Source organism: Streptomyces doebereineriae (assembly GCF_031845645.1).
Lineage (GTDB): Bacteria > Actinomycetota > Actinomycetes > Streptomycetales > Streptomycetaceae > Streptomyces > Streptomyces canus.
Map to the genome: position 1 here is coordinate 112,504 of NZ_JAVREZ010000010.1, position 110,626 is coordinate 223,129.

At 69.1% G+C, this 110,626-nt stretch carries 110 protein-coding genes, 6 pseudogenes and 1 riboswitch (2 of these 117 running past the window's edge); of the genes and pseudogenes, 56 read left to right on the top strand and 60 right to left on the bottom strand.

Annotated features, from left to right (window positions below):
• Nucleotides 1–570, bottom strand: partial view of an LUD domain-containing protein gene (locus RNB18_RS27675; protein WP_311716812.1) — the 5' portion only. 60 nt of this gene lie to the left of the window's left edge; the window shows 570 of its 630 coding nt (coding positions 1–570); the start codon lies at nt 568–570; the stop codon falls past the left edge of the window.
• Nucleotides 571–684: 114 nt separating this feature from the next.
• Here RNB18_RS27675 and RNB18_RS27680 point away from each other — a divergent pair, with 114 nt between their 5' ends.
• From RNB18_RS27680 to RNB18_RS27730, 12 genes and pseudogenes are all read left to right on the top strand, one after another.
• Nucleotides 685–1,071: a winged helix-turn-helix transcriptional regulator gene (locus RNB18_RS27680; protein ID WP_311716813.1), complete on the top strand. Its 387-nt coding sequence runs from the start codon at nt 685–687 to the stop codon at nt 1,069–1,071.
• A gap of 105 nt (nt 1,072–1,176) precedes the next feature.
• Entirely contained in the window at nt 1,177–2,637 is a 1,461-nt protein-coding gene (locus RNB18_RS27685; RefSeq protein ID WP_311716814.1) for an MFS transporter, read from the top strand.
• A 14-nt stretch (nt 2,638–2,651) separates the two neighbouring features.
• A riboswitch (SAM riboswitch) is annotated at nt 2,652–2,761 on the top strand.
• 63 nt (nt 2,762–2,824) lie between these two features.
• The gene (locus RNB18_RS53780) at nt 2,825–2,911 is read left to right on the top strand and encodes a putative leader peptide (protein WP_394817685.1); all 87 of its coding nucleotides are present in this window, start codon (nt 2,825–2,827) and stop codon (nt 2,909–2,911) included.
• A 185-nt stretch (nt 2,912–3,096) separates the two neighbouring features.
• Nucleotides 3,097–4,719, top strand: coding sequence for an ABC transporter substrate-binding protein (locus tag RNB18_RS27690; RefSeq protein WP_311716815.1), 1,623 nt, complete (start codon nt 3,097–3,099; stop codon nt 4,717–4,719).
• A gap of 3 nt (nt 4,720–4,722) precedes the next feature.
• Entirely contained in the window at nt 4,723–5,682 is a 960-nt protein-coding gene (locus RNB18_RS27695; RefSeq protein ID WP_311716816.1) for an ABC transporter permease, read from the top strand.
• Nucleotides 5,679–6,605 carry an ABC transporter permease gene (locus tag RNB18_RS27700; protein ID WP_311716817.1) on the top strand — a complete coding sequence of 309 codons (927 nt, stop codon included), beginning with the start codon at nt 5,679–5,681 and terminating at the stop codon, nt 6,603–6,605. The genes RNB18_RS27695 and RNB18_RS27700 overlap by 4 nt, the downstream gene beginning before the upstream one ends.
• Nucleotides 6,587–8,302 carry an ABC transporter ATP-binding protein gene (locus RNB18_RS27705; RefSeq protein WP_311716818.1) on the top strand — a complete coding sequence of 572 codons (1,716 nt, stop codon included), beginning with the start codon at nt 6,587–6,589 and terminating at the stop codon, nt 8,300–8,302. Before RNB18_RS27700 ends, RNB18_RS27705 begins: the two co-directional genes overlap by 19 nt.
• Nucleotides 8,299–9,123 (top strand): DUF1684 domain-containing protein, encoded by an 825-nt coding sequence (locus RNB18_RS27710; protein ID WP_311716819.1) that lies wholly within the window; start codon nt 8,299–8,301, stop codon nt 9,121–9,123. Before RNB18_RS27705 ends, RNB18_RS27710 begins: the two co-directional genes overlap by 4 nt.
• Before the next feature lie 43 nt (nt 9,124–9,166).
• Nucleotides 9,167–10,207 (top strand): LLM class flavin-dependent oxidoreductase, encoded by a 1,041-nt coding sequence (locus RNB18_RS27715; protein ID WP_311716820.1) that lies wholly within the window; start codon nt 9,167–9,169, stop codon nt 10,205–10,207.
• Nucleotides 10,204–10,329, top strand: a complete 126-nt coding sequence (locus RNB18_RS27720) for a hypothetical protein (RefSeq protein WP_311716821.1) — start codon at nt 10,204–10,206, stop codon at nt 10,327–10,329. Before RNB18_RS27715 ends, RNB18_RS27720 begins: the two co-directional genes overlap by 4 nt.
• Before the next feature lie 351 nt (nt 10,330–10,680).
• Complete coding sequence (locus RNB18_RS27725; RefSeq protein WP_311716822.1) at nt 10,681–13,029, top strand: alpha-L-fucosidase; 2,349 nt, start codon at nt 10,681–10,683, stop codon at nt 13,027–13,029.
• A 110-nt stretch (nt 13,030–13,139) separates the two neighbouring features.
• Nucleotides 13,140–13,232, top strand: a pseudogene (locus tag RNB18_RS27730) (MerR family transcriptional regulator); the annotation flags it as partial.
• Nucleotides 13,233–13,304: 72 nt separating this feature from the next.
• On the opposite strand, the gene RNB18_RS27735 reads toward RNB18_RS27730, so the two are convergent.
• The gene (locus RNB18_RS27735) at nt 13,305–13,718 is read right to left on the bottom strand and encodes an arsenate reductase ArsC (RefSeq protein WP_311716823.1); all 414 of its coding nucleotides are present in this window, start codon (nt 13,716–13,718) and stop codon (nt 13,305–13,307) included.
• A 103-nt stretch (nt 13,719–13,821) separates the two neighbouring features.
• Between RNB18_RS27735 and RNB18_RS27740 the strand changes: the two genes are divergently transcribed.
• Genes RNB18_RS27740 through RNB18_RS27750 form a run of 3 tightly spaced genes read left to right on the top strand, consistent with a single transcriptional unit; the run spans nt 13,822 to nt 15,243 of the window.
• A complete protein-coding gene (locus RNB18_RS27740) occupies nt 13,822–14,136 on the top strand; it encodes an ArsR/SmtB family transcription factor (protein WP_311716824.1) in 315 nt (104 codons plus the stop codon).
• Nucleotides 14,137–14,173: 37 nt separating this feature from the next.
• Entirely contained in the window at nt 14,174–14,956 is a 783-nt protein-coding gene (locus tag RNB18_RS27745; protein WP_311716825.1) for an MIP/aquaporin family protein, read from the top strand.
• Nucleotides 14,953–15,243, top strand: a complete 291-nt coding sequence (locus tag RNB18_RS27750; protein ID WP_311717043.1) for a hypothetical protein — start codon at nt 14,953–14,955, stop codon at nt 15,241–15,243. The genes RNB18_RS27745 and RNB18_RS27750 overlap by 4 nt, the downstream gene beginning before the upstream one ends.
• Here the strand turns inward: RNB18_RS27750 and RNB18_RS27755 are convergent.
• On the bottom strand, nt 15,181–16,146 hold the full coding sequence (locus RNB18_RS27755) for a helix-turn-helix domain-containing protein (protein WP_311716826.1): 966 nt from the start codon (nt 16,144–16,146) through the stop codon (nt 15,181–15,183). The two genes, RNB18_RS27750 and RNB18_RS27755, sit on opposite strands and share 63 nt — an antisense overlap.
• Entirely contained in the window at nt 16,143–16,970 is an 828-nt protein-coding gene (locus tag RNB18_RS27760) for a peptidoglycan-binding protein (RefSeq protein WP_311716827.1), read from the bottom strand. Before RNB18_RS27760 ends, RNB18_RS27755 begins: the two co-directional genes overlap by 4 nt.
• Before the next feature lie 274 nt (nt 16,971–17,244).
• On the opposite strand from RNB18_RS27760, the gene RNB18_RS27765 reads away from it, so the two are divergent.
• From RNB18_RS27765 to RNB18_RS27775, 3 genes are all read left to right on the top strand, one after another.
• Entirely contained in the window at nt 17,245–17,691 is a 447-nt protein-coding gene (locus RNB18_RS27765) for a peptidoglycan-binding domain-containing protein (RefSeq protein WP_311716828.1), read from the top strand.
• A 224-nt stretch (nt 17,692–17,915) separates the two neighbouring features.
• The gene (locus RNB18_RS27770; RefSeq protein WP_311716829.1) at nt 17,916–19,559 is read left to right on the top strand and encodes a peptidoglycan-binding protein; all 1,644 of its coding nucleotides are present in this window, start codon (nt 17,916–17,918) and stop codon (nt 19,557–19,559) included.
• 124 nt (nt 19,560–19,683) lie between these two features.
• Nucleotides 19,684–20,511, top strand: a complete 828-nt coding sequence (locus RNB18_RS27775) for an SAM-dependent methyltransferase (protein WP_311716830.1) — start codon at nt 19,684–19,686, stop codon at nt 20,509–20,511.
• A gap of 428 nt (nt 20,512–20,939) precedes the next feature.
• Here RNB18_RS27775 and RNB18_RS27780 read toward each other — a convergent pair whose 3' ends face one another.
• Nucleotides 20,940–21,611: a class I SAM-dependent methyltransferase gene (locus tag RNB18_RS27780; RefSeq protein ID WP_311716831.1), complete on the bottom strand. Its 672-nt coding sequence runs from the start codon at nt 21,609–21,611 to the stop codon at nt 20,940–20,942.
• A gap of 189 nt (nt 21,612–21,800) precedes the next feature.
• Nucleotides 21,801–22,715 carry a VOC family protein gene (locus RNB18_RS27785; RefSeq protein ID WP_311716832.1) on the bottom strand — a complete coding sequence of 305 codons (915 nt, stop codon included), beginning with the start codon at nt 22,713–22,715 and terminating at the stop codon, nt 21,801–21,803.
• 197 nt (nt 22,716–22,912) lie between these two features.
• On the opposite strand from RNB18_RS27785, the gene RNB18_RS27790 reads away from it, so the two are divergent.
• Together RNB18_RS27790 and RNB18_RS27795 are read left to right on the top strand one after the other, a co-directional pair.
• Nucleotides 22,913–23,809, top strand: a complete 897-nt coding sequence (locus RNB18_RS27790) for a fumarylacetoacetate hydrolase family protein (protein ID WP_311716833.1) — start codon at nt 22,913–22,915, stop codon at nt 23,807–23,809.
• Nucleotides 23,806–24,915: an alcohol dehydrogenase catalytic domain-containing protein gene (locus tag RNB18_RS27795; protein ID WP_311716834.1), complete on the top strand. Its 1,110-nt coding sequence runs from the start codon at nt 23,806–23,808 to the stop codon at nt 24,913–24,915. The genes RNB18_RS27790 and RNB18_RS27795 overlap by 4 nt, the downstream gene beginning before the upstream one ends.
• Nucleotides 24,916–24,938: 23 nt before the next feature.
• Here the strand turns inward: RNB18_RS27795 and RNB18_RS27800 are convergent, their stop codons facing one another.
• On the bottom strand, nt 24,939–25,745 hold the full coding sequence (locus RNB18_RS27800; RefSeq protein WP_311716835.1) for a GntR family transcriptional regulator: 807 nt from the start codon (nt 25,743–25,745) through the stop codon (nt 24,939–24,941).
• 113 nt (nt 25,746–25,858) lie between these two features.
• Nucleotides 25,859–26,725: an ABC transporter substrate-binding protein gene (locus RNB18_RS27805; protein ID WP_311716836.1), complete on the bottom strand. Its 867-nt coding sequence runs from the start codon at nt 26,723–26,725 to the stop codon at nt 25,859–25,861.
• Nucleotides 26,726–27,008: 283 nt separating this feature from the next.
• Here RNB18_RS27805 and RNB18_RS27810 point away from each other — a divergent pair, with 283 nt between their 5' ends.
• Entirely contained in the window at nt 27,009–28,388 is a 1,380-nt protein-coding gene (locus RNB18_RS27810) for an MFS transporter (RefSeq protein WP_311716837.1), read from the top strand.
• A gap of 439 nt (nt 28,389–28,827) precedes the next feature.
• Here RNB18_RS27810 and RNB18_RS27815 read toward each other — a convergent pair whose 3' ends face one another.
• From RNB18_RS27815 to RNB18_RS27840, 7 genes and pseudogenes are all read right to left on the bottom strand, one after another.
• Nucleotides 28,828–29,499 (bottom strand): phosphotransferase family protein, encoded by a 672-nt coding sequence (locus RNB18_RS27815; protein WP_311716838.1) that lies wholly within the window; start codon nt 29,497–29,499, stop codon nt 28,828–28,830.
• Between the two features lie 140 nt (nt 29,500–29,639).
• Nucleotides 29,640–30,209 carry a TetR/AcrR family transcriptional regulator gene (locus RNB18_RS27820; protein ID WP_311716839.1) on the bottom strand — a complete coding sequence of 190 codons (570 nt, stop codon included), beginning with the start codon at nt 30,207–30,209 and terminating at the stop codon, nt 29,640–29,642.
• A gap of 45 nt (nt 30,210–30,254) precedes the next feature.
• Nucleotides 30,255–30,427, bottom strand: a pseudogene (locus RNB18_RS54125) (ComEC/Rec2 family competence protein); the annotation flags it as partial.
• Between the two features lie 160 nt (nt 30,428–30,587).
• Nucleotides 30,588–31,886 (bottom strand): DUF3533 domain-containing protein, encoded by a 1,299-nt coding sequence (locus tag RNB18_RS27825; RefSeq protein ID WP_311716840.1) that lies wholly within the window; start codon nt 31,884–31,886, stop codon nt 30,588–30,590.
• A 254-nt stretch (nt 31,887–32,140) separates the two neighbouring features.
• On the bottom strand, nt 32,141–33,286 hold the full coding sequence (locus RNB18_RS27830) for an L-dopachrome tautomerase-related protein (RefSeq protein WP_311716841.1): 1,146 nt from the start codon (nt 33,284–33,286) through the stop codon (nt 32,141–32,143).
• A gap of 474 nt (nt 33,287–33,760) precedes the next feature.
• A complete protein-coding gene (locus RNB18_RS27835; RefSeq protein WP_311716842.1) occupies nt 33,761–34,273 on the bottom strand; it encodes a nuclear transport factor 2 family protein in 513 nt (170 codons plus the stop codon).
• A 49-nt stretch (nt 34,274–34,322) separates the two neighbouring features.
• Complete coding sequence (locus RNB18_RS27840) at nt 34,323–35,135, bottom strand: oxidoreductase (RefSeq protein WP_311716843.1); 813 nt, start codon at nt 35,133–35,135, stop codon at nt 34,323–34,325.
• A gap of 546 nt (nt 35,136–35,681) precedes the next feature.
• On the opposite strand from RNB18_RS27840, the gene RNB18_RS27845 reads away from it, so the two are divergent.
• Nucleotides 35,682–36,620, top strand: a complete 939-nt coding sequence (locus RNB18_RS27845; RefSeq protein WP_311716844.1) for a MerR family transcriptional regulator — start codon at nt 35,682–35,684, stop codon at nt 36,618–36,620.
• 53 nt (nt 36,621–36,673) lie between these two features.
• Complete coding sequence (locus RNB18_RS27850; RefSeq protein WP_311716845.1) at nt 36,674–36,859, top strand: hypothetical protein; 186 nt, start codon at nt 36,674–36,676, stop codon at nt 36,857–36,859.
• A 32-nt stretch (nt 36,860–36,891) separates the two neighbouring features.
• Here RNB18_RS27850 and RNB18_RS54130 read toward each other — a convergent pair.
• The 3 genes and pseudogenes from RNB18_RS54130 to RNB18_RS27860 all read right to left on the bottom strand — a co-directional run.
• Nucleotides 36,892–36,972, bottom strand: a pseudogene (locus RNB18_RS54130) (helix-turn-helix domain-containing protein); the annotation flags it as partial.
• A 27-nt stretch (nt 36,973–36,999) separates the two neighbouring features.
• On the bottom strand, nt 37,000–37,512 hold the full coding sequence (locus tag RNB18_RS27855) for a hypothetical protein (RefSeq protein WP_311716846.1): 513 nt from the start codon (nt 37,510–37,512) through the stop codon (nt 37,000–37,002).
• Between the two features lie 57 nt (nt 37,513–37,569).
• Nucleotides 37,570–38,358, bottom strand: coding sequence for an ArsR/SmtB family transcription factor (locus RNB18_RS27860; protein ID WP_311717027.1), 789 nt, complete (start codon nt 38,356–38,358; stop codon nt 37,570–37,572).
• Between the two features lie 399 nt (nt 38,359–38,757).
• Here RNB18_RS27860 and RNB18_RS27865 point away from each other — a divergent pair, with 399 nt between their 5' ends.
• Complete coding sequence (locus RNB18_RS27865) at nt 38,758–39,369, top strand: TetR/AcrR family transcriptional regulator (protein ID WP_057613504.1); 612 nt, start codon at nt 38,758–38,760, stop codon at nt 39,367–39,369.
• Entirely contained in the window at nt 39,366–39,776 is a 411-nt protein-coding gene (locus RNB18_RS27870; RefSeq protein WP_311716847.1) for a DUF6069 family protein, read from the top strand. The genes RNB18_RS27865 and RNB18_RS27870 overlap by 4 nt, the downstream gene beginning before the upstream one ends.
• Nucleotides 39,777–39,856: 80 nt before the next feature.
• Here RNB18_RS27870 and RNB18_RS27875 read toward each other — a convergent pair whose 3' ends face one another.
• From RNB18_RS27875 to RNB18_RS27900, 6 genes are all read right to left on the bottom strand, one after another.
• Nucleotides 39,857–40,522: a dihydrofolate reductase family protein gene (locus tag RNB18_RS27875; RefSeq protein ID WP_311716848.1), complete on the bottom strand. Its 666-nt coding sequence runs from the start codon at nt 40,520–40,522 to the stop codon at nt 39,857–39,859.
• Nucleotides 40,522–41,058 carry an SRPBCC family protein gene (locus RNB18_RS27880; RefSeq protein ID WP_311716849.1) on the bottom strand — a complete coding sequence of 179 codons (537 nt, stop codon included), beginning with the start codon at nt 41,056–41,058 and terminating at the stop codon, nt 40,522–40,524. Before RNB18_RS27880 ends, RNB18_RS27875 begins: the two co-directional genes overlap by 1 nt.
• Complete coding sequence (locus RNB18_RS27885) at nt 41,042–41,404, bottom strand: ArsR/SmtB family transcription factor (RefSeq protein WP_311716850.1); 363 nt, start codon at nt 41,402–41,404, stop codon at nt 41,042–41,044. Before RNB18_RS27885 ends, RNB18_RS27880 begins: the two co-directional genes overlap by 17 nt.
• Nucleotides 41,405–41,804: 400 nt before the next feature.
• Entirely contained in the window at nt 41,805–43,001 is a 1,197-nt protein-coding gene (locus RNB18_RS27890) for an NAD(P)/FAD-dependent oxidoreductase (protein ID WP_311716851.1), read from the bottom strand.
• 114 nt (nt 43,002–43,115) lie between these two features.
• Nucleotides 43,116–44,063 (bottom strand): RNA polymerase sigma-70 factor, encoded by a 948-nt coding sequence (locus tag RNB18_RS27895; protein WP_311716852.1) that lies wholly within the window; start codon nt 44,061–44,063, stop codon nt 43,116–43,118.
• A 358-nt stretch (nt 44,064–44,421) separates the two neighbouring features.
• Nucleotides 44,422–45,213: a COG4705 family protein gene (locus RNB18_RS27900; RefSeq protein WP_311716853.1), complete on the bottom strand. Its 792-nt coding sequence runs from the start codon at nt 45,211–45,213 to the stop codon at nt 44,422–44,424.
• 535 nt (nt 45,214–45,748) lie between these two features.
• Between RNB18_RS27900 and RNB18_RS27905 the strand changes: the two genes are divergently transcribed.
• Nucleotides 45,749–46,405: a hypothetical protein gene (locus RNB18_RS27905; protein WP_311716854.1), complete on the top strand. Its 657-nt coding sequence runs from the start codon at nt 45,749–45,751 to the stop codon at nt 46,403–46,405.
• Nucleotides 46,406–46,570: 165 nt separating this feature from the next.
• Here the strand turns inward: RNB18_RS27905 and RNB18_RS27910 are convergent, their stop codons facing one another.
• From RNB18_RS27910 to RNB18_RS27930, 5 genes are all read right to left on the bottom strand, one after another.
• Entirely contained in the window at nt 46,571–46,792 is a 222-nt protein-coding gene (locus RNB18_RS27910) for a hypothetical protein (RefSeq protein ID WP_311716855.1), read from the bottom strand.
• A gap of 158 nt (nt 46,793–46,950) precedes the next feature.
• Nucleotides 46,951–47,187 carry an STAS domain-containing protein gene (locus tag RNB18_RS53785; RefSeq protein ID WP_394817677.1) on the bottom strand — a complete coding sequence of 79 codons (237 nt, stop codon included), beginning with the start codon at nt 47,185–47,187 and terminating at the stop codon, nt 46,951–46,953.
• Nucleotides 47,188–47,693: 506 nt separating this feature from the next.
• Nucleotides 47,694–48,224, bottom strand: coding sequence for a cupin domain-containing protein (locus RNB18_RS27920; RefSeq protein ID WP_311716857.1), 531 nt, complete (start codon nt 48,222–48,224; stop codon nt 47,694–47,696).
• 42 nt (nt 48,225–48,266) lie between these two features.
• Nucleotides 48,267–49,379, bottom strand: a complete 1,113-nt coding sequence (locus RNB18_RS27925; protein ID WP_311716858.1) for a phosphotransferase family protein — start codon at nt 49,377–49,379, stop codon at nt 48,267–48,269.
• Nucleotides 49,376–50,380 carry a C-terminal binding protein gene (locus RNB18_RS27930; protein ID WP_311716859.1) on the bottom strand — a complete coding sequence of 335 codons (1,005 nt, stop codon included), beginning with the start codon at nt 50,378–50,380 and terminating at the stop codon, nt 49,376–49,378. Before RNB18_RS27930 ends, RNB18_RS27925 begins: the two co-directional genes overlap by 4 nt.
• 740 nt (nt 50,381–51,120) lie before the next feature.
• On the opposite strand from RNB18_RS27930, the gene RNB18_RS27935 reads away from it, so the two are divergent.
• Nucleotides 51,121–52,389, top strand: coding sequence for an MFS transporter (locus RNB18_RS27935; RefSeq protein ID WP_311716860.1), 1,269 nt, complete (start codon nt 51,121–51,123; stop codon nt 52,387–52,389).
• A 72-nt stretch (nt 52,390–52,461) separates the two neighbouring features.
• On the opposite strand, the gene RNB18_RS27940 is transcribed toward RNB18_RS27935, so the two are convergent.
• Nucleotides 52,462–53,334 (bottom strand): fumarylacetoacetate hydrolase family protein, encoded by an 873-nt coding sequence (locus RNB18_RS27940; protein WP_311716861.1) that lies wholly within the window; start codon nt 53,332–53,334, stop codon nt 52,462–52,464.
• 93 nt (nt 53,335–53,427) lie between these two features.
• Here RNB18_RS27940 and RNB18_RS27945 point away from each other — a divergent pair, with 93 nt between their 5' ends.
• Complete coding sequence (locus tag RNB18_RS27945; protein WP_311716862.1) at nt 53,428–54,459, top strand: LacI family DNA-binding transcriptional regulator; 1,032 nt, start codon at nt 53,428–53,430, stop codon at nt 54,457–54,459.
• Nucleotides 54,460–54,551: 92 nt separating this feature from the next.
• Here RNB18_RS27945 and RNB18_RS27950 read toward each other — a convergent pair whose 3' ends face one another.
• The gene (locus RNB18_RS27950; RefSeq protein WP_311716863.1) at nt 54,552–55,145 is read right to left on the bottom strand and encodes an NADPH-dependent FMN reductase; all 594 of its coding nucleotides are present in this window, start codon (nt 55,143–55,145) and stop codon (nt 54,552–54,554) included.
• Between the two features lie 423 nt (nt 55,146–55,568).
• On the opposite strand from RNB18_RS27950, the gene eno reads away from it, so the two are divergent.
• The 6 genes from eno to RNB18_RS27980 all read left to right on the top strand — a co-directional run bounded on the left by eno (nt 55,569) and on the right by RNB18_RS27980 (nt 61,769).
• Nucleotides 55,569–56,879 carry a phosphopyruvate hydratase gene (gene eno / locus RNB18_RS27955; RefSeq protein ID WP_311716864.1) on the top strand — a complete coding sequence of 437 codons (1,311 nt, stop codon included), beginning with the start codon at nt 55,569–55,571 and terminating at the stop codon, nt 56,877–56,879.
• 40 nt (nt 56,880–56,919) lie between these two features.
• Nucleotides 56,920–57,942 (top strand): VOC family protein, encoded by a 1,023-nt coding sequence (locus RNB18_RS27960; protein ID WP_311716865.1) that lies wholly within the window; start codon nt 56,920–56,922, stop codon nt 57,940–57,942.
• Nucleotides 57,943–57,967: 25 nt separating this feature from the next.
• Nucleotides 57,968–58,519 carry a carboxymuconolactone decarboxylase family protein gene (locus tag RNB18_RS27965; RefSeq protein WP_311716866.1) on the top strand — a complete coding sequence of 184 codons (552 nt, stop codon included), beginning with the start codon at nt 57,968–57,970 and terminating at the stop codon, nt 58,517–58,519.
• A gap of 49 nt (nt 58,520–58,568) precedes the next feature.
• Nucleotides 58,569–59,669 carry an alcohol dehydrogenase catalytic domain-containing protein gene (locus RNB18_RS27970; protein ID WP_311716867.1) on the top strand — a complete coding sequence of 367 codons (1,101 nt, stop codon included), beginning with the start codon at nt 58,569–58,571 and terminating at the stop codon, nt 59,667–59,669.
• Between the two features lie 89 nt (nt 59,670–59,758).
• A complete protein-coding gene (locus RNB18_RS27975; RefSeq protein ID WP_311716868.1) occupies nt 59,759–60,664 on the top strand; it encodes a LysR substrate-binding domain-containing protein in 906 nt (301 codons plus the stop codon).
• A 238-nt stretch (nt 60,665–60,902) separates the two neighbouring features.
• Nucleotides 60,903–61,769: a 3-hydroxybutyryl-CoA dehydrogenase gene (locus RNB18_RS27980; RefSeq protein WP_311716869.1), complete on the top strand. Its 867-nt coding sequence runs from the start codon at nt 60,903–60,905 to the stop codon at nt 61,767–61,769.
• A gap of 42 nt (nt 61,770–61,811) precedes the next feature.
• Here RNB18_RS27980 and RNB18_RS27985 read toward each other — a convergent pair whose 3' ends face one another.
• From RNB18_RS27985 to RNB18_RS28010, 6 genes are all read right to left on the bottom strand, one after another.
• Nucleotides 61,812–62,777: an electron transfer flavoprotein subunit alpha/FixB family protein gene (locus RNB18_RS27985; RefSeq protein WP_311716870.1), complete on the bottom strand. Its 966-nt coding sequence runs from the start codon at nt 62,775–62,777 to the stop codon at nt 61,812–61,814.
• A 29-nt stretch (nt 62,778–62,806) separates the two neighbouring features.
• The gene (locus tag RNB18_RS27990; protein WP_311716871.1) at nt 62,807–63,583 is read right to left on the bottom strand and encodes an electron transfer flavoprotein subunit beta/FixA family protein; all 777 of its coding nucleotides are present in this window, start codon (nt 63,581–63,583) and stop codon (nt 62,807–62,809) included.
• A gap of 25 nt (nt 63,584–63,608) precedes the next feature.
• The gene (locus RNB18_RS27995) at nt 63,609–64,796 is read right to left on the bottom strand and encodes an acyl-CoA dehydrogenase family protein (RefSeq protein ID WP_449657641.1); all 1,188 of its coding nucleotides are present in this window, start codon (nt 64,794–64,796) and stop codon (nt 63,609–63,611) included.
• A 77-nt stretch (nt 64,797–64,873) separates the two neighbouring features.
• Nucleotides 64,874–66,109: a CaiB/BaiF CoA transferase family protein gene (locus tag RNB18_RS28000; protein ID WP_394817678.1), complete on the bottom strand. Its 1,236-nt coding sequence runs from the start codon at nt 66,107–66,109 to the stop codon at nt 64,874–64,876.
• 59 nt (nt 66,110–66,168) lie between these two features.
• Nucleotides 66,169–66,603, bottom strand: coding sequence for a PhlB family protein (locus RNB18_RS28005; RefSeq protein ID WP_311716872.1), 435 nt, complete (start codon nt 66,601–66,603; stop codon nt 66,169–66,171).
• Nucleotides 66,604–66,845: 242 nt separating this feature from the next.
• Nucleotides 66,846–67,733 carry an SDR family NAD(P)-dependent oxidoreductase gene (locus RNB18_RS28010; RefSeq protein ID WP_311716873.1) on the bottom strand — a complete coding sequence of 296 codons (888 nt, stop codon included), beginning with the start codon at nt 67,731–67,733 and terminating at the stop codon, nt 66,846–66,848.
• Between the two features lie 71 nt (nt 67,734–67,804).
• On the opposite strand from RNB18_RS28010, the pseudogene RNB18_RS28015 reads away from it, so the two are divergent.
• A pseudogene (locus RNB18_RS28015) lies at nt 67,805–68,734 on the top strand (LysR family transcriptional regulator); the annotation flags it as partial.
• 257 nt (nt 68,735–68,991) lie between these two features.
• Nucleotides 68,992–69,726 (top strand): GNAT family N-acetyltransferase, encoded by a 735-nt coding sequence (locus RNB18_RS28020; protein ID WP_394817679.1) that lies wholly within the window; start codon nt 68,992–68,994, stop codon nt 69,724–69,726.
• Between the two features lie 19 nt (nt 69,727–69,745).
• Here RNB18_RS28020 and RNB18_RS28025 read toward each other — a convergent pair whose 3' ends face one another.
• Complete coding sequence (locus tag RNB18_RS28025) at nt 69,746–70,537, bottom strand: cysteine hydrolase family protein (protein ID WP_311716875.1); 792 nt, start codon at nt 70,535–70,537, stop codon at nt 69,746–69,748.
• On the opposite strand from RNB18_RS28025, the gene RNB18_RS28030 reads away from it, so the two are divergent.
• The gene (locus tag RNB18_RS28030; protein WP_311716876.1) at nt 70,536–70,967 is read left to right on the top strand and encodes a winged helix-turn-helix transcriptional regulator; all 432 of its coding nucleotides are present in this window, start codon (nt 70,536–70,538) and stop codon (nt 70,965–70,967) included. The two genes, RNB18_RS28025 and RNB18_RS28030, sit on opposite strands and share 2 nt — an antisense overlap.
• A 44-nt stretch (nt 70,968–71,011) precedes the next feature.
• Here RNB18_RS28030 and RNB18_RS28035 read toward each other — a convergent pair whose 3' ends face one another.
• The 3 genes from RNB18_RS28035 to RNB18_RS28045 are packed head-to-tail and all read right to left on the bottom strand — an operon-like array spanning nt 71,012 to nt 74,123.
• Entirely contained in the window at nt 71,012–73,027 is a 2,016-nt protein-coding gene (locus RNB18_RS28035; RefSeq protein WP_311716877.1) for an ABC transporter permease, read from the bottom strand.
• 21 nt (nt 73,028–73,048) lie between these two features.
• Nucleotides 73,049–73,732, bottom strand: a complete 684-nt coding sequence (locus RNB18_RS28040; protein ID WP_311716878.1) for an ABC transporter ATP-binding protein — start codon at nt 73,730–73,732, stop codon at nt 73,049–73,051.
• A 19-nt stretch (nt 73,733–73,751) separates the two neighbouring features.
• The gene (locus tag RNB18_RS28045; protein WP_311716879.1) at nt 73,752–74,123 is read right to left on the bottom strand and encodes a DUF4333 domain-containing protein; all 372 of its coding nucleotides are present in this window, start codon (nt 74,121–74,123) and stop codon (nt 73,752–73,754) included.
• Nucleotides 74,124–74,796: 673 nt separating this feature from the next.
• Here RNB18_RS28045 and RNB18_RS28050 point away from each other — a divergent pair.
• On the top strand, nt 74,797–75,375 hold the full coding sequence (locus RNB18_RS28050) for a hypothetical protein (RefSeq protein ID WP_311716880.1): 579 nt from the start codon (nt 74,797–74,799) through the stop codon (nt 75,373–75,375).
• Nucleotides 75,376–75,440: 65 nt separating this feature from the next.
• Here the strand turns inward: RNB18_RS28050 and RNB18_RS28055 are convergent, their stop codons facing one another.
• From RNB18_RS28055 to RNB18_RS28065, 3 genes are all read right to left on the bottom strand, one after another.
• The gene (locus tag RNB18_RS28055) at nt 75,441–76,211 is read right to left on the bottom strand and encodes a polysaccharide deacetylase family protein (RefSeq protein WP_311716881.1); all 771 of its coding nucleotides are present in this window, start codon (nt 76,209–76,211) and stop codon (nt 75,441–75,443) included.
• Between the two features lie 298 nt (nt 76,212–76,509).
• The gene (locus tag RNB18_RS28060; RefSeq protein ID WP_311716882.1) at nt 76,510–76,998 is read right to left on the bottom strand and encodes a GNAT family N-acetyltransferase; all 489 of its coding nucleotides are present in this window, start codon (nt 76,996–76,998) and stop codon (nt 76,510–76,512) included.
• Nucleotides 76,999–77,157: 159 nt separating this feature from the next.
• Nucleotides 77,158–78,885, bottom strand: coding sequence for a GAF domain-containing sensor histidine kinase (locus RNB18_RS28065; protein ID WP_311716883.1), 1,728 nt, complete (start codon nt 78,883–78,885; stop codon nt 77,158–77,160).
• Between the two features lie 128 nt (nt 78,886–79,013).
• Here RNB18_RS28065 and RNB18_RS28070 point away from each other — a divergent pair.
• The 4 genes and pseudogenes from RNB18_RS28070 to RNB18_RS28085 all read left to right on the top strand — a co-directional run.
• Nucleotides 79,014–79,220: pseudogene (locus RNB18_RS28070) on the top strand (PEP/pyruvate-binding domain-containing protein); the annotation flags it as partial.
• 741 nt (nt 79,221–79,961) lie between these two features.
• A complete protein-coding gene (locus RNB18_RS28075) occupies nt 79,962–80,426 on the top strand; it encodes a pyridoxamine 5'-phosphate oxidase family protein (RefSeq protein WP_311716884.1) in 465 nt (154 codons plus the stop codon).
• A gap of 566 nt (nt 80,427–80,992) precedes the next feature.
• The gene (locus RNB18_RS28080; RefSeq protein WP_311716885.1) at nt 80,993–81,574 is read left to right on the top strand and encodes an Rv1733c family protein; all 582 of its coding nucleotides are present in this window, start codon (nt 80,993–80,995) and stop codon (nt 81,572–81,574) included.
• Nucleotides 81,575–81,733: 159 nt separating this feature from the next.
• Nucleotides 81,734–82,123 (top strand): universal stress protein, encoded by a 390-nt coding sequence (locus RNB18_RS28085; protein ID WP_311716886.1) that lies wholly within the window; start codon nt 81,734–81,736, stop codon nt 82,121–82,123.
• Nucleotides 82,124–82,180: 57 nt separating this feature from the next.
• Here RNB18_RS28085 and RNB18_RS28090 read toward each other — a convergent pair whose 3' ends face one another.
• From RNB18_RS28090 to RNB18_RS28100, 3 genes are all read right to left on the bottom strand, one after another.
• Nucleotides 82,181–82,678, bottom strand: coding sequence for a flavodoxin domain-containing protein (locus RNB18_RS28090; protein WP_311717030.1), 498 nt, complete (start codon nt 82,676–82,678; stop codon nt 82,181–82,183).
• Between the two features lie 81 nt (nt 82,679–82,759).
• Nucleotides 82,760–83,227 (bottom strand): glyceraldehyde 3-phosphate dehydrogenase NAD-binding domain-containing protein, encoded by a 468-nt coding sequence (locus RNB18_RS28095; protein WP_311716887.1) that lies wholly within the window; start codon nt 83,225–83,227, stop codon nt 82,760–82,762.
• Between the two features lie 30 nt (nt 83,228–83,257).
• On the bottom strand, nt 83,258–85,651 hold the full coding sequence (locus RNB18_RS28100) for a phosphoketolase family protein (RefSeq protein ID WP_311716888.1): 2,394 nt from the start codon (nt 85,649–85,651) through the stop codon (nt 83,258–83,260).
• Nucleotides 85,652–85,692: 41 nt separating this feature from the next.
• Here RNB18_RS28100 and ppk2 point away from each other — a divergent pair, with 41 nt between their 5' ends.
• Nucleotides 85,693–86,496, top strand: a complete 804-nt coding sequence (gene ppk2 / locus RNB18_RS28105) for a polyphosphate kinase 2 (RefSeq protein WP_311716889.1) — start codon at nt 85,693–85,695, stop codon at nt 86,494–86,496.
• 41 nt (nt 86,497–86,537) lie between these two features.
• Here the strand turns inward: ppk2 and RNB18_RS28110 are convergent, their stop codons facing one another.
• From RNB18_RS28110 to RNB18_RS28125, 4 genes and pseudogenes are all read right to left on the bottom strand, one after another.
• Nucleotides 86,538–87,410 carry a universal stress protein gene (locus RNB18_RS28110; RefSeq protein WP_311716890.1) on the bottom strand — a complete coding sequence of 291 codons (873 nt, stop codon included), beginning with the start codon at nt 87,408–87,410 and terminating at the stop codon, nt 86,538–86,540.
• A 5-nt stretch (nt 87,411–87,415) separates the two neighbouring features.
• Entirely contained in the window at nt 87,416–88,438 is a 1,023-nt protein-coding gene (locus RNB18_RS28115) for a zinc-dependent alcohol dehydrogenase (protein ID WP_311716891.1), read from the bottom strand.
• A 25-nt stretch (nt 88,439–88,463) separates the two neighbouring features.
• Nucleotides 88,464–89,369 carry a universal stress protein gene (locus RNB18_RS28120; RefSeq protein ID WP_311717031.1) on the bottom strand — a complete coding sequence of 302 codons (906 nt, stop codon included), beginning with the start codon at nt 89,367–89,369 and terminating at the stop codon, nt 88,464–88,466.
• Between the two features lie 111 nt (nt 89,370–89,480).
• A pseudogene (locus tag RNB18_RS28125) lies at nt 89,481–90,212 on the bottom strand (pyruvate formate lyase family protein); the annotation flags it as partial.
• A gap of 196 nt (nt 90,213–90,408) precedes the next feature.
• Here RNB18_RS28125 and RNB18_RS28130 point away from each other — a divergent pair.
• Nucleotides 90,409–90,873: a Crp/Fnr family transcriptional regulator gene (locus RNB18_RS28130; protein ID WP_311716892.1), complete on the top strand. Its 465-nt coding sequence runs from the start codon at nt 90,409–90,411 to the stop codon at nt 90,871–90,873.
• A 40-nt stretch (nt 90,874–90,913) separates the two neighbouring features.
• Nucleotides 90,914–91,639 carry a CBS domain-containing protein gene (locus RNB18_RS28135; protein ID WP_311716893.1) on the top strand — a complete coding sequence of 242 codons (726 nt, stop codon included), beginning with the start codon at nt 90,914–90,916 and terminating at the stop codon, nt 91,637–91,639.
• On the opposite strand, the gene RNB18_RS28140 is transcribed toward RNB18_RS28135, so the two are convergent.
• Complete coding sequence (locus RNB18_RS28140; RefSeq protein ID WP_311716894.1) at nt 91,611–91,976, bottom strand: hypothetical protein; 366 nt, start codon at nt 91,974–91,976, stop codon at nt 91,611–91,613. The two genes, RNB18_RS28135 and RNB18_RS28140, sit on opposite strands and share 29 nt — an antisense overlap.
• Before the next feature lie 190 nt (nt 91,977–92,166).
• Between RNB18_RS28140 and RNB18_RS28145 the strand changes: the two genes are divergently transcribed.
• From RNB18_RS28145 to RNB18_RS28160, 4 genes are all read left to right on the top strand, one after another.
• A complete protein-coding gene (locus RNB18_RS28145) occupies nt 92,167–92,868 on the top strand; it encodes a response regulator transcription factor (RefSeq protein WP_311716895.1) in 702 nt (233 codons plus the stop codon).
• 196 nt (nt 92,869–93,064) lie between these two features.
• Nucleotides 93,065–93,331, top strand: coding sequence for a hypothetical protein (locus RNB18_RS28150; protein ID WP_311716896.1), 267 nt, complete (start codon nt 93,065–93,067; stop codon nt 93,329–93,331).
• Nucleotides 93,332–93,637: 306 nt separating this feature from the next.
• Entirely contained in the window at nt 93,638–94,414 is a 777-nt protein-coding gene (locus RNB18_RS28155) for a hypothetical protein (protein WP_311716897.1), read from the top strand.
• A gap of 46 nt (nt 94,415–94,460) precedes the next feature.
• Nucleotides 94,461–94,796 carry a hypothetical protein gene (locus RNB18_RS28160; protein WP_311716898.1) on the top strand — a complete coding sequence of 112 codons (336 nt, stop codon included), beginning with the start codon at nt 94,461–94,463 and terminating at the stop codon, nt 94,794–94,796.
• Between the two features lie 178 nt (nt 94,797–94,974).
• Here RNB18_RS28160 and RNB18_RS28165 read toward each other — a convergent pair whose 3' ends face one another.
• Entirely contained in the window at nt 94,975–95,346 is a 372-nt protein-coding gene (locus tag RNB18_RS28165; protein ID WP_311716899.1) for a hypothetical protein, read from the bottom strand.
• 98 nt (nt 95,347–95,444) lie between these two features.
• Between RNB18_RS28165 and RNB18_RS28170 the strand changes: the two genes are divergently transcribed.
• Nucleotides 95,445–95,573 carry a hypothetical protein gene (locus tag RNB18_RS28170; protein ID WP_311717032.1) on the top strand — a complete coding sequence of 43 codons (129 nt, stop codon included), beginning with the start codon at nt 95,445–95,447 and terminating at the stop codon, nt 95,571–95,573.
• 133 nt (nt 95,574–95,706) lie between these two features.
• Here RNB18_RS28170 and RNB18_RS28175 read toward each other — a convergent pair whose 3' ends face one another.
• The 4 genes from RNB18_RS28175 to RNB18_RS28190 all read right to left on the bottom strand — a co-directional run bounded on the left by RNB18_RS28175 (nt 95,707) and on the right by RNB18_RS28190 (nt 98,558).
• Nucleotides 95,707–96,567 (bottom strand): hypothetical protein, encoded by an 861-nt coding sequence (locus RNB18_RS28175; protein WP_311716900.1) that lies wholly within the window; start codon nt 96,565–96,567, stop codon nt 95,707–95,709.
• A gap of 107 nt (nt 96,568–96,674) precedes the next feature.
• Entirely contained in the window at nt 96,675–97,499 is an 825-nt protein-coding gene (locus tag RNB18_RS28180) for a hypothetical protein (RefSeq protein ID WP_311716901.1), read from the bottom strand.
• Nucleotides 97,500–97,638: 139 nt separating this feature from the next.
• The gene (locus RNB18_RS28185; RefSeq protein WP_311716902.1) at nt 97,639–97,809 is read right to left on the bottom strand and encodes a hypothetical protein; all 171 of its coding nucleotides are present in this window, start codon (nt 97,807–97,809) and stop codon (nt 97,639–97,641) included.
• Nucleotides 97,806–98,558: a hypothetical protein gene (locus RNB18_RS28190; RefSeq protein ID WP_311716903.1), complete on the bottom strand. Its 753-nt coding sequence runs from the start codon at nt 98,556–98,558 to the stop codon at nt 97,806–97,808. The genes RNB18_RS28185 and RNB18_RS28190 overlap by 4 nt, the downstream gene beginning before the upstream one ends.
• A gap of 287 nt (nt 98,559–98,845) precedes the next feature.
• On the opposite strand from RNB18_RS28190, the gene RNB18_RS28195 reads away from it, so the two are divergent.
• Both RNB18_RS28195 and RNB18_RS28200 read left to right on the top strand, forming a co-directional pair.
• Nucleotides 98,846–101,479, top strand: coding sequence for a CHAT domain-containing protein (locus RNB18_RS28195; RefSeq protein ID WP_311716904.1), 2,634 nt, complete (start codon nt 98,846–98,848; stop codon nt 101,477–101,479).
• A 28-nt stretch (nt 101,480–101,507) separates the two neighbouring features.
• Nucleotides 101,508–101,846, top strand: a complete 339-nt coding sequence (locus tag RNB18_RS28200; protein ID WP_311716905.1) for a CU044_2847 family protein — start codon at nt 101,508–101,510, stop codon at nt 101,844–101,846.
• Nucleotides 101,847–101,880: 34 nt separating this feature from the next.
• Here RNB18_RS28200 and RNB18_RS28205 read toward each other — a convergent pair whose 3' ends face one another.
• Nucleotides 101,881–102,042 carry a hypothetical protein gene (locus tag RNB18_RS28205; protein WP_311716906.1) on the bottom strand — a complete coding sequence of 54 codons (162 nt, stop codon included), beginning with the start codon at nt 102,040–102,042 and terminating at the stop codon, nt 101,881–101,883.
• Between the two features lie 152 nt (nt 102,043–102,194).
• Between RNB18_RS28205 and RNB18_RS28210 the strand changes: the two genes are divergently transcribed.
• A complete protein-coding gene (locus RNB18_RS28210; protein ID WP_311716907.1) occupies nt 102,195–103,190 on the top strand; it encodes a DUF4365 domain-containing protein in 996 nt (331 codons plus the stop codon).
• Here the strand turns inward: RNB18_RS28210 and RNB18_RS28215 are convergent.
• Both RNB18_RS28215 and RNB18_RS28220 read right to left on the bottom strand, forming a co-directional pair.
• A complete protein-coding gene (locus tag RNB18_RS28215) occupies nt 103,138–104,013 on the bottom strand; it encodes a hypothetical protein (RefSeq protein WP_311716908.1) in 876 nt (291 codons plus the stop codon). The genes RNB18_RS28210 and RNB18_RS28215 overlap by 53 nt on opposite strands.
• Before the next feature lie 283 nt (nt 104,014–104,296).
• The gene (locus tag RNB18_RS28220; protein ID WP_311716909.1) at nt 104,297–104,983 is read right to left on the bottom strand and encodes a hypothetical protein; all 687 of its coding nucleotides are present in this window, start codon (nt 104,981–104,983) and stop codon (nt 104,297–104,299) included.
• 388 nt (nt 104,984–105,371) lie between these two features.
• On the opposite strand from RNB18_RS28220, the gene RNB18_RS28225 reads away from it, so the two are divergent.
• The 3 genes from RNB18_RS28225 to RNB18_RS28235 all read left to right on the top strand — a co-directional run.
• On the top strand, nt 105,372–105,704 hold the full coding sequence (locus RNB18_RS28225; RefSeq protein WP_311716910.1) for a CU044_2847 family protein: 333 nt from the start codon (nt 105,372–105,374) through the stop codon (nt 105,702–105,704).
• Nucleotides 105,705–105,720: 16 nt separating this feature from the next.
• Nucleotides 105,721–109,959 carry an nSTAND1 domain-containing NTPase gene (locus tag RNB18_RS28230; protein WP_311716911.1) on the top strand — a complete coding sequence of 1,413 codons (4,239 nt, stop codon included), beginning with the start codon at nt 105,721–105,723 and terminating at the stop codon, nt 109,957–109,959.
• A 381-nt stretch (nt 109,960–110,340) separates the two neighbouring features.
• A protein-coding gene (locus RNB18_RS28235; protein ID WP_311716912.1) for a GIY-YIG nuclease family protein crosses the window boundary here: on the top strand, nt 110,341–110,626 show its 5' portion. It continues 233 nt past the right edge of the window; only the first 286 of its 519 coding nucleotides appear in the window; the start codon lies at nt 110,341–110,343; its stop codon lies beyond the right edge, outside the window.

Consider the following 110,626-nt stretch of genomic DNA (forward strand, 5'->3'; position numbering starts at 1 on the left):
CTCCAGAATGAGGATCTTGCCGATGAAGGAGGTCTGGGCGTAGGTCTCCTGCAGCCGGCGCCATTCCTTGGGCAGGCTGTAGTCGTGGATGCGGCGGAGCCCGGTCGCCATGTCCGGGACGATCTTCTGTGCGCCGACCACCCAGATCGCCTTGCGGGCTCCGGACGCGTAGGGGGCGAGCTGGCTGCCGCTGGCAGAGCCGACCAGCAGATATCCGTCCTCGGAGACCGCGTGCACGCTGCCGACGACGACGTCCGGCGTTGCCCCGAGCCGGATCTGGGCATACACGTCGTCGCCCAGGTTGCCCGAGGCGGCCCGCACGGAGGTGAAGTCGCCGGACTCGTCGAGCGCTTCGGTGATTCCGGACAGGCGCAGTGTCTCGCTGCTCGCGGTGAACACTGTCTGGTCGCGCGCGACCAGCGCGAGGACGAGTTCGCGGGCGTCGGTCAGGGTGTCGACGAGGTGCACGATGTAGTTGTGGTCGCGCAGTGCTTCGGCGGCACGGTCCAGTTGGGCCTCGTCGGCGGGCTTCGCGAAGGTCTCGTCGACTACGGGTGCGGGCGCGGTCATGGGGTCCTCCGGCGAGGGCGTCGGGTCCGTCTGGTAACTGGCATCAGTCTGCGAAACCCTGGGCCGGCCGCGGAAGACGGCACTTTTTACTGCCTCAGTGAGCCGGAGGGAACCATGGCCACCCACGATGCCGATCCCACGAGGGTGCTGAAGGGGCGGGACGACACCACCTGCCGGGTCCGTGAAGTCCTGGACCGTGTCGGCTCCAAATGGTCGCTGACCGTCATCCACGAACTCGGCCCGGGCACAAGGCGTTTCACCGAGATCAAGGACGCCGTCCCCGGTATCAGCCAGCGCATGCTCACCGAGACCCTGCGTCTTCTGGAGCGCGACGGCCTGATCTCGAGAACCGTGCATCCCGTCGTGCCGCCCCGCGTCGACTACGAGCTCACCCCGCTGGGCCGGACGCTCCTCGACACGGTGCGCACGCTCCTCGACTGGGCTCTGACCCACATCGACGACATCGACAAGGCCCGGGACGCGTACGACACCCGCACCTGAGGCGCGCCTCCCTGTCCTCATCGCTTGCGAACGCGGTGTTTCCGTTCTGCGAACAGGACGCCGTGACGGGGGACGAGGGCCGGCCACCGGTGTGACCATGTCCGCATGCTCCCGGGAGAAGATCGCGCCGCCCGTCGGGTGCTGATGGTGTGCATGGCGGCAGGGGTCACAACTCTTCTCGACCAGTCGGTCCTCAACATCGCTGTGCCGGCGCTGCGTCAGTCGCTCGAGGCGGGTCCCACCGATGTGCAGTGGATCGTCGCCGGTTACTCACTGACCTTCGGCCTGATGCTGGTGCCGGGCGGCAGCCTCGGTGACGTGCGCGGGCGCAAAGGGCTGTTCCTCGTCGGGCTGTCGGCCTTCGTCCTTTTCGGTGCGGTGGCCGCCACCGGTGTGCGACCGGACCTGCTGATCGCCGCGCGGCTGGTGCAGGGCGCCGGGGCAGGTCTGGTCAACTCCCAGGTCATCGGCACCCTTCAGGACGTCTTCAGCGGCCTGGACCGGGCGCGTGCACTGGGCCTGTACGCCGTCACGGGCGGCATCGCCGCGGCGCTCGGACCGGCGCTCGGCGGCGCCCTGGTCGCGACCTGCGGCCCTGAGTTGGGATGGAGGCTGTGCCTGCTGCTCAACACGCCCTGTGGGATGGTCACCCTCTGGCTCGCGTTCCGCTGGCTCCCGAAGGCACGGGGGACGGTCGGACGCAGTCGGCTCGACTGGTGGGGACTGATCTGGGCCGGTGCGCTCACCCTGGCCCTGATGCTGCCCTTCATCAGCAGACCGGGCAGCGCCCAGGGTGCGGCACTGTGGGCCGTCACCGCGGTCGGACTGGCCTGCTGCCTGGTTCTCGGACAACGTCTGCGCATGCGATCCGGACGGGTTCCGCTGGTGCACCCTTCACTCCCACGCTCGCGCCCGTACACGCTCGGGACAGCCATCGCGATGGCCGCCTTCGGCTCCTCGCTGGCGGCGACGCTGGTCCTGACCATGTTCCTGCAGAGCGGTCTCGGACTGTCCGCGCTCACCGCCGCTCTTGTCACCCTCCCATCCGCCGTGGCCATGGGAGTCACCTCGGCCGTGGCCTGGCGCGTGGTGCGCCGTCTCGGACCGCACACCGTCACCGTCGGTCTCGCCCTGGGAATCCTCACGTTGCTGGGCGGCGCGGCCGTCGCCCTCACCGCGCCGCGCACCGCGCTCCCTCTGCTGCTCGCCGCCGTTCAACTCCTGTCCGGTGCCGCCGCCGGGCTGACCGTCTCCCCCAACCAGGCCCTGGTCCTTCAGCACGCTCCGGCCGAGGCCGCGGGAGTGGCCGGTGGCATTCTCCAGATGGCCCAGCGGATCGCCGCGGCCGTCGCCCTCAGCGCCGTCTCCGGGAGCTATCTGCACGGTACGTCGGGATCAACCGGCGGCCCCCGTACGGCATTTGCACACGCGACTCTCCTCTGTGCCGGTCTGCTCACCGCGGCCGCCGTCCTGTCACTGCTGCGTCCGCACCTCACGGCTCGACCCCGTCCTCAGCTCCCCGGGCCAGGACACCCGCACCCCGTTGACGGATTACGTCGGAGATAGATAAAGTTTCAAATGGCATTGAGTGTCAGCATCAAGCCCTGGCTTGCTGACCGGCAACCCTCCGACGCGGTGGGGTGCTCCAGGTGAAAGCCCGGCCGGGTCGCCGACCCGGCAAGCGCGAGGCCCCGCGGCAGGGGCCCGACATGGAGGAGTGAGCGTGCGGCACAGCAGCGTCTCGAGTCTCTCCATGACGGCTTCCGCGACTCTCCCCCGCTTCTCCCGTCGACGCCACATCGACCTGCAGCGCATCACCAGCTGCCTGTGTCATGGCTGACTGCGTCCCGTCGACTGGCTGAAGCCGCTCACCGCTGTCTTTGACACGCGCGGCAATTCCTGAGCCCTTTCCCTCTCAGCGCTCTCACACAGTGCGGCTCTTTTCGTGAGCAACACCATCCCCTCATCTCCATGCCCGCGCGCGTAGAACGTGCGTGTCGGCTTTCGAGTAGGAGACCTCGTTCCGTGATATCTCATCCGGATTCCCGCTCTGCCCGATGGGCGGCACTGTCCGCGCTCCTGACAACCAGTGTGCTGCTGACCGCATGCTCGTCCGGCAGCGGCAGCAGCTCGAGCAACGACGGCGGTCAGGCCAGGCCCGGCGGCACACTGACGTTCGCGGTGGGTTCCGACGCCGGCTGCGTGGATCCGCAGCAGGTCGGCAGCAACGACACCATCTACTCGTTGCGTCAGGTCGTCGACTCCCTGACCGACCAGGATCCCAAGACCGGCAAGATCGTGCCGTGGCTGGCGAAGAGCTGGGACATCAGCCCGGACACGAAGGCCTTCACCTTCCACCTCAGATCCGGTGTCACCTTCAGCGACGGAACACCGCTGACCGCGCAGGTGGTCAAGGACAACTTCGACGCGGTACCGAAGCTCGGCGCCCTGGGAATCCTGGCCCAGGGATACCTGAGCGGCGTGGAGAGCACCACCGCGGTCGACCCGCTCACCGTGCGGGTGAAGTTCAAGCAGCCCAACGCCCAGTTCCTCCAGGCCACTTCCACGTTCTCACTGGGCATCGAATCGTCGGCGAGCGCGAAGAAGTCCCCGCAACAGAAGTGCAGCCAGGGGATCGTGGGCAGCGGCCCGTTCACGCTGAAGAGTTACGTCCAGAACCAGTCGATCACCTTGGCCAAGCGCGCCAAGTACGACTGGGGTTCCTCGCTGTGGACCAAGAAGGGCGAGGCGTACCTCGACAAGGTGGTGTTCAAGGTGGTGCCCGAGGCGGGGGTGCGCACCGGCAGCCTGCAGTCCGGCCAGGTGGACGCGATCAGCAGCGTCGGCAAGGCCGACGAGGCGGCGCTCAAGGGCGGCCAGGTGAGCCTGCTGGGACGGGCCAACCCGGGCAACGTGTTCAACCTGGGGCTGAACAACTCCCGGCCGCTGCTGAAGGACGTGAAGGTGCGTCAGGCGATCCTGTTCGCCATCGACCGGCAGCAGATCGTCGACGCCGTGTTCCCGACCGGCACGCAGCCGGCCACCAGCATCCTGGCGCACACCACGCCGGATTACGCGAACCTCGGCTCGGCTCTGGCCTACGACGCGGCGAAGGCGAAGTCGCTGCTGGACTCGGCCGGTTGGAAGACCGGCAGCGACGGCATCCGGACGAAGAACGGCACCAGACTGAGCCTGGCCGTCACGTGGTTCGCCAATGCGGCCACGAACCAGCCCGCGCTGGAGCTGATCCAGCAGCAGCTCAAGGCCGTCGGCATCGACGTCGCGCTCAAGGAACGGCAGATCAGCCAGCTCGCCGCGACGCTGCAGTCCGGTGACTTCGACGCCGGGTGGGGCAACCTGACCCGCGCCGACCCGGACATCCTGCGCAGCCAGTACTCCACCCGGCTGGCCAACTTCTACCACCTGCCCGCAAGCCCGCTGGACTCGCTGCTGAACCAGCAGGCGGCGACCACCGATGCGGCCAAGCGCAAGCAACTGGTCGACCAGGCACAGCAGTTGATCGTGAAGAACGCGTACATCGTGCCGGTGGTGGAGCTGCAGACCCAGCTCGGGGTGGCGAAGAAGGTGCACGACCTCGACTTCGAGGCCTCCAGCCGGATCCAGCTGCACGACACCTGGATCGGCTGACGCATGCGCCGCTATGTGATCAAACGCCTCGCACAGGCCCTCGGGGTGCTGTGGGCGGCCTACACGGTCTCGTTCCTGGTGCTGGATTTCCTCCCCGGTGATCCGGTGTCGGCGATGGCCGGCGCCGGAGCGGACTCGGGGCAGGTCGATCCGGCGCAGCTCGCCAGGCTCCGACACGAGTACGGCTTCGACAAGCCGGTGCTGGTGCAGTACGCCGACCACCTCGGCGACGCGGTACGCGGGGACTTCGGCGACTCGGTCTCCACCGGCCGATCGGTGACCACGACCCTGAGCGACGCACTTCCACAGACCCTGACGCTGACCGGCACGGCGCTGTTGCTCGCGGTGGTCCTCGGCGGCTCTCTCGCGGTGTTGGCGACCTACACCTCGCGGCGATGGCTGCGGCAACTGCTGCTGTCGTTGCCGCCGCTGGGCGTGTCTGTGCCGACCTTCTGGGTCGGGCTGCTGCTCGTCGAGCTGTTCTCCTTCCGGCTGCGGTGGTTCCCCGCGTTCGGCAACGACGGATTGCCGGGCTTGGTGCTGCCGTCGCTGACGCTGGCGCTCCCGACCGGCGCGCTGGTGGCGCAGGTGCTGGCCAAGAGCCTGCTCACGGCCCTGGATCAGGCCTATGTGGAGACAGCGCGGGCCAAGGGCGCGGGCAGGCTGCGGATCCACCTGCGGCACGCCCTGCGCAACGCGTCACTGCCGGCGCTGACGGTCGTCGGGCTGCTGGCCGGGCAACTGATCGCCGGTTCGGTGGTCGTGGAGACCGTGTTCTCCCGTGACGGCCTGGGCCGGGTGACGGCCGCCGCGGTCACGGCCCAGGACATCCCGTTGGTCCAGGGAGTCGTGGTGTTCGGAGCGCTGATCTTCGTGCTGGCGAACCTGATCGTCGATCTCGTCTATCCGCTGCTCGACCCGCGGATCGTCGTGGCCTCCGGCAGGAAGGGGAGCCTGGCATGACCCAGCCCCTCGTCGACGACGTCGCCACCGGCGCCGCGCTCGGCCCCGCACGATCCGTCGAACCCGGCCCCGACCCGAGTCCCGGAGAAGGTCTCGAACTGCGGCGCGTCCTGCGCTTCTTCGTGCGCCGGCCCGGCCTGCTGGCATCGGTCCTCATCGTGGTCCTCGTGGTACTGGCCGCGTTCCGGCCGGGTCTGTTCACCTCCCAGGACCCGTTGCACGGGGTGCCGTCGCAGAACTTCCGCGGCCCCAGCGGCGCACACTGGTTCGGCACCGACGAACTGGGACGCGACCTGTTCTCCCGGGTGGTGCACGGTGCGCAGCTGTCACTCAAGGCCACGCTGATCGCGGTGGCGGTCGCCTTCGTGGTCGGTGGCCTGCTCGGCCTGGTCGCCGGCTTCGTGGGCCGCTGGGTCGACGACGTACTGATGCGCTTCGTCGACGTACTGCTGTCGATCCCGGCACTGTTCCTCTCCCTGGCGCTGGTCACCGCGCTGGGCTACGGAACGGTCAAGGTCGCCGTCGCGGTCGGGGCCGCCAGCGTCGCCGCCTTCGCCCGGGTGACACGCGCGGAGGTGCTGCGGGTACGGCAGGCGGTCTTCGTCGAGGCGTCGCGCTCGTGCGGGACCCGCTGGTACTCAGTCCTCGGCCGGCACGTACTGCCCAACGCGGCGGGCCCGGTGATCGTCCTGGCCACCCTCGACTTCGGCACCTCGGTCCTCGCAGTGTCGTCGCTGAGCTTCCTCGGCTACGGGGCACCGCCCCCCGCACCGGAATGGGGCACGCTGATCTCCGACGGGCGCAACTACCTGGGCAACGCCTGGTGGCTCACCGCACTGCCCGGCCTGGCGATCGCCGCGACCGTACTGGCCACCAACCGCATCGCGCGAGCCCTGGACGGCGAATGGTCCCGACAGCGATGACCGGCCCCACGACGGACGAACCCGGAACGGGTGGGAATGTGACGAACACACCGCAACCGCTGCTGGAGGTACGGGGCCTGTCGGTGTCGTACCGCACCCGCGGCGGCACTGTGCAGGCCGTGCGAGGCGTGGACCTCGACGTGTGGCCGGGCCAGGTGACCGCGGTGGTCGGCGAGTCCGGATCCGGCAAGAGCACGACCGCGCACGCGATCATCCGGCTCCTGGCGGCGAACGGCGGCATCGACGCCGGCACCGTCCGCTTCGGCCGCCAGGACCTCTCCTCGCTGTCCGAACGCGAGCTGCGCACCGTACGCGGCGCACGGATCGGCCTGGTGCCCCAGGACCCCACCGTGTCGCTCAACCCCGTCAAACGCATCGGCGAGCAGGTCGCCGAGGTGCTGCGCATCCACCAGCTGACGACCCGCCGGTCCGCCCCGTCGGACGCGGTCGCCATCCTGGAGCAGGCCGGACTGCCCGACGCGGCCACCCGCGCCCGGCAGTACCCGCACGAACTGTCCGGCGGAATGCGGCAGCGTGCCCTCATCGCCGTCGCCATCGCCGGCAAACCCAAGCTGATCATCGCCGACGAGCCGACCAGCGCCCTGGACGTCACCGTGCAACGGGTCATCCTCGACCACCTGCAGCACCTCACCGAACAGTCCGGCACCGCGGTGCTGCTGGTGACGCACGATCTCGGCGTGGCCGCCGACCGGGCACAGCGGATCGTGGTCATGTCCGAGGGCCGGGTTGTCGAGGCCGGTCCGACCCGCGACATCCTCGACAACCCGCAGCACGCATACACCCGGCGGCTGCTGGCCAGCGCGCCGAGCCTGGCCACGGCCCGCCCCCGAGCCACGGTCACGACGCCGTCCGCTCCCGGGACGGCGCCGTTGGTCGAGGTCCAGGGTGCGGTCAAGGAGTTCCGCCTGCCCGGCTCCGGGACGCTGCGCGCGGTCGACGACGTCAGCTTCACCCTCCACCGGGGCCGCACGCTGGCCCTGGTCGGCGAGTCCGGCTCCGGGAAGTCCACCACCGCCCGCCTGGTGCTCCGCCTGACCGACCCGACCGCCGGACGCATCGTGTTCGACGGCGCCGATGTCACGACCGCGCGCGGGGCACCGGCGCGGCAGCTGCGACGCCGGGCCCAGCTCGTCTACCAGAACCCGTACGCCTCGCTGGACCCGAGGTTCTCCATCGGCGAGGTGATCACCGAGCCGCTGCGTGCCTTCAAGGTCGGCGACCGCGCCTCCCGGCTGGCCCGGGCCCGGGAACTGCTCGATCGGGTGGCGCTGCCCGCGTCGACGCTGGAGCGCCGCCCGGCGGAGCTGTCCGGCGGCCAGCGGCAGCGCGTCGCGATCGCCCGCGCCCTGGCACTCTCCCCCGACCTGGTCGTCTGCGACGAGCCGGTGTCCGCCCTCGACGTCTCCGTCCAGGCCCAGGTCCTCGACCTGCTCGCCGAACTGCAGGCCGACACCGGGGTGGCGTACCTGTTCATCTCGCACGACCTGGCCGTCGTACGCCAGATCGCCCACCACGTCGCCGTCATGCGGGCCGGCCGCATCGTCGAGACGGGCACCGCAGAAGACCTGTTCGCCCGGCCCCGCCACGCGTACACCCGCGAACTGCTCGCGGCGATCCCCGGCGGCCGTTACCCCAGGACCGCATCCGAGCCCCTGGAAACGAAGGAGCACGCATGACCGTTCAGGACACCACCGCAGACCTGTCCGCCTTCACCCGCGACTGGCAGGAGTGGCACACCAGGCAGGAGGCACGACTCGCCGACCCCCACGGGTTCCTCGCCATCACCGGCCTGCACTGGCTCAGCGACGAGCCGCAGCGCTTCCCCGACGCTCCGGGCGCCTGGTCGACCGGCGCCGACGGGGTCGTCGTGGTCCTCGACGACGGCGAGGAACTGGTCGTCGACGGCACCCCCGTGCGCGGCGAGCACCGCTTCGGGGTGCTCCCGGAGCGCGGCGGGGTGAACGCGGTCTGGGACGACGCGGTGATCGAGGTGGCCAAGCGCGGCGGACACGACATCGTGCGTCCTCGGCACCCGGAAACCCCTCTGCGTTCCGCCTTCACCGGCACGCCCGCCTATGCCCCGCATCCCCGCTGGGCCGTGACCGGCCGCTACACGGCCTTCGACGAGCCGCGGCCCACGACCGTGGGTGCCGCGGTCGAAGGCCTTGAGCACGTGTACGACGCGCCGGGCCGGATCGAATTCGAGCTGGACGGACGGGAGTTGGCACTGACCGCGTTCCCCGGACACGCTCCGGGCAGTCTGCTGGTGCTGTTCACCGACGCGACCTCCGGGGTCACCACCTACGCGGCCAACCGGGCCCTCGCCCTCGACCCGCCCGCCGCCGACGGCACGGTCGTCCTGGACTTCAACCGGGCGGCGAACCTGCCGTGCGCCTACACCGACCTGGCCACCTGCCCACTGCCCCCGGCCGAGAACCGGCTGCCCGTGGCGGTCGAGGCAGGGGAAAAGATCCCCCGCGAGCGCGGCGGGTCCTGACCAGCCGACGCCACCGGGATCACCAGAGAGGGACGCACCCCGAATGAGTACCCCCACGATCAGCTCGCTTGCCTTTCTCAGTCCGGGCAACTTCGCCGACGGCGACCCGTACACCGGCCTGGAGGAGACGCTCCAGCTGTTCGAGTACGGCGAACGGCTGGGCTTCGACGGCGCCTGGATCCGGCAACGCCATCTCGAACACGGTGTCGGCTCGGCTGCGGTCTTCCTCGCCGCGGCCGGCCAGCGCACCCAGCGGGTCGAGCTGGGGACCGCGGTCATCCCGATCGGGTACGAAAGCCCGTTCCGCCTCGCCGAGGACCTGGCGCTGGCCGACGTGCTGTCCCGCGGCCGGCTGCAGGTCGGCTTCAGCACCGGCATGCCGCACGCCGAACTCCTCGGCGACTTGGTGTACGACGGGGACTGGCGCGGCTTCGACCTGTCCTACGGCAGGATCGCCCGGGTCGTCGAGAACCTGCGCGGCGACTACCTCGGCGGCCCGGACACGGTGATCCAGTCGCCGGGCAACACCCAGCGGCCACGCCTGCAGCCGCACAGCCCCGGCCTGGTGGACCGGGTCTGGTACGGCGGCGGCAGTCAGCGCTCGATCCGGTGGGCAGCAGAGCACGGCCTGAACCTGCTCAGCGGCAACATCGTCACCGGCGAGAGCACCGACGACTTCACCACGGCCCAACTCGCCCTGCTCTCCGAGTACCGACGCGCCCTCGCCGAGGACCGCCCGACACGGGTGGCGCTCGGTCGGGTGATCGTGCCGTTCGACAGCGCGGACACGACCACCCGCGCCCGCTACCGGGACTACGCGGCCAGTCGGCACGCGCGCACCCTGGCACCGCAGGGCCCGAAACGGATCCTGTTCGCCCCGGACGTGGTCGGGACCGCGGAACAGATCCTGGAGCAACTGGCCGCAGATCCCGTGGTCGCCTCCGTGTCGGAGCTGCGCCTTGAGCTGCCGTACGAGTTCCACCGGGGCGACTACGAGCAGATCCTGCACGACGTACGGCACTTGATCGCGCCCGAACTGGGCTGGCAGCCCGACACCGCGCTGCTCCACGAGGCGGGCCGGTGAACACCGGCCTGCAGGGGCTGCCCGTGCGGTGGGAGATCCACGCCCGTGAGCTGTTCGCCGACGGTCATCGTTTCACCGGTAGGGGCACGCACGAGGTGGTCACCGCCACGGCCCCCTCGTAGTCGGTCCGGAAGCACCCGCCCACGGATCGGTCACCGACCTCTCGCTCGCATCGCGCGACAGCGCGGGCAGGGTGCGACCGCGGCAACCGCGGGTACGCGCGTCGCCGTCCGGCCCGCCGGATTCGGCGGCGCCGATCTTGTCCTGGTAGCGACGGGTGCGATGGTTGAAGAATTGCTCTGCCTCACGGCGTCGATCGATGAGCTCTGCCGCCGTCTTGAGGCTCCTCCGGTCTGACTCTTCGAGAAGCACCCACCCCTCCGACCTCTGCTTCAACTCTCTCCCACGCACGCCCCATTGACACTCTCCCACGCCTCCTCAATCATCAAGACATCCGATGATTGGGAGCCGCCATGAGTACGTATCCAAGACGTCATGTCCTCGGCGTCACGGCGGGTGTCGCTGCCTCAGCCGCTCTTTCCTTCGCCTCCACGACCGACGCCCACGCTGCTCAGACGGTCACCGAGCAGAGCCCGACATGGGCGGCCGTGCCCGCTCCGGTTCCCGTCCCCCTCGACAGCCTCTACGACAACGACGCCATCGACACCGCCTCCGCGCGAGGCGGCGACTTCGACGGCTCCGGCTACACGTTCCCGGGCGAGGAACTCCCGGCTGGCCAGGTGCAGGTGGACGGCGTTCCCTTCGTCTTCCCGTCCTCGGCCGCAGGCGCCAAGAACAACGTCGTCGCGCTCGGTCAACGCATCGACCTGCCCAAGGGCCGCTACATGGCGGCCTACTTCCTCACCTCGGGGAGTTACGGCAACGCCTCGGGCAAGGCGACGGTGCACTACGCGGACGGTTCGACCACGACGGCCGGCCTCACCGGAGCGGACTGGTACGCGGCGGGCGGTTCGCTGTCGGCGCCGTACCGCTACGGTCCGGACGGCGCGAAGGACGAACACAGCGTCGGCATCGGCACATCGGAGGTATGGGTCGATCCGCAGCGCGAGGCGATCGCCATCACGTTGCCGACCACCCACGCACCCGAGCCGAACCAGACCTCGCTGCACGTGTTCGCGCTGTCCCTCCAGCCGGTCGCCCAGGGACGCGCGCTGATCCTGCGCGACGCCCACTCCACGAACTCGCTCCTGACGTCCACCGGCGCCCAGAGCGTCGAGGCCACCGTCGTCAACGCGGGTACCGCCGCCGTCCTGGCCGGTGACGACGTGTCGGTACAGGTCACGGTGCCGGGCGCCCGCACCGTGGAGCCCGCCGTCGTCCGCCGCCTCGACCCCGGCGAGCAGGCTCGCGTCCGCATCGGTATCCGCAACCGCACGGGGACGGCACCCGGCACCTCCCAGGACGGCGTGGTGACGGTCACCGGCCGCGGCGCCACGGCCGCCACCCAGCGCAGCCGACTGTCCCTCGGCGTCGCCGACTACCAGCCGACCGAGACCTCCCTCTCCGGCCACCAGGCCCCGTACTGGTTCCACAGCGCCAAGTTCGGCATCTTCATCCACTGGGGCGTGTACTCGGTGCCCGCCTGGGCGCCGGTCGGCACGCAGTACGCCGAGTGGTACTGGGACCAGATGCAGGACCCCAACAACCCCACGTACGCCCACCACCGGGACACCTACGGCGAGGACTTCGCCTACGACGACTTCATCCCGCGCTTCACGGCGGAGAAGTTCGACCCGCGATCCTGGGTCGAGCTGTTCCGGGACGCCGGTGCCCAGTACCACGTGCTGACCTCCAAGCACCACGAGGGATTCGCCCTCTGGGACACCAAGGTCTCCGACCGCAACGCCGTGAAGATGGGCCCGAAGCGGGACCTGGTCAAGGAGCTGTTCGAGGCGTCCCGGCGCTACACGCCCGAGCTCCACCGCGGCCTCTACTTCTCGATGCCCGAGTGGTTCAACCCGGACAACCCCTGGATGGGCCACGCACCGCGCAACCCGTACACCCTCGCCCCCGTGCCCTACACCGGATACACCGCGGGCAAGGACTTCGTGAAGGACTATCAGGCCCCGCAGATGCTGGAGCTGATCCACGGTTACGACCCGGAGCTCATCTGGTGCGACATCGGCGGCGCCAACGACAGCGTGCACGTGCTCGCCGAGTACTTCAACCACGCCAAGAACCGGTCCCGTCCCATCGACGTCACCGTCAACAACCGTTCGGGCATCTCCTTCCACGACTTCACGACGCCCGAGTACACGACGTACGACAACACCGTGATCGCCAAGTGGGAGTCCAGCCGCGGCCTCGACCCCTTCAGCTACGGCTACAACCAGGCCACCCCCGACGCTTCCTACATGACGACGGAACAGGTCGTGCAGAGCCTGGTGGACATCGTCTCCAAGAACGGCAACTTCCTGCTCGACATCGGCCCCCGCGCCGACGGCACCATCCCGGAGATCATGCAGACGCGACTGCGTGAGACGGGTCAGTGGCTGCGCACGAACGGCGAGGCCGTCTACGACACGACGTACTGGTCGAAGATGGCGGAACTCGGTGACGACATCCGCTTCACCGTCCGCCCGAACCGAGCCTTCTACATCCACTCCCTGACACAACCGGGCTCACGGCTCACCGTCGAGGCGCCGGTCCCGATCCGCAACGGTGACACGGTGACGATGCTGGGCCACGACCGGCCACTGACCTGGACCCTCAGCAAGGGAGCGCTGGTGATCGACGTCCCCGCTGCGGCCCGTAAGGCAGGACAGCACGTCTGGGTCTTCAAGGTGAAGTGGAACTCCTGACCGACGGCGCCGAGGCGGCAGCCATCACTTCCCTCACGTGAGGTTCCACGCCGGGCTCCGTAGGGATTCGCGTCCTGTGCGGAGCCCGGCCCTGGTCGTCCCCTCAGCCCTACCCCCAGGGCGGCTTCCGCTTCTGCACCGAGTCCGATGTCGCCCGGCTCACGGCCATCCGCCGCATGGAGGCCCTGGGGTCCAGCCTGGACGGGCCGTGTTCAGGGCGGCGGTGCAGCCCGCGGGGCCGGAGCCGATGACGTCGCGTATATCCGCGGCGGTGCTCACGCCTGGGGCTGCGGCGCGATCTCCTTGATCAGGCCCTCGACCAGCACCTTGATCTCGTCCCGGATCGGGCGGACGGCCTCGACGCCCTGGCCGGCCGGGTCCTCCAGCTGCCAGTCCAGGTACCGCTTGCCGGGAAAGACCGGGCAGGTGTCGCCGCAGCCCATGGTGATGCAGACGTCCGATTCCTTCACCGCGTCGACCGTGAGCATCTTCGGGACCTCGGCGGAGATGTCGATGCCGACCTCGCGCATGGCCTCGACGGCGGCCGGGTTGACGCCTGCGCCCGGGTTGGAGCCCGCCGAACGGACCTCGACACGGTCCCCGGCCAGGTGGGTCAGCCACGCGGCGGCCATCTGGGAACGGCCGGCGTTGTGGACACAGACGAACAGCACGGAGGGCTTGTGGGACATCAGGGGGTCTCTCTTGATCTCGCGCCCGGCAGGCGGCAGAGGAGGGCACGGACACATCAGCACCCGATGGTGTCAGTCACCACTGATGTGACAGTATCAGCGCATGCTGACGTCAGTCGATACTGATCTGTTGCGGGTCCTGGCGGACCCGCTCCGCCTCCGGATCGTCACCCTGCTCGCCAAGGAGACGCTCTGCAGCACGCACCTGATCGAGGAGACGGGGGCCAGACAGACCAACCTCTCCAACCATCTGAAGGTGCTGCGCGAGGCCGGGGTCGTGGAGACGGAGCCGTGCGGCCGGTTCACCTATTACCGGCTCAAGCCCGATGTCATCGCTGCCCTCGCGGGTCAGTTCGCCGACCTCGCGGATTCCGCGCGCGCCACCGCCGAGAACAACGTCAAGCGGTCCTGCCCCTGATCCCCGCCGCTCCGGCGACCTGCACCAAGGAGTCCTGTTGACCGCCACCGAGGCCGCCGAACACGACAGAGCCGGGGAGTCCGCCACAGCCCCCGGCGCCGAGCCCCAACCGGCGCCGGGAGCCACCCCGCCGCGTAACCCCCTGGTCGCCCGCGCCGCCGCCGAACTCATCGGCACGGCGCTGCTGGTGGCGGTCGTGGTCGGCTCCGGCATCCAGGCCACCGAACTGACCAAGGACGTGGGCCTGCAATTGCTGGCCAACTCCACGGCCACCGTCTTCGGCCTCGGCATCCTGATTCTTCTGCTCGGCCCGGTCTCCGGCGCGCACTTCAACCCGGTCGTCACCCTGGCCGAGTGGTGGACCGCCCGCCGCGGCGGCGCCGGCGTCACCCTGCGCGAGGCCACGGCGTACGTGCCCGCGCAGATCGTCGGCGCGATCGCGGGCGCCATCCTGGCGGACGCGATGTTCGGCAAGCCGCTGGTGGAGTGGTCCACGCACGACCGGTCGGCGGGACACTTGCTGCTCGGTGAAGTCGTCGCCACGGCCGGCCTGATCCTGCTGATCTTCGGCCTGGCCCGCACCGACCAGCTGCGCTTCGCCCCGGTGGCCGTCGCCTCCTACATCGGTGCCGCCTACTGGTTCACCTCGTCGACGTCGTTCGCCAACCCGGCGGTGACCATCGGCCGCGCATTCACCGACACCTTCGCGGGTATCGCGCCGGGTTCGCTCCTGGGCTTCATCGGCATGCAAATCGTCGGTGGCGTGGTCGGGCTCGCGCTGGTGGCCCTCATCTTCATGCGCGGACGATCGACCGAGTGAACAACAGGACGCAGGTGGTGGTGATCGGCGGCGGCCAGGCAGGGCTCGCCGTCGGCTACCACCTGCGCCGCCTTGATCCCGGCTTCGTCGTTGGCCGCCTCGGCGACGTGGCGGCCGTCGTGGTCAATCAAACCCTCGTCGAGGTCATCGGCGTGGTCGACTACGGCGTGGCCGTCGTCGACGGCGGCTTTGGCGGCGCGGCCGAGGGCGCCGCGGGCCCCAGTTCACGCCCTCACGCCGGAAGAACCTGCGCGGGCGGCTCGGCCCGGGGCGTCCGCCGAGGGTGACCCTGCCCGGCCCAGGACCTTGAAGCACTCTCCTTTGCCGCCGGCCGCAGGGCTGAAGCAGGCTTGCACAGGCGTTCCGGGGCTGACCACGCTCATGAGGGTGTGGACGTAGGTGTCCGCCTCCTTGCGGGTGGTGACCTGGGCGCTGTGGAGGGAACCGTGCCGGCCTCCCACCCGCATCTCGACGCGGTCCTTCACGACGGCGCCCCACATCCGGGCCCAGCTCGTCCCGCACTCCTGGCTGTAGCGGATCTGGATGAAGGCACCGGTGGCGGTCTCGTGTTCGGCCAGGGTCAGCGGCTCGGCGGCGCATCGCGTCGCGATCGGGTCCTTGTTCTGGCAGGCCGTGTGCCGGCAGAGCGCCCCGGTGGCCACGGAGGGCATGAGGGGCGGTGGCGCCTCCTCGCGGTGTGTGGGGGGAAGGTGGGCGAGTACGAGCGCCCCGAGGACGACGGCACAGGTCGACACGAGGGCGGTGACGATGTTCACGCGCCGGTGGCCGGTTGGGCTGGTGAGCGTGTGGTCGGTGTCGCTCGGATCTGCCCCGCCGGTGGCGTTGCCGGGTGGGACGGTGGCGAAACCCGGCGTCGGTGTGTCCGTCCCGGTGGCCGTGCGCTGTCGAACCGGTGTCCCCCGTGTCGGCCCGGTGTCCTCCGTCCGGTCCGTGCGGGCGATGTCCAGGAGTGCCAGCGGATGGTCGGCGGGTTCGCCGGCGAGACGGCACAGCTCTTTGACCGCGCTGCGCGGTGGCAGGCTCTTGCCGTTGAGGTAGCGCTCCCAGGACGACTTGCTGTAGGTGGTCGCGTTCGCGAGCTGCGCGAAACTCAGTCCGGTGCGCTGCCGCAACTGCTGGAGTACGGCAGCCAGTCGCGCGCCCGGTGGTGAGGGTGCGCCGGCTGTCATCCGCGCAACGCCTTCCACGAGCGCGGCCCCAGCATGCCGTCGACGGTGAGGCCCGCGCGGTCCTGGAACGTCTTGACCGCCCGCAGCGTCAGCGGGCCGAACATGCCGTCGATCCCGCCGGGTGAAATGCCTGCCCGGCGCAGCAGACACTGCGCCTCGGCGACGTCGGCACCGGTGGCGCCGTAGACGATCTCGGTGTTGCGGCCCTTGTTGATGCCCGCCGACCAGCGGCCGTCGACCCGTGCGATGCGGCATGTGTAGGAGGGCGGCGGGGAGGTCACGGTCGGGCGGGGCGAAGCGGTGACGGCTGCCCGGCTGACTTCGTCGTCAAGACGCAGCATGAGAAGCAGCGCCGCCGAAAGGGCTACGGCCAGGGCGGCGATGCCTGCCGTGAGAGCGAGGTGCGGGAAGCGACCGGGGGCCGGTCCGGTGGCACGGGGTGGCATGCGTGCGGTCGCTACGGCGGGTGGCCCGGGATGCGGGGTCGTCGGACTGGCCGGTTGCTCCCCTTCCGGCTCGCGCTGCTCGTTCTGCTGTGCGGCGGGCCTTGCGCGGCGGCCGTCCCGGGAGTCGGCGGCGATCTCGTGCAGCGCGAGCAGGGGGACGGGGTCGGTGCCGGTGATCCGGGCCAGTGCCTCCACCGCCTCCCGCGGTGGCAGCGACGTGCCTCCCAGGTAACGCTCCCACGACTTGGCGCTGTAGCCGGTCTTGACCGCGAGCTGTCGCATCGTCAGCTCGCTGTGTTCCTTCAGCCGGCGTAAGCGGGTCACCAACTGCCGTGCGCTGGGGTCGAGTTCCGCGGGCAGCGTTTTGGAGCGCGGCATGTTTCCCCCAAAGCGGTCATCAGCATGGTCGTGTGCGTGAGCAGCGGTCCCCTCCGCTCCTGCGCATTCTGCATGAGCACGCCACATCTGTCACAGCTGTCCCACATCACCGTCCCAGCGGACGCTGTCGTCGCAGGTCAGCAGGGTGGTCGTCCCGTATGACCGCCACCTGGGCCGCAGCCGTGGCCGCCGTGCCCGGGCGCCCTGCACCTTGGTCTCGCCACCTGGCCCGCTCGGCGTGCCAGGTGCCGACCCCACAAACGAAAGAGGAAACATGCGACCGAACGCTCTGGGCAGGACCATCGCCGGTGTCATCGCCGTTGCCGGCCTCGCCGCCGGCAGCGTGGCGACCGCGGGCACCAGCTTCGCGGCGACCACGAGCACCGCGCGGACGGCTGCAGTCGCCCAGCCCTCCGCCGTGGCCGCGACGCAGAACTTCGGTCTGACCTCGGCCGAGGCCAAGAACGTCCAGGACTTCCTCGCGGACCACTGGGGCTACACCGGCGCCATCGACGGCCAGCTGGGCACCAACAGCTGGAAGGCCTTCCAGCGCTGCCTCGCCACGTACTGGGGCTACACGGGTGACATCGACGGGGACCCGGGCCCCAACACCATCAAGGCGCTGCAGCGTCTGCTGAAGGACTCCTACGGCTACACGGGCGCCATCGACGGCATCGCCGGTTCGGGTACTCGGGCGGCGTTCAAGCGATTCGCCGCCTGAGTACGACCCGCCCGACCGGTACGACCTGCCGGTACGGGCCGATCGTCGAGTGACCGGCCGCGGCCCGTCCTTGCCAGGCAAGGACGGGCCGCGGATGCGTGTTCCCGCTCCCCCGTCCGCACCGGTTCCGAACGCCTGGGACCAGACACGGTCGAGCGTCCCGGTTCCTCGGCGTCCCTCCCTCCCCCACCCCACGCCCGTCTCGAGAAGGAGAACTCGCCGCCATGGGAAGACCCACGTTCCTCGTTCGCGCCGAAGACAGAAACCCACCGCATCGGGCCGCGCACCACCCCCGGCCAGGCTGGCGCATCCGCGTCGGGACCTTCGCCGCCACCGCGGCGATGGTCTCGGCCGGCATCATGCTCGGTGCCGGCCCCGCGTCCGCGGCTCCCGCCCCGATCAAGCTGACCTCCGCGTCCTGCCCCAACGAGATCGTGCAGGGCCAGGCGAGCGGCTGCGTCACCGAGTTGCAGAACCTGCTCAACGCGCACGGTGCCGGTCTGGTGGTGGACGGTCAGTTCGGCTCGGCCACGCTCTACGCGGTCCGCGAGTACCAGGCCGCCACCGCCATCGCTGTGGACGGACGGGTGGGCCCCGCGACCAAGAGCAAGCTGTACGCGACCGGCGGCTCGGCGCCCGCCCCCGTCAACCTCAACTCCTCCTCGTGCCCCGCGAACATCGTGCAGGGCGCCAAGGGCGGATGCGTCACCGAGCTCCAGCGGCTGCTCATCCACCACGGCTACACGGTCGACGTGGACGGCGACTTCGGCGCAGGGACCGCGAGCGCCGTCCGCAGCTTCCAGTCCGCCCACGGTCTCACCGCCGACGGCCAGGTCGGCACGAACACCAAGCGCGCGCTGTACGACACCGACGAGTCACCGTCGACGGGCCTGGACCTCAGGTCGGCGTCCTGCCCGGAGAACATCGTGGAGGGGCAGAGCGGCGGTTGCGTCGCCACGCTCCAGTCCCTGCTGAGCGGCAAGGGGCAGAGCCTTGCCGTCGACGGCAGCTTCGGCCCGCAGACCCTGGCGGCCGTGAAGGCGTTCCAGTCCGCGAGCGGCCTCACCTCCGACGGCCAGGTCGGCCCGAACACCAAGGCCGCCCTGTACTCGAACATCGGCGGTGGCGGCGGCAACGGCGCGCCCGCGCCGATCAACCTGAACTCCGCCTCCTGCCCGAACGACGTCGTGCAGGGCCAGCGCAGCGGCTGTGTCACCGAGTTGCAGAGCCTGCTCAACCACCATGGTGCCGATCTCGCCGTCGACGGCGACTTCGGTCCGCTCACCGACAGTGCCGTCAGGGACTTCCAGGCCGAGAAGGGCCTCTCGGTCGACGGCCATGTGGGGCCGAACACGAAGGCCGCCCTGTACGGTGCGGTCACCCCGCCGTCGTCGCCCCCGCCCGGCGGCGGATACGCCAAGATCCTCGACGTGGCGGCGGCCGAGGTGGGAACGGTCGAGGGCAGCGCCCGCGCGAACAGCTACGGCTCGTCCGTGGGGCTTTCGCTGTCCACCAGCAACTACGCCTGGTGCGCGACCTTCGTGAGCTGGGTGGCCAAGCAGACCGGAGCCAGTTCCTATCGCAACACCTACGTCTCGGGCTGGGTCAAGCAGGCGCGGGCCGGCAACTACCACCTCTCCGTGACGACCAGCCCGCAGCCGGGTGACATCGTGGCCTTCGACTGGGACGGCGGAAGCGACTTCACCGGTGGCCACGAGCACATAGGCATCGTGCGGACGGTGTCCGGGTCGTCCTTCACCACCGTCGAGGGCAACACGAGCAACCCCAACGGCGGCAGCGACGGCGTCTACGTCAAGTCCCGTGCCACGAACAGCAGTTACGACGTGGTCTTCATCCGGGTCCGCTGAGCGCGGGCCGCACAGAGAGGCACCGGGAAGACACAGGGGCCCAGCCCCAGATCGGCATAGCATGCAGCCTGCACAAAGGACAGGCATCCCAAAACCATGGTCACCGGGCTGCGTTGCGGGGAAAATGGCCGTCATGACGTACGAAGGCTCCTCCATCGACCCGTCCAAGCCCAGCATCGCCCGCGTGTACGACTATCTGCTGGGCGGCAAGGACAACTACGCCGTGGACAGAGAGATCGGCGACGTGTTCAAACGCGACCTGCCCGGCTCGGTGGCCATCGCCTTCGCCAACCGCACAGCCCTGACCCGCGCGGTCGGGGAGATCGTGAAAACCACCGGCATCCGGCAGTTCATCGATCTGGGCAGTGGCCTTCCGACCGCCGACAACGTCCACCAGGTCGCGCAACGGCACGCACCCGAGGCCCGGGTCGTCTACGTAGACATCGACCCTCAAGTCCTCGTCCACGGTAGGGCGCTGCTGGAGAAGGACGAGCGGACCCGGGTCGTCGCGGTGGATGTACGCAACCCCGAGGGCGTTCGCACCCACCCCGACACCCAAGACATGATCGACTTCACTCGTCCTGTCGCCGTCATCTTCAGCGCGATCCTCCACCACGTCAACGACGACGAGGACCCGGCCGGCATCGTCCGCTACTGGCGGGACAATGTGCCCTCCGGAAGCTACTTCTTCATCAGCCACTTCCGCTCCGGCAACAACCCGGAGACGCGGGAGGCCGAGCAGGTCCTCCAGCAGACGTTCGGCCGCGGCCGGTGGCGCACCGACGCGGAGATCGCCTCCCTCCTCGACGGCCTGGAAATCCTCGACCCGGGTATCGTCCCCGCACCGCTGTGGCGCCCCGACCAGACCGAAACCCCCTGGAACAACAGCGGGGAACGGCAACTCACGGTCTGGGAACACCTCATCGCCGCGGCTCTCGCCCGCAAACCCTGACCAACCCGGTCGGCGGCCTCCCTACGGCCACCGGACACCGCACCCACGTCCTCGGTTCGGTCTAGTCGCATGGGAGACCTCACAGCAGCCCAAGGCCTCCATGTGGCACACAAGGCCGTACATCAAGCCGACACCCTTGCCGCCGTACCGGAATGCCCATCGTCGGGTGGGCGACGCCCCAGGCCCGCACTCTTGCAGACCGACTCCTTGTAATGGGCCGCGCAACGGGCGCCGCCCGCCTGAGCGACCAGGGCAGAGAGCGCGGGACAGGTCGAGTGCGGCAGCAAACGGCGCCAACGCGGTTGCCGTGCCCGTGGGTTGAGGTTGCGACTTCGGACACCTCACCCGACGGCGCGGGAGCCTCACACATCGCGCACACCACCAGCGTCACTCGATCAGTGAGCGCGCCGCAAGGCCTCAGAGGGTGTTCAGCGCTCCGCCCGGCGGGCCAGCAGGACCGAGTCCTCGGCCTCGACCGGCCCACTGTCCCGCTTGAGTGTGCGGGTGCGCTGCTCCACGACGACGGGCTCGAAGTCGTCCGGCAGACCGGGCAGGAGTTCCGCGGCAAGAAACATCGCCTTGCGGTGGCTCTCGGAGAGCTGCGTGAACTCGTGGGACGGTGCATGCCCGACCACCAGGAGCAACCCGCCCGGAGCGACGGCGGCGGCGAGCCGGCGGGTCACCTCGACCATGCCGCCGTCGGGGGCGTGCAGATAGTGGGTGGTGACCAGGTCGTACGAGCGGTCGCCGGCATCGAAGGTCCGGGCGTCCACCCGCCACCAGTCGACACGGTCGGCCACGTCGGCCTGCTCGGCGTGGCGGGCGGCGCGGGCCAGGCCCTCCGCCGAGAAGTCTGCGCCGGTCACGCGCCAGCCCTGACCGGCCAGCCAGACGACGTCACCGCCCTCGCCGCATCCGACGTCCAGCGCCGCGCCAGGGGTGAGCTCACCGGCGGTAGCGACGAGCTGCGGATTGGGCTCGCCGCTCCAGAACCGCTCCTGTCCCCCGTATCGCTCGTCCCAACCCGCCGGCTCGAACATCGCGGCTGCCGCCTGCTCGTCGTGCTCGCCGCTTCGGCCGTGCTCGTGGTGACCTGACACCGGATGCCTCCCGTTGCTCGTGATGCTGTGCCGCGCCGCCCCGCTGATCATCCATCCCTGACCGGTGTGCGGGACGCGTTGTCGATGGTGCTCGGGCCCGTGCGGATACGCACACAAAGTTGCCGGACCGGCAAACGGCACGGCTCTCCTGGGGCGAGCAGTCGGCAGGGGCGTTCGCGGGGACGACGATCAGGCGGGCTTCTCCTCCTGGTTGGTGATGAAGTCGGCCGGCACCGCGGGACTCCAGATGGCTTCCGGGCAGTCCCAGTCGTTCGCCTGCCAGTTCTCGGTGATGCAGTCCATGTCGCTGGAGTACTCGATCCAGCTGCCCCATGGGTCCTGGATGTAGTGGAACAGGTTCGAGCCGAGGGTGTGGCGGCCCAGGCCCCAGCCCTTCGCGTAGCCCACGGAGGCCATGTTCTGCGCACCGCGGGCGATCTGGTCGATGTCGGACACCATCCAGCTGGAGTGGTGCAGGCCGGGGTGCGTCGCCGGGACGAAACCGAATACATGGTGGTCGCCGGGCCCCGAATTCATGAAGACCGGCCCGCCGATGATGCGGTCCGACAGGCGCAGCCCGAGGGTGCGGGCGTAGAAGGCCTCGGAGGCGCCCACGTCGGTACTGAAGATCAGCATGTGCCCCAGGCGCTGAGGGCGGGTCTTCTCCCTCGCGTTCAGCCAGCGAGCCTGATCGACCCTCCGGACGCGGTCTCCGACGTTGGCATCCTGCGCGTCCGTGGTGCCGAACTCGCGCCAGGACGCGATTCCCTCGTCACGGAGGTTGATCAGGTTGCCCTCGTGATCCCGCAGCCACAGGCCGCCGGGCACCTGGGCCGGCGCGTCCAGCAGCTTCAACCCCATGCCCTCGATGTGGCGCTGCCACTCCGGCAGGGAGTCCGGTTCGACCGCGAAGGCCACGTGGTGGAGCCGCTTGACCGGCCCTTCCATGAGCACCGTCTGGTCCTGCTCCCGGCCGTCGCAACGGATCACGACCGCGTTGCCGCGCTCCGCCGCCTCCAGTCCGAACGCGTTGTAGAAGCTCGCGCCCGTATCCAGCGAGGGCACCTGGAGTCCGTAGTGCAGGAGGCCTTTGACACGCAACATTCTGTACTCCTCATGGTTCCGGTGGATCCGCGTCCCTCACGCACCACACCTCTTCAAGTGTGTACACCCTTTGGGTGCTGCGTCTAGTGGCGGAGCGGACATTTTGCACCCCTTGACCCGTAGGTCACCCCTTCCGCCGTCAATGTGTATGCACTATGGTTCTGCTGCCCTCAGAGAGCCGCGTGTTGGAGGAACACATGAAACGTCCTGAATGGTCACTGGTGCAGTACCGGGTCGACGACTCGGAGAAGCTCTCCGTCGGTGTGAGCGTCGGGGGGAGCGTCGTGCCGGGGCCACCCGGGACGGAAGGTCTGTCTCTGATGGAAGTGCTGGGCCGATGGGACTCACTCGTCCCGCTCCTGCGGGAATGGGTTCCGGCGGCTTCGGACGTCATCGCCGAGGCCCGACTCGCTCCCCCGCTCACGTACCCGGGCAAGGTGCTCTGCGCGGGCGCCAACTACTGGGACCACTGTGCCGAGATGGGCGTCGAGCCCCCCGACGAGCTGGGTGATCCGTTCTTCTTCCTCAAGCCGCCCACGACGACCGTGACCGGACCGGGAGACCCTGTGCCGCTGCCGTCCTACCAGGGCGCCCGTGTCGACTGGGAGGCCGAACTCGCCGTCGTCATCGGCCGCACCGGCCGCGATCTCCCGGCCGAGCAGGCCCTCGATCACGTGGCCGGCTACCTGGCGGCGAACGACATCTCGGCCAGAGACCGGCTCACCGCCCCCAAGCCGGTGGGCAAACCGTTCACCTACGACTGGGTCGGCCACAAGGGCCAGGACGGCTTCTGCCCGCTCGGTCCGGGAATCGTTCCCGCCTGGCTGATCCCCGACCCGCAGAACCTGCGGATCCGGCTGAGCGTCAACGGTGTGGTGAAGCAGGACTCCTCGACGGCGCAGATGATGGTACCGATACATGAAGTGGTCGCGGCGGCCAGCCGCCTCACCCGACTCGAACCCGGGGACGTCATCCTCACCGGCACGCCGGCCGGCGTCGGCGCACCGCGCGGGGAGTTCCTGACCGCCGGCGACGAGGTCGTCGTCGAGATCGAGCGGATCGGTCGCCTGGAGAACCCGGTGGTGGCGTCATGAACAGCACGGCTACTGAACTGGGCTGGCCGGACCTGCTGCCGGTGCCCGAGACGATGCGGGCCATGGTGTTCCACCGGTTCGGACCACCCGAGGTCCTGGAGCGGGCCACCATCGACACGCCCCGACCCCGGCCGGGCGAGGTCCTCGTGCAGGTCGCCGCGGTCGGCATCGGCCGGCTGCTCGACCTCACGGCCCGAGCCGGCAACCACCCCTACGCCAAGATCCAGCCGCCCCACGTGCTGGGCGCCGACCATGCGGGCGTCGTCGCCGCGCTGGGAGCCGGTGTGGACTCCGTCCGGGTCGGGGAGCACGTGGCGGTGTTCCCCGCAGTCGCCTGCGGCAGCTGCGCCTTCTGTGTGGAGGGCCGCGAGGAGGTCTGCCCCGACCTGGAGGTGATAGGCACCCACCGCCCCGGTGCGTACGCCCAGTACTGTGCGGTGCCCGCGCGCAACGTCCACCGGGTCCCGCAGGACATCCCCGCCTCGATGGCTGCATCCCTGGCGCTCGTGGGCGCGGTGGCCGCCAACCAGCTGAGCCAGGCAGGGCTGCGCCCCGGACACTGGGTACTTGTCCAGGGCGCAGCCTCCGCCCTCGGCTCCACCACCGCCGTCTACGCCCAGCATCTCGGCGCGAGGATCATCGCCACCTCACGCTCGGCCGAGAAGCGCGAGGCTCTGGCCGCGGCGGGCTCCGAGCTCGTGCTCGACGCCACCGACCCGGACTTCGTGAACCGCGTACGCGAGGCCACCGGGGGTCACGGGGTGGACATCGCCGTGGACAACCTCGGTGACCCGGCGATCTGGGACGCCACCCTCGACACCCTGGCCCACGGCGGCACCGTGGTCACCTCGGGTGCGTTCCTCGGCGGCAAGGTTCAGGTCGATCTGCGGCGCCTGTACTCCGCCTGCCACCGCATCATCGGAGTACGCACCGGAAACGCCGCCGCGGTCAACGCGCTGTGGACCGAGGTCGAGCACGGATTCCGCGCAGTCGTCGACCGTACGTTCCCCATCGCCCGCGCTGCCGACGCGCACCGCTACATGGAGGACGACAACAACCTCGGGCGGGTGGCACTCACCCTGGGCCCCGGGGACTGGGACACGTAAGAACCCCCGGCCGCAACCGGACCTCAGGCCTGGCCGTTGCCCGCGATCCCCAGCGCGGTGCGCGTGGCCGCGGGTTCGTACTCCGGGGCGATGTCCGCCAGCACGTTCAGAGCGGTGCGCGCGAGATGACGGGAGATCACGCGTACCGCTTCGTCCTTGTCACTCAGACGCAGCGCCTCCAGCAGCGCCTCGTGCTCCGAGTGTGCCCGGGCCCATGAGTTGTGTACGCCCAGTTGCGCCAGCCGGATGTAGCGCTCGCTGTGCTCGCCGAGCGAGACGAGCATCCGCTGCAGATGCGGCGCCACCGCCTGCGTGGCGATGCGGTGGAACTCCCTGTGTGCCGCGTGCCAGTCGTCCGGACGGTCGTCGACCGACAGCTCCTGCATGCGCTTCAGTGCTGCGCTCATGCGCTCCAGATCGCCGGGCGTGAGCGCCTTGGCCGTCACACTCACAGCGAGTGATTCGAGCATGATGCGGGCCCCGTAGACGCCGTCCAGGTCCTCGGGGTCCACGGTCCGCACCCTCGCCCGCTGGTCGGGCTGTGCGTCGATGAGCCCTTCTTCCTGGAGAAGCCGGAACGCCTCGCGCATCGGCGTGCGGCTGACGCCCAGCTTCCGCGCCATCTCGGCCTGGAGCAGCGCGGACCCCGGCGGCAGTGCACCGCTGAGGATCATTTCCCGCAGGCGTCCGTGGACGTCAAGGGCGAGTCGGCGTCCGCCTGGGGCCGACCCGGGTGTCCCGACCGTCGGTTCGAACGGGACCTGCGACGCGCCACTGCCATCGGCCGCCGACCGTGGTTCCTCAGGGGCCTCGCCCCTCTTCCTGCTCATACCCGGATTCTACTCAGGTGTATGCAGCTGCCGTACGCCGAAACCGGCAGGGGGAAGTCCCTGCCGGTTCGATCCCATGTCGTCCGCTCCGGAATGAGGGCGCACTGTATCCACTACCAGAAGATGAGCGACTGGAGCGGGCAGGAGGGCTGCCAGTCCGGAGTGAAGCGACGGCGCAGGTCTGCCACCGCCTGGAGGCGGCGCAGAGTCACGTCGGGTGAGGTGGACAGTCCCGCGGTGCCGAGAAGGCCGGGTGCCGCGGCCCGGGCGGCACTCTCCGGCAGGCCGTGCCGTACCAGCGCCGCTTCGATGCCCGATGCCCCAGAGGTCAGAAGCTCTGTCGTGCTCCGGCGGCAGACGTCCAGGTAGGCGCGGATGTGGCGGGTGGCGGCGTCGGTGCGCGGCGCCACCACCACACCGGTGAGGATGTCGGGTGCTACCTGAAGGTGGCCGCCGAGGCGCGGATATCCCTTCTCCGCGGCGAGGACATCGAAGGGCGGATGGAGTGTGGTTCCGTCGACAGTGCCCGTCGGCAGTGCCTGGAACCTCTGCAAGGTGCCGCCCACCGGCACGAGTTGGCCGTCGGTGACCGGCGCACCGGCGACGTCGGCGAGCACGGCACGCAGGACGAACGCGAAGGCGCTCTGCGCGTTGTCGACTGCCCATCGGTCCGTCGCCCCCGGGGAGCCGGGACGTCGATGCACGGCGAGTTCGCCCATGCCCTCGGCCTGGACGGCCACGGGGTCCCGCTTCAGCAGTCCGCGCAGGAGGTGGTCGGGAGAGGTGTGCATGACGTCGTAGTCGCCGTCGTTCCAGCCGGCCATCTGCTGGTCGGAGGAGGCGACTTGGACGAGGTTCACCTCCAGTCCGGCTTTCTGGAAGTACCCGGAGTCGAGGGCGTTGTAGAGATGGACGGCACCTGCACCGGGGAAGATCCCCACGGTCAGCCGTCGCGTGCCAGAGCCTTCTGAGCCTTGCATGAGACCGTTCCTTCGAGTCAGTGGGGATCGCCCGGCAGCCCGGCAGCCCCGCCTTCACCATCATGCAGCAGTGATCCCAGATGTGCATACACCTTAGTTCATAGTGCTACACGAAATCGGACTTACAGAACTGTTTCTTGCACTTAACCCTTTACAGGCCTGTGACAGTGTGCACACTTAGCGGTGCGAGGCGAGCCCACACGATGTCTCCCGTACATCGAGGCGCCCCACCCGAGCGAGAGAACCCTCACCGAAACAGCAGAGCCATGTGAGAGGAACCGTCATGCACGAAATGAGCCGCAGAGGAAGCCGTGGCAACGCCACCTGGCCCCCCGTGACACTGCTGGTACTCGCGATCTGCGGGATCACCGTCATAGCCGACGGTTACGACGTGGTCGTCTACGGCGCGGTGATTCCGTCCCTGCTCCACGAACCCGGGTGGCACCTCACTCCCGCCGACGCCGGCCTGATCGGTTCAGTCGCCCTGGTCGGGATGCTCATCGGAGCCACGACCGTCGGCACGCTCACCGACACTCTGGGCCGACGCAGGATGCTGATCGGCTGCCTGATCTGGTTCTCGGTGATGACAGGCCTGTGTGCGACGGCCACCTCTCCGGAGGTGTTCGGCCTCTTCCGCTTCCTCGCCGGCCTCGGCCTCGGCGGCGTGCTGCCGACCGCGAGCGCGCTCGTGGGTGAGTACTCGCACCCCAAGACGCGCAACCTGGTCTTCGCCACCCTCTTCAGCGGCTTCCCCGTGGGCGGCATCATCGCCGCCCTCACCGGAATCTTCGTGCTGCCTCGGTTCAGCTGGCAGGTGATGTTCCTCGTCGGTCTCCTCCCGCTTCTCCTCGTCCTGCCACTGGCCGTCAGGTCTCTGCCGGAGTCGATCACGTTCCTCCGGGCGAAGGGGCGGCACGCCGAGGCGGACAGGATCGCCGACCGCTGGAACGTCACCTCGGACGACGCGCAGCACGGCGTACCGGCGCCGGAGCAGAGCCCGTCCGGTACCGACTCGCGCAGCATGTCGCCGGTACGGGCCCTCTTCTCGCGCAGCTATGTCGTGGCGACGGTGTGCTTCCTGGTGATGACGTGCCTGTGCCTGTTCATGATCTACGGCTTCAACACCTGGCTCCCGGAGATCATGCATCGCGCCGGCTACTCCGCTGGCTCCTCGCTCGGATTCCTCTTGGTGTTCAACATCGGAGCCGTCATCGGCACGCTGATCATCTCTCTGGCGGCCGACCGATTCGGCTCCAAACCGATCATCACCACCACCTACCTCGTGTCCAGCGTGGCCGTCATACTGCTCAGCCTGCGGCTGCCCACGACGGTGCTGTACGCGGCGGTCGCACTGGGTGGCGTCGGGGCGATGGGCACGCAGTCGTTCGTCCTCGCCTACGTCTCCAAGCACTATCCGGCACGTGTGGGCGCCACGGCGATGGGCTGGACACTGGGGTTCGGCCGCCTCGGTTCGATGCTCGCCCCGCCGCTGCTCGGGCTCATCATCGGAGCCGGGCTGGCGTTCCAGTGGAACTTCTACGCACTCGCCGTACCCGGCGTCCTCGGCGCCCTGCTGGTCGGGCTGGTTCCTCGCGCACCGCAAGCGGCCGCAGCTCACGGGGGTGTTGGAGGGGCCGCGCGTCCGCTCGCGGGGCAGGCGTGAGAGACGCGCCGACGTGACGGCCGTACAGCCGCCTCACCCTCACCACCGATAGGACCGCGCATGTGGGCAGGGCCTCGGACGAGGCCCTGCCGCCCCACTCGAGACTTTCGGCATCACGTACGCCGATCTCGCAGCGCGCCTCCAGTGGAAGCGCGTACGAGCGCGGTGGCGACGACCTTGTCGGTGAGGACCAACGTGTGATTCGGCGCAGCTCCGGCGCGAGGCAGGCGGTCACGACCCCACCGGTCGTACAGGCGTCCCTCCTCCGAGGCCTCCGCGCCTGGGCCGACTCGCCGATCCGCGCGCCGAGTCGGCGGCGTGGCAGGCTGGTGAGGATTGATGGGGCAAGGTCCTGCGAACCAGGGCATGCACCACCACAGGCCCGACCCGCACGGCCTTCCTCACGCCACGGTCGCTCCTGCGCCTGACCGACTCCGGGCTATTCCTGCCAGCCCGCTGTTGTGACGGCGCGTTCCTGCCACTGCCTCACCCCTGGACCGTTCGGATCCCCTCGGTGACAGAACTGCTCCAGCTCGGCGCACCTGGCCAGCATGGTGGCCCGGCGAACCGGCCACGCGGGCACGGCACCGCCATAGGCGTTGAAGAAGTGGTCGAGTTCCTGGTGGTGCTCGGCGTGGTGCATCCGCACGATCCACTCGCACCAGGCCAGATCCTCGACCGCGTCGCCAACGTGGGCGAACTCCCAGTCGACCACGGCAGTGACCTTAAAGGACACCGGGTCCAGGAGCAGATTGTTGGGCCCGAAGTCCCCGTGGACGAGCACCTTGCCGGCATCGTGCGCGCCCGCCCCGAGGACGCTCGTCGCGGTCTCATGGATGCGACGCAGGAGCACCCCGCAGGCTTCCAGGACCCGCGCCGCGTGACCCGCCTCCACCAGTTCCTGTCCCGGCACACCAGCCATGAACCCGAGCGTGAGGATCCCGTCGTCCACGCCACGCACCGGAGGTACCGGCAGTTTCTTCTGCAGCCGGGTCAACAACGCGTACTCCCGCGCACGCCTGATCCCCGCATCAGGACCTTCGTACGTCTTCTCCACCACCGATCCGTCGCCGACGGTGCGGTTGGTGTAGCCGTGCTTCAACGGGCGCATCCACCGATCATCGTCCACGGCACCGCACTGCACCTACACCCACCTTGACCTGAGACCGCGGGTGCTGCGGCGGCTGCCGGAGACGGGCGTCAATCCGTCAGAGCGCTGCAGTCACCGGGCCTGCTCGAGGACGGGGCGCGTCAGCGCACGCCTGCCGTGTCGAGCAGGGTCGTCACCGTGGGCGCGACGAGCCCGGTCAGATTGTCGGCCTGGATTCCCGCGCGGGCGCTGGCGCCGTCGAAGACCAGGATCAGCTGACGGGCCAGCAGGCCGGGATCGCTCGCGCCGCCCTGTTCGGCCTCGGAACGGAAAAAGCCGGTCAGGTCAGATTTGATCCGGTGAGCCACCTGGCTCGCGGGGTGGGCCTGATTCTTGAGCTCGATCTGCACAGCCAGGTACCGGCAGCCGCGGAACTCGGGGAGACCTGCCTGCGACTCCACGCGTTCGAAGACATGCAGGATCCGCTCGCGGGGTGAGCGGCCGTCGTCCGGCGGCGGCAGGAGTGAGGCCACGAAGTCAGCGGCGCGTTCCTCCAGGCTCGCCGCGAGTAGTTCGTCCTTGCTCTCGAACAGTTGGTACATGGAGCGCTTGGACACCCCCGCCGCTTTGCACAGCGCCTCGACGCCGATGCCGACACCGTCTCGGTAGGTGAGCGTGGCCGCTGCCTCCAGCAGCCGCTCTCTGGGGCTTGGCTTCACTTTGGTGGTCATACCGCGAGGTTAACTCGAATCGGACGAAATGGAAACCGATCGGTTTCAGGCGCGGGTGTCCTGATGGGCCGGACCATGGTGAGCGACCTTGAGGACATCCACCCCGGCCAGCCGTGCACCGCACCCGCCGGTGACCTCAACAGCTCCTGCTGGGCCGGGGGTTCGAGGTCGCCGAGCAGGAGGAAGCGCAGCCCGGCGGACCGTACGAGCATGGCGACACGCCGACGCCTGAAGACCCCTCAGAGGCTCGGCACGGTCCCGGGGAAGAGGCCGAGCCGAGCCGTGACGCGTTGTACGAGCCCCTCCTCCCGGTGGGGCGACACATACCGGCGGTCCGCCGGGTGCTGGCCCCGTCCCGGGTGAGCCGTGTTGGTTCCGCTACGCCGGGGCGGCGGTCGTCTCGAGTTTCGTCTCGGCGGGGATGCGGTGCAGTCCCTTGCGGTCGTACCAGCCCAGCACGCCGAAGCCGAACAGCGCGGCCGCCACGAGACCGGCGGCCATCATCACCCACCCCCGCGTCAGACCCGCGTCGGCCTGGGCGTCGTAGTAGAGGATCGCGCGGATCCCGCCGGTGATCTGCCGCAGCGGCTCGAACTCCGCCAGGAAGCGGTAGAAGCCGGGCAGCGCCTGAAGCGGCGTGGTGGCGTTGGCCGTCGGCACCGCCATCCCGATGAAGACCAGGGTGACCACCAGCATGCCCGGCGTGCCGAACACGGCGAGCAGAGTGAGGGCGCCGATCCCGGTGACGGCGATGGCGCACACCGAGTACAGCCACAGCAGCGGCAGGTGGGAGGCGTCCATGCCCATGAGGCCGACCGCTCCCGCCATGACCAGGGTGCCCATCAGCAGGGACAGGCCTGCCATGAGGGTGCCGCTGATGGCGAGGGTCTGCACCCGCGTGGCCCGGATCAGCGGGCGATGCAGGCGCAGCGGGCCCATGTCGTTGTGGGTGTAGCCGAGGGCGTGGTCCACCTGGCCGCTGATGACATTGGCGGAGAGCATGCCGCAGACCACCAGGACGAGTGCGTAGTAGAACGCCGTCAGTCCCAGGCCGCTGTGCGAGTCGAGCGGATGGCCGTCCTTGACGGTAACGGCGGCCGGGTCGGCGAGCAGGAGGCGTGCCGCGGCGGGCAGCTTCGCCTGCCCGGACCCGCCCTGTGCGGTCAGCTCCCTGCCCACCTGGAGCGAGGCGCTCTCGGCCGCCTGCGTTGTTGCCGTGCGGGCCAGGCCGGAGCCCACGCTGCCGGCGGACTGGTTGGTCAGCACCGTCAGCGTCGGGCGGGCCGGGGTCCCGGCGGTCGCGGCGCCGGTCAGCGCGACGGTGGAGAAGGTGAAGTCGGCGGGCACGACGAGCGCGCCGTACAGCTTGCCCTTGCCGAGTTCCTCCGTCAGCTGCTTCTCGTCCATCACCTTCCAGTCGATCTTGTCGCCGCTCACGGTGGACTTCGTGATCGACTCGGAGATCTGCGCCCCCAGGTTCACCTGCTTGCCACCGACAGCAGCCCCCTTGTCGGCGTTGACCAGACCGACGGGCAGATTCTTCATGTGATCCACGGGATCGACGTTGGCGCCGACGTAGAACACGGTGAACAGCAGCGCGAGGACGCCCGTGATCACGCCGTTGGCGATCCACAGGGGTTTGGCGCGCAGTACGCGGAAGGGGTGAATCCCACTCATGGCTCATTACTCCGGTCTCGGTCAACACACTCGCATCCGGAGACGGCCGGACAGCTTCGTTGCGGAGCGGCGACCCTCGGAACGTTCGATCTCGGCACGCACACCGGTCGGTTTCAAGGCCATCGTAAACCGATCGGTTTCCACATTTCAAACCGAGGGGCCTGCCCGAGTCCCAGCAACGGATCGCAAGGGCTGACGGTCGTTCCAACGACGGGCAGCCCATCAGTGACGCCCAGTTGCGCGAGCCGGAGGGGTCACACGAGCCTGACCGGCCCGGCGTCGATCGGCAGACGGACCAGGAGATAGGGCTTGCGGCGCAGGTCCTTGCCCTCATGGAAGGGCGACAGCCGGTTGAGCTGGTTGGCGATGGCGTACAGGTGCCGGTCCGAGGCGACGGACAGGGTGTCGACCCAGATCAGGTCGCTCCCCTGGGCCAGCGTCCGGTAAGTGCCGTTCGGGCTCCTGCGCCAGATCGCGTTGTGTTCCAGGTCGCCGCCGTAGAGCCGCCCCTTGTCGTCGCTCTCCAAGCCGTCGGCCATTGGCTTGAACCCCAGGTCCTCGACCGTCGCCGCCACCTCGGCGTCGGTGGCGTCCGGGTCGGCGAGGGCGTCGGTGGACACGCTGTGCAGGCGGCGGCTGGACAGCGGGCAGTAGTAGAGGCGCGTGCCGTCAGCGCTGAGGGCGATGCCGTCGGAGCCGGTCTCGTAGTACGTGGGCTCGCCGCCCGCGGGGCGGACCATGAAGGGCTCGCCCTCGATGACCGGAAGGAACCGCTCGTCCGCGAGCGCCGAGGGGTGCCCGGCCAGTCGCCGCCAGGAGCGGCCCGTGGCGAGGTCGACGACGATCACGCCATTCGAGCCGCCCGAGTCGGTGATGAACGCCGTGCCCTCGGCGCCGCGCCGCAGGTCGAGGCGCACGTCGTTGGGGTAGCTGTTCGCCGGCACCACCTCGGGCGGGAAGAGGATCTTCCGTACGATCCGGTCGGTGCGCAGGTCGACTGCCACGAGCTTCGGGCCGCCGTAGGAGGACCCGGCGAACAACGGGCTTCCGGTGTCGAGGATCCACAGCCGGTCGGCCGGGTCGACGACGACGCTCTGCACCGACTGGAAGTGCCCGGCCAGGTCGGAGGCGTCCTGACGGTTCACCTCGGCGTCGGGGTAGGCCACCGGCTTCCCGCCCCGCAGTTCGGCGACGGTGAACGGGACGTCGTCGCCCCAGCGGGGAAAGTTGACGAAGACCCGGCCGCGGCGCGAGACGGTGACGCCCGTCGGCATCGCGCCCCAGAAGCGGGCAACGACCTCATAGTTTTGGGCTGTTGCACCGGATGCGTAGGCGGGTCCGGCGAGTTGGGTGGAGGCCAGCGACGCGGTGGTCGCCGTAAGGAACGTACGTCGTTTCATGCGAGCGTCTCCTGTCGGGTTCAAGTCGCCGTAGGGCGCGGCGAGTTGCCGCATCACCTCGGCCCGTGGGGGAATGGCCGGACGCTGCCGTGGCCGGCGGAGGCCGCCGACGCCAGCAGCCGTTCTCCTAGAGGTGTCAGCTGATCGGCTCTCCGAGTGCGGGCGCATCTCCGCTGCGCCGGGGAGCCCGTCTCTTCCGGCCTCTTCTGGCCGGGATGCGGTGGAGCCCTTCGCGGTCGCGCAACGGCTCCCGGGCAGCCCTGCCTCGAAAGAACCCGAAGCCGTCGTGCACGGGAAAGGACGGGCGTCCGGCAGACGCCGGCACTGAGCACCACCTGGCCCCCACAGCAGAAGCGGGGCGTCCCGAGTGCACCGTCCACGACCCGAGCCTCCCGCCCAGGACATCGCCTGCAGCTACCACCAACTCTTGGAAGGGGTGAGGGCAAACGGTCAGTGGAGCTGGTTCTCTCGGGTCTACCGAGCCGTCGGCCGGGTCTTCGGGACCATGCTGCGGTCCCCGAAGGTGACCATCGCGTGTATGGGCATGGTGCTGGCGCGCATGAGAGCCGCGAGGCCCGGGCGGCCCTGTTGGCGGGCGAGTTCCGGCCCCAGGATCGTCATCAGGGCGGTGAGGGCCGGCATCGGACGCCCGAAGAGCGTGATCTCCTTGATCCGCGCCTCGTCGTCGAGCCGCAGCAACTGCACCTCCTCGAACGACTGGGACCCTACCTGCGCCCGGTAGACCAGCGCGTACACATCACCCTCGCCGGTCTGGGTGTGGTAGCGGACGTCCTTGACGGCCGTGAACGCCGAGGTCAGGAAGGAGCGCAGCTGGTCAAGCCCCTCGAATCGGAACTGCTCGGTGAGCGGTGAACTGAGCACGACGTCCCGGCTCAGGCACGCGACCGCCGCGTCGACGTCACCGCGTTCCTCGGCGGAGCGCCAGCTCGCAACGGTAGCGGCGGCGGAGTGCAGCGTCTCGGACATGGGTCTCTCCCGGTGTCAACGGCGCGATGGAGTGTGCGGGTGGCGAGGGTCAGCCGGCCAGCTTGTTCATCGTGCGGATCTGCTTGTCCAAGACCCAGGCAGGAACAAAGCGGAGCAGGCGTGCGCGTCCGGCCATGGGGCCGGCGGCATAGCGCAGTTTCGGCTTCGCGTCGGTCGCTGCCGCGACGATCGCCTTGGCGACGACGGCGGGATCGTCGCCGCCCTTGATCGCCTCCGCCATCAGGCGGTCGAAGACGTGCCGCTGGCCGGCATAGGTCTGCAGGGGCGTGTCGGGCTTCGCGCTGTTGGCCTCGAATCCGGTGTTGGTGTACGCGGGTTGGACGAGTAGCGACCGGACGCCGTACTCCCGGACCTCATGGTCCAGGGACTCCGAGTAGCCCTCGATCGCGTGCTTGGACGCGCCGTAGACGGCCATGTAGGGAGCGGGGATGAACCCCTGCACGGACGAGAGGTTGATGATGCGTCCGCGTCCCTGGGCGCGCATGTGCGGCAGGACCTCCTTCACCATGCGCATGACCCCGAAGACGTTGATGTCGAAGACGCTCTGGGCCTGCGCGACGGAGGTTTCCTCTGCGGCCCCTATGGAGCCGACGCCGGCGTTGTTGACCAGGACGTCGATCCGCCCGAACCGCTCGATCACCTGCTGGACCGCGGCGCTGACCGACTTGTCACTGACCACGTCGAGGTCGAGGAACGTCACACCGCCCAGCGGCGTGACGGATGAGGTGTCACGGCCTGTGCCGGCCACGTCGAACCCTGCCGCGACCAGCGCGAGCGCGGTTTCCTTCCCGATACCGGAGGACGCACCCGTCACCAGCGCCACCGGTCGATTTGTCGTCATCATGCACTCCCGAACCCCTCTGGGAAACCGATCGGTTTCACTTGACCTCACTGTAAACTGATCGGTTTCCAAGCACAAGCTCAAGCAAGGAACTGATCCCGGGCACCACGTCACCGGCTGTCCCAGGTGGAGCTGACCGGCACCCGTCGGCATGGCGGCATGGGGGCACGGAAGACGCCCGCCCGGCTGTTCTCGACATACGGCAGCTCGTCGCCGTACGACGAAGAACCTTCGAGCCCCGAGTGGTCGGTGTCTGGCGGCGACAGACACGAGGTGCTGGAGGTAGAGGGCAGGCGGAGGCGCCGGCGGCGCGGGCTGCGTACTGCCATCAGAAGCGGGCGCCGGTATTGAAGGCGCGCGATACCGGACGCGGTGCATGATGCGGGCGGTGCGCGGCTGGGGCACCTGGTCGGCGAGAAGGTGGCGAACGGGTCGGCGAAGCAGTGGGCGACGACCGCCTCGCACCGGAGGCATTGTCAAAACTCGTGGCGATCGGCAGGCGGATGGGCTTGAGTCTCCCGTAGGGGGAGACGTCAAAGTGGGGGCATGGACGGCGATACGCTCTACTCGATCGGCGAATTGGCCCGGCGGACCGGCTTGACGGTCAAGACCATTCGGTTCTACTCCGATCGCGGAATCGTGGCGCCGGCGGACCGCAGCCCGGCTGGCTACCGCCTCTACACCATCGACGCCCTCGCGCGCCTGGACCTTGTGCGGACCCTGCGGGACCTGGGGGTGGACCTACCCACGATCCGCAGGGTCGTGGACCGGGAACTCCCGCTTCCCGAGGTCGCCGCAACGCACGCCGAAGCCCTGGCCGTGCAGATTCGCGTCCTGAGCCTGCGGCATGCGGTGCTGACGGCGGTGGCCGAGCGCGGGCTCACTGCTGAAGAGACGGATCTCATGCACAAGCTGGCCCAGCTCTCCGAGGACGAACGCCGACGTCTGATCGGGGACTTCCTCGATGCCGCCCTCGGCACTCTCGACACCGACTCCGCGCTCGCGGGGATCAGGCGCTCGATGACGCCCGAGATACCCGACAGCCCCCAGGCGGAGCAGGTCCGGGCGTGGGTGGAGTGGGCCGAACTGGCCGCAGACCCGGATTTCCGCGCCGGCGTACGGCGGATGGCCGAGGACTACACGGCCGAACAGGCGCAAGGCGACACCACGGGCCCGCACCGCGACCTCGGTGCCATCGTCCGTGACCGGGTCGCCCCCGCCCTGACGGCGGGCGTCGCCCCGGCCTCGCACCAAGCTGATCCGATCGTTGCGGCGCTTGCGGCTCACTATGCACATATCCTTGGCCGCCCCGACGACGCCGAGGTGCGCCGCCTGCTGCTGGCCCGGCTGGAGAGTGTGGGCGACCCGCGCCGGGATCGGTACCTCCAGTTGCTCGCAGTGATCAATGATTGGCCCGCTCCGGAGAGCCTGGTGCCGGCGTTCAACTGGTCCATCGAGGCCGTGCGCGTCCGAATGGAGCGGTAGTGGGCCCGGGGTCGTCGGCGTGGGGGCGGAACACTGCCGCATACGATCGGCAAGTGAACGGCATCGTCATCCTGCACGCGTGCGCGACGCTGTCCGCTCCCGCCCCGGTCCTTCGTCCCTGGCGTATGGAGGACGTTGCTGCCCTCGTCGACGTGTTCCGAGATCCTGCACTGCGCCGCTGGACCAGCTCGGCCTCGGGGCGGCGGACCTTGGGGTGCACGCCGTCCGCGCCCACGTAGACGTAGTCGGCTGCCGCGCTGCCTCCGGCGGCCAGTTCCGCCGCCTGCATCCGCACCGCCTCTCGGCGTCGATGTGCCTCCGGCGTCAGCCCGCCTCCGTCCGCATACCTCACACACCACGGAGTACAGCCAACGGGCCATCAGTATCGGCCAGTTACCCGAACGTCAGGGAGGAGGGCCAGGAGCTGTTTCGTGTGGCCGGGCAGTTCTGCCTCCGCCAGGCCGGTGACGATGTAGCGCAGCGCCATGGGCTGATCGACCAGCAGGGTGTCGTTGGACAGGAGCCGTGCGGGCGCTGGGGTACTCAGCTCGGCGTCGCTGAGCGCCGCGCCTCCGGCGAGTGCGCACAGGGCGGCTGCCTGGCCGCCGATGCGGTCTCGGAGCCCGGCGTTGCCGCCGGCGTGCGCGATGGTTTGCTCGATGGTCCAGGCGTCGAGGGCGATCCGGTTGTCGTACGTCGTGTTGGCCCCCGCTGCGACACCTGCGACGGCGGCGATGGTGGCGGCGCTGATGAGAGAGACGTGCGCGAGGATCTGATCGGCGTTCCACTCGCCGTCCGGCGGGGCGGGGTTGGGGTCGTCGGCGTCGGCCACGGTGGCGGCTGCGTCGAGCAGTGCGCGGTAGGCGTCCTGGAGTGGGGCGGTGTCCAGCATTGGCTTGCACCTCTCTGTGCGGCGTATGCGGGATGAACAAGAGGCGGGAGTCGCGGCTCAGGTGTGGGCGCGGGACATCTCCCAGGGCGCCTGCGGCAGGACCTCGCCGGTCTCCAGCATCGACTTGAGGTTCGCCAGCACGGCCGGCCAGCCGGCCGAGATGCCGCCCAGCATCTCCTGGTTGGGGAGGTTCGCGTGGGTCACGGTGAGGCGGACGATGTCCTGATGCGGTTCGACGAGAAAGGTGACGACCGACGGCTCTCGCGGCGACTCGGCATCGGGGGCGTCGTCAAAGGTGATGACCAGCCGGGTCGGGGGCTCGGTCTCCAGGACACGGCCCACCACGTCGATCTTGCCTGACCCGTCGGCTCGCCGGTGTTCCCATGCCGAGCCCGGCTGCCAGTCGGAGACGTTGGCGTGTCCCCAGTAGCGCGCCGTCAGGTCGGCGTCGGTCAGGGCTTGCCACACCTGCTCCGCACTGGCGCGGATGTAGGTGACGTATACGTAGTCCGGCACCGGTGTGGGTGCGTTGGTCATGGCGTACTCCTCTGCCTGGTGCTTGATGGCGCTGATCGCTTGCAGGCGGGGTCTGTCGAAGCCGGAGATCCAGCGCTCCTCGATCTCGTGGATCGGGGCCGGATTGAGGTAGTGCAGCCGCTCCCGGCCGCGCCGTACCACGGTGACTAGGTTGGCCCGCACAAGGATGTCCAGGTGCTGCGTCGCCGACTGGCGCGCCATACCGAGACGCTCGCACAGTTCGCGCAGAGTCTGCCCGTTGTGCTCGCGTAGCCGGTCGAGCAGGAGCCGCCGGGTGGGGTCGGCCAGCGCCTTGAACACCGAGTCCATCGCTGTTGCTTCGAGGCTCACGCTCATTATTATGCAGGTATTCACCTGCCTATTGTCAAGGGCGAGGCCGGCCGTGTGAGCCGAGCGCAGCGATGTGCGCGGACGGCCGGGGCCGCTTCCGTTCCACGGCGCCTCCCTCTTGGCAAATCCACGCTCACCGAGCGGGCCTCGGCGGGCGCCAAGGTGACCGGCCTCCCGCTGCCGGCGGCCCGGCAGTTCGCCTCACCCCGGGACGCAGTGTGGGAAGCGTGGCCCTCTCGAACACGGAGAAGGCCGCACGCACGGCCCGGGCACTCATGCGACAGGGCGCCGGTTCGTGATCGTCCAGCAGTCCAAAATCGAGCGGAGTGAGTGCTCACTCATTGACGGAGTGAGTACTCACTCCGTAATCTCGCAGTCATGACAGCACCCAAGGAGAACCAGACCACCCGCCGCCGCGCCCCGGCCATGTCGCCGGAGCAGCGGCGCTCGATGATCATCCAGACCGCGATCCCGCTGATCGCCGAATACGGCGCCGCGGTGACGACCGCGAAGATCGCCCGCGCCGCTGGCATCGGGGAGGGAACGATCTTCCGGGTCTTCGCCGACAAGGACGAGCTGCTGCGGGCCTGCATGGCCGAGGCGCTCTCCCCCGATCACGCGATCCGTGAGCTCGACGCGATCGACCTGTCCCAGCCGCTCCCCGACCGGCTCGCGGAGGCGGCCGAGGCGCTGCAGGCACACCTGGCCAGGATGGGCGCGATCGCGGGCTCGCTGGGGCATGGCGGCGGCAAGCATCCCGGTACGGTGCGCGGCGCGGGCCGCACCGAGTCGACGACCCGTCTCCGCGCGGCCCTCGCGGATCTGCTGGAGCCTGACAGGGCCGCCCTGCGCCGGCCGCCGGAGCAGATCGCGGCCCTCTTCTTCGGACTGCTCTTCACCCAGCCACGTACGGACGATGAGCCCGACCTCACCCCACAGGAGCTGGCGGAGGTCTTCCTGCACGGCGCGCTCTCCGAGGGCGCCAAGTGAGCGTGAGGAGAGGGCGCCTGGCGGCGGCGGCCGCGGCCGTCCTGGCCCCCGTCCTGGTGTGGCTGGTCGCGGACCCATTGCTGGGCCACCGGCTGCGGATCACCGACGGCGAGCAGACGCTCGACATCGGCGCCGTGCCTGTAGGCGTCGTCGCGCTGCTCGCGTCGCTCTCCGGCTGGGGACTGCCGGCCGTCCTGGAGCGGTTCGGGGCGCGGCGTGCCCGCGCCATCTGGACCGGGGTGGCCGGCGTCGTACTGACCGTTTCTTTCCTGCCGTTCATCGGCGACGGCATGGACAGCGGCACTCGGGTCTCCCTCGCACTGATGCACCTGGCAGTGGCGGCGGTGCTGGTGCCGGGGCTGGGCGGCTGGTCCCCCGGGGTGCGATCCGATGCCGCTAAAGGGTGACCGGATTGACTGGCTGACCCGACCGACCAGCACCTCGTCCCGCGGCGACCCGCCTGCACCGCACCCTGCGGGACCGCGGGCTAGCGCTTGCCGACGGTGTAGGTCAGGTGGGTCACCCGGGACGATGCCTCGGTCCGGGTCTGTTCGAGGGCAAGGCGGTCGGGGTCCACGCGGTCGAACAGGCGGATTCCGGTGCCGAACAGTACGGGTGCGAGCGTGATCGAGAACTCGTCGATCAGGCCGCTGTCCAGGTACTCCTGGATCGTCTCGGCGCCGCCGGCGATGCGCACGTCGCGGTCAGCGGCCGCCTCGCGGGCCTGGTCGAGGGCGCTCTCGATGCCGTCGTTGACGAAGTGGAAGGTGGTGCCGCCGGGCCGCTCCCACGGGTCGCGCCTGGTGTGGGTGACGACGAACACCGGGGTGTGGAAAGGCGCCTCCTCCGGCCATGCCGGCTCACCCGCCTCGAACATGCGCTTGCCCATGACACTCGCGCCCGTGCGCTCGTACGTCGCCCGTGCGATGTCGTTGTCGAGTCCTTCCTCGCCGCCCTCGCCGAGCTTGAGATTCTCCCGGAACCACCGCTGCGGGAACGCCCACGCCTGCAGTTCCGCCCACTTCGACATCCAGCGCCTGACGCCCGGGTCGTCCTGCTTCTCGGGTGAGAAGGCGTCCTCGGGCGGCACCGGTTCGGGTGCCATGAAGCCGTCGAGCGACATCGTCACGCTGAAGAACACCTTCCCGGCCATCAGCTCTCCGCTCCCTTCGGGCTGGTCTCGTTGCGGTCGGCGTCGTTCCGGGTGAGTTCGGCGACGTAGGCCGCCAGGTTGCTCAGGGTCTGCTCGCCGCCCTCGATCGCGTGGTACTTCTCCACCGCCTCGTCGCGGAGTTCCTTGCTGGGGAACACCGTGCGCATCACGATCCGGGTCTCGTCGCCGGCCGGCTCGAAGGCCAGGAAGGACTCGAACGCGTTGGGATCGTCGCGGGACTCGCCGTGCAGCAGCGCGATCCGCTCCGGCGGGACGATCTCCCGCCAAGTGATCCACTCCTGGTAGTCGGTCCCGTCCGGCCCGTGCATCACGAAGTCCCAGGCCCCGCCGACGCGGAACTCGAAGGACCGCGTCGTGGTGGTGAACCCTTCCGGTCCCCACCACCTCGACAGGTGTCGGACCTGCGTGAACGCCTCGAACACCAGCTCCCGTGGGGCGCCGATGGCCCGGGCGATCACGATCTCGCGGTCCGCGATGGTGTGGTCGGGCTCAGCGCCGCTACTGGTCGTCGCCATCCGTTGGCTCCTCCTGCCTTGCCTGTTTCAGGTCTCGCACGTACTCGTCCAGCCGGTCGAAGCTCTCGCTCCAGAACCGCTCGAAGCCGCCCACCCACTCGTGGACCGGCCGCAGCCCGCGGGCGTCCAGGCCGTACAGCCGCTGCTTGCCCGCCCCACGGACCCGCACCAGCCCGACCTCCCGGAGGACCCGCAGGTGCTTGGACGCCTGCGGCTGGGTCATTCCCAGGTCCCGCGCGAGGTCGGTCACCGGGCGCTCGCCGCTCCGCAGCAGTAGCAGGATCTCCCGCCGCTGCGGTTCGGCGATCGCGTTGAACGCGTCCGAGGTCGTCGCCGCTCGTGCCATGACGTCATCATATGCCTATATCGGCATGCGTCAACGATCCGTGATCCGGCCGCATCACAAGGGGGACCGTGTGACAAATAGCGGGCTGGAACTGTCAGTCAGGTGGAAGACCGCGGCTCGAGCCTCTCGGTCCTGATCGGGGCAGGGGCCGGGGGCCTGGTGCCAGCTCGGTCATGCCATGCGGGCCGATCAGCAGGCTCGCCATCGGTCACGGTGTCGCACGCCGGTCCCCCACCTGCCCGGGATCCGATCTCGCCGACGAGGTCGGACCCTCCGCGTCTTCGGCCTCACTGACGCGCCGGAGGTCCGCGACCGCGAGCAGTCCGTCACCGGTTCGGTCTCGTACGCCGCGGAAGCCCCACAGCAGCCCGAGGCTTCCGCTCGCACGCAAGGCCGTAGATCACGCCGTCACCGGTGCCGCCCCGTCTGACGTGACCCGGTCGGCCACCACGCGCCGCCGCCGTACCGGAATGCCCATCGTCGGGTTGGCGACGCCCCAGGCCGCACCCTTGCAGACCAGCTCCTTGTAGCGGGCCGCGAAACGACCGGTCAGGGCGTGGTCCACCGCGCGGTCGTCGGCGGTGACGAACTGGATCAGGCCCTCGTTGCGACCGAGAGAGATGCACTGGTTGAAGTAGCGCAGCGGAGCGTTCGGCAACTTGCCGCCGGTCAGGCGGGCGGCGATGGAGTCGGCGGCCTGCCAGGCCATGGGGGTGCCAGAGGCGCAGGACATGCGCAGCGGCTTGTCGCCGGCGCCCAGTGCGTGACCGGCGTCGCCGATCGCGTACACGTCCGGGTGCGAGACCGAGCGCATCGTCGCGTCGACCACGATGCGGCCGGTGTCCGCGAGTTCGAGGCTGGTGGCCGCGGCCAGCGGGTGCACCGCGAAGCCCGTGGTCCAGACGGTGACGGCAGCCGGGAGGGTCCGGCCGTCCGCGGTCGTGACCTGGTCCGCCTCGACCGCGGTCACCGCGGCGTTCTCGTGCACCGTGATGCCGAGCCTGTCGACGACGTTGCGCAGGTGCGCGCGGCCCTTCGGGGAGAGCCAGTCGCCCAGTCCGGCGCGCGCCGCGAGCGCGATGTCGAGGTCCGGGCGTGTCTCGGCCACCTCCGTCGCGAACTCCAGGCCGGTCAGGCCACCGCCCACGACAAGGACCGTCTCGCCCTCGGCGAGCTGGGCCAGGCGCTCGCGCAGCCGGCGTGCGCCGGGGCGGCTCGCGATCTGGTGGGCGTGCTCGGCAACGCCGGGCACGCCGTTGTCGTTGCCGCCGCTGCCGAGGGCGTAGACGAGGGTGTCGTACGGCAGTTCCGCCGTCCCCTCGGCGCTGTCCACCGCGACCGTCTTGCCATCCACGTCGATCGACGTGACCTTCGCGAGCTTCACTTCGACTCCCGTGCCCGCGAACATCTCGCGCAGCGGGCGCGGCTTCAGCTCCTGGCCCACGGCCAACTGGTGCATCCGGACCCGCTCGACGAAGTCGGCCTCTGCGTTGACGAGGGTGATGGCGACGTCCTCACGACGCAGCCGCTTGGCAAGTCGGCCTGCCGCGATCGCTCCGGAGTAGCCGGCGCCGAGGACGATAATCCGGTGCTGCATATTCCTGCTCCTGTCTGCGCGGGTCCGGTGCCTTCTGGCCCGGTCACGCCCCTTGAACCGGGCAGCCCGCCGATTCCTGACAGGAGACAAGAGTGACCTGCGTCACACAGGGAGTCAGAGGGCTTCGGTCAGGACCGGAGGACCGAAATCGTCCGCCGCCCAACGCTGCGTCGCCCGCTCCAGCTTGTCCGGATTGACCTGGCTGCGGACCGCGACGATGCCCTCCTGCGTCCGCTCCAGACACATGATGCCGAAGACACGGCCGTCGACCACCGCGACGACCGCAGGGCCGCCGTTGACCGTGGCGGCGTAGAGGTCGGGGGAACCGCCGGCCAGGTTCCTCTTGGCCGGGGCCGGCTTGAACAGCCCGCGCAGGAACTTCGCCACCGCGCGTGCGCCCTCGAAGCCACTGGCCCGGGCCGGCACCTTTCCGCCGCCGTCACCCACCGCGAGGGCATCCGAGGTGAGCAGCTCGATCAACGGCTGGGTCTGGCCACTGGTCGCCGCCGCGAGGAACTCCTCGACGATCCGGCGCACGGCCGCATCGTCGATCTCGACCCGCGCCCTGCCCTGCGCCACATGCTTCTTCGCCCGATGGAAGATCTGCTGGCTGGCCGCCTCGCTCAGGTCCAGGATCTCGGCGATCTCACGGTGGGAGTACGCGAATGCCTCGCGCAGCACATACACCGCCCGCTCGTTGGGCGAGAGCCGCTCCAGAAGAACCATCACGGCATACGACACCGACTCGCGCTGCTCGACCGTCTCCGCCGGGCCCAGCATCGGGTCCCCTTCGAGCAACGGTTCGGGCAGCCACTGGCCTACGTAGGTCTCGCGACGCGCACGGGCCGACGTGAGCTGGTTGAGGCAGAGGTTGGTGAGCACCTTGGTCAGCCATGCCTCGGGCACCTCGATGCGCCCGAGATCGGCGGCCTGCCAGCGCAGATACGTCTCCTGTACGGCGTCCTCCGCCTCGCTCGCCGAGCCGAGCATGCGGTAGGCGATGGCCTCGAGACGCGGCCTGGCCGCCTCGAACCGATCCACGTCACTGAAGGTCAGGGCCATGCCAGGATCCTAACCGGCGGAGTGCGCGGTTTCACGGCCGTACGGAATCGCTCTGGCGCTTCAGCTCAGACGCGCCAGGTCCGTAATCATCCGGGTCGACGAAGCCACGCTGCCGGCGACGACGATCCCAGTCAGCGGTGCGCGCCTCCCGACCTGAGCGGACCCCCACTCGCCCGTAGGCTGTCGAGCGGCAATGGGATCTGCCCGACGCGGGTTGCGTGGCCCGACCGGATACCGGGCCGTCCCCGAGGACACATGTACGGCCACTGCGATACACAGTGGATGGCCTGTCCCCCGCCACGGCTACGGCCCTGGGACTTTGACAGGTCCCGCAGCACTCCTCAGCGTCACTGCGGCTTCAGGGCTTGGGCGTGCTGTGGGCGTCCGTGCGGGTGGCGGACAGGTAGCCGACGAACCCGAAGATGGCCACGGCCCAGGACAGGGTGACCGGTCCGAGGCCGAGATTCAGTCCACCCCGGCTGTGTCCGACGGCCATCCAGTCGGCGATCGAGGCGCCGAGGGGACGGGTGATGACGTAAGCGGACCAGAAGGCCGTTACCGCGTTCAAGCCGCCCCAGCGGTGAGCGACGGCTGGGACGGCGATCGCGGCGGCGTACAGGACGGCGGAGCCCAGGTAGCCGAGTCCGATCGTGGCCGTGAGGTCACCGGCGGCGGTGCCCAGCGCAAACGTGGCCAGCACGGCGGCCCAGTAGAAGGTCTCGCGGCGGCGGGTGTGGATGCTGTGGATGGACAGGGTGCCTTCGCTGCGGTACCAGAGGGCGAAGACGGCGGCCAGCGCGACCATGAACAGGGGGGTCGAGATCATGTACGGCACGCCGAGGCCAACGTGCAGCGTGTCGGCGGCCATCGTGCCGAACACGCTGACCATGACGATCGCCGTCCAGTAGATCCAGGCCACGTACCGGCGGGCCGTGAACTGCATCGCCAGGGCGGCCACCAGGGCGATGCCGCCGAGGGCGACGGCGGGGATCGGGCCGAGCCAGTGGGCCAGGAAGTCGGACGCCGTCTCGCCCATCCCGGTGGTCAGCACCTTGATGATCCAGAAGTAGACGGTCACCTCCGGCACCTTGCTCGCCGCGTGACGCAGCTGTCCCGCGGGCCGGTTGTGAGTGAGGTGATCAGTCGTCATGGCAGGCACGATGACATGGCACGCGACCATTGCCCCAGACCCCTTTGCCAGCTTTTTGGCGCTTCTGGTGCTCGCGTTGCCCAAGGCTCGCCCGGCCCCCAACACAGCCTGAACGCCGACGCCGGACGACAACTGCACGTCGTACTGCTGCGCATGTTCGCCGGCTGCACGATGTCACCTAAGTCGCCGAACGCGCCCACAGATGGAGTTGGTCGGCCGCCTCGGCGAGCGGCCCATGGCCCTCTTCACGTAGGGCGAGGCGCCAGTGCGCCTCGTCGTGGTCCCGTTGGCAATCCGGTCCGGGCCGCGCCGGACATGGCAGCCATGACCTCGGCACCAAGCAGCAGATGCTGCACGCAAGGAACAGCTGGCTCCACTTGTCCGTAGTATCTCTATGCCAAGGCATTAGTATCTCTATGCCAAGGCATTCTGCGGCAGTTACGGCATCCGCGCTGCCAGAGCAGCCCACGCTGCCCGGTTCAGCGTTGCGCTCCGCCTCTGCGTCACGGCCGCACACCGAGGAAAGGCCAGCATCATGTCCGAGAGCACGACCGACACCATGGGACTGACACACCAGTACAGCACCCAAGTAGCCGCCGATCTCGAGACCAACCTCAAGGAGCAGGAACGCCTCGGCGGGGACATCGCTGCCCTGCAAGAGCAGTTGGCCGCCCTGCAGCATGATCACAGCGTGCTGGTGAACATCCAGCAGGCACTCGGCGTCACACAGACGACCAAGGAGCCCACGCCCTCGACGGAGACCGCCGCGGTGCCATCTCCCCGGCAGAAGGCCAAGTCCGCACCGCGCAGCAAGCAATCCGCACGGAAGTCCACCGCCGCGCAGGAAGGCACGACGGCCAAGAAGTCCACCGCTGCGCAGGAACGCACGACGGCCAAGAAGTCCACCGCCAAGTCCGAGACGAAGGCGGCCCAGCCCACTTTGGTGGGGCTCATCCGCAGCCACCTCAGTGAGCAGGACGAACCGCGCTCCGCTGCGGAAATCTCCGCCGCGCTCGGCCAGGCCCATCCCGAGCGCGACATCAAGACCAAGGTCGTACGCGTCACCCTCGAGGGGCTCGTAGCCAGGAGCCAGGCCCAGCGCACCAAGCAGGGTTCCTCCGTCTTCTACACCGCACCGGAGACGGAGACCACGCCGCCGGCCGAGGCGCAGAGCGAGGACACCAACAGCTGAACTTGCCGGAGCGGGACGGCCTGTGCCGGCTGTGTCGCCGTATCGGGCGCGGGTCGGGGGCCCCACCCCGCGAGTGCTGCGGAGCGGCCGGAGTTGGCCGGGTGGGGGAGGGTTACGCGACCCGGTACAGCCCGCCCGAGTCGCCGCGGGGCGGCACAGTCCCGGTCAGTCCGGCGGGTCGGTATCCGGCTCGCTCTCCAACTGAGCGGCCATCCGCAGGCAGATGCCGGGCAGTTCCGGGGCGTTGCAGATCCAGTCCTCGGTGTCGATGCCGACCACAACTCCCGCCGTCCACAATGTCGCCAGCAGCCGAGTCGCCACCTCGCGCTCCGGACCCATGGTCCTCGGGGCGGCGCGCCGTACGGCTACTGTGTCTTGTTCGATCAAGGCCGGCCCCAGCAGCCAGCGGATCCCCGCACCGGCCTCCACCAGAAAGCCGGCTTAGATCGCCATGAAGAGGCGGGACGTGTCCGGCTCCTGGACCAGCCCGATCCGGGTGCCGGCGTCCCCCGGCCGGCGCGCCGTTCACCATTGGTCATATCCGCTCACCTCATCAGGCTCCGGCCGGACATCACGAGCTGCGGTCGAGCCCGGTGCGGTTGCCGCGCCGCCACCGGCACCAGGTCATCGAACGCGACGATGCGCAAGACCGCGCGGGGCCACCGACGGGAGGCCACCACCCGGACAGGAACACCGCGTTCACCGGCCTGCCTGCGGAAATCGTCCAGCACCGCAACCCCGGCCATGGTCAGGAACGGAGCAGCAGTCCAGTCCACGACCACCGAGCCAGCCCCGTCACGCGACCCGGGGTCAAGTGGGCCGCGCCAGAGCTCACGCAACTCCTGCCGCAGCGAGCCCAGAACCGCACCGTGAGGTCGGGCGCCAGGTGAAGTCCTGGCCCTTGGTGACAGGTCGCCGCGGCGTAGTCGGCGCGTGGGCGTCAGCCTCGTCGGGGTCGCCGCGGTCGGCTCTTCCACGGCACGCCGATCACCTGGGTGTCCCGGAGGGCGCCACCGTGGCACGGGCAGACGTCACGGCGCTCCCCCACACCGTCTTGTCCTGCCACGGCTTCCACGGCTGGAAGCAGTACAGCCCAAGGCCCACACACGACCGCGATCAGGTTCCAGGTCAGCCAGTTCGCGTCCAGGAGGCGCTCGGCGCGCGGGCAACCACAGCACAGTGGTCCGCCGCCGTCATGCGTCAGGAAGCGCGTGCGATGAGAAGGGCCCCGACCTGTCCACGGTTGCCGGAGCCGATGCCGACGCCGATGAAGACCCCGGCCACGCCCTCAGTGCTCGGGCTCCGCGCCGATGAGGACGAACGCCACCGTGACCGGTTGCCCGCTGCGGTTGCGCCAGGCGTGCCGGGTGCCGTTCTGGATCACGATGTCGCCTGCCGAGAGCAGAGTGCAGTTTCCGTCATCGAGTTCGAGGACGATCTCGCCGCCGAGCACGATGCCGTAGTCCACGGTCGGCGTCGCGTGCATGCCGTCGGGCTCGATGAGTTCGGCGATACCGGGCGAGTCCGTCCGCTGTTCCCGGTCGAAGGCGACAGGGTCGAACGCCGGGTCGGCCAACGCGGCCTCCGGCGGGAAGGTCAGGATGATGAACCGGGTGCCGCCGGGTGCCGGAAGAAGGGTGGTGACCTTCGGTGTGGGATCCTCCCCCGTCCTGCTGACCGGTTCGCCGGGGTCGGTGGCCCACGGCAGTCGGGACACCCAGCCCGGCAGGCTGGTGAACTCCCGGCTGCGCGGGACGGGGCCGTCGCTGACGACGACCGACTTGCCGTTCTCGTCATGGCCGGTGACGACTCTGCGCATGATCCCTCCTCCTTCGGTCTGCCGGATCCACCGGACGCTCGGTCACGCGGGTCGGCCACTCTCGGTCTCGGCCTCGGCATCGGTCTCGGTCTCGGTCTCGGTCTCGGTCTCGGTCTCGGTCTCGGTCTCGGTCGGAGCCTCCAAGGCGGTCACCCAGGCGTCCAGCACACCGACCACCGTGACTGCGGGCGCCCGCAGCAGGGCCGACGCCACCGTCCGGACGAACAGCCGGTGCCGGTCGTCCGTGAGGTACTCCACCGGGGACTTGCCGTCCACACGGGCGAGCAGCAGTGCCGGCAGCAGCGAGGCGGTCCGCGCCTCCAGGGCGGATCGGGGTTCCCAGTCGACTTGCCGCACGTACTGCGCGACCAGCGCATGGGCGGACCGCAGGAGTTCGGCACGACGGCCGGGCACGACGAGAGTCTTGAGGAGCAGATGGTTGACGCAGAAGGCCAGATCGAAGGCCGGGTCGCCGTACCAGGCGCACTCGGCGTCCAGCAGCACGGGCCCCGACGGGCCGACGAGGATGTTCTTGGGGCTGACGTCGCCGTGCACCAGGGCCAGGCGGGTGCCGGCCGTGCGGTCGGCGAGGCTCTGGAGGATGTCGGCCAGGCCGGGGTGCGCCGCCGCGGTGGCCAGAAGGTACGGCTCGATGCGCAGGGCGTGGAAGTTGGCGTCCGTGGCGAACTCCGCGGCGAGGACCGTGTCACCCGCGCTCGCCGCGTGCAGGGCCCCGAGCACCTCTCCGACGGCCGCCGCGGTCGCCGGCTCCACCTCGCCGGCCAGGAGTTGGGACTTCCACATGGGGTAGCGCTCGGCGGGCAGGTACGCCATCGCGAACAGGCCGGCTTCGGGGTCGTGCGCCAGCAGTTCGGGCACGCTGTCCGGCCGGTGCAGGGAAGCGAACCGCATCCACGCCCATTCGTAGGCGTTGCGCGACACCGGCGCCTCCCAGTCGGCCGCGACCCGCAGCCGGGCCAGGGCCCGCTTGACGCACAACGAGCGCCCCGGCAGGTCCACCCGCCACAGGTCGGAGGAGACCCCTCCGGCCAGCGGCGTCCAGTGCGCGGCTTCGCCGGGGCGTGCGAGCTTGTGTGCGGTCAGGAAATCGGACAGAACGGGGTCCGGCGTCTCCGGCGCGGCTGTGGGGCTCATCGCCGGTCACCCGGTCCGGCGGGCAGACCGCCGGGGTGGTTGCAGGGGTGTGCCGGGTCCTCGCCCGCCAGGATCCGTACAACCTCCTCGGCGGCGCGGCGGCGCAGTTCCGTGACCGAGGCGTCGGAGGAGAAGGCCACGTGGGGGGTGAGCAGCGCACCGGGCTGATCCAGCAACCCGGCGGGGACATGGGGCTCGCTCTCCAGGACGTCGAAGGCGGCTCCGTCCAGCTGACCGCCGTCCAGCGCCTTGATGACCGAGTCGGTGTCCACCAGGCCGCCGCGGCTGACGTTGACCAGCAGCCCGCCCGGCTTCATCAGCGCCAGCTCATCGGCGCCGATGAGGTGGTGGGTGCCGGGCGTCAGCGGCACATGGAGGATCACTGCGTCGCTTCGGCGCAGCAGCTCCTGAAGGTCCACCAACTCGACTCCGGGGGCGTCCTGCGGAGGATGAGGATCGTGGGCCAGGGTCCGGCAGCCGAACGCGCCGAGCTTGCGGGCGGTGGCGCGTCCGATCCGGCCGAAGCCGACGATGCCGCAGGTCAGCGTGGACAACCGGCGCAGCCGGGCGCCGGCCGGGTCCCAGCGACCCGTACGGACCTCCCGGTCGAGGACGGCCAGGCCCCGCGTCCAGGCGAGCACCATGCCGACGGCGTGGTCGGAGACCTCGTCGACGCAGTAGTCCGGAACGTTGGTGACCCACACGCCCCGCTCGGTGGCGGTGTCCACGGCGATGTTGTCGAGGCCCACACCGAGTCTGGCCACGATCCGAAGATCGGGGGACGCCTCGACGGCGAGGGAGGAGACGGGCGCCCAGCAGGTGAGGATGCCGGCGGGCCGGTGCTCGGCGACCAGCTCCTCGATGGCCTCGGCGGAGGCGGGTTCCGCGGGGCCGGACACCAGCGTGTGGCCCGCGCCCTCGATGACGGATCGCTCGACGGAGTCGTCGGGCCAGGCGTGGTCGGTGAGCAGCACGGTGTCTGGGCGGCTCGGTGGTGTCATGGCAGATCGTCCTCGCAGAAATCGTACGGCCGCCGTGGACGGCCGGGTTTGACGTCCGGTCGCGTCCGATCAGCAGGTCTGAGCATCACCCGGGACGGCGGCCGTCGGCTTGTCCGATGGTCCACGGCCGCCATGGGCGCGGGTGAAGGGTGTCGCTGGGCTCGGTCGGGTCTCGCCGGCGCTCTCCGAGTCATGGTCGGAAGGCGCCGGCACAGGCCCCTGGAACTGGGTCACGAGATGCCGGGGCACGTCGAATCACTTTGTCACAGCCACGTGATGCTAACGATAGCACTGCGGGTCTGCGAATCGTCAAGAACGCGGCGTACAGCGGCTCACCCGCACCCCGCACCTCGCCCCGTACCCGAAGCAGACGAACCCGCTCATCGGGGGAAAGCAGTGGAATCCCAGGAAATCCGCGCGTACGTCTTGACGCGCCGGGCGCTTCCCTTCATGGTTTCAGCCAACCCCGACCATGCGGCCGACACGTATCCGCACAATGGTCCGGTTGTCGAAGACGCCATAGCCACGGACGTCCCCGACGGGCGCTATACGGCTGAATTCCGCATGCGGTGTCCGACCGCGCGGTGGCCGATCGCCCGCATTCCGTCAGACGGCGCCGATATCGCCGTCGCCGACTCGAGTCCGTGTTCAGCTCACCGCTTCTTGTCATCGCCGCACGCCCCCGTGCGGCGATGGATCCGCCGCGGCCTGCCGTGGCCCATTCCTCATCAGGAGCCGCAATGCCTCACGCAGCGCAAGTCGACACCAGTGCAGTGCCCGTCAAGGACCCACAGGAACGCCGCCGCCCTCCCGTCTCCCGAGCCATGATCGGCGTGGGCTTCCTGTTGGTGGTCCTCTCCTACATGGTCAACGCGATGGACCGTCAGGTCTTCCCGCCGCTGCTGCCCAACATCCGTGCGGAATACGGCTTCTCCCTGGAACAGGGCGGCCTGCTGGCGACCAACTTCACCCTCGGCATGGCCCTGGCCGGCCTGCCCGCGGGGTATCTGCTGGACCGATTCCGACGCAAGACCGTGCTGCTGGTCAGCATCGTGATCTACTCCCTGGGCACGATGGCCACCCCGCTGGCGACCGGCTTGGCCGACATGACGCTGTACCGGGTGGTCTCGGGCTTCGGTGAGGGCATGCAGTCCGCGGCGATCTTCGCGGCGATGGGTGCCTTCTTCGTCCAGCGACGCGGCCTCGCGTTCGGTGTCATCGGCATGGGCTACTCCGTCGGCGTGTTCGTCGCCCCGCTCATCGGTGTCGGACTGACGAACACGCACGGCACCTGGCACTCGCCCTTCTATCTGTTCGGCACCGCCGGGTTGCTGATCGCCGCCGCCTCCCTGTTCCTCGTGAAGGCCGGTCTGACCGAGCACTCCGCCGAGAAGGCCGTCTCGACCAGCACCTACGAGTACATGCCGGCCTCCGCCTACAACCGCAACACCATCGCGCTGGCCGTCCACTCGGTCGTCAGCGGTGTGGCCATCTACGGATTCCTGGGCCTCTACCCGACGTACCTCATCACCTCGCTGCACTACTCCGCCGATCAGGCCGCGCTGGCGATGAGCTTCCTCGGTTTCGGCGGCATGACAGCCCTGTTCGGCGGCTGGCTCGGCGACCGCGTGAACCAGCGCAACCTGCTGATCCTGAGCCTGCTGGCCGTCTCCGCCATCAGCGTGTGCATCTATGAGACACAGGCGGGGGTCGGCGTGCAGTGTGTGTTCGCCTTCCTCATGGGCGCCTTCGGCCTGGGGTTCATCTATCCCAACAGCAACGGTGCGATGCAGCGCGCCGTCCGGCCGGCGCAGATCGGACGCGCCTCCGGTCTGTTCGTCACCAGCTACTACGGACCGGCGGCGTTCTCGGGTCTGCTCTTCGCCGCCCTGGTGGACTCCTTCGGCTGGGACCGGGCCGGACTCCTGCAGGTCACGCTTCTGCCGCTGGCCGGCGTCCTCGCCCTGGCCTTCGTCCGTCCCGCGCAGTTCAACAGCGCGGTCCGCTGACACACCAAGGGGGCTGCCCACCGCCGAGCGGTGGGCAGCCCCCTTGTGCGGTCGCTCCGCAGGCCTTTGCGGTCAACGGCTCTCGGCCACGACCGGGTTGCGCAGAACGCCGATGCCCTCGATCTCGACCTCGACCTCGTCTCCGGGGCGGATCGGCCCGACACCGGCAGGCGTGCCGGTCATGATCGCGTCTCCGGGCAGCAGTGTCAGGTAGCGGCTGAGGTAGCTGACGAGGTCGGGGACGGGGAGCAGCAGGTCGGCCGTGCTGGCCGACTGCATGACACGGCCGTTCACACGGGTCGTCAACTCCAGTGCGGACGAGTCGAGTTCCGTGGCGATGACCGGCCCGAGGGGAGCGAAGGTGTCCTGGCCCTTCCCGATCAGCAGCGTTCCGTATTTACTTTCCTTGCGCTGGACGATGCGGTCGCTGACATCATTTCCGCATGTATAGCCGAGGATGTACTCATGAGCCTCGGAGGGCTTGACATGGCGGGCTTCCTTTCCGATGACCACGACCAACTCGCCCTCGAAATGGATGAGTTCGCCATCGGTCGGATAAACGATGGCGTCTCCCGGCCCCACCACCGCCGTGCTCGGCTTCATGAAGCACACGGGAACCTCCGGAATCTCACGGTCGGTCTCGTCGACGTGTGAGGCGTAGTTGTACGCGAACCCGTAGATCCGGGGTTTCTCGACCGGCGGGAGAATAACGACGTCGCTCACTTCGTCGACGTGCCCCGCAAGGGACAGCCCCGTAAAGGGATCGCCCTCGAATCGGGCGATGGTGACGTCACCGGGCTCGAGTTCTCCGTAGTGACATACACTGCCGACGGCATACCTGACGATCCGCACGGACACCTCCGTACTTTGGGCAGCCATGGGCGGCTGCACGGCCCATCCAGCAATGCTAACGTTAGCACAATAGGTGATGTCCGAGCCCGCCACCCCGCTCCCCGACCACGCAGCGCAACACGAGTGCTATCGTTGGCATACGGAAAGTGACGACCGCGGGACCAGTCAGCCGGAGGGGACGCTTACGTGATCACGACCAGGGACATCGCCGAGCGTCTCGGGATCTCCGTCTCGACGGTCGGCCGGGCGCTCGCCGACGACGCGCGCATCAGCGAGGAAACGAAGTTCCGGGTCCGCCAGACCGCTTCCGAGATGGGCTACGTCGGCAACCGGGCGGCCCGGATGATGCGCGGAGCGTCCAGCAACGTGGTCGCGCTGGTGATCCCGGACATCCGCAACAGCTTCTACTCGACCATCGCGCACGAGCTCTCCAAGAACATGGCGGCCGAGGGCTTCCAATTGATGCTCTCGGAGACCGACGACGACCGAATGGTGGAGCTGCGCCATCTGCGGGAGCTGTCCGCGAACCGCGTGGCCGGCGTCATCATCGTGCCCACCGCGCGCCCGCACAGCGAGTCCGTCAAACTCCTGCGCGCCGTACCGCACCTGCAGTTGCTGCGCCGCCACCCCTCGCTCGGCTCCCAGTGGTTCGGTGTGGACGACCGCGAGGCTCTGCGCCGGGCCACGGCCCACCTGGTGGCACTGGGACACACCCGCATCGCCTACCTGGGCGGCCCCGAGGAACTGCCCACGGGCGCGGAGCGTCTGAGCGGCTTCCGCGCCGCCCTCGAGGAGGGCGGCCTTGCGGACGACGCCGGACGCGCCGAGCTGGGGCCGCCGTCGTCCGTGCACCACGGGCGCGAGGCGGTGCGTCGGCTGCTGCAGGAGCCGGCCGCTCCCACCGCACTCGTGCTGGGATCGATCCAGCTCACCCTGGGCGTTCTGGAGGAGCTGTCCGCGCAGGGCGTGAAGGTGCCCGGCGAGCTGTCCGTGGTCGGGTTCGGGGACGAGCCCGGCTTCTCCTGGTGGGGGCCCGGGCTCACCACGATCGGCCTGCCGATCCAGGAGATGGCGACCAGCTGCGCACTGTGGCTTCTGCGGCGCCTCAAGAACGAGCCGGAAAACGACGGCCCGTACACGTCGGTCTCCCCCGGATCGCTGATTCTGCGCGGCAGCACGGCACCCGTCGACGGAAAGGTTCCGTCCAAGCCCTCCTGAGCGGGTCGCACCTCGAGCCGCGAACGACCTTGCGCGTGAACACGACGGTGCCCGGAGCAGCGCTCCGGGCACCGTCGTGTTCACCCGCCGCGTCAGTAGGTTCCGCTGCGCAGCCGGCGCATGACGGTTGCGGTGCGCGCGAGTTCCTCGAGCACTTGCCCGGCCGCCGCCTCGTGAATCTTGCCGGGACGGAAGGCGCCGTCGTCGACCTGTTCGTTGACGAAGGGGATGCTCACGGTCGGCCCGATCGGCAGCATTCTGAGGTTCGCCACGACCTGCTTGGCCATCTGCACCGCCCGGGTGCCCGCCGAGACGCCGCCGTAGCTGACGAACGCAGCCGGCTTGTGCTGCCACTCCACCACGAGGTAGTCCCACGCGTTCTTCAGGGGAGCCGGAAAGCCTCCGTTGTACTCGGGGGTGACGAACACGAACGCGTCCGACGTGTCGACGATCCGGCTCCAGGCACGGGTGTGGCTCTTCGTGTACTGCCTCAGGGCGGGCGGATGCGGCTCGTCGTAGAACGGAAGGTCGAGTTCGCGCAGGTCGACCAGGTGTGATTCGAAGTGGTCGCACTCGGAGACCTGGGAGGTGAACCAGTCCGCGACGGATCTGCCCACACGTCCGGGACGCGTGCTGGCCACGACCGTGGTCAGGGTCATGGGTGCCACCAAGGGCTCGGATGTCATGTCGGGCTCGCTTTCCTGTCGGCCGCTATCGGCCCGGCGAGCCCACGCCGCCTGTGCTGTCCGTTCTTCCAGGAGGGGTGGGCCCGCCGGAGTTTTCAGCCACTGCCATGGTTGTGCGAACGATAGCATTGACACGCCGACGACCCAGCCAAAGGGAAACGAGCAACGCGTAGGAGGAATGGAACACTCCTCACCCCTTGACAGGACGGGCTCACAGTTCGCACGATTGCGCTATCGATAGCACAAGGAGAGCCGCAGTGGACGAGCACTCCTCGTCCTCCCGTTTCCCCCTCACGAAGCACCCGGGGCGCCGCACCGATTCGAGTGCCGCCCCGAGAGGTCGGCCCGCGCCCGTTCGCCGGTCGGCAGGCACGGGCCATCACTCAACGCCTCGACCGTCCGACTCCGAAAGGTTGCACCGCAATGACAGACGCGCGGATCGCCAAGCTCTACGGCCGCAGGGTGTGGGACTCACGCGGCCGGCCGACCGTCGAGGTGGAGGTACACCTCGCGGACGGAGCGGTCGGGCGGGCCATCGCTCCGGCGGGAGCCTCGACCGGTCAGGGCGAGGCGCTCGACCTGCGTGACGGCGGCTCGCGCTTCGGCGGACTCGACGTCCGTCGCGCCGTCGGCTCGGTCAACGAGGAGATCGCGCCCGCCCTCCTGGGCCTCGACGCGATCGACCAGGAGTCCGTCGACCGGCTCCTGGTGAACCTCGACGGCACCCCCGACCGCAGCCGCCTGGGCGGCAACGCGATCGTCGCCACGTCCATGGCGGTGCTGCACGCCGCCGCCGCGTCGGCGGGCGTACCGCTGTGGCGGCATCTGTCGGGCGGTCGGCCGGTTCGCATCCCCCTGCCGGAGATCCAGATCTTCGGTGGCGGCGCCCACGCGGACCGTCGCGTGGACGTCCAGGACTTCATGGTCGTCTGCCCCGCGGCACGCAGCTTCTGCGAGGCCCTCGACTGGACGGCTGAGATCTACCGGGCGGCCGGCAGCCTGATGCGCAAGGCGGGCAAGGCACAGGGCGTGGCGGACGAGGGCGGCTTCTGGCCCGCGTTCGACTCCAACGAGGAGGCTTTGGAGACCCTGACCCTCGCCATCGAGACCGCGGGCTTCACGCCCGCCACCCAGGTCGGCATCTCACTGGACATCGCGGCCTCACAGTTCGGCACCGGTGGGCGCTACACGCTGGCCCTGGACGACCGCACACTGGACACCGCGGGGCTGATCGACATGCTCGGCGGCTGGATCGAGCAATACCCGATCCTGTCCGTCGAGGACCCGGTGGGCGAGGACGACCACGAGGGCATGGTGGAGTTCACCCGGCGATTCGGCCACCGCTGTCAGGTGATCGGCGACGACTACCTGGTCACCAACGCCAAGCGCGTCGAGGCGGCGGCCACCAACGGGGCGGCGAACGCCGTCCTCGTCAAGCCGAACCAGGCGGGCACGGTCACCGAGGCCCACCAGGCCCTGCGCGCGGGAAAGGACGCCGGCTTCGCCACCATCGTGTCGGCCCGCTCCGGCGAGAGCGAAGACATCACCATCTCCCACCTGAGCGTCGGATGGGACGCGGGCCAGCTGAAGGTGGGTTCCTTCACACGCTCCGAGCGCATGGCGAAGTGGAACGAGGTTCTGCGCATCGAGGAGGCTCTCGGTGATTCCGCGGAATTCAGCGGCTGGTCCGCCTTCACCTTCCCCGATTCCGCCCCTTCCGTGACCAAGCCGTAAAACAACCCAAAGCATTACAGTCATCGAAATCAAGTGCCGAATGAGCACGGAGACCAGCATGCTGCCACCCGTCAATCTGCGTCCGAGCTTCAACATCACCCGCTCCAGCCATGTCCGGCTCACGGTCGCGGACCTGGCCGAGAGCCGGAACTTCTACGTGAGCGCCCTCGGGCTCGTCGTCAGCGACGAGGACGAGCGCACCTGCTATCTCCGCGGGCTCGCCGAGGCATGCCACCACAGTCTCGTCCTGGAGCTGGACGAGGAGGGCGCCGGTTCCTGTCAGAGGATCGGTTTCCGCGTCTTCCTCGACGAGGACCTCGACATCGCCCACACATGGTTCCGCGACCGGGGGCTGCCCGCGGAGTGGGTCGACATGCCGTACCAGGGCCGCACCCTGCACGTCAGCGACCCGGTCGGTACACCGCTGGAACTCTGCGCGCACATGGAGACGCGCCCGAGGCTGCACATCGACTTCGAGCACTACAAGGGCGCCCACGCGCAACGTCTGGACCACTTCCAGACCTTCGCGCCGAACACCTATGAACTCACCGCGTTCTACGGCGAACTCGGCTTCCGCAACTCCGAGTACCTGGCACACGGCGACACACTGCTGAGCGCGTTCATGTACCGCAAGGGTACGTGCCTGGACCTCGCGATCGTGGAGAACACCGGTCCCGCCCTGCACCACTTCGCCTACACCGTCTCCGAGAGCCGCGACATCTTCACCGCCTGCGACTGGGCGGGCATCCTCGGCTACGGCGAAGGGGTGGAGCGGGGGCCGGGACGGCACGGGCCGGGCGGGATGCTCTTCACCTACCTCCGCGACCCCGACGGTCATCGGGTGGAGGTCTTCAACAGCCACTACCAGACCATCGACACCGAGGTCGAACCGGTGCGCTGGGACGCGGGATCGCTGAGCACCAACGTGCGCTGGGGGCTTCCGGCGCTGGAGAAGTGGTACTTCGAGGCCTCGCCCTTCGTGGGAGTGAAGCAGATCCCGCCGGCCCAGGTGCCGCAGCCCATGACTCTCGAGCGGTTCCTGCTCGAACAGTCCGCCCACTGACCCTTCCGTCCCCCGAGGAGACGACATGGCACGCGTTCCCTACCTTCGCCGCGAGGACGCGGACGAGGCGAACAAGCCCCTGTACGACCGGCTCGAAGCCGAACGCAAAGTACCCACGGCGAACATCTTCCTCGCTCTCGCGGGCGCGCCCGAGCAGCTGGACGGGTTTCTGACCTACGCCAACTCGCTGCGGGCCGCCGACCTCAGCCCCAAGTTGCGTGAGCTGGCCATTCTGACCGTGGGGTACGCGACCCGTTCCGCGTACGAGGTCGCGCACCACCAGTCGCACGGAGCCAAGGCCGGACTCACCGGTGAACAGCTCGCGGCGGTGGCCGACTTCGAGTCGTCCGAGTTGTTCGACGCGACGGAAAAGGCGGTCATGCGCCTCGCCAAGGAGTCCACCCTCCACGTCGATGTCTCTGAGGAGACATGGAGTGCTGCCGCCGATCATCTGACGGACCGGCAGATGGTCGAACTGTCGTTGTCCATCGCCTGGTACAACTCCGGCGTCCGCATCATGGGTCTGCTGGACATCGACCTTGAGGACGCTTACCCGAACCCTTTCCAGAATTCGTAGCTCTCGGCACCGTACTGCCCATCAATACCGGAGTATTTCAATGGCGAAGATGCTCGCTGCACGACTGCACAAGCTCGGTGAGCCGATGTCCGTGGACACCGTCGACGTGCCCACCCCCCGGGCGACCGACGTGCTGGTGCGCGTCAAGGCATGCGGAATCGTGCCGAACATGGCCAACGTGATCAACAACTGGCCCACCTGGTACCCGCACCAGCCGCTGCCCGAGCTGCCCGCGATCTTCGGCCTGGACCCGGCGGGCGTGGTCGAGGCGGTCGGCGAGGCGGTGCTGAACACCAAGCCCGGCGACCGGGTCTATGTGAGCCCGCTGCGCTCCTGCGGCAGCTGTCAGGTGTGCCGCGGAGGCGAGCTCAGCCGGTGCCGCTACTTCACCCTGAACGGCTACTTCAGCACCTCCCGCGACGGCCAGCGAATCTTCGACCTCTACCCGTACGGCGGGTTCTGCGAGTACATGACGGCGCCGCAGCACTCGATCGTCAACATCCCCGAGAACATGACGTTCGAGCAGGCCGGCAAGCTCGGCTACATCGGCACCTCCTACAGAGCCCTCAAGTACGCCGTGGCCGGACCCGGCCAGGTCGCGCTGATCGACGGAATCACCGGCACCCTCGGCGTCGCCTCCACCCTGCTCGCGCTGGCCTCGGGCGTCTCCAGGGTCCTCGGAACCGGCCGCAACGAGGAACTCCTCAAGCGCGTCAAGGAACTGGCCCCTGACCGGATCGAGGTCATGCGGCTGGGCGAGGGTTCCACCGGCGCGTGGGCGAAGTCCCGCACCGGAGGCGAGGGAGCGGACTTCGTCATCAGCGCTCTGGGCGCCAAGGCCCCGGTGGAGACGATGCTGGACTCCATGCAGGGCGTCCGCCGGGGCGGCAGGGTGGTCAACGTCGGGGGCGTGGCCGACCGGTTGCCCGTGGACGTGAAGTGGCTCATGGACGAACAGGTCCACCTGATCGGCTCCAACTGGTTCTCCACCGCGCAGGGCCAGGAAGTCGCCGACATGGTGGCCACCGGAGCCCTGGACCTGTCCTACCTGATCACCAAACCCTTCCCGCTGTCCAAGGTCAACGAAGCGATCTCGGGACGCGCCACGGACCTCGACGGCGGATTCAGCAACTACGTCGTGCTTCCCTGACTCCCCGGACCACCCACACTCACCCCGCGGCGATCCTGTTCTGCCCTGACTGCGCCGCGGGGTGCCCGCACCACAGGACGGAGGAGCCGGTGGAACTGCGCTGGCTGGAATCGTTCGTCGTCGTCGCGGAGGAACTGCACTTCGCGCGGGCGGCGGATCGTCTGCACCTCGCACCGTCGGCACTCAGCGCCCAGATCAGGGCGCTGGAGTCACACCTGGGTGTGCGGCTGATCGACCGGGGGCGACGCACCCGCCCGGCGCTGACCAGTGCCGGGCAGTTGTTCCTCGAAGAAGCGCGGCTGACCCTCGCACAGGCCGCCCGAGCCGTGGCGGTGGGCCGGCGGGCAGGTCGCGGGGAGCTGGGGCACGCCCAGATCGCGTACGTCGCCTCGGCCGCGTTCTCCGGGGTGCTCACCGATGTCCTCACCCGTTGCGCGGCCCCCGGCACCGATCTGACGGTGCAGGTGCGCGAGTTGGAGACACCGGCCCAACTGGAGGCGCTGGCCTGCGGTGACATCGACGTCGGCTTCCTGCGCTGGCGGCCGGAGTACCCGCCCGAGGTCATGGCCACCTGCCTGCTCAGCGAGGACGTCGTCCTGGCACTGCCGGCCGGCGCGCCCCTGGCGGCGTACGAGACGATTCCCGCGGCCATGCTGCGTGACGAGAACTTCGTGGCCCCGCACTTCGACGAGGAGTACGGCTGCCGCGACCAGATCCTGGAAGTGGCCGAGCGGGGAGGCTTCAGTCCCCTTTGCGCTCCCCCGGTACGGGACTACGTCGCCGCGCTGACGCTGGTGGGCGGTGGTCTCGCGGTGGCCCTGGTGCCCGACTCGCTGCGGCGCGTGCACATCCCCGGTGTTGCCTACCGTCCGCTGGCGGACGTATCGCTCACCACCCGGCTGGTCGGTGCCTACCGCAGGGGTGAGACCTCGCCCGCGGTGCGCGGCGTGATCCGCCGGCTGCGGGAGGCCGCGGTCTCGACGGCCGCCCGCTGAGGCCCTGATTCCGATGCTGTCCCGCCCGCCCCGTCCGTCCCGGGCGGGCCGTTCGTCGTGGTCCGCGCAGCGCCGCGCGGGTCGGCCGGTCAGCGTCGAACAGACGCACCTTTGTGCGCGGATGACGCACTGTTTTCGCAGGTCAGAGCAGGTATACCGGTCTACGCTCAACACGGCATCACACACCGTGGCGGCGTCGTTCGACCGCCGCCCGACGGAGGGACAGGCGGAGAAGCACATGACAGCGATCAAGCACGTGGGCGTCGTAGGCGCGGGCCAGATGGGCCGGGGCATCACCGAGGTCTGTGCGCGGGCCGGGCTGCATGTCACGTTGTGCGACGTGACCGAGGACAGGGCCCGGGCCGGGCTGGCGGGTGTGGCGGACTCCCTGCTCAAGGCGGAGAAGCGCGGTGCGATCGCGCCCGAGGACCGCGCACTCGCCCTGGCCGGGGTCTCGGTCACCGACGATCTCTCCCGCCTGTCGAGAGCGGACCTGGTGATCGAGGCCGCCGTGGAGGACGAGCACGCCAAGACCGAACTGTTCCGGCAGCTGGACAAGGTGGTCACGGACCCGGCCGCCGTGCTGGCCAGCAACACGTCCTCCATCCCCATCGCCAGGCTCGCGGCGGCGACCGGCCGGCCGGAGGCGGTGGTGGGCCTGCATTTCTTCAACCCGGTTCCCGTCATGCCACTGGTCGAGGTGATCCCCTCGCTGCACACCTCGAAGGCCACGGAACTGCGAATGCGGGCCTTCGCGGGCGAGGTCCTGGGCAAGAAGACGGTCGTGGCGCAGGACCGCGCGGGTTTCGTGGTCAACTCTCTGCTGGTTCCCTACCTGTTGGCGGCGGTGCGGATGGTGAGCTCCGGTACGGCGACGGCGGAGGACATCGACACGGGGATGACCGCCGGTTGCGCTCACCCCATGGGCCCGCTGCGTCTCGCCGATCTCATCGGGCTCGACACCGTCGCGGCGATCGGTGAAGCACTGTACGAGGAGTACCGGGAGCCGCTGTACGCCCCGCCCCCGCTGCTGCGCCGCATGGTCGAATCGGGGCTGCTGGGCCGTAAGTCGGGGCAGGGGTTCTTCAGCTACCGAGCGGCCTGAGGGCTACGGCGGGCCGCCCGTGGGCGTGCGTTGTCCGATTCGTCAGGCGATACCCCGGCGGGCGGCCACTTCCTGCGTGAGCTGAGGAGCCACCGAGAACAGGTCGCCCACCACGCCGTAGTCGGCCACACCGAAGACCGGTGCCTCCGGGTCCTTGTTGACCGCCACGATCGTCTTGGACGTCTGCATCCCGGCGAGGTGCTGAATGGCCCCGGAGATGCCCAGCGCGATGTACAGCTGAGGGGAGACGGACTTGCCGGTCTGCCCCACCTGGTACTGGTGGGGGTAGTACCCGGCGTCGACCGCGGCCCGGGACGCGCCGACCGCACCGCCCAGGACGTCGGCCAGCTCCTCCACCACCTTGAAGCCTTCCGCCCCCGCGACACCGCGGCCGCCGGAGACGACGACGCTCGCCTCGGTGAGCGCGGGACGGTCGCCCGCGAGCGGGGCGCGGCGGGCGATGACGCGGGCGGATGCCGCCGGGGCGATCGGCACCGGGACGAGCTCGTGCTCCATGGCCTCCACGGGATGTTCCTCCGGCTCGAAGGCGCCCGGCCGCACGGCGATCACCGGTACCCCGTGGGTGACCTCGGAGCGCACGGTGTACGACCCGCCGAAGACGATCTGGGTGACCACCCCGGAGGCGTCCAGGTCGACCGCGTCGATCAACAACCCGCTGTCCAGCCGCGCGGCGAGACGCCCGGCCACCTCCTTGCCGTCGGTGGTCGCGGAAACCAGAACGGCGGCGGGAGAGACCTGCCGTGCCGCCGACTCCAGGGCCTCGACGGCGGGTGAGCCGAGAAACCCGCCGACCTGCGTGGACTCGGCCGCGTAGACGCTGGTGGCGCCGTGACGGGCGAGGGAGTCCTTGAGGCGGACCGTGGTGCCGGGGGTTCCCACGAGCACGGCGGCCGGATCGCCCAACCGCCGTGCGGCGGCCAGGAGTTCGTATGTGGACTTGTGGACGCGTTCCCCGTCGTGGTCGACGAGGACGAGGACGTCGGGCATGGGTGTGCCTGCTTCTTGGTCGGGGCGGTTCAGACGAGTTTCCGGGCGATCAGGTGGTCGGCGAGCTGCCGGCCGGCCGAGCCGTCGTCCGTGACACGGATGCCGGCTGCCCGCGCCGGACGCGGGACGGCCTCCACCACGCGCGTGCGGCTCACCAGGAACCCGGTGTCGTCCGGGAACAGGTCGTCGAGGCCGACCGTCGCCACGGGCTTCTTCTTGGCGGCCATGATGCCCTTGAAGGAGGGATAGCGCGGCTCGTTGATCTTCTCGGTGACGCTGACCAGCGCGGGCAGCGGCGCCTCCAGTGTCGCCTCACCGCTCTCGGTCTCGCGCTCGGCGCGCACCCGCCCCGCGTCCAGGTCGAGTTCGCGTACGTGGGTCAGCTGCGGCAGGCCGAGCAGATCCGCGACGACGGCCGGGACCGCACTGGCCTGTCCGTCGGTGGTCGCGTTGCCCGCGAGGACCAGGTCCACGTCCGCCACCGTCCGCACGGCGGCGGCCAGGACCCTCGCCGTGGTCACCACATCGGCGCCCTGAAGCCGGTCGTCGCAGATGTGGATTCCACGGTCGGCGCCCATCGCCAAAACCTTGCGGATGGCGTCGAGCGCTGAGTCGGGACCCATGGACACGACGGTGACCTCGGCATCCGTCGTCTCCTTGAGCGTCAGGGCTTCCTCCGCGGCGCGCTCGTTGATCTCGTCCAGGACGAGGTCGGTGTTCTCCCGGTCGAGGGTGTGGTCCCCCTCGGACAGGGCGCGTTCGGCAGCGGTGTCCGGGACCTGTTTGACGAGTACGACGATGTTCACGGTCGCCTTCCTTCGGCCGGGGCGGTCAGCGGAACGCCGGGTAGCCGGTGATCGCCTGGCCGACGACCAGCGTGTGCATCTCGCTGGTGCCTTCGTAGGTGAGGACGGACTCCAGGTTGTTGGCGTGGCGCAGCGGCGAGTACTCCAGGGAGATGCCGTTGGCGCCGAGGACGGTGCGGCACTCCCGCGCGATCGCGATCGCCTCCCGAACGTTGTTGAGCTTGCCGACGCTGATCTGCTCGGGCCGGATGCGGTGCTGGTCCTTCAGGCGGCCCAGGTGTACGGCGAGCAGCGCGGCGCTGCCCACGGACACGGTCATGTCGGCGAGCTTCTTCTGCGTGAGCTGGAAGGCGCTGATCGGCTTGTCGAACTGGACCCGGGAGTCGGCGTAGTCGATGGCCGCCTGGATCGAGTCGCGGGCGGCGCCGACCGCGCCGAACAGAATGCCGAAGCGGGCCTCGTTCAGACAGGACAGCGGGCCTCGCAGGCCCTCCGCGAACGGCAGCCGCGCCGAGTCGGGCAGCCGTACGTTGTCGAAGTACAGCTCCGAGGTGATGGAAGCGCGTAGCGACATCTTCTGCTTGATGTCCTGGGTGGTGAAGCCGGGCGTCCCGCGCGGCACGAGGAAGCCGCGGATGCCCTCCTCGGTCTGCGCCCAGACGGTGGCCACGTCGGCGATGCCGCCGTTGGTGATCCACATCTTGGAGCCGTTCAGGATCCAGTCGCCGCCCTCGCGGACGGCCTTGGTACGCATCCCGGAGGGGTTGCTGCCGAAGTCGGGCTCGGTCAGGCCGAAGCAGCCGATCGCCTCACCGGCGGCCAGCCGCGGCAGCCACTCAAGCTTCTGCTCCTCAGAGCCCCACTTCCAGATGGAGAACATCGACAGCGAGCCCTGCACGGAGACGAAGCTGCGGAAGCCGGAGTCCGCCGCTTCCAGCTCCAGACAGGCCAGCCCGTAGCTGACGGCGTTCGTGCCGGCGCAGCCATAGCCTTCGAGGTGCATGCCGAGCACGCCCAACTTGCCGAGTTCCGGGGCGAGTTCGCGAGCGAAATGGGCGTTCTCGAACCACTCGCCGATGTGCGGGCGGACCCGGTCCGCGAGGAACCTGGCGACGGTGGCCTGGATCTCGCGCTCCTCGTCGGTGAGGACGGAGGCGATGTCGAACAGTTCGAGGGGATCCTTCAGCGGCTTGGCGCTCATGTCGTGCTCCATGTGATCAGGGTCAGGTGAACGGGTGGTCGGTTCGGTCGACGTGCCGAGGCTGCGAACGGTCCGGTGACCGCTGCGTGTCACGCGGAGGTGTGGTCGGCCTGGCCGGACGGGTCGGTGAGTATCTGTGCGGTGTGCTGGCCCAGGCGGGGCGGGGGGAAGCGGTACCGCGCCGGGGTGCCGCTGAGCCCGATGGGATGGGCGACCTGGCGGGAGAGCCTGGCCTCTTCTCCTTCGGCAGCGTCGACGGGGATGTCGACGATGCCGGGAAGGCCGAGCTGGTGGGCGAAGGCGAAAGCCTCGTCGAGGGTGTTGACCGGTCCGGCGGGCACCCCGGCCGCCAGCAGGACGGTGGACCAGTGGTCCGCGCCCGCGGCGCCGAGCCGCTTGGTCAGTGCGTCCCGCAGTTCGACACGGTGAGCGACCCGGTCGGCGTTGGTGCGGAAGCGGTCGTCGAGAGCGAGACCGGGGTCCCCGACGACCTCGGCGAGTGCCGCGAATTGCCGGTCGTTGCCCACCGCGAGGGCGATCGGCCGATCCGCGGTCGGCAGTGTCTCGTACGGGGCGATGCTCGGGTGCGCGTTGCCCATGCGGCCGGGAACCACACCGGCGACGGCGAAGGCCGAGGCCTGGTTGACCATGGCCGACAGCAGCGAGCCGAGCAGGTTCACCTCCACGAGCTGCCCTTCGCCGGTGGCGTCCCGGTGCCGTAGGGCTGCGAGGATGCCGAGCGAGGCGTGCAGTCCGGTGATCACGTCGACCAGGGCCACGCCCGCCTTCACCGGTTCGCCGTCCGCGGTCCCGGTCACGCTCATCAGGCCGCCGACGGCCTGTACGAGCAGGTCGTAGCCGGGGATCGCGGCGCCCGCGCCGCTGCCGAAACCGCTGATCGAGCAGTAGATCAGCTCCGGGTGCCGGGCCCGGAGTTCGCGAGGACCGAGTCCCAGCCGTTCCATCGTGCCGGGACGGAAGTTCTCCACCAGGACGTCGGATTCGGCGATGAGGGAGCGAGCCTGTTCGAGACCCGCCTGGGTGGTGAGGTCCAGGACGACGGACCGTTTGTTCCGGTTGACGCTCAAGAAGTACGTCGAGGTGCCGTCCTGGTCCGCCGGCGGGTGCCAGGCCCGGGTCTCGTCCCCGATGCCCGGGCGCTCCACCTTCACCACGTCGGCGCCGAGGTCGGCGAGGAGCATGGTGGCATAGGGTCCCGCGAGGACCCGGGAGAAGTCGGCGATGCGCAGCCCGTGCAGTGCGGCGCGCCCTGCTGCGTCGACCGCACCGGCCCGTTCGTCCGGTGCGTCGTACTGGGTGTCCACGCGCCCTCCTCTTTCTTCGTGCCGCCTACGCGAACGTGACCTGACCGGTGCCGTGCCTCTCACCACCAGCGCTCCAAGGGCGTTGCCCGGTAGGTGAGTTCGAGGAGGGGGAGTCCCTGCTCGCGGGGAGCCACGGCCCGCACGACACGTACTCTCGCCCCCACCCCGGCCACGGCCGGTTCCGTGCCGGCGATCTGGCAGACCAGGGTGAAGCCCTCGTCCATCACGACGAACCAGGTGTTGAGCGGCGATTGGCCGATGCGGCGCACGAGGGCCCCGGCGCCCGTACTGCGCTCCCACTTGAAGGCGGTGGAGCCACAAGCGCGGCAGAACGAACGGCGGTAGGCGGCAGTGCCGCACCAGAGGCAGCACTGGAAGAGCAGTTCGCCGCCGGCGTCCAGCGCGGACGGGTCGGCGGTCCCGGTCGTCGCCGCGGCAGGCATGTCATGGCCCTTCCCGAACTCGTTGGGTCCGCGGCTGTCTGTCTGGAGCATCACAGCCTCCTGTACTCACTCCGGTGACCGGAAACGGGCGATCGGAATCCGATATGGCTCCCTCACCCTGGCCCGCCCGCGGATCGCCGGTCAACGACGAGCTGACGCAGCTTTGTGCGTCGAAAACGTTCTGTTCACCAAGGTCAGGACCCCTTTCCCGGCGCTACCCTCGGCGAGGGCGCAGCAAGCGGACCTGCGGCCGACGTCCGGGCCGTACGGGTATGGGTGGTGGTCCTGCGCGTTCAGGGCGTCAGCATCCGGTCCTGCTCCAGTGGAGGTGTGCCGTCGTGCCAGGGCAGGGCCTTTCCGAAGCGGACCAACTCGCCGTACAGGGTGGGGTCGACGTGTTCGGCGAAGACCAGGTCGAGTACGGCCGCCGCAGCCTGGGCCGGTGACTGCGCACCGCTGTAGTCGCTGAACCAGGGGCGTGACGTGGCGGTGTCGACCATGCCCGGGCACACAGACGCGATCAGAGTGCCGGCGGCCAGGTCGCGTGCACGGCGTTCGGCAGCGAGGGCGCGGACGGCGGCGACCTGAGCCACCTTGGAGGGCACATTCAGCCAGACGGGCCAGCCCGCCTCCTGCGCGGTCTTGTGGTGGATGGCGCTGCGCCACGACTCGACGGCGTACTCGACCTGCTCCAGGCTCGCCCCGTCGAACAAGTGGTGCAGCCGCGGGTCGAGATGGCCCAGGGTGCCCAGGCTGCTGGCCACGACGAGCAGCCGACCGCCCGGGCGAAGAACAGGGCCGAAGGACCGCAGGATCGCGTGCGTGGCGGTGTTGGAGACGTCGATGAACTCGTCCGCCCGTGCGGCCTGTGACTCCGCGGGCAACAGGCGGGCCACGGCGTTGGAGATGACGACGTCGACTCCCCCGTGCCGGGCGCGGATGCCCTCGGCGAGGCGGGCGATGGCATCGGTGTCCGTGACGTCCAGGACACGGCCCTCCACCCGGGCACGTGTACCGGGCAGCAGGGCGACCTCGCGGGCGGCGTCGGCCACGCGCCGGTGGCTGCGGCCGGTGAGCAGGACCAGGTCGTTCTGGTGCATGCGGGCCGCCAGTCCTTCGACGAGGGCACGGCCGAGTCCTTGGTTGGCGCCCGTGACAAGGGCGATGTGTGAATCGTTCATGCCTGCCACGCTAGGAACCCGGTACTCATGAGTCCAACGAGAGTTCGGCACGGCTAGTATGCGTAAACATCATGGACTTCTCGGATGTGTCACTCACCGCACTGCGCGTCTTCCGCGCCGTCGCCGAACAGGGCACCTTCACCGCGGCCGCCGCGTCGCTGGGATACACCCAGTCCGCGGTCTCCCGGCAGATCGCCGCGATCGAACGGGCCGCGGGCGCGGAGCTGCTGGAACGGCGACGCGAAGGAGTACGGCTCACCGCGGCCGGCCGCGTCGTCATGCGCCGCGCGACGGTCGTGATCGACGAGATCGACGCGACCGCGCGTGAGCTGTCCGGCCTTCCCGAGCAGTCCGGCACGGTCCGCCTGGGCTGGTTCCCCAGCGCCGGCGCCGTGCTGGTGCCCCGCGCCCTGGCCGGGCTGCACCGCACGGATCCCGGCCTTCGGATCGTCGGCCGGGAGGGCAGCACCCCGGCACTGGTACGGGCGCTGCGGGCCGGCAGCCTCGATCTCGCCCTGCTCGCCTCGGCGCCCCCGTTCCGGCCGCCGGACGCCGAGTCACCCCCACTCGTACTGCAGACCCTCACCGAACGCGCCCTCTGCCTGGCGGTGCCCGCCACCCACCCGCTGGCTCGCGGCGACTTCGTCGACGTGGCGGACCTGCGCGGGCAACGCTGGATCGCGGGCTCCTCCTCGGGCGAGGACCGGCTGATGGGAGTGTGGCCGGGTCTGGACGAGCGGCCGGACATCGCCCACACCGCCCGAGACTGGCTCGCCAAGCTCCAACTGGTCGCCGCGGGCTGCGGACTGACCACTGTGCCCGCCGTACTCGCCTCCGCCGCACCACCGGGCGTCCGCGTCCTGCCCGTCCGCGGCGGCCCCCAGGAACAACGGCGCCTGCTCCTGGCCCGCCTCCCCCACCCGCCGACCGACCCGAGCATCCGAGTGTCCTCCGCCCTCCGCGCGGCGGCCCTCGACGCCGACACACCCGCTCCCTCCTCGCCCCCTCGTGACGAAGGGAGAGCCCAATCAGGTCGACATGAAAGTACGTATGGCGCAGGGTTCACCTCATGTCTGATCCTTCCCCGAAGTTGTTGCCGGCCGGATACCAGAGCCGATCGGCAACTACCGCTGATGTCCACTCAGTTCACTGTTTGATCACCGCATGCGAGAACGAGCTGCATGGCTGTGCGACGACCGGCATTGATCGCGTTGCCGCTGATCTCAGCCTGCCAGGCCTGGATCTGAAGTCCGACACGGTGCTCGTTCACGACTCCAAGGGAGAGTTGGCGGGCTGGACCTGGGTGAAGGGGCGGCGGGCCACGGTTCACGTGCACCCCGGTAGCCGGGGGCATGGTCTTGGCAGTTCGCTTCTCAACTGGGCCGAGGCACGGGCCCGGCAGCTGGGAAGCGACCGCACTGCCCAGACGGTCTCCGACAGCGATCACGCGGCGATCGCGCTCCTGCGGTCCAGTGGCTACTCCAGGCTCGTCACCGAGTGGCTCCTGGAGATCGCGATGCCCGTTGAACCAGAGGTGCCCGAGCCGCCGGCAGGTATCACCGTCCGAGCGTTTCGGCCTGGCGACGAACAAGCGGCGTACCAGCTCACCGAGGACGCGTTCGACGAGTGGCAGCAGCGGCGGAAGACCTACGCGGAGTGGGCCCGGCACACGGTCGAACGAGCAACGTTCGACCCTGCTGCATCACCGGTGGCCTTCGCCGACGACCAGATGGTCGGCGCGGTACTGTCGCTGGACGTCCCCGGCAACGACGAAGGGTACGTCGAGCGGGTCGCGGTACGACACGACCACCGCAATCGAGGGATCGCTCGCATGCTGCTGCGAGAAGCGTTCCGTACCTTCTACCGCCAGGGGAAGCAGACCTGCACGCTGTGGACACACTCGGACACCGGCGCGCTGTCGCTGTACAAGCGGATCGGCATGACCGTCCAGCGCAGTTCCACGGTCTACAGCAAACCGCTCACCACCCGGTAGCCGAAGTGGGCTGGGCACGTCAGACCTGTGCCCCCTTGAACGCGGTGACGATCTCGTCGGAGCTCAAGATGGCGTGGGCGTAGGACGGGCCGTTGAGGTCGTGGGCCGCGTGCAGCATCTCCCGGGTCCATGCGGCGGTTGCTCCGCGAACGAGGGTTACGTGGTAGCCCAGTTCCATGGCGTAGTGGCTGATCGATTCGATGCAGGTGTTGGCCAGCATGCCGACGGTCACCACGTGGGTGATGCCGTGCTTCTTGAGCTGAAGGTCGAGATCGGTGTTGGCGAAGCCGCTCTGTCCCCAGTGCTCGTGGACGACGACATCACTCTCCTGGGGAGCGAAGTCCAGGTGCCAGTCGCCGCCCCAGGCTCCGTCTTCGAACACCCGGTTCTCGTTGCCGCCGGCCTGGTCCGCGGTGAGGAAGTTCCAGTTCGCGTAGTTGCTCTCGCGCCAGCGGCGGTGCGGGACGACGAAGACCTGGATGCCGGCCGCACGCGCGGCGGCCACCACCGCGCGCAGGTTGTCGAGCAGGCCGACCTCAGTGGCGACCTCTTCGACCAGGGGCCACAGCTTCCCTCCTTCGGAGAGGAAGTCGTTGTAGGGGTCCATCAAGAGCAGTCCCGTGTGCGCCGGCTCGTACTGCGTGTCGGTCATGAGTCGTCCCTCCAGAGGTGCCGAGGAGTCCGCGTCTTGTGCCGCGGACGCTCGCTCGGAGGAGGACGACATGGGTGGCTGGTCGGAGATCACGAGCACGGTGTGCCCCGTCGGGCGGTCGAGCGCGGTGATCGGGGACCGCTGGACACTGGTGATCATGCGGGAGCTGACGATGGGCAACCGCCGCTTCGACTCTCTGCAGACCCAGACCCTGGCTTCGCCGCAGATGCTGACCAATCGCCTCAAGCGGCTGGAGGCCGACGGCACGCTCGAACGCCGCGCCTACAGCGAAAGGCCACGCCGCTACGAGTACCACCTCACCGACAAGGGCGAAGCCTTCGCCTCGGTGCTGCTCGCCCTGCGGGCATGGGGCGAGACGTGGTGCAAGGAGCCCGGGGAAGGTATTGCCGTCCATCACCTCCACAAGACATGCGGGCGCGAGGTGGGCCTGAGCGGCACCGTATGTGAAGGGTGCGGCAAGCCCTTCACCATGGACGAAGTGACAGGTGAACTCAGCGCGGCCTTCGCCCAGGAACGCGAGGACCGGAGCACAGCCGCCAGGCAGGATGCCGAGGCCCGCCGAACCTAGTCAGCTGGGCCGGCGTCGCAGCCAGTCCCACCGTCGATACGTCGTCAATCCGCCGTCTGTGCCGGACCCTCCGTGACCTTCCACAGCAGAGGCCTGCTGCCGGTGATCGCGGCGAGCATGGCCAGCGTGCCGACGGCCAGGCAGATCACCAGTTGCACGACACCGGCGGTGTTGATCGTGGTGCCGGCCGCCTTGTTGAGCTGCATGGCGCCGAAGACACCCATGCCGGTGGTGCCGCCTGCCAGGACGGCCAACGGAATGACGGTCTCGCGGATGCGGGCCCCGTCCAGCACCTTGAGCGGGGTGCCGGCCAGCCGCAGCAGGCCGTACATCCGGCGTCGGTCGAGGACGTTCGCGGCAGCCGTGAGGCCGGCGGAGGCGGCTGCGACGAGGAAGCTCAGCACCAGGGTGGCCGTGCTGACGGTGGCGACGCGGGCGACGACTATGTCGTCCGACGCGGACACATAGTCCTGTGTGAACGGGTAGCGGCCCGATCCGAGGCGGGTGAGCGCGGTGACACCGGTGTCGACGCCGTCCTGGCCGCCGGAGACGTGGGCGATGACGCCGTCGACACCGCCGAGCAGGCTGTCGTAGTCGTCCTCGCTCGTAACGGTGACGGTCGCGGTGACGCCCGCCTGCCGCAGCAGCGCACGGGCCCGGGTGGCGGTGTGCCGGGCGTCGGCGGCGTTCGCGGCGATCACCCCGACCTGGCCCTGGTGGTTCTCGCCCTCGGCACCCAGCGTACTGACGGAGAAGAACCCGGCCACGAACCCGGCGAGGACCAAGCCGCTGACAGTGCGCCAGACCGCGCGCGGGTCGTCGCTGAGCCGGCGCGCGGCCAGCAGCGTGGCCGGGCGCCTGGCGCGGCGGCCCACGATCCGGCCCAACCGGTCCACGACCCAGGGGCCGAACAGCCAGAACGCGCCGTAGAAGAGCGCCAGCAGGGCGAGCAACTGCCGGGGCTTGAGCTGTCCGCCGTCGCCCGTGGACGCCCAGATGTAGCCCAGGACCGCGACGACCAGCAGCAGACGTATCACGCGGGTGCGGCGCGGGTCGGCCTGCTGGGCGACGCCCAGGGGCGAGGTGGCCACCTGGCGCAGCATGGTCACCGCGCTGACGGTGATCAGAGCGGTGACGGTCAGCACCACGGCCGCCAGCCAGGGCAGCCCCACCCACAGCTGGCCGGTGTACCAGGCGCCGACGCCGTACGGGATTTCGGCGAGTGCGGGCAGCAGTGCCGTGTAGGCGAGCGCGCCGGCCATTGCCCCGGCTGCGCCGACTCCCGCGGCCTCGACGGCGGTCATGGCGAGGATCTGTCGCGGCGTCGCCCCCGCCAGCCTCAGCGCGGCCAGACGCTGTTCACGCCGGGCCGCGCCGAGCCGCCCGGCCGCCGAGGCCAGCACGACGACCGGCATGACGAGCAGCACCACGCCCAGCAGCACGGTCCCCTGGTCGATGCCGGTGAACACGCCGGCCCTGGTGCCGGAGAACCCGGAGACCAGTGCGCGCTCGGTCAGCCCGTCGTCGTAGTAGTTCTGCTCCCCGGCCGCCTTGGAGACGGCCGCGTCGGCGGGCGCCCGTCCGATCACCGCGACCAGCTCATCGGGCGAGGCGAGACCGGCGGCGCCGATCGTGCCGTAGGAGCTCACTTTCGGGAAGCGGTCGGCGAGTTGGGCGGCGGGGAGCTTGTGCAGGAGCTCGGCCAGGGCGGGAGAGACGTACACCTGGCCCTGTTGCGGGAAGTGGCTCAGGCCGGGTGGCGCGGGGGTCTGTCCACGGCCGGGCAGTCGGGCCAGGTTCACGACGGTCACGGGTTCCTGGCGTACGTATGTCGTGGTCGTGGCCTGGACCGCCGTCGCTTCCCTGGCCGATACGGCGTCGGGAGTGCGCCACGTGGTGTGGCCGGCGCGAGCGCCCGCGCCCACGGCGGCGGCAATCATCAGCAGCAGGAGAAACGAGCCGACGGCGGCGGCACCGGCCGCGAGCAGCTGGGACTGGAGGCCGCGACGACCGGAGGACCTCGCGAGGTGCCAGGTCAGGGGCAGGACGGGGGAACGCATGGAAGCACCCTCCAGGGGAGATCAGGCGACGGTGTACTGGGAGTGGCCGCTGATGCGGCCGTCGCGGACCTGGAGGACCCGGTCGCAGTGCGCGGCCACGTCGGCGTCGTGGGTGACCATCACGAGGGCGGCGCCCGTCTCCCGGGTGGCGGAGGTCAACAGTTGGACCACCTCCGTGCTGGTGCGCTGGTCCAGGGCGCCGGTGGGCTCGTCGGCGAACACCACGTCCGGCTCGGCGGCCAGAGCGCGGGCGATGGCGACGCGCTGGGCCTGGCCGCCGGAGAGCTGGCCGGGACGACGGAGCTCCAACCCGTCCAGGCCCAGCGGCGTGAACCAGCGGCGGGCACGGGCGACGGCCTCGCCACGCGGCATGCCCTCCAGCATCAGCGGCAGCGCCACGTTCTCCTCGGCGGGCAGCTCCGGCAGCAGCTGGCCGAACTGGAACACGAACCCGAACCGCTTGCGGCGCAGGGCGCTGAGCTTGTTCTCGCCGAGGTTGTCGATGCGCTCGCCGCGCAGCAGCACCTGGCCTTCGTCGGGCCGAACGATCCCGGCGAGGGTGTGCAGCAATGTGGACTTGCCGGACCCGGACGGGCCCATGATCGCCAGCGAGTCGCGCTCGTGGACCTCCACTTCCACCCCGGCCAGGGCGGTGGTGGAACCGTACTTCTTGACCAGGCCGTACCCGGCCAGAACAGTGCTCACGGTGTCTCGTCGCTCCTTCTCAGCGCTCGAACTTCCAGGTGACGCTCTTGGCGTCGGCCTTGGTCACCCGGACGGGTATCCCGACGCTTTCGCCGTCGCTCTTCTCGCCGGTGCAGGTGATGGCGGCTCCGGCCACGGCCTTGAGGCCGGTCGGGCAGGTGACACCGGAGACCTTGTCGCCGACCCAGGGCAGCGGGTGGAACTTGCTCTCGGTGCGCCCGGCGACGACATCCGCCGCGAGCGCCTTGCGGCCGTCCACCGACGCCGTGCTGTACTCGTCCAGGCGACTGGTCGACTCGGTGCCGGCCAGCAGATGCGTACCGAGGCCGCCCAGCGCAATCAGCGCGGTCACGCCTCCGACGACGCCGACGAGAACCTTGCTCCGCTGCATCGCGTACTCCTGACGTCCGTGGTGAGGATGCGGACCCACCCTCGCCCGCGGGCCCGGGCACGCGCCTCGGCCGAACGGTCGGGATCGCGGGCGGGTCCTCGGTCGTTCGGCCGATCCCGCTGCCAGGGCTCTGGCCTACCGTGATCGGCATGCGGTCCGTTTCCGCCCAGGACTGCGCGCACGGCCTCGCCGTGGGGGTCCTGCTGCTCGCCGCGTCTGTCGCCGATTCCTCTCTACGCTGGCTGCGACCGGGCGAGTGTCCTGCCACGGCTAGTCCCGTCTGACAGACCCTGACCACAGTGCTCGTCGGACTGGCCGGCGGCTGTGGCCGACCGGGCGGCGGCCCGAATTGCACACCGCAGATGCGCATTGCCGTGCCTGCTCTCGCCTCGGCCCATTCCAGCTGACGGACTGGGCGGTCCAGGCGTGTGAGAACGCGCCCGCGCGGGCCCGACCGACGAACTGCACGGCCAACTCCTGTGCCCGGCACCACTGCTGCGGTGAGACTCGGAGGGCATGCAGGCGTACCTCTGCGGGCGCATGGTGATCACCGGTGTGCGTCGGTGGGGGGAGCGATACGTCAGCTCGGGGGGCGATGTGAGGCCCCGTCAGCCACGGGACGCTGGAAAGGCGCCCGCAGGACACGGGCGTCATCCACGAGGAAGGATCGGCAATGAGCCGCAGCGCGTCAGCCTCCGCCCGTATCCGTGTCGCCGCAGGTGTCGCCGCCCTGATCGCCGTCGCCTGCACCGCCTCCGCCGCGGCCTCTGGCCGTTCGCCCGGGTCCGACGCCCCCGGCGGGTCCCGGGAAGCCGCGGCCCTCACCGGGTCCGCCAAGCTCTCGCGGACGCTCGGGGACGACATCACCTTCACCTTCGACGCGCATCTAGCCGCCCGGCACCGGATGGATCCGGCGAAGGCCACCGGGACCTTCCGTTTCAGCCACTACCTCGACGGCGAGGGCGCCTGGGCCAAGGGGCGGATCGACTGTCTGGTGACCGGAGGGAAGGTCGCCATCGCCACCGGTGTCATCACCGGCAGCGACCTGCCGGGGGCGAAGGGCAAGCGGGTGGGCTTCACCGTGCACGACGTGGGCCGGCACGACCGGTTGGGCTACAGCTGGGCCTCCGTTGGCAACCCTGTGGAGACCAAGGACCTGCCCAAGTGCGTGAGTTCGGCGCCGTTCGAGCGAGTGAAGAGCGGCACCGGTGACTTTCGGGTGCTGCCCTGGCAGCCGGACTTCGTCGAGTAGGCGGCACGCCGGGTTCCCTTCTGGTCAGGGGGCCGGCACCCGAAGCCGGACCGGGACCGGTGGGCTCAGCGCACGGGAAAGCCGTAGGAGTAGCCCTGTTCCTTGAGCCGCGGCAGGATCTGGCGCAGGGCCTCGACGGTCTGGGAGCGGTCGCCGCCCGCGTCGTGGAAGAGGATCGTCGGGCCGCCCGGCAGCTCCTGTTCCACGGTGGCGACGATGGCGGCCGTGCCCGGCCGTTCGAAGTCCTTGGAGTCCACGTTCCAGCCGAGCGGGCGCATGCCCCGGGAGGCGGCGAGGTGGCGGCTGTAGGGGGTGAAGGCGCCGCCGGGGGCCCGGTAGTACATCGGCCGTACGCCCCCGGACGCCTGGGTGATCATGCGTTCGGCGTCCAGTATCTGCTGCGCCTGGTAAGCCTGGGGCTTCTTGTCCATGGTGGTGTCGTGGGACACCGAGTGGTCGCACAGCCGGTGGCCGGCTGCGACCACCTGCTTGACCAGGTCCGGGTGGGCCTGCGCCTGCGTGCCCACCATGCAGAACGTGGCCTTGACCCCGTACTGGCGCAGCACATCGAGTACTTGGGGGGTCCACACAGGGTCGGGGCCGTCGTCGATGGTGATGTTGACGCCCCGCGCCCCCTGATCCGAGGCGTGCACGATGTCCTCCGCGACCGGCTTAAGGGCACTTCCCCGTGCGGCCGAAGTGGTCGCCTTGGGCGATGGGCTGCCCAACGCTCCGGCCTGCGCGGTCCACACCGAGGCACCGGCAGCGAGCAACGTCACCCCGAGCGCCGCCCCGAGCACCTTGCTGTTCCAACCCCGCCCGCCGTGCCGTGCCATGTCCGTCCCGCCTTCACGCAGTTCCTCGCCGATTCCCTGGTCACCTTGCGACCACCTGGCAGGACGAGTGACGGCGGCCACAGGATGCGTCCGTTACCGATCAAGGACAATTCCGGGGGAGTTCGCGGACAACCCTGCCGACAGCGGCCGCATGCAGGCCGGTTGGCGTGACCGCGATTGTGGTCGGCCGGGTGGGCCTGCTCGTCGCCACTGAGGGCCTCGGAGGGCTCCAGGCTCCCGCACAGGTGAACTGCGCCTTGCAGGCGGAGCCGGTACCCCCGCGCACCGGCACACCGCGTCATTCCGAAGAAATGCGGAACTCGAATTCGGGACGGTCCCAGGGCACGGCGGGCGGGTTCGCGAGCGCGGTCCCGGTCCGCACCGCACCGACGCGGTGGTAGAAGTCCTCGGCGGGAAGATGCGACACGACCTTGAGACGGTCGAGCCCGGCGGCACGGGCCTCGGACCGCATGTGCGCCACGAGCAGCCGCCCAATACCCCGTCCTTGCGCTTCGTCGGCGACGAACAGCAGGTCGAGCTCCGGTGGGGCGAGGACGAGCGAGTAGAACCCGAGGATCCGGCCTTCATGCTCGTCTGCGCCGACGGCCACAAAGGCGCGGTGGGCCTCGATGTAGTCAGGACCGACACGGTAGCCCGCGACTGCGGCTGCGTACTTGCCCTGATAGGCGCCTGAGCCACGCACGAGCCGGGTGAGCCGTTTGGCATCCCGCGCGACGGCCCTCCGTATCGTGATCGGCTGGCTGATCGGGGCAGTGCGTGAACTCATCGGGAGAGTATGTCGCACCCAGGGAGTGTCTTCGGACAGCGGGTCGACCGCTCGGGCAGGCGTTCCTGTACCGCTCCCGGGAACCTCTCATGACGTATGAAGGATGCCTGCCATCCCACAGAGGGGTGGGTGTCTGGGATGGTGCGGGACACGTGCCCGCTACCGCTCCCCCACCGGCACCCGCCACACCAGCGTGGTGCCGCCGTCCGGCGGGCTGCTCAACTCCAGTTCGCCGCCCAGCTGTTCGGCCCGCTCGGCCATGTTGAACAGTCCGCTGCGGCGGCCGTCGGCCGGGATGCCCACACCGTTGTCGGCGACCGTCAGTTGCAGTCGGCGGCCGTCGCACTCCAGCGCCAGGTCGGCGCGGTCGGCGTGGGCGTGCCGGGCGATGTTGGTGAGGGCCTCGGAGAGCACGGCCAGCGCGTGGTCGGCGATCTCGCTGGGCACGTCGGTGTCGAGCAGTCCCTCCATGCGCACGCTGGGCGTGAAGCCCAGCACCGGGGCCGCCTCACCGACGGCCCGTACTACCCGGGCGCGCAGTCCCGTCCCGGCCCCGCCGTCACGCGCTCGCAGCCCGAAGATCGTCGACCTGATGATCTTGATGGTCTCGTCCAGGTCGTCCACCGCCCGGACCACACGCTCGGACGCCTCGGGATGCTCGATGAACCGGCCCGCGCTCTGCAGGGTCATTCCCGTGGCGAACAAGCGCTGGATCGCCAGGTCGTGCAGGTCACGGGCGATCCGGTCACGGTCCTTGAGCATCGCGATCTGCTCGGCGTCCTGGCGTCGCTCCGCCAGTTCCATGGCGACGGCGGCCTGCGCGGCGAAGCCTTGCAGGGTCTCGGTCTCGGTCGTGGTGAACTGCGGCCGACCGGCCTCCCGCGCCAGCAGAAGCACGCCTCGGACGCCGTCCTCGCCCGTGCCGATGGGCACGGCCACGGCGGGGCCGAGTCCCTGGAAACGGGGCGGTTCCGGGGTAACGCGTTCGTCGTGGGAGACGTCCGTACTGACGGCAGGGGCGGCGGTGGAGAAGGCCAGCCCCATCAAGGTCGCGTCCATCGGGAGCACGAGACCCCTGTGCGCGTCGGAATCCAGCCCGACGGCGATCTCCACGGCGAGCGACCCGGTGTCCTCCATGGGCAGCGCGACCGCGGCCAGCGCCGATCCGGTGATCTCGCCGGCCCGCTCGGCGATCAGGCCGAGCACGTCGGTGCGCCCGCCGCCGGACATGAGGCTGTGGGTGACCTCCGCGTTCGCCCGGAGCCAGCGCTCCCGCAGCCGGGAGTCCTCATAAAGTCTTGCGTTGTCGATGGCGACGCCGGCCGCCACCGCCAGCGTCGAGAGAACGGACTCGTCGTCCTCGTCGAACTGCGCGCCGCCCCGCTTCTCGGTGAGGTACAGGTTGCCGAAGACCTGGTCGCGCACCCGGATGGGCACGCCGAGGAAGCTGTTCATCGGCGGATGGTGGTCCGGGAACCCGTATGACGAGGGATGCTCGGAGATCTTCGTCAGGCGGAGTGGCTCGGGATGGCGGATCAGCTCACCGAGAATGCCGTGGCCCTCGGGGAAGGGGCCGATCCGGGCGATCTGCTTCTCGGTGACCCCGACCGTGTGGAAGGCGGAGAGACGCCTGCCGTCCGGACCGATCACGCCGAGGGCCGCGTACTCCGCGTCGACGAGCACCCCGGCGGCTTCGACGATGCTGTGCAGCGCCTGCTCCAGATCCAGCTCGCGGCCGACCGAGAGCACCGCCTCCAGCAGGCTGTGCACGCGGTCCCGGGTTCCACGGGCCGCGTCCAGCCGCGCCTGAAGCTCCTCCAACAGCTCGTCCAGCCTCAGCTGCGGCAGCCGTACACGGGCCTCATGCGGCTCCTGGGGGCTTGCCACCTGTGTCTCCTCGGGTCCCTCGGACGCGCTGACACCGGCCGCTCCGGTCGTGGACCACGCTACCGGCCGACGGCGGGCGACGGTACGCGGTTCGGATCCGGCGGCGGAGGGTCCAGTGCCGGTTCCGGAACGGCGAACGCGCCCGCCTGTACCGTCGCCGCGAGCACATCCCGACGGCCTCGGCCACGGCGTTCACCGTGCAGCGCATGGTCTACGGCGATCTCGGCGCCGGCCCCGGCAGCGGCGTCGCCTTCACCCGCGACCCGGCCACGGCCCGGCCCGGCCTGTACGGCGACCGACTGGCCGACGCCCAAGCCGAGGACGTCGTCGCCGGCACGACGGCGTGGGGCGGATGATCGGGAGCGGGGTCGAGGAGGGCCGCGCCGCGCACCTCGTAGGCGATCCCGAATCCGTTCACTGCTTTCACGCGGCGGGACTGGACTACGTGTCCTGCTCGCCGTTACGGGTCCCGGTCGCGCGTCCGGAGGCGGCAGGGCGGCACTGTCCGGCAGCGAGGGCAGCGACAGCCGATGCGGGCACCCGTATGGGGCCGGCAGCGCTCACCGAACGAGCACAGGGAGCGGATCACATGACCGACAGGGATGTCAGGCCAAGGTCGCCGCGGCCCGCACCCGGCCGGGGCTTCCGGTCGTGGAGGGCAGAGTGACGATCAGCAGGGTCGCCGTACACCAGGTCCTGTCGTGGTCCGCCGGGGCCGAGGACCCGGGTGGGCGGCCACCTCGTCGTCGTACACCTTCGGGAAGCCGACACGCACGCGCTCGCGGACCAGCTGGAGGACCGTTCCGCGCCCAGGTGGAGACAGCCGTGCACCGCGCGGCCGCGGCCCGCCGGGCCGCGGCCGTGGCGGGGTGGTGCGATGCACGACGACGGAAGCCTCGGGGGTTCCGCTCCGGATGAGTGAGGGCCGTCCGGGCCCTTGTCGGGGACCATCGGCCCTTGGCGCGGCCCTTGGCCAGGGAGAAGCTTGAGGAAGGAGCGGCACCGATCCCCCGCGGTGTCGCTCCGCAGGTATTCCGACCGGGCAGCAAGCCACGAATCCCAACGGAAAGTCCGTCATGGCCCACAACGCCAGCCGGCCGGCCCTCGCAGGACCGCGCCGCCGCATCGAGCTCGACAGCGCCGAGGCACTGCGACTGCTGGGCAGCGTGTCCCTGGGGAGGGTCGTCTTCACCCTGCATGCGCTCCCGACCGTCCGCCCGGTCAACCACGTCCTGGACGGCGGCGACATCGTCATCCGCACCCACGAGGGCACCGCCCTGACTTCGTACACTCAGCGGGCCGACGGCCCCGGTGTCGTCGTCGCCTACGAGGCGGACGACATCGACGCGACGACGCATCTCGGCTGGAGCGTGGTGGTGACGGGGTACGCCCGGCCGGTGACCGACCCCGGTGAACTGGACCGCTACCAGGCGATACTGGAGCCGTGGGTGCAACAGCCCATGGACCACGCGATCCGCATCAGGCCCGAACTGGTCACGGGCATCCTGCTCACGGTCGACGGCCGGCCAAGCGAGGACTGAGCCCCGCCCGGCCGTCGGCGGTGTGGGTCACGCGATCGGTGTCCGGGGCGAAGTTGACGGGCGGCACGACGGGCTGCGCGGAGACCGCTTGGGCCGGTTGGGTCCCTCTTTTGACCGACAGGGCATGCTGCCTCCGGTCGTCACGAACCGTTCGTGGGCCGACCGGGCCCGGCGGCCAGGGGCTGTTCGGCCCTTCCGCGCCGTCCGTCGGCACAGCTCTGGTCTCACCAGGCGCGGCTCGGCCGACTCCGGCTGGTCAGCCGCAGCGGCCGCTGGCTGCGGTTCTGCTGGCCACCGGTCTGGGCGGTATCCTCGAGATACGCCCGCACCTGTCAATGGCCCTGGCCACCCACACACCGGCCGTCGGGTTTCTCCCTGTCGCCGTGGGATGACCCGCACAGTGATGTACGTGTCTCACAGGCTGCGGCAGTCATGGGCCGAACGGCCTTCTCCCCGGCCGGAAACGTGTCCCGAGCGGCCCGTGAGCGCAGCCCCCTCGGCCCGTGCCGTCGCCCGCCCGGAGCTGCCACCGTCGACGGTGTGCCGACCGGAGGAGGTGCGAAGCCATGGCCCACGGCAAACGGACGAAGAAGTGGTTCTGGCGCTGGCGGAACAACCCGTTGAGGCGGCGCGAGGACATCGCCGAGGCCTGGATCATGCTGGCACTGTGTGCGCTCGTCGCGGTGGGAGGCACCGCTGCCGGCCTGGTGACAGCGCACGCCACCGACGAGACATTGGCACAACTGCGTTCCGATCGGCGCTCCACCCACGCGGTGCTCCTCACCGACGCGTCGAAGCACGTGTCAGCGGTGCGGTCGTCGGGCGACAAGGTCTCGGCCGCCGTCCGCTGGACGACCCCCGACGGCTCCGCCCGCACCGGGCGCACCCTGGCCGACCCCGGGTTGAAAGCCGGGACTCGAGTCGTGGTCTGGCAGGACAGCCACGGCAAGCTGACCACCGCACCGCCGAGTGCCGGGGAAGCCGCTGTCGAGGCGGGCGTGCTGGGCACCGCCGCCGGGCTCGCCCTCACCGGCGTGGTCCTCGGCGTGGGAGCCGTCGTCCGGTGGCGGCTCGACCGACAGCGCATCGACAGCTGGGGCCGGGAGTGGGACCTGGCGGGTCCCCAGTGGGGGCACAGGACTGGATGAAGCCCACACCACGCTGCGACAACCGCCCGACGGCCCGGTCGGCACCACCGGCGACCGGGCCTGATCGAAATCCTCCTGAGGGGGGGCACAGAACTACTGGTTCCCGAGGCGCCCGCCGCTCAGCGCCCCACACGCCCCGGCGCCGAGATCGTGCTGGGCGTGGACGCCCGTGAACCCGCTCAGGCGGCTGTCGGCTTCGCCTTCGACACGGCAAGGGTGCGGGGCGTGCGGCTGCGTGCCGTGCATTCCTGGAGGTTCCCTTCGTGCGCCGCCGAGTTGCGCTTCGGTGTGCCGGAGGAGGACCGGGCCACCTGGGAGGACCACGAGGTGCAGCTGCTCGCCGACGCACTACGACCGTGGCGGGAGAAGCACTCCGACGTGCACGTGCTGGAGGACGTCCTGCTGTTGCCTCCGGCCCGGGCGCTGAGCCGACGTTCCGCGAGCGCCGGGCTGGTGGTCGTGGGCCGGAGTTCGGAGCGCGAGCCGGGGCCGACCCTGTGGGCACTCCTGACCGAGGCCCTGTGCCCCGTCGCCGTGGTGCCCACGTAGGCAGGGCTCGGCAGGCGGTCATGGTGTCCGGAACTCGGGCACCATGACCGCCCTCCGCTATTCACCCGCCAGCTCGGCGGCCACGTGCGCCGCCCACTCCTGGATCGCGGTGAAGTCCCTGAAGTCCCCGCCCTTCCCGGAGCGCAGGATCATGCGTGCCACAGCACCCTTCGCGCCTTCCTCCAGGCAGCCGCCGAAGGTGGTGTGCTCCCTGGCGTCAAGCCGGGTCATGGCCCGTTGCACTCCCGGCACGGGCGGAATGTCCCGCTCGGAGGCCGAGGCGTCGAGCGGTCCGCTGCTGAAGAGCCAGAGCGGGCGTTCGGCGAGGACGCGACGGTGTCGCCGGAGAAATCGGCGGGCGTCCTTGTGCCAGCGTCCGGCGTACAGTGCTCCGCCGACCACGACGGCGTCGTACCCGGACACGCTCGCCACCGACCGGGCGGGCAGCACGTCCACGGTCAGCCCGTCCTTGTGCAGGACCTCGCCGATGGTCTCTGCCACCTGCGCGGTCGACCCGTTGGTCGTTCCATAAGCCACCAGCACCTTGCCGATCATGCCGGTCATGGTGGTCCGCCTCCTCTCACAGCTTGCGCGGCCAGTTGTCGGCCACGCCGTACAGGACTTGCTCGTCGGAGATCATTTCTTTGCGCGAGCAAGGTGTGGACCGAGGGTCGGTGGGGCGCGGTGTCCATCATCGGGCGTCTCCTCCAAGCCTCTCGGCACTTCGAGCGTCCAGCGGTTCGGCGAGGGGGCCCATGGGCTGTCCGGGCACCTCGGGGGCCGGTCGGCCCCATGTTTCGCGCTGGTCGTCCCTGGTGCGGAGGAGGAGACCGGTGATCGGCGGCACCGGTCTCCGTTTGGGTGGGTCAGTCGTCGACGACGAGGGCCGTGTCCGAAGATCACTACAGTGTGCGCGACGTCGCGGCCGATGCGTCCGAACGTCGAGTCGTACGCCAGCAGGTGGGCGAGCGTGGTCGGCGAGGCGATGTCGTTGATCGCGACCATGCGCACGTCCTGGATGCCTGCCTCGGCGCGGTCCAGGGCCGCTCGCAGGCAAGTGGGGCCGATGCGGCCGAAGGCGTTGATGCCGACGCGCATGGCCATGGCAGTGGCTTCCTCTCGGAGGCAGGGCGTTCAGGCGTTCCAGGTCCAGTCGGCGACCTCGGGCAGGTCGGTGCCGTGTGCGCGGATCCACGCCTGGTGGCGGGTGCGCACGTCGGCCATCTGCTGCCGCAGCGCGGCGGCACGAACGGCGAGGCCGGGGACGCGGTCGATGACGTCCATGACCAGGCGGTAGCGGTCGAGGTCGTTGCGGACGACCATGTCGAAGGGGGTGGTCGTGGTGCCGGACTCCTTGTAGCCGCGCACATGCAGGTTCTTGTGGCCGGTGCGGCGGTAGCTGAGGCGGTGGATGAGCCAGGGGTAGCCGTGGTAGGCGAAGATCACCGGCTTGTCGGTGGTGAACAGGCCGTCGTACTCGAAGTCGCTCATTCCGTGCGGGTGTTCCTCGCGGGGCAGCAGCCGGGTCATGTCGACGACGTTGACCACGCGGACGGCGAGGTCGTGCAGGTGCTGGCGCAGCAGCTGGGCGGCGGCCAGCACCTCCTGGGTGGGTACGTCACCGGCGCAGGCCAGGACGGCGTCGGGTTCGCGGGAGCCGTCCTCGGTGCCCGCCCAGTCCCAGATCCCGGCCCCGCGGGCGCAGTGGGCGCGGGCCTGGTCCATGGACAGCCAGTCGAAGCAGGGCTGCTTACCGGCGACGACGACATTGACGTAGTCGCGGCTGCGCAGCACGTGATCCGCCACGGAGAGCAGGGTGTTGGCGTCCGGCGGCAGATAGACGCGGACGACCTCGGGGCTCTTGTTGAGGACGTGGTCGACGAAGCCGGGGTCCTGGTGGGAGAAGCCGTTGTGGTCCTGGCGCCAGACGTGCGAGGTCAGCAGGTAGTTGAGCGAGGCGATCGGAGCGCGCCAGGCCAACTCCCGAGAGGTCTTCAGCCACTTGATGTGCTGATTGACCATCGAATCGACGATGTGGACGAAGGCTTCGTAGCAGGAGAACAGCCCGTGCCTGCCGGTGAGGAGATAACCCTCCAGCCAGCCCTGGCAGGTGTGTTCGGAGAGGATCTCCATCACCCGGCCGTGTCGTTCGAGGTGTTCGTCGACCGGGAGCAGCTCGGCCTGCCAGGCCTTGCCGCTGGCATTGAAAACGGCCTGGAGGCGGTTGGAGGCGGTCTCGTCGGGGCCGACGACACGGAAGTCCCGGCGGGCCGAGGTGTCGTGCATGACCTGTTCGAGGAGGTCGCCGAGGACCCGGGTCGGCTCGTGCAGGGTGGTGCCCGGCTTGTCGACGGGTACGGCGAAGCGGTCGAGATCCGGGACGGGCAGGTCGCGTACGAGCAGGCCTCCGTTGGCGTGCGGACTGGAGCCGAGGCGCTTGGTGCCCTCGGGCACGCAGGCGAGGACGTCCGCCACCGGGCGGCCGTCGGCGTCGAAGAGCTGCTGCGGGTGGTACGACCGCAACCAGGCCTCCAACTGCCGCAGGTGCTCGGGGTTTTCGCGCACGTTGGCCAGCGGGACCTGGTGGGCGCGCCAGGTGCCCTCGACGGGCACGCCGTCCACCTCCGCCGGGCCGGTCCAGCCCTTGGGCGTGCGCAGCACGATGACGGGCCAGTGCACCCGCTCGCTCACCCCGTCCTCGCGGGCCGTCCGCTGCATCACCCCGATCCGGTCCAGGGCTTGGTCGAAGGCGTGGGCCATGGCGCGGTGGACGGTCAACGGGTCGTCGCCGGTGACATGGATCGGGTCGTGGCCGTAGCCGCGCAGCAGCGCGTCGAGTTCGGCCTCCGGGAGGCGGGCGAGCACCGTCGGGTTCGCGATCTTGTAGCCGTTGAGGTGGAGGATCGGCAGGACCGCGCCGTCGTGCACCGGGTCGAGGAACTTGTTGGAGTGCCAGGCGGCGGCGAGCGGCCCGGTCTCCGCCTCGCCGTCGCCGATCACACAGGCGACCAGCAGGTCGGGGTTGTCGAAGGCCGCACCGTACGCGTGCGAGAGGGAGTAGCCGAGCTCACCACCCTCATGGATCGACCCCGGGGTCTCCGGTGCCACATGGCTCGGTACCCCGGCCGGGAAGCTGAACTGCCGGAACAACCGCTCCATCCCCTGCCCGTCGCGCGGTACGTCCGGGTAGATCTCGCTGTAGCTGCCCTCCAGCCAGGAGTTGGCGAGGACCGACGGCCCGCCGTGCCCCGGCCCCCACACGCACAGCGCGTCGAGCCCGCGCGCCTTGATCACGCGGTTGAGGTGGGTGTGGACGAGGTTCAGCCCGGGCGAGGTGCCCCAGTGTCCGAGCAACCGGGGCTTGATGTGCTCCGCCTTCAGGGGCTCGGTCAGCAGCGGGTTGGCCAGCAGGTAGATCTGCCCGGCGGCCAGGTAGTTGGCGGCCCGCCAGTGGGCGTCCAGGGTGCGCAGTTCGTCGTCGGAAAGTACGGTGGCGTCCTGGTGTTCGACGCGTTCTGCCTCGGACATGGGATGGCTCCGTGAGTAGGTCATCGGGCGGTGGAGGCGGCATGGCCGGCAAGGCCGCGGCGAGGGTGCCGCGCAAGTCGTACGAGAAGGAACTGCTGCGTCTTCAGACGGAGTTGGTGAGGCTCCAGGAGTGGGTGCGGGCCGAGGGCGCCCGGGTGGTCGTGGTCTTCGAGGGGCGGGACGCGGCGGGCAAGGGCGGCACCATCAAGCGGGTCGCCGAGCATCTGAACCCCCGCGTCGCCCGGATCGCGGCGCTCCCCAAGCCGACCGAGCGCGAGCGCACCCAGTGGTACTTCCAGCGGTACGTCGAGCATCTGCCGGCCGCCGGAGAGATCGTGCTGTTCGACCGGTCCTGGTACAACCGGGCCGGGGTCGAGCATGTGATGGGCTTCTGCACGAGGGAGGAGTACCAGCTCTTCCTGCGGCAATGCCCGATATTCGAGCGGATGCTGGTCGAAGCGGGGATCGTGCTGCGCAAGTACTGGTTCTCGGTGAGCGACACCGAGCAGCAGGAGCGGTTCCGCAAGCGGCTGGAGGATCCGCTGCGGCGCTGGAAGCTCTCGCCGATGGACCTGGAGTCGATCACCCACTGGGAGGCGTACTCGCGGGCCAAGGACGCGATGATGGTGCACACCGACATCTCCGAGGCGCCGTGGTACGTCGTGGAGAGCGACGACAAGCGGCGGGCGCGGCTGAACATGATCGCCCATCTGCTGGGTTCGCTGCCCTACCACGATGTGCCGCCGCCGGTGCTGGAGCTGCCGGTGCGCCCGGATTCGACCGGCTACGAGCGCCCGCCGCGCGATCTGCAGACCTTCGTCCCCGACCACGCGGCGAGCCTCTGAGCAGCCGGTCACCACGGTCGCCGTCGCCACGATCACCATCGTCACACCGGTTCGGGCACGACGGCGACCGGGCAGTCGGAGTGGTGCAGTACCCCATGGGCCACGCGGCCCAACTGGAGCCCGAAGTGCCGCGGGCGGCGCCGGGCCCCGAGGATCAGGAGCTCGGCGTCGCGCGAGGCCCCCACCAGGACGGTCCGGGCGTGCCCCTCCACGGTGCGCCGACGCACCACGACGTCGTCGGGAGCCTCCTTGAGTGCCGTTTCCAAGGCGTCCACCGCGTGCTGCTCGTGCAGCCGGGCGGGTTCACCGGCGAGCTGCGGGTGGTCCGTGGTCTCGTGCGCGGGGCACCGCCAGGCCCGTACGGCCTCCAGTACGGCGCCCCGTCGCCGCGCCTCCTCGAAGGCGAAACACATCGTCGCCGGGGCGGCCGGAGTGTCTCCGACGCCGACGACGACGCCGCCATGCCTTCCGGGGCGGGCCCGGTCGTCCTCGTCGCCGCGCACCACGATCATCGGACAGTGCGCGTGCCCGGCCACGGTCAGGCTCACGGAGCCCAGCAGGGCCCCGGCGAGGCCGCCCCGGCCACGGGTGCCCGTCACCAGCAGGGTGGCTCCGCGGCTCTCGCGCACCAGCGTGTACTCGGGTTCCTCGGGCAGCACCTCGGTGGAGATCTTCACGTCGGCGCGGCGTCGGGTGGCTCGCCGGGCGGCGGCCGCCACGATGTCCTCGGCCCGCACCTGTTCGGACGGCTTGTGCAGGTCCTCGGCGAGCGCCTCGCCCTCGTACCGCTCCCACAGCGAGGCGTACACCAGGCGCAGCGGCAGTCCGCGCAGGTCGGCCTCGTCGGCGGCCCAGTCGACGGCCCGCAGTCCGGCCTCGGAGCCGTCGACACCGACGACGATCGGCAGGTCCATCGCCCTCACCGTCCCACGCCGAGGTCGAAGACGATCCGGGCCTTGACCTGGCCGCGCAGGACGTCGTCGATGGACTCGTTCACGCTCGCCAGCGGGCGGGTCTCGTGGATGACCCGGGTACGGCCGGCCGCGTGCAGCTGGAACACCTCGGCGAGGTCCTGACGGGTGCCGACGATCGAGCCGATCACGCTCGTGCCGTTCAGGACGGTGTCGAAGATCGGGACCTGGATCGTGCCGTGCGCGGGCAGGGCGACCATGACGAGCTTGCCGCCGCGCCGCAGCCCGGAGTTGACCGCCGCGAAAGCGGCCTCGTTCACCGCGAGGGCGATCGCCGCGTGGGCTCCGCCGTACCGCTTGAGCACCTCGCCCACGTCGTCCTTGCGAGCGTCGATCACCAGGTCCGCGCCGAGCTCGGCGGCGAGTTCCAGCTTCTCGTCGGTGACGTCGATCGCCGCGACCTGCGCCCCGGCGATCTTCGCGTACTGCACGGCCAGGTGACCGAGGCCGCCGACGCCGGAGATCGCGACGAGCTGTGCGGGCCGCACATCGGCGACCTTGAGCGCCTTGTACGTCGTCACGCCGGCGCAGGTCAGCGGGGCGGCGTCGAAGGCCGTGACGCCGTGCGGCACCGGCTGCGCGAAGTCGGCCCAGGCCAGCATCTTCTCGGCGTACCCGCCGTCACAGCCGTAGCCGGTGTTGATCTGTCGCTCGCACAGCGTCTCCCAGCCGGACAGGCAGTGTTCGCACCGCCCGCACGCCTTGCCCAGCCAGGGCACGGCGACCCGCTGCCCGACGCTCAGGTGGGTGACACCCTCGCCGCGCTTCTCGACCAGGCCGACGCCCTCGTGACCGGGGACGAACGGCGGAGTCGGCTTGACGGGCCAGTCGCCCCGGGCGGCGTGGATGTCGGTGTGGCACAGCCCGGAGGCCTCGACGCGGACGCGGACCTGGCCGGGGCCGGGTTCGGGGTCGGGCCGGTCCTCGATGACCAGAGGTTCGCCGAAGGCTCGTACGACCGCTGCCTTCATGATGTCTGCTCCTTGGGGGTGGAGGTCAGTTGTGCGGGACGACGGCCACGGGGGCGGCGGAGTGGTGCAGGACGGTGTGGGTGACCGAACCGATGTGGGCGCCGAACGGGCTGCGCCGGATGCGCCGTCCCACGACCACCAGTGAGGCCTCGCGGGAGGCGTCGACGAGGTGGTTGCCTGGGCTGCCGTAGGAGGACTCCTCGGTGACCTCGACGTCCGGGAACTTCTTGCGCCACGGGATCAGGGCCTCGGCCAGGGCGGTGGTCTCGGACCGGGCCAGTTCTCCGTGGAGTTCCAGGTCGACGGAGAGCCCGTAGGCGTAGTACGGCGGCGGGTTCCAGCCGTGGACCACGCGCAGGGACGTGCCCCGGCGGACGGCGGCCGCGAACGCGAAGGCGATCAGCTCCTCGTCGGGGCTCTCGATGTCGAGGCCGAGGACTACGGGCCGGAACGGGGCTGCGGCGGACGGGATGCCGACCGGGTCCATCTCGTGCTCGTCGGCGGCCTGTTCGCCTGCCCGCACCAGGACGACCGGCCGCTCGGCATGCGCCACGACGGACAGACCGACGGAGCCGACCATGAACCCGCCGACCCCGCTCAGCCCACGGGAGCCCAGGACCAGCAGCTCTGCGTCCTTCGCCGCGTCCGCCAGCGCCTCGGCGGGCCGGCCGGACAACTGCTCGGTGATCACGTCGAGACCGGGGTGGCGCAGTCGGATGCCTTCGGCGGTCTCCCGGGTTGTCCGCTCGGTCCAGTGCTGGTGGGTCTCGGGACCGAGCAACGGCGCCTGGGCCATGGGCGCCGGAACCGGCTCCCAGACCTGGACCAACTTCAGCGGCAGGCCGAGCAGTTGTGCTTCACGGGCGGCCCACTCGGCCGCCGCGCGGCTCTCGGGAGAGCCGTCGAGGCCGACGGTGAGGGTACGGGTCATGATGTCCACCTCTTGGATCGGGGGTCGCGATCCGAGCTTTGTCTTCGGACGCGGGCCCCGGCAGGGGCCACAGGTCCCTGCCATGGGCCGACCGGCCCTGGCCGGTCGGCCCATGGTCCCGGCCGCCTGGTCGCACTGGAGGTGGACGTCGAGGAAGCTCGAGGTGCGGCCGAGGGACATGGCGGCGCCGTTCCGCTCCTTCACGGCGGCGAGACAGCCGAGGCAGAGCTACTGCACCGCCTCGCGGGCGGGGGGTGCCACGGCCGTACGTCTCCGCCATCCGCGCCGGCTCGCCCAACGCCCGCATCTGTTCGGCGAGTTCCTCACGGTCCCGGATCACGTCGGCCGTGGAGAGCCGGGCGTTCAGGCGGCACGCTCGGCCTCCTTGGCCTCGATCAGCCGGTCCGTGCCGGACAGCGCCACGCGTCGGCGGTCGCCGATGATCCGGCCACGGCCGTTGGCGTCGGGCAGCCCGGTGATGATGCCCGCCTTGCGCGCGGCGCGCATCTCGGGTGTGCAGGCGTCGAAGACACCGTCGTCGTGGGTCTTGCGGTAGGTCCCGAAGACCCTCGTCAAGAACGGGTCGCGTGCATGGCCGCACGCCGGCAGCCCGGTCTCCACCATGCGCAGGCCGCCGTTCGGCATGATCGCGCGCTTCAGTGGGCCGTCGGTCTGCAGGCCGACGATCAGTTCGCGGTCGGGGTCGATGTGACCGGGGGCGTGCAAGGTGATCGCGGAGAGCACGGCGTCGTCGACGTCAAGGTCGCCTCTGCGCCGCCCCTCGGGGAACAGCGTGCTGACCTTCTCCCCTACGGTGCGGGTGCGGTCGGTGGGGCCTGCCAACTGCGGCGGAGGCGCAGGCGTCACCGGCTCACGGCAACGCCGGCGCGCCGACACGGCACCTGCGGCGAGCAGATCGTGCCCGTCGTCTCCGGCTCGTGGCCGAATGGCCCGTGCGATGGCCCGAGTGGCCCATGGCCCGCCACCGAGGGCGGGCCACACGCTGGCCATGGCAGTATCCACCGTCGGGAGGCACGCCATGATCACCACCCCCACGCCCAGCATGCTGCGAGCCCTGCCCGCCGAACACCGGCACCGGCTCATGTGCCTCGGCCGCGAGGTCTCCTTCCCGCAGGGGGCGCGTCTGTTCGAGGAGGGCAGCCTGGCCGACCGGTTCTGGATCATCCGTACGGGGACGGTCGAGCTCGACATGCACGTCCCCGGCCGCCGGGCGGCCGTCATCGAGACGCTCCACCACAACGAACTCGTCGGCTGGTCCTGGCTGTTCACCCCGCACGTCTGGCATCTGGGCGCCGAGGCGACGACTCCGGTGCGGACGTACGAGTTCGACGCCACAGCCGTCCGTCTGATGTGCCAGGACGACCCGGCCATGGGCAGCGCCATCGCCCAGTGGGTCGGCGGCGTGCTCGCCCACCGCCTGCGCTCCGCCCGGACCCGGCTGCTGGACCTTTACGCGCCGTACGGCGCCGGCGGCAACGTCTGAGCGCGCCGGCGGTCCGAAGCGACAACGACAGGGAGCCACGATGCACGGCACCCCGCACATCGTCAGCGACGTCATGACCCACTCGGTAGCCGCCATCGGCCGCAAGGCCACCTTCAAGGAGATCGTGCGGTTGATGCAGAACCGGAAGGTCAGCGCCCTGCCGGTCCTGGAGGGCGAGGGCCGCGTCGTCGGCATCGTCTCCGAAGCGGACCTGCTGCCCAAGGAGGAGTTCCGCGACAGCGACCCCGACCGGTACACCCAGCTGCGGCGCCTGTCCGACCTGGCGAAGGCCGGCGCGCTCACCGCGGAAGAACTGATGACCTCCCCGGCCCTCACCACCCGCCCGAACACGACCCTCGCCCAGGCCGCCCAAACCATGGCGCGCGCCAGGATCAAGCGCCTCCTTGTGGTCGACGAGGAGGACGTACTGCAGGGCATCGTCAGCAGGGCCGACCTCCTCAAGGTGTTCCTGCGCGAAGACGAGGAGATCGCCGAGGAGGTCCGCCGCGAGGTCGTGACCCACCTCCTCCCTACGCCCGGTTCAGCAATCCGCGTCGATGTGCACGACGGAGTCGTGAAGCTGGTCGGCCGGGTCCGGGACACGGCGCTGATTCCCGTGGCCGCCCGCCTGGTGCGCGCGGTCGAAGGTGTGGTGGACACGGACTTCGAGCTGAACGGCCACGGGGATCCGTGGGACTCGACGGACCTGCGGGCCGAACAGCCCCGAACCGAAGGAATCAGGCGCTCGGCGCCGGACGCTCGCTGAGCCGACGGTGTTCCACCGTCCGATCGGGCGTCAGGACGTCGTACTCCAGGCTGCGCATCGGCGCCGGGTGGCGCTCGCCGTCCACGGGATGGACCCGCTCCGCCCGGGACCTCGCGGGCGCCCTGATCGCGAGCTCGGTCGCGCTGTACAACCAGTTCGACGCCTGGTCCCGCTCGCACACCGCGGCGACGGCGGCGGTGTGGCGCAGCGGCGACGGCGAGAGTGAGGCGTTTCCAGGGCGAGGGAGGGCGCGGCCCGGCGGCCGCCAGTGACGGCAGGGGTCATGCCTGAGGTGGTGTGCGACGACGGCGCCGGCCACGTCATAGGCGACCTGCATGAGCGCTGTCCCCACGCCGCCGGAAATCGCCCGGCAGCGGAGGCCACCGGGCCATGACCATGGGGACAGTGCGGGCACACGCCCAGGCCGATTGGGGCCGGTCGGCCCTAGTGTGACCGGCCCCGGCGCGCGATCATCGTGCTCACGGGCAACCCGCAGCCCGTACGCCGCCGGGGAACGAGGGGCCGTCATGACCGGGACACGCAGCTTCACGGAGCAGGATCCGATCCGTGTCTTCCTGCTCGACGACCACGAGGTCGTACGACGCGGTATCACCGACCTGCTCGACGCCGAACCGGACATCTCGGTGGTCGGCGACGCGGACACCGTGGAGCACGCCCTCGTCCGCGGTCCGGCGCTGCGCCCGGACGTCGCCGTGCTCGACGTGCGCCTGCCGGACGGTGACGGCATCACGGTCTGCCGGGAGCTGCGGAACCAGATGCCGGAGCTGGCCTGTCTGATGCTGACGTCGTTCGACGACGAGGACGCGCTGCTGGACGCGATCATGGCCGGGGCCTCGGGCTACGTGCTCAAGCAGATCCGGGGATCCGACCTGGTCTCGGCGGTGCGTACGGTCGCCTCGGGCCAGTCGATGCTCGACCCCGCGACCACGGCCCGACTGATCCGCTCGCTGCGCGCCGAACCCGCCGAGACACCTGCCCTGGCACCCGAACTGGCCGGTCTGTCGCCCCGCGAGCGGGACATCCTCGCCCTGATCGGCGACGGTCTGACCAACCGCGAGATCGGCAAGAAGCTCTACCTGTCGGAGAAGACCGTCAAGAACCACATCTCCCGGCTCCTGGCCAAACTGGGTGTCCAGCGCCGCGTCCAGGCCGCGGTCCTGGCGTCCCACCTGGAACAGCCGAACCCCGGTGGCCGTCCCTCGAAGTAAGTAGCTCCGACCGGCCCGTTCAGAGCCCACCCCGGGCCGGACGGCCCCTGCTCCTCCCCTGCCAGGGGCCACGCTGACCCGGTCACCGGGAAGCCCCGACGCCTTTTTCGGCGCAGGGCGGGGAGGAGGCACGCCGACGCGGAATGACGTACTGCGCGGCAGAGCCACAGAGTACGAGCGGCAGCTGCCGTTCCAGGTGTTCACCGACGCGCTCGCCGACCTCGACCCGCACGCCCTGGACGGCTTCCAGGAGACCGACGCGGTGGCGCCCATTCTCCAGCGGAACGGCGCGGTCGACCGCACCGGTCCACGGCCGTCCTGCTCGCCCGGCTCGCCGCCCCGTCCGGGCTGCTGCTGGCTCGACGATCTGCACTGGGCGGACCCGGCGTCACTGGAGTTGCTGGACCATCTCGTACGCCATCCCGTGCACGCCCCCAGTCGTCCTGGCCGTGACACGCCGTGACCGCCAGAGTCCCGAGCCCCTAGCTGCCAGGCTCACCCGACAACTCGACACGGGCACGGTCGTCAGACTCGGTCTGAGGCCGCTGAGGCACGCGACTGAACCGAACTGGCCGGCCCCGACCTGCCGCCCGCCGAGACCGCCGCGCTGTACGCCGCGAGCGAGGGCAACCCGTTCTACTTCCTGACTCTCCTTCAGGCCCACCGCGGGGGTACGACGCCCGAGTCCTCGGCGCCGCCCGGGCTCGGCACCCTGCTGCTGGACGAACTGACCGCGCTCGCCCCCTCCCGGCGCGGCATCGTCGACGCCGTGGCGGTACTGGACAAGCACGCCACCCCGGCGGTGGTGAGCCGGGTGACCGGACGCTCCGGCACCGCGTTCACCATCGACGTCCACGCTCTCACCCGACGCGACCTGTTGCGCTCCGCCCCGCAGGGCCTGCTGACCCTGCGGCATCCGGTCGTGCGAACCCTCGTCCACGAAAGCAAGCCCTTCTTGAGGCGCGTCGAGATGCACCGGCTCGCCGCACAGGAACTGGCCCGCGCGGGTGCCTCCGCCGCCGAGCGGGCCCACCATGGGGAACAGTCGCTGACCGCCTGGGACCCGGCAGCGGTGACCGTGCTCGACGAGGCCGCCGCACGAACCGCCCGAACGGCCCCGGCGAGCTGCGCCCACTGGCTCGATGTGGCACTCCGCCATCTTCCGCATGCTCCCGAACACACCGCCCGGCGGCATGAGTTGGTCCTGAGGCGGGCCCGCGCCCTGGCCGCGTGCGGTTGCCTGCGCGAGAGCCGCTACCTGCTCCAAGAGCTGATCGCCAACCCGCGTCGGTCACCCGGTGGCCCGGCCGCCGGCGAGAACCAAGGCCGCCTCAGAGTGCGCACGGTCGTCCTGTACGCGCTGGTGGAGCGTCATCTGGCGCGCTGCACCGAGGCAGTCGCGCTGCTGCGCCGCGAGCCGGCTCGCGGGCCCCGCCCCCGCCGACGCCGTCCGGCTCGGCCTGGAACTGGGCTCGGCCGCGCCCCAGGACAGCGACACCTCGTACGCCCAGGTGCGCCTTGGGAGAAGCGTACGAGGGCAACATGACCGCCTCGCACGGACTCGCCCAGCAGGCCGCCGCCCTGTCCGACTCTTGCCCGACAACGACCTCACCGCGCTGAGCGAACCACTGGACCGGCTCGGCTGGGCGGAGGCTTTCCTGGAGCACTACCCGGACGCGGAGCGGCACGCAGAGCGCGGCCTCGACATCGCGCGCCGCAGCGGCCAGCTCCATGTCGTGCCCCATCTGTTGCTGTGCCTGTCCCATGTCCGGGTCCAGTCCTGCCGGGTCTCCTCGGCGCTGGAACTCGCCGACCAGGTCGAGGACATCGCCCGCGGGATCGGCAGCGACCAGTTGCTCGCGTTCGTACTGGCGAGCAAGGCCGAGGCACTCGTCGCCGCCTGCCCGCCGGCGATCCGACCCCTCTAGCCGTCGCCGAAGAGGCGGTGGCCGCCGCCGATACCGGGTTCGACCGGTGGGCCTCCACGGCCTGGTGCATCTTCAGTTGGGCCGCGCTCATAGCCGACGATCCGGTCCGTGTCCGGAACGCGATACTCCAGGCGGGCGGCCCCGAACTGCATCGGACCCAGCCCTCGATGCGGCCGCTCTACCTGGAGATCCTGGTCACGTCCACGCTGGTGACGGGCCGGTCCGGGGAGGCCCGCGGCTGGGCGGAGCGGGCGCGTAAGGAGGCGGAACAACTGGGGCTGCCGATGCAGCGGGCGTCCGCGCTGCGCAGCGCCGCCATCTGCCGCTGGCGCAGGGGGACACTGCAGCGGCGGCGGACCTGTTCGCGGAGGCCGCGGCGGAGAGCGCCCGCTGCGGCGCGGTCTTCTGGGACACCCACTCCCTGCTGCTCGGCGCCCCGCCGGAAGCGGCGGCGGGCCATGGCCGGGGCGGCACGCGCGCCTGGCTCAGGGGGCGCCGGCTCGCCGAGGCGGGCGACAGCGGACTGCTGGTCGGCCTCGCCGACGCCCACCCGTCCGCCCGGTGGCTCCGTACGGTTTCCCGGACCGCGCCGAACTCACCCAGCGGCCGGCCACCCTGACCGCCCGGGAGCTGGAGACAGCCGAACTGGTGGCGCAGGGGCTCACCAGTCAGACCATCGCGAACCGGCTCTACGTCAGCCGGCGTACCGTGAGACCCATGTCTCCCGCGCTTTCCGCAAGACCGGGGTCTCCTCACGTACCTCCCTGGCCACGCTGATGGCCCGCCGCCGCACCGGGAGCCGTTCTGGGGGACGCCCGCACGGAGCAGGACTGAATGTGGCCCAGGTGCCCTCGGCGGTCATCAGTGAGCGTCTGCGTACCGGCCACCGCGGTCTCGGCCGGGAGGCTGCCTACCTGACGTCGACGAAGTCGCCGGGCGCCGTCGCGGAGCCGGTCGTGGTGGTGCCGGCGAACACGAAGCGGTAGAAGCCGTCGGAGCCGGCCTTGGTGGTGGTGCTCAGGGCGCCGGTGTTGCGGCTGGTCTTGACCGTCTTGAGGGTGGTGTAGGTGTTGCTGCCCTTCTTGCGGAACTGCAACTTCACCGGCTGGCTCGTGTATCCCGAGTACTTCCCCGTGGTCCAGTTGGCGCGGCTCAGCTTGCCGGTGACCGTGATGGTCTTGCCCTTCTTCACCGGCTCCGGGGAGGCGTTGACGGTCAGCTTGGCGGCACGCTTGATCTTGGTCCTGGTGACGTCGTCGTCGTAACTGGCGTTCGCGTAGAGGTCGTAGGCGCCCAGGAAGAGTTTCCAGGTCCCCGCGGTGCCGTTGCCGTCCTTGAAGGCGACCGCGGGGTCGATGGTGAAGACCGTCTTGCAGCTGTAGCTGTAGCCGTTCTGGACCGGCGTCTCCGTGCAGGTGGGGTAGTCGTCCGACTCCAGGCCGCCGGTGATGGTGTCCGTGCTCGAACTGTCGGTGCCCTGCCACAGGAAGGCCTGGGTGATGGCGACGCCTTCCTCGTCGAAGGCGGTGAACGTGACGGGAACGGCCTTCTTGCCCGTTACGCCGAGAACGATGTCTTTGCCCTTGTTGACGACTCCGTTCTTGAATGTGGTGCCGCCCAAAGCGTCCTGCGGCCGGACGCTCTGCGAGGCGAAGACTCTGAGATCCGACGCCGCCCCAGGGCGCTCCGCTGCCTGGGCGGCGCCCGGAAGAACGAGCGCCGAGAGTACAACGGCGCCGGAAAGGACGGTGGACGCAGTGCGTATACGCATGTGATTCCCCCAAGGTGAGGTCGGGTGGCCCTGCCGAACTTGGTTTATGGCAGTGCCCGTTGGTCTGGTGAAGAGGCCGGTGCACGCCCGGATCCCGCGGAAGGGGCTCAGGGCGTGGGAGAGCGGAGGACGCCGTCGAAGTCGAAGCTGTGGTCGGGCGTCGGGTAGAGGTTTGTCGGGTAGAAGTCCGTCGGCTGGGAGCCCGGTGTGGGTACATCGACCAGGTCGGCGGCGGGCGTGCCGTCCGGGCTGCACACCTGCGGTGCCGAGGGCTGGGACAGTTCGTGGTCGGCGATCCGCTGCGGCCGGGAGTCCACAGCGGCGCGACACCGGAGGTCCTCTCCGCCGCCGACCTCGATTTCCTTGGGCAGCTCCTCGTCAGCGGCTTGCCCACGGTGATCGAGAGGAGGGCGCCCCCGCAGGGGCTGCGGTCCGTCGCGTAGAGGGACGTAGGCAGGGCGATCTTCTGCTCGACGCTCGCGTCCGTATGGAGTCCGACGCGCTTCACCCGGGGGGTCGAAGTAGTAGTCGGGTCGAGTCCCGTCCGAGAGCCGACCGCCATCGGCGCCGTTCGCGACTCCGTACACCAGTTTCCGGAACTCGACCTGCACGGTGATCTTCCGGCACAGTGGGCCGTCGTACCCCGCCAGGCTGACAACCTTCACCTCGTCGTCCTCGTAGTTCTCCCTGGGCGTGTCGCCGACGAGCCGGACCCAGTCCCTGGATTCCTCGGCCGTCCACCCCTTGTTGTCGTGGGACCCGGACGCCCCGGTCGGATACGGCGAAGTGAGAGAGGGGGTCGGCGAAGGGCTCGGCGACTCGGACACCCCCGTCGCGCTCCCGGACGGATCCCCGGAAAGGGAGGTGCCCCGGGCGCTCGAACAACCCCCGGTGAACAGGACGGCCACGGCGAGGGCCGCGACGACTGGCACGACGGGGTCTTTCGGCCCGGGTAGCTCCGGTGGCCCGGTGGCTGGCCGTCGTCAAGCCGCCGGGCACGCGCATCCTCCCGCTTGCCCGCGAAAACGCCACCCAGCAGAAGCGCCCCGGCGATCAGCAACGTCAGCACTGCTACGAACCGGAGCAGCCCGGCCCCTTGTCCCGACCGTGGTCAGCCGCGTCGTTCACCACGGCCGACAACAGGCCGCCCGCCGCCAGGTTCAGCACGGCCTGGACCCCTACCCCCACCAACGCCAGCATGACACTCTTCGGCATCTGCGCTTTCACGCTCGGTGTCGTCATGAATGCAAGAAAACGGCATGCGTGTCGGCGACACGTCGGTAGGAGTACGTAGCCCATGTACGTATGTGCCATCGCCGCCCGGCCGCCGCGATCTCCTCCGCCGTCGTTTCGGCGCGCGGAAACCCGCTGTCTGCTCTCGGCGACGAGGTCCAGGCGAGACACAGGATGCGAGCTCGAGGCCAACCCCGCCGACCGCACGGCCGACGCACCCCTGGACGCGGCCGGGCGCCGGCGAGGTCGACGACCGACTTGGCCCGGCTGTTCGCCGGATAAAACTGGGCGATCCTGCCCGTGAAGGGATCCCAGAGCAGATGCGGCGCGACTGCCTTGCCACCGCCCGTGAAGTACTGCACGAGCTTGTCGAACGCGACGAGATCGGCGGGCTTGGCGACAGTGGCGTTCTTGTCCCACGTGATGTGCCAGATGACGCGTGGGTCGTACTGCGTGTCGGTGGGTGCGGTGTCGCTGAGCGGATGTCGCTCAGCTCCATGCAGCCAGAGATCGGGCATGGCGCGATCCTTGTTCTCCCCCACGACCGGCGCCACGAGGGCGGTAAGGGCCAACCTCCTTACGCCGCGGGCCTCTTGGCGCTCCGTCTCGCGCTCGCGCCGTATCTGGGCGATGTCGTCTTCGACGGCTTTGATCCGTACCTCGTCAGTCCGCCGGTCCGCGTCGTACTGGATCTTCGTCACCATCTCGGCGAGCCGCGCGCTGAAGGCAGTGAAGTTGGCACGCAGGTCGTCGCGCATCTGCTGCATGGTCCGCAGCAATTCCCATGGTGTGGGGTCCTGGGCCCTGCGGCTCGGTCACGGGTCGCCCTCCATCGCGGCCCCGCGCCGTCGATTCAGTCTAATGAGGAGGTCGACTGATTGTACGGGAAACAAGAGCCTCCGCGTTGAAGGTTCAACATATGGTCGACGTGCAAACTTGTTAGCCTCGTCGCATCATGGAGGTGTAAACGCACGAACCGCTTTCCGCCATCATGGTTACCCGGCAATCTTTACGGGTGTGCATGTGTGCCAGGAACGAGGCGGCGATGGCCACTGTCCTGGAACTGCAGATTTGCCAGCTTCACCCGCGTGAGTACGAGGTGCGGGTGGTGAAAGCTGCTGCTGGCGGGGAGCCCCGAGCGCCACTAATTCTCAACGTTGACGAGTTGCTTGGGCAGCGCCCTGCGCTAGAAAACAAGGTGGTGTTCTCCGCCGGTCCAACTCGCCGAGTGGTACGGCCGAGTGAGCAGCTCGTGCAAGATGTAGGACGCCAACTGTTCGACGCACTATTCAGTGACCAGATCTTGGGAACCTACCGCGCGAGTCTTAGCGTGGCGCAAGAGCGACAGGAGCCCCTCCAGATAGTGCTGCGGCTAGAGCCGCCGGAGCTGGCGCTCCTACCTTGGGAGGCTCTATTCGACTCCCACAACGACTACTATGTGTGCCTACGGGAGCCGATAGTCAGGCACCTTCCCGCTTCGCGCACACTTAACCCGCTGCCCGTGCAGCTACCGCTGCGGATCCTGGCAGTAATCGCCTCTCCGCGTGGCCTCCCCTTGCTGGACAGCGACTCCGAACGCGCACTATTGGAGGAGGCGCTGGCAGAGCAAGTCGCTGACGACTTGGTCGAGTTGGTCTGGTTGACAGACGCAAGCTGGACGAGCTTGCACAGCCGTCTCCACGCTGGCCCATGGCACGTACTCCACTTCATCGGCCACGGTGACTACGACCTGCATTACGAAGAGGGACAGATTGCACTGGTAGGCGAGAACGGTCGCGCTCAGATGGTAGAGGCGTATCGCCTAGCAGAACTTATCGCGTTGGCTAACCCCGTACCTCGGCTAGTGGTGCTTAATTCCTGCGCTTCCGCTGCAGGAGGGGCTGATGACGGATTCTCAAGTGTTGGAGCCGCTCTCGTTCGGAGCGGAATAAGCGCAGTGGCAGCAATGCAATTTTCGATCACTGACCGCGCCTCGGTGAACTTCGCTCAGGGGTTCTACACTGCGCTGGCTCATGGTCGTCGAGTCGACGATGCCGTCAGGAGTGGACGGCTCTCCATGTTTGGTACCAGCAGGTCGCTAGAGTGGATCACTCCCGTGTTGTACGTTCGAGGCGAGGCAAATCTGCTGTTTAACTTGAACACCCAGCAACAGCCGCCGAAGGAAACCGATCAACGCAAACGCCGGCTTTACACCGAGGCCAGTGAAGAATTGCGGATCGGCCACCGCGGCAAAGCTATCGAATTGCTTGACGACTTGCTCTCTCTCGACCCGGATAATAGCGACGCCATCAAGTTGCGTGATCAGGCTGCCAGGCAGGAGCAGCTCATAAAGGCCTATGTCCGTGCAGCAGAGGCTGAGGAATCTGAAGACTGGTCCGCCGCGATTGACTGCTATGAGCAGATCATGCAACAGGACCCGGATTACCGGGACACCACAACTCGACGCGACTTCTGCCGCGACCGACAGCGCATCGCCCACCTCCAAGAGAAACTGCGCTCCTACGCCAGCCAAAAGAAATGGCAAGCCACGATCGATGTCAGCGAAACACTTGAGCAACTGGACCCGGATTCCGCCGACCCCGACGGACTATCCACAGAAGCCCGCCTAGAAGTGGCACACGAACAGTACACAGCATACCTGGAAGACCTATACCTCCAAGCTTCCGAGGCCGAACGCTCCGAAGACTGGAACACTGCAATCAACCGCTATGAACAAATCATGCAACAGGACCCGAATTACCGGGACACCACAACTCGACGCGACTTCTGCCGCGACCGACAGAGCCTCGCCCGGTCAACCTCAAACGGTCGCAATCCAGTGACGCTCTTCGCAATAAAAACCCTCGTTATCGACACCCCTTGCGGGGCCATAGCATGGGGATCAAGTGGCCGATATCAGGCACTAGCCGTCGACATTTGGGGCGATGCACAGATTCGCCTTTACGACATGGCCGGTGCTGGCCTGTTGGCTATCCAGACAGGAAAGAAAGGAGCTCCTTACGTTGCAGCCTTCAGCCCCGACGGCACACGCCTCATCGGCAAAGGGAAAAAGGGGGCCACAGTATGGAACGCCTACACAGGAAAATCAGTTCTTCACGTACCGGCCGGGAATGGACTTGCCGCAGCAACATTTAAAGCGGATGGTACCTGTATCGCCACTGGATCTTACGACTCGGCTTGCGTCTGGGATGTCAAGACCGCCAAGAAGATTTTCTCGGCTGCAGAGCGGGCTATCCAAGCAGTGGCCTTCAGCCCGGACGGAAACCGATTGATCGTGGCTGATCAACGCGGGCTACACGTGTGGCAGTTGGATACTGGCCTAAAAATATTTGAAGATCTCCGAGGCTTTTTGAACTCAGTGGCGTATAGCCCAGATGGAAAACGCGCCGCTGCCGGCAGCAGCACTGATAACGCAGCCTATCTTTGGAACCCGGGCCATGTGCACGAATTGGCCCACAATGCATCTGTCACATCTGTGGCATTCGGCTCCGATGGCACCCGGCTCGCCACTGGTAGCGAAGACGGAACGGCGCGCATTTGGAATGCAATCAACGCGCACATGATGTGCAAAATAACTCACGATGATCCTGTTAGTTCGTTGGCATTCAGTCCACGCGGCACTCATCTAGCGACCGGCACCCGACGTGCCGTCACGGTGTGGGAACTCCGATACATGTAGTGGTCTCCAGGAAATATGAGGAGAAACGATGGGACGGCTTGTTGAATTCCCCGCCGAGGATGGCCGCACCGTACTCGTCGAAGTCAGCGACCAATCTGCTGGAGTGGTGACGCGCGGAATTAATGGATCCAATATCTCCGAACGCGCTCAACGCACCTTTGAGGATGCTCTATACCGCATGCAACCCGCCATCCATGCCGTAGTCTCCCATATTCAATCAGCAGCACAGTCTCCTAACGAAGTCCAAGTCGAATTCGGACTAAATCTGCATGCCGAGGCAGGCGCGTTTATTGCTGCAGCGAGCGCCACTGCAAATTTCGCTGTCACACTCACATGGCACCGGGACGGGCCGCGACCCGCCGAATGAGGGATGGGCAGACCCGGATCACCTTGCTGGGGCGTCAGGTGATGCCCTGCGTGACGCCGCCGTTCGGGGCGCCATCCTCGTCACCGGGCTTGTTGGAGTCGTCGTCGGGCGAGGCTCCGAGGATCGGATAGATCGGCCGCCCGTCACGGTGGTGTCCGGCCGGTTCGAGCGGATTGGGGAGTGAGGGGCGCGTCATGCGTGAACCCTCAGATCTCCAGCGCCCCCGCGCCGTTGATCAGTGTAGCGAGCGCGAGCATCTGCCCAGCTCAGCCCGGACGTACCGCGCCGAGGCCAGATCACTGTCAGTGCCTTCCCTTATCCTGACGGTCGTCGATCGAAGGGGGACCAGTGTCAACTGTGCGCTCTAGCCGCCGCATTGAGAGGGCAGGCGTCAATGCCCTTCGCGCACTCCTTGAGGAAAACGACCACATCGTTCAGGAGATCGACGGAGGTAACGATCACGGCGAGGACATGATCGTGAACTTCACGCGCGGCGGGAAGCGTACGGGCTGCTGGATCGCCATCCAGGTGAAGAGCGGCAAAAAATACAAGCGCGCAAACGGGTATGCGATCCCCATCGAAGACCACTTCGACGATTGGCGCCACAGTCGAATTCCAATCATCGGAGTCGTCTATGACATGAAAAAAGGAGAGCTCTTCTGGGTCAATCTGACCGAAAAACTCAAGGCCACCGACCAACACCCCGGCTGGGTGCAAATATCGAATACGTCGCCACTGTCGGAAGAGACTGTCCATCAGTTCTACACGGATGTCGCATCCTATGTCGGGGACACTAGGATGCAGATTCGCGCGGCAACTCAAGAAGATGCGCTAACTGAAGCCGTCCGCGCCAGGCAGGGATTGGACCCCCTGACGGCACCCAACCCCCTATTCGAAGGCTTAGCCAGCTTCACCCTCCGCCACGAGGAGCGCCTTGACGTCATCGCAAAAGACGTGCGCCGCGCTCTCCCACTCCTGATCTTGGTCACGATTATGACGTGGGAGTGGCCTCGCCAAATCCGCTTCGCCGAGGGATCTCCGGCCGTGAGTCCGACCCTATGGGTACTCAACCTCTACGCCTTTATGTTGTTTATGGCGCTGACCGTGTACTTTGAATTCCGAGCCGGGCGCTTCCCCAAAGAAACCTGGAGATGGCTTTCGGTTATCGCCAGCAATTTTCTTTGGATTCCATTCGTAGATCCCGATGGAGATCGCGGCTGGTGGGGAACGACCTGGATCATAGCCGGGAGCCTCACACCAGTAATCGGAATGGGATTCCTGTTTATCGCTTTCATTCATTTCGCTCGCGACCGAATGAAAATTCAGAATACGCAAGGCCATTAAAGGGCGTCAAGTCCCCGTCAGTTATCATTCGGATCCGAGGATTCGGATACAAAGCTATTCGACGAGATCCTCGGCAGCTCCGGTCCAGCTTTTGGAAGGCCGAGGTATTCACGCACAGCGGCGTTGTCTCCGGTTGCGTCCGCGAGAGTGCAGCAGCTTCGAAGGCTCTGGACTGGATGCGCTCGATCTCCGCTTGGGCGTCGTCGATTGGGTATCCGGCGTCGATGAGCGTACGGATGCCGGTCTCCACCGACAGGACCCCGGCGCCGACGGCCTTGATCACCTCATCCAGGACGGCAGCGCGGTCGGTCGGCGTGTGCGGTCCCCACATCAGGCGCGCAGGAAACGACTCCCCCGCGGGCCAACCCTCTGCCTGCCCTGCCTGGTGGAGTCGTTGCACCATGCGCAGCAGGACGACGTACTTGTGGGTCCGGGCCAGGCGCATCGCGGCGACGAGCGAGTCCAGGGGGCCGAGTGCGAGTTGCAGGGCGTAGCCGGACGGCAGGGCAGTCGGGTCGAGGGTGCCGAGGCCAGCGGCGGTAAGGCGGCTGTTCGCTGCGATGCGGTCGAGGATGTGGTCGACGCGGGCACGGAGTTCGGCGAGTTGGGCCGACGTGTCGAGGACGTCCATGCGCCCGTTGTCGGTGAGCTGCCACACCGTCCCGGCCCGGACCTTCACCGGCAGTGGCTGGCCGGTCGCTCGGTCGATGGGCAGCCGGGCCCCGGCCAGGCCGATGATCGGGGAGCCGGTGGTGGCCGATGCGCCGGAGCCGTCGGTGTCGGTCGCGGACAGCTCGTAGAGGGCCTGGAGGACGGTGGCCACGGTTGGCTTCCCCCAGGCTCTCCGCTGGTGGGGATGCTGTTCGTGATGTGGACGACGGGTATGAAGTCCGCCATCAGGTCGAGCCGGTCAAGGACTTCGCCATCCGAGCGGACTCGGTACCGAGCGTTGTGCATCGGCAGGTCGTACAGCCGGTCGGTGTACGTGAGGTCGTCCAGGTCCCATTCCGCGTCGGTGAGGAAGCACGTCCACGTGGAGGACCGGTTGGGTGCCCATGGGTACGTGCGGCTGATCACGCCCGTGTCAGCGTTCCGCGCGTCACCCGTCACCAGAATCGGATCACCGCCGTCGGTGTACAGGTACCGCGCGCCGGGCTGCCGTCCTCCGCTGCGCCGTGCCGACTCGCCGGACCGATCGGGCCGAGTTCGTAGGTGACCCGCCGAAGCCTGGCCTTGAGCCCGCGCCGCTTGTCCTCGGGCAGCTCCCACGCCAGGTGAACGCGCAGCGGGAACTCAGCGCCGTCCTGCTCCCCGTCCTCTGGCCACTCCGGGAAGTACAGGCCCGGGTCCCAAGTACGCAGTAGTACCCGGCCCTTCGCGGGATCCCACGCCAGAGTGTAGACCGCATCGCCCAGCAGGATCGCGCTTCGCTCGGCCTGCTGAAACCGCAGCGGCAGCATTTCCTTCTCCGCCCGGGCTCTCAGCCTGTCCTGTACGGCCAGCGCCGCGGCTGCCTCGGCGGTCGGATCGTCGTCGATGTGCTCCGCGCCCGCCACGCTGATGACCTGCTGGGATCCGAGAAGGTAGCCGAGCGCGGTGTCGACCAGCTTGGAGGCGTCGCCGAGTTCCCTCCGCTCGCTGGCGGCCTCGTCATTGCCGGTCACGGCGGCGAACTGGCCAGCCTGGTTGGAGTCGTATGCGGCCAAGAGCCGGTAGGCGGCCCCCTCGTCCGGCGCCCACGAGCGTGTCAGTTCCGCCCAGGTGTTACGGTCCGGCCGTCGCGGGTCGGTCATGGCTGGGCTTGTAGTCCAGCCAGCTCCAGACGTCGGTGATCAGCTCGCGCAGGCCCACAGTGACCCTCCAGGCAGTCGGCCCCGCGCCGCAAGATCAGGTTACGGCTTCGCGGTGCTCTGAGCAGCTGGGTGTTGAGTTCGTCTTCTACTCGGCCGAGCTGGCGCATGACCAAGGTCACGAAGTCGAACATTTCCTTCGATCAAGAAGTGCTTACGTTTGTGGCGAGGCCGATCAGCTGACGCCGTGCCAGCCCTGCGACATCCACGCCTACACCGAAGAGGTACCGGAACCGCGACCCCAAACCACAACCCGATAAATGATGCTGAACGCGATGCCCGGGGCTCCACTCGACGGTAGCCTTGCCACGGTCTCTGGGGAGGGGCACAAATGCGAAATCTAGTGCGGGTACCGCTCGAAGGCGGCGGCGAAATTCTGTTCGAGGCGGCGGCAGAGGCTCAGGGACCCATCAAGGTGGGACGCGCCGGAGACGTGGTACGGGAGCTTCCGCAAACGCTCAGCAGCATGTTGACGCCCGTCCGCGACACTACTCAGGCCGTAATGGATCTGCTACGTCAAGCGGGGCCTGCCGAGGTTGAGTTCGAGTTTGGACTCGACCTGTCTGCAGAAGCTGGTGTCGTCATTACTAAGACCCAAGGCGCGTTCCACATGAAAGTACGCGTGCTTTGGAAGCAAGATGAGCAGTCGGCGGAAGCCCAATAACGAACTAGGGGGCTTGATGGACGCCACGGAATCAAATGGTGCTCGCGTAACACGGAGATCTGCACTGTCGGCTTCCACGGTCCAAGTCCTCGCTGTAAACGGGGCTGTCGCTGGTGCCGGTTTCTTGGCCTCCGACGCTATCGTGGTGACTTGCGCCCATGTCGTGGAGCATGCAGGTTACGGGCCTGGAAGCAGCTTGGAGGTCCGGTTTCCGCATGCGGTCGGCACCCCACGCGTGCAGGGGACCGTGCTGGTCGAAGGATGGCGGGCCGCCGAAGGGCAGGACGTGGCCATTTTACGACTCCGGGAGTCACCGGACGCGCGGCCCCTGCTGCTCGGCGCCGCTGAGAACAGCCGAGGGCACAAGGTGAGTTCCTTCGGTTTCCCCGCTCAGGCACCGCCTAATGGTCATTTCGGCTACGGGCGAGCCGGCGATTTGCTTGCCGGCGGCTGCTCGGGCGATCTGCTGCAGCTGACCAACGCGAATGAGTTGACTCACGGTTTCAGTGGCGGTGCGGTACGGGACGAGGTGAGCGGCCTGGTAATCGGCATGGTCACTGCGATCACGGAGCCGGACGACCACATGCGCGGGCTCGGTGTCGCATACGCCACGCCGACAGAGATGCTATGTGAGGTCTGGCCTGCGTTCACAGCACAAGACGTCCAGCCGTATCGCGGGTTGGAACCTTTCACCGCTGATGACGCCGGCTGGTTCCATGGGCGGGAGGCAGCGAGGGAGAAGGTACTGGTCGCGCTGGGGCGAGAGCGGGGCGTCCTGCTGCTGGGGCCGTCTGGCGCCGGCAAGTCCTCGCTCGTCCAGGCTGGCGTCTTACCTGCGCTGGCCGAAGGACGTCTGCAGGGCACCACGAGGTGGCTACCGGTCGTGGCTCGGCCGCGAACCGATCTGCTCACCGAATTGGAACGGGCCGGTCTGACCGGGGCTGCGAGCGACGGCATCAGGCAGGCCGTGGGCCGCCGCCTCGCCAGCGAACCGACAGGCTCAAAAGTACTGCTGGTGGTTGACCAGGCAGAGGAACTGTTCACCCGGTCCGCAAAGGTTCAGAGACCCCGTGATCCGGTGCAGGAACTGACGGCAACGGTGGTCGGCTCGCCGGCCGACGTCCGTCTGCTCATGGTCCTGCGGGACGACTTCTACCCGCAACTCGCCGCAGGAGCTCCAGAGCTGCTTGAAGCACTGAGGCCAGGTGCGGTGGATGTACCCGCCACTTTAACTGAGCCTGATCTCCGATCCATGATCGTAAAGCCAGCACAAGATGCCGGAGCTCGTCTCGAGGATGGGCTGCCTGAGCGCATCATCACGGACTTGATGGCAGCCGATCCCGCTGGCCCAACCGCCCGCCAGGCTCCGGTGACCACACTGCCTTTGCTTGAAGTCACCCTGACGCAGCTGTGGAACGGTCGGCAGGAAGGCCACCTCTCTCACAGCACGTACCAGCGCATCGGAGGAGTGACCGGCAGCCTATCCGCATGGTGCGACACTGCCTTGACGCAATTGTCCCAGGACCGAAAGCTTCTCGCCCAACGCATCCTTACTGCCCTGGTCCAGCCTGGGGACCAAAGCACTCCACCCACTCGCCGCCAGGTGCCGCTGCGAGATCTGCGTGCACTCGCCGTCGACACTTCAACCGCGCGCCGCACGGATGGTCAGGACTTCACAGAAGTAATCGAAGTCCTCGCCCACCACCGGCTCATCACCATCAAGGTTCAGCAGACGGCCGACACCGTAGTCGGCACACCAACCGCAGAGCTCATTCATGAAGCTCTCATCCGCGATTGGCATGACCTACGCAGCTGGGTGTCTGGAGATCATCAGTTCCAAGCCTGGCTGCGTCGCACCGATGAACGGCGACGACGCTGGGAACACAGCAGGCGACCCGACGATCTGCTGGGCGGCACCGACCTGGATGCAGGCATCGACTGGTCGGGGTCGCGGGGACTGACCTCCGAGATGGCTCTTTACCTGGCCTCTAGCGTCAAGCGTCGGCGGTCACTAGCGCGGCGCGTAGTTCGCATCAACGCCCTGCTCGCTACGCTGCTCGTTCTTGCCCTTGCGGCCGCAGGGATCGCCTACTGGCAGCAACAGACCGCGATCACCGCCCAGAAGGTTGCCCAGTCAAGGCAGCTGGCCACCCAGTCCAGTTCTCTACTGACGAGAGACCTGGACCTCGCGTCGCTGCTAGCCGTGCAGGCATATCGGACCAGCCCCACTGTCGAGGCCACCCGCAGCCTTTACGCAGCAGCGAAAGCCCCTCTCCTGCGTGTCTTTGGTGGTCTGTCCAGGGGGGTGGACTCAGCGACCTTCAGCCCGGACAGCAGCATCCTCGCCACCAGCAGCATTTATGAGGAGAGCGTGAGGCTGTGGAGTACGGAGAGTGGAAGAGCCCTGCGTACCATCTCCCACCACGACGGCGGCATCGCTGCTGTGGCCTTCAGCCCGGACGGCACGACGCTTGCCACGGCCGGTGAGGACAACACAATCTGCCTCTGGGACATCGCCAAGGGAACGGCTCTGCGAACGTTCAACGGACACTCCGGTCACCCCGGCTATGTCGACAACGGAGTGAAATCCATAGCCTTCAACCCCAATGGCGCCACGCTTGCCAGCACCGGGGGAGATGGGACGGTGCGCTTGTGGAACCTGGCTTCCGGGAAGTCGCGCGTTGTCCACAACGGCCCTCGTGGTGGAGTGACGTCGTTGACGTTCACGGCTGACGGCACCACCCTGGCGGTATCCGGACACGATAAGGAGCTCCAAGCGTGGGATGACCTCGTCTGGCTCTGGAACACCGAGACAGGGAAGCTGCGTCGCAAGATCGCCCCACCCGACGGCCTCAACACGCTGGCGTTTAGCCCTGACGGCGCGACCCTCGCCACCGCGGGGGCCACGAGTGACGTGGTACTGCTGTGGAACACGGACACCGGCAAGGTCCGCCACACGCTGTCCGACAACTTCGGCGGAGTCAGCACGGTGTTATTCAGCCCCAACGGAACGCTGGCCGTCACTGGCGTTGGGGAGGCGACGGTGCGCCTGCGCACGCCAGACGGCGACACGCGTGACATCCTCACAGGCCACGGGGACGGCGCAGGCACGCTGGCGTTCAGCCCGAACAGCGCGATCCTGGCCACCGCCGACCCCGACAGCACCAGCTTGCGCTTCTGGGACATGACGGCCGACACAGCTCACGTGACACTGAGAGGCCACAGCAACGTGGCAGCGATTGCCTTCGATCCAGATGGCGGCACGCTGGCTACCGGCGGCCTTGACGGCACTACTTGGATCTGGAATGCCACTAAGGGCGAGCAGCGTCACGTCCTGACCGGCTCGGATGGAAAAATACAAGCTGTCGCATTCAGTCCCGACGGTGGTCTTCTCGCGACCGCCGGCGCAAACGGGACCGCCCGCCTCTGGGATACGTCCTCAGGGAAAGTGCGTCGCACTCTCAGAGGCCACACCGACGGCGTACCACCGGGTACCAACATGCCCCCGCGGGGCGTGAACTCTGTGGCATTCAGTCCCAACGGTCGTATTCTCGTCACCGCCGGTGGTGACGCGACCGCCCGACTGTGGGATACACGGACAGGCGCGACGCTGCACACGCTGAACGGGCATAAGGGGCGCGTGAACTGTGCGGCCTTCAGCCCTGACGGCCGCACCATCGCGTCCGCAGGTGCGGACGGAACCGTTCGCCTCTGGAACGCCTCCACGGGGAAGATGCGACGCACCCTCACGGGCCACCGAGAGGTCCTCGACAGTGTGACGCGCGAGCCTGCCAAAGAAGTGACAGCAGTGGTGTTCAGCCGGGACGGCAACACACTGGCCACCAGCGGTGATGACGGCACGGTACGGCTTTGGGACGCTACAACGGGACACGCCCGCACTCTTCCCAGCGGTCACCGCGGCGGTGTCCTTTCTGTGGTGTTCAGCCCTGACGGCAAGACCCTCGCAACCAGTGGCCAAGACGGGACGGTACGGCTCTTGGACAGGGCCACCGGCGACACCCGTGAGACATTCGCTGGCGACACTAACCTGGTAGATACGGTGGCATTTAATCCAAACGGAACCATGCTGGCCGTCACAGGACCCAACGGAACGGTTCAGTTGCGGCCTATCCATCTTCCCGAGCCAGCCCAGGCCAGCAAGCAAATCTGCGAGGCACTCCGCCGGGACTTCACGCCTCAGGAACGGTCGACCTATTTGCCCGACATGCCTTCCACACCAGTTTGCCCCTCTTGAGCCAATCGGTTCAGAAGCCTTGGCGAGAGTCCCAACGTCGACACTCCAGAAAGTGCGGCAACGGTCGTTCCGAATGGCTAGGTTAAGCGAGATCCCGTAAATGATCTGGGGTGCGCTGGGTGATCTGCGTGTTCCTCAGTCACCCGGCGAGGATGAGGTTGTGCAGGCGAGCGATTCCGAGCATCGCGTGGTGGACACCGTCGCTCTCACGCTGCCACTCACCAGGCCCTCCCGACGCCTGACGTGCTGGTCGATGAGGCACTGTCACACCCGCGTGGGACCGTGAGGATACGGACAAGCGGCGCGCGGTCGACGGTTGCGGGCCTGGTACCGGCCGACAGCGACAGCCACCGCACACCCTGAGCCGAGAAAGGCAGCGCGATGACCGACATCGACACGCAGTTCCTGCGCGGCCTGTTCGACGAGGAAGGCAGCCTGCACACCGCCGGCCGCACCACCCTGTACCGGCTCTACGGCCCCGAAGGCCTGCTCTACGTCGGCATCTCCACCTGTCCGCTCACCCGTATCCGCACCCACCTGCAACAACAGCCCTGGGGCCGCCGCGTCATCGCCATCCGGATCGACTATCCCGACGACGCACACGCAGCCGAACGCGAAGCCGTCCAAGCCGAACGGCCCCTGCACAACGTCGTCTTCAACGGGACGG

Bases quoted from the DNA above. Each gene is read 5' to 3' on its own strand.
- RNB18_RS28190 (WP_311716903.1), bottom strand. From the start codon at position 98,558: ATGCGCGACGACCTGCGTGCCAACTTCACTGCCTTCAGCGCGCGGCTC.
- RNB18_RS27805 (WP_311716836.1), bottom strand. From the start codon at position 26,725: ATGCAAGGCTCAGAAGGCTCTGGCACGCGACGGCTGACCGTGGGGATC.
- RNB18_RS27800 (WP_311716835.1), bottom strand. From the start codon at position 25,745: ATGAGCAGGAAGAGGGGCGAGGCCCCTGAGGAACCACGGTCGGCGGCC.
- RNB18_RS27775 (WP_311716830.1), top strand. From the start codon at position 19,684: ATGGCCGTCATGACGTACGAAGGCTCCTCCATCGACCCGTCCAAGCCC.
- RNB18_RS27680 (WP_311716813.1), top strand. From the start codon at position 685: ATGGCCACCCACGATGCCGATCCCACGAGGGTGCTGAAGGGGCGGGAC.
- RNB18_RS53780 (WP_394817685.1), top strand. From the start codon at position 2,825: ATGACGGCTTCCGCGACTCTCCCCCGCTTCTCCCGTCGACGCCACATC.
- RNB18_RS28175 (WP_311716900.1), bottom strand. From the start codon at position 96,567: ATGCGTATACGCACTGCGTCCACCGTCCTTTCCGGCGCCGTTGTACTC.
- RNB18_RS27795 (WP_311716834.1), top strand. From the start codon at position 23,806: ATGAACAGCACGGCTACTGAACTGGGCTGGCCGGACCTGCTGCCGGTG.
- RNB18_RS28145 (WP_311716895.1), top strand. From the start codon at position 92,167: ATGACCGGGACACGCAGCTTCACGGAGCAGGATCCGATCCGTGTCTTC.
- RNB18_RS28195 (WP_311716904.1), top strand. From the start codon at position 98,846: ATGGCCACTGTCCTGGAACTGCAGATTTGCCAGCTTCACCCGCGTGAG.
- RNB18_RS27935 (WP_311716860.1), top strand. From the start codon at position 51,121: ATGCCTCACGCAGCGCAAGTCGACACCAGTGCAGTGCCCGTCAAGGAC.
- RNB18_RS27980 (WP_311716869.1), top strand. From the start codon at position 60,903: ATGACAGCGATCAAGCACGTGGGCGTCGTAGGCGCGGGCCAGATGGGC.
- RNB18_RS27735 (WP_311716823.1), bottom strand. From the start codon at position 13,718: ATGTCCCACAAGCCCTCCGTGCTGTTCGTCTGTGTCCACAACGCCGGC.
- RNB18_RS27770 (WP_311716829.1), top strand. From the start codon at position 17,916: ATGGGAAGACCCACGTTCCTCGTTCGCGCCGAAGACAGAAACCCACCG.
- RNB18_RS28100 (WP_311716888.1), bottom strand. From the start codon at position 85,651: ATGTCCGAGGCAGAACGCGTCGAACACCAGGACGCCACCGTACTTTCC.
- RNB18_RS28220 (WP_311716909.1), bottom strand. From the start codon at position 104,983: ATGACCGACCCGCGACGGCCGGACCGTAACACCTGGGCGGAACTGACA.
- RNB18_RS28140 (WP_311716894.1), bottom strand. From the start codon at position 91,976: ATGCAGGTCGCCTATGACGTGGCCGGCGCCGTCGTCGCACACCACCTC.
- RNB18_RS27965 (WP_311716866.1), top strand. From the start codon at position 57,968: ATGGCACGCGTTCCCTACCTTCGCCGCGAGGACGCGGACGAGGCGAAC.
- RNB18_RS28120 (WP_311717031.1), bottom strand. From the start codon at position 89,369: ATGACCCGTACCCTCACCGTCGGCCTCGACGGCTCTCCCGAGAGCCGC.
- RNB18_RS27925 (WP_311716858.1), bottom strand. From the start codon at position 49,379: ATGAGCCCCACAGCCGCGCCGGAGACGCCGGACCCCGTTCTGTCCGAT.
- RNB18_RS28095 (WP_311716887.1), bottom strand. From the start codon at position 83,227: ATGGCCATGCGCGTCGGCATCAACGCCTTCGGCCGCATCGGCCCCACT.
- RNB18_RS27740 (WP_311716824.1), top strand. From the start codon at position 13,822: ATGCTGACGTCAGTCGATACTGATCTGTTGCGGGTCCTGGCGGACCCG.
- RNB18_RS27840 (WP_311716843.1), bottom strand. From the start codon at position 35,135: ATGACGACAAATCGACCGGTGGCGCTGGTGACGGGTGCGTCCTCCGGT.
- RNB18_RS27970 (WP_311716867.1), top strand. From the start codon at position 58,569: ATGCTCGCTGCACGACTGCACAAGCTCGGTGAGCCGATGTCCGTGGAC.
- RNB18_RS27845 (WP_311716844.1), top strand. From the start codon at position 35,682: ATGGACGGCGATACGCTCTACTCGATCGGCGAATTGGCCCGGCGGACC.
- RNB18_RS28115 (WP_311716891.1), bottom strand. From the start codon at position 88,438: ATGAAGGCAGCGGTCGTACGAGCCTTCGGCGAACCTCTGGTCATCGAG.
- RNB18_RS27700 (WP_311716817.1), top strand. From the start codon at position 5,679: ATGACCCAGCCCCTCGTCGACGACGTCGCCACCGGCGCCGCGCTCGGC.
- RNB18_RS27755 (WP_311716826.1), bottom strand. From the start codon at position 16,146: ATGACAGCCGGCGCACCCTCACCACCGGGCGCGCGACTGGCTGCCGTA.
- RNB18_RS28055 (WP_311716881.1), bottom strand. From the start codon at position 76,211: ATGGCACGGCACGGCGGGCGGGGTTGGAACAGCAAGGTGCTCGGGGCG.
- RNB18_RS27895 (WP_311716852.1), bottom strand. From the start codon at position 44,063: ATGGCCCTGACCTTCAGTGACGTGGATCGGTTCGAGGCGGCCAGGCCG.
- RNB18_RS27920 (WP_311716857.1), bottom strand. From the start codon at position 48,224: ATGCGCAGAGTCGTCACCGGCCATGACGAGAACGGCAAGTCGGTCGTC.
- RNB18_RS28075 (WP_311716884.1), top strand. From the start codon at position 79,962: ATGGCCCACAACGCCAGCCGGCCGGCCCTCGCAGGACCGCGCCGCCGC.
- RNB18_RS27820 (WP_311716839.1), bottom strand. From the start codon at position 30,209: ATGACCACCAAAGTGAAGCCAAGCCCCAGAGAGCGGCTGCTGGAGGCA.
- RNB18_RS28030 (WP_311716876.1), top strand. From the start codon at position 70,536: ATGCGGGAGCTGACGATGGGCAACCGCCGCTTCGACTCTCTGCAGACC.
- RNB18_RS27825 (WP_311716840.1), bottom strand. From the start codon at position 31,886: ATGAGTGGGATTCACCCCTTCCGCGTACTGCGCGCCAAACCCCTGTGG.
- RNB18_RS28035 (WP_311716877.1), bottom strand. From the start codon at position 73,027: ATGCGTTCCCCCGTCCTGCCCCTGACCTGGCACCTCGCGAGGTCCTCC.
- RNB18_RS27695 (WP_311716816.1), top strand. From the start codon at position 4,723: ATGCGCCGCTATGTGATCAAACGCCTCGCACAGGCCCTCGGGGTGCTG.
- RNB18_RS27995 (WP_449657641.1), bottom strand. From the start codon at position 64,796: ATGGAGCACGACATGAGCGCCAAGCCGCTGAAGGATCCCCTCGAACTG.
- RNB18_RS27905 (WP_311716854.1), top strand. From the start codon at position 45,749: ATGTCCGAGAGCACGACCGACACCATGGGACTGACACACCAGTACAGC.
- RNB18_RS28200 (WP_311716905.1), top strand. From the start codon at position 101,508: ATGGGACGGCTTGTTGAATTCCCCGCCGAGGATGGCCGCACCGTACTC.
- RNB18_RS27765 (WP_311716828.1), top strand. From the start codon at position 17,245: ATGCGACCGAACGCTCTGGGCAGGACCATCGCCGGTGTCATCGCCGTT.
- RNB18_RS28130 (WP_311716892.1), top strand. From the start codon at position 90,409: ATGATCACCACCCCCACGCCCAGCATGCTGCGAGCCCTGCCCGCCGAA.
- RNB18_RS27830 (WP_311716841.1), bottom strand. From the start codon at position 33,286: ATGAAACGACGTACGTTCCTTACGGCGACCACCGCGTCGCTGGCCTCC.
- RNB18_RS28205 (WP_311716906.1), bottom strand. From the start codon at position 102,042: ATGACGCGCCCCTCACTCCCCAATCCGCTCGAACCGGCCGGACACCAC.
- RNB18_RS27860 (WP_311717027.1), bottom strand. From the start codon at position 38,358: ATGGACTCGGTGTTCAAGGCGCTGGCCGACCCCACCCGGCGGCTCCTG.
- RNB18_RS27985 (WP_311716870.1), bottom strand. From the start codon at position 62,777: ATGCCCGACGTCCTCGTCCTCGTCGACCACGACGGGGAACGCGTCCAC.
- RNB18_RS27710 (WP_311716819.1), top strand. From the start codon at position 8,299: ATGACCGTTCAGGACACCACCGCAGACCTGTCCGCCTTCACCCGCGAC.
- RNB18_RS27725 (WP_311716822.1), top strand. From the start codon at position 10,681: ATGAGTACGTATCCAAGACGTCATGTCCTCGGCGTCACGGCGGGTGTC.
- RNB18_RS27685 (WP_311716814.1), top strand. From the start codon at position 1,177: ATGCTCCCGGGAGAAGATCGCGCCGCCCGTCGGGTGCTGATGGTGTGC.
- RNB18_RS28045 (WP_311716879.1), bottom strand. From the start codon at position 74,123: ATGCAGCGGAGCAAGGTTCTCGTCGGCGTCGTCGGAGGCGTGACCGCG.
- RNB18_RS27785 (WP_311716832.1), bottom strand. From the start codon at position 22,715: ATGTTGCGTGTCAAAGGCCTCCTGCACTACGGACTCCAGGTGCCCTCG.
- RNB18_RS28225 (WP_311716910.1), top strand. From the start codon at position 105,372: ATGCGAAATCTAGTGCGGGTACCGCTCGAAGGCGGCGGCGAAATTCTG.
- RNB18_RS28185 (WP_311716902.1), bottom strand. From the start codon at position 97,809: ATGACGACACCGAGCGTGAAAGCGCAGATGCCGAAGAGTGTCATGCTG.
- RNB18_RS27885 (WP_311716850.1), bottom strand. From the start codon at position 41,404: ATGGCACGAGCGGCGACGACCTCGGACGCGTTCAACGCGATCGCCGAA.
- eno (WP_311716864.1), top strand. From the start codon at position 55,569: ATGACAGACGCGCGGATCGCCAAGCTCTACGGCCGCAGGGTGTGGGAC.
- RNB18_RS27890 (WP_311716851.1), bottom strand. From the start codon at position 43,001: ATGCAGCACCGGATTATCGTCCTCGGCGCCGGCTACTCCGGAGCGATC.
- RNB18_RS27950 (WP_311716863.1), bottom strand. From the start codon at position 55,145: ATGACATCCGAGCCCTTGGTGGCACCCATGACCCTGACCACGGTCGTG.
- ppk2 (WP_311716889.1), top strand. From the start codon at position 85,693: ATGGCCGGCAAGGCCGCGGCGAGGGTGCCGCGCAAGTCGTACGAGAAG.
- RNB18_RS27930 (WP_311716859.1), bottom strand. From the start codon at position 50,380: ATGACACCACCGAGCCGCCCAGACACCGTGCTGCTCACCGACCACGCC.
- RNB18_RS27880 (WP_311716849.1), bottom strand. From the start codon at position 41,058: ATGGCGACGACCAGTAGCGGCGCTGAGCCCGACCACACCATCGCGGAC.
- RNB18_RS27865 (WP_057613504.1), top strand. From the start codon at position 38,758: ATGACAGCACCCAAGGAGAACCAGACCACCCGCCGCCGCGCCCCGGCC.
- RNB18_RS27900 (WP_311716853.1), bottom strand. From the start codon at position 45,213: ATGACGACTGATCACCTCACTCACAACCGGCCCGCGGGACAGCTGCGT.
- RNB18_RS27790 (WP_311716833.1), top strand. From the start codon at position 22,913: ATGAAACGTCCTGAATGGTCACTGGTGCAGTACCGGGTCGACGACTCG.
- RNB18_RS28025 (WP_311716875.1), bottom strand. From the start codon at position 70,537: ATGATCACCAGTGTCCAGCGGTCCCCGATCACCGCGCTCGACCGCCCG.
- RNB18_RS27960 (WP_311716865.1), top strand. From the start codon at position 56,920: ATGAGCACGGAGACCAGCATGCTGCCACCCGTCAATCTGCGTCCGAGC.
- RNB18_RS27855 (WP_311716846.1), bottom strand. From the start codon at position 37,512: ATGCTGGACACCGCCCCACTCCAGGACGCCTACCGCGCACTGCTCGAC.
- RNB18_RS28135 (WP_311716893.1), top strand. From the start codon at position 90,914: ATGCACGGCACCCCGCACATCGTCAGCGACGTCATGACCCACTCGGTA.
- RNB18_RS28010 (WP_311716873.1), bottom strand. From the start codon at position 67,733: ATGAACGATTCACACATCGCCCTTGTCACGGGCGCCAACCAAGGACTC.
- RNB18_RS27810 (WP_311716837.1), top strand. From the start codon at position 27,009: ATGCACGAAATGAGCCGCAGAGGAAGCCGTGGCAACGCCACCTGGCCC.
- RNB18_RS27815 (WP_311716838.1), bottom strand. From the start codon at position 29,499: ATGCGCCCGTTGAAGCACGGCTACACCAACCGCACCGTCGGCGACGGA.
- RNB18_RS28110 (WP_311716890.1), bottom strand. From the start codon at position 87,410: ATGGACCTGCCGATCGTCGTCGGTGTCGACGGCTCCGAGGCCGGACTG.
- RNB18_RS28230 (WP_311716911.1), top strand. From the start codon at position 105,721: ATGGACGCCACGGAATCAAATGGTGCTCGCGTAACACGGAGATCTGCA.
- RNB18_RS27835 (WP_311716842.1), bottom strand. From the start codon at position 34,273: ATGTCCGAGACGCTGCACTCCGCCGCCGCTACCGTTGCGAGCTGGCGC.
- RNB18_RS27875 (WP_311716848.1), bottom strand. From the start codon at position 40,522: ATGGCCGGGAAGGTGTTCTTCAGCGTGACGATGTCGCTCGACGGCTTC.
- RNB18_RS27705 (WP_311716818.1), top strand. From the start codon at position 6,587: ATGGTCCCGACAGCGATGACCGGCCCCACGACGGACGAACCCGGAACG.
- RNB18_RS27760 (WP_311716827.1), bottom strand. From the start codon at position 16,970: ATGCCGCGCTCCAAAACGCTGCCCGCGGAACTCGACCCCAGCGCACGG.
- RNB18_RS28060 (WP_311716882.1), bottom strand. From the start codon at position 76,998: ATGAGTTCACGCACTGCCCCGATCAGCCAGCCGATCACGATACGGAGG.
- RNB18_RS28080 (WP_311716885.1), top strand. From the start codon at position 80,993: ATGGCCCACGGCAAACGGACGAAGAAGTGGTTCTGGCGCTGGCGGAAC.
- RNB18_RS28050 (WP_311716880.1), top strand. From the start codon at position 74,797: ATGAGCCGCAGCGCGTCAGCCTCCGCCCGTATCCGTGTCGCCGCAGGT.
- RNB18_RS28090 (WP_311717030.1), bottom strand. From the start codon at position 82,678: ATGATCGGCAAGGTGCTGGTGGCTTATGGAACGACCAACGGGTCGACC.
- RNB18_RS27715 (WP_311716820.1), top strand. From the start codon at position 9,167: ATGAGTACCCCCACGATCAGCTCGCTTGCCTTTCTCAGTCCGGGCAAC.
- RNB18_RS28005 (WP_311716872.1), bottom strand. From the start codon at position 66,603: ATGCTCCAGACAGACAGCCGCGGACCCAACGAGTTCGGGAAGGGCCAT.